This is a genomic window from Bradyrhizobium sp. 2TAF24 (genome assembly GCF_052115025.1).
Lineage (GTDB): Bacteria > Pseudomonadota > Alphaproteobacteria > Rhizobiales > Xanthobacteraceae > Bradyrhizobium_A.
The window spans coordinates 1-113719 of record NZ_JBFRFW010000008.1; the positions used below are offsets into that span (position 1 = coordinate 1).

The 113719-nt window shown below is 66.9% G+C and carries 105 protein-coding genes, 1 pseudogene and 1 riboswitch (1 of these 107 cut by a window edge); of the genes and pseudogenes, 29 read left to right on the plus strand and 77 right to left on the minus strand.

Annotation, left to right across the window (positions count from 1 at the left end; translation table 11 throughout):
* The 5 genes and pseudogenes from AB4Z37_RS13980 to AB4Z37_RS14000 all read right to left on the minus strand — a co-directional run.
* A pseudogene (locus AB4Z37_RS13980) lies at positions 1–155 on the minus strand (C4-dicarboxylate ABC transporter permease); the annotation flags it as partial.
* A gap of 6 nt (positions 156–161) precedes the next feature.
* Positions 162–725, minus strand: coding sequence for a TRAP transporter small permease (locus AB4Z37_RS13985; RefSeq protein ID WP_441517342.1), 564 nt, complete (start codon positions 723–725; stop codon positions 162–164).
* Between the two features lie 105 nt (positions 726–830).
* The gene (locus tag AB4Z37_RS13990) at positions 831–1823 is read right to left on the minus strand and encodes a TRAP transporter substrate-binding protein (RefSeq protein WP_441517569.1); all 993 of its coding nucleotides are present in this window, start codon (positions 1821–1823) and stop codon (positions 831–833) included.
* 102 nt (positions 1824–1925) lie between these two features.
* Positions 1926–2459 carry a MarR family winged helix-turn-helix transcriptional regulator gene (locus tag AB4Z37_RS13995; protein WP_441517343.1) on the minus strand — a complete coding sequence of 178 codons (534 nt, stop codon included), beginning with the start codon at positions 2457–2459 and terminating at the stop codon, positions 1926–1928.
* 28 nt (positions 2460–2487) lie between these two features.
* Positions 2488–3930 (minus strand): aldehyde dehydrogenase, encoded by a 1443-nt coding sequence (locus AB4Z37_RS14000; protein WP_441517344.1) that lies wholly within the window; start codon positions 3928–3930, stop codon positions 2488–2490.
* 136 nt (positions 3931–4066) lie between these two features.
* On the opposite strand from AB4Z37_RS14000, the gene AB4Z37_RS14005 reads away from it, so the two are divergent.
* The gene (locus AB4Z37_RS14005) at positions 4067–4234 is read left to right on the plus strand and encodes a hypothetical protein (protein ID WP_441517345.1); all 168 of its coding nucleotides are present in this window, start codon (positions 4067–4069) and stop codon (positions 4232–4234) included.
* A gap of 811 nt (positions 4235–5045) precedes the next feature.
* Here AB4Z37_RS14005 and AB4Z37_RS14010 read toward each other — a convergent pair.
* The 10 genes from AB4Z37_RS14010 to AB4Z37_RS14055 all read right to left on the minus strand — a co-directional run bounded on the left by AB4Z37_RS14010 (position 5046) and on the right by AB4Z37_RS14055 (position 14115).
* Positions 5046–5789 (minus strand): SDR family NAD(P)-dependent oxidoreductase, encoded by a 744-nt coding sequence (locus AB4Z37_RS14010; protein ID WP_441517346.1) that lies wholly within the window; start codon positions 5787–5789, stop codon positions 5046–5048.
* Between the two features lie 15 nt (positions 5790–5804).
* Positions 5805–6428 (minus strand): glutathione S-transferase, encoded by a 624-nt coding sequence (locus tag AB4Z37_RS14015; RefSeq protein ID WP_441517570.1) that lies wholly within the window; start codon positions 6426–6428, stop codon positions 5805–5807.
* Positions 6429–6484: 56 nt separating this feature from the next.
* Positions 6485–8185 carry an FAD-dependent oxidoreductase gene (locus AB4Z37_RS14020; RefSeq protein ID WP_441517347.1) on the minus strand — a complete coding sequence of 567 codons (1701 nt, stop codon included), beginning with the start codon at positions 8183–8185 and terminating at the stop codon, positions 6485–6487.
* Positions 8186–8281: 96 nt separating this feature from the next.
* Positions 8282–8992: an ABC transporter ATP-binding protein gene (locus AB4Z37_RS14025; protein ID WP_441517348.1), complete on the minus strand. Its 711-nt coding sequence runs from the start codon at positions 8990–8992 to the stop codon at positions 8282–8284.
* On the minus strand, positions 8989–9738 hold the full coding sequence (locus tag AB4Z37_RS14030; RefSeq protein WP_441517349.1) for an ABC transporter ATP-binding protein: 750 nt from the start codon (positions 9736–9738) through the stop codon (positions 8989–8991). The genes AB4Z37_RS14025 and AB4Z37_RS14030 overlap by 4 nt, the downstream gene beginning before the upstream one ends.
* Positions 9735–10649 (minus strand): branched-chain amino acid ABC transporter permease, encoded by a 915-nt coding sequence (locus AB4Z37_RS14035; protein ID WP_441517350.1) that lies wholly within the window; start codon positions 10647–10649, stop codon positions 9735–9737. Before AB4Z37_RS14035 ends, AB4Z37_RS14030 begins: the two co-directional genes overlap by 4 nt.
* The gene (locus AB4Z37_RS14040) at positions 10621–11001 is read right to left on the minus strand and encodes a hypothetical protein (RefSeq protein WP_441517351.1); all 381 of its coding nucleotides are present in this window, start codon (positions 10999–11001) and stop codon (positions 10621–10623) included. Before AB4Z37_RS14040 ends, AB4Z37_RS14035 begins: the two co-directional genes overlap by 29 nt.
* A gap of 10 nt (positions 11002–11011) precedes the next feature.
* Positions 11012–11953, minus strand: coding sequence for a branched-chain amino acid ABC transporter permease (locus AB4Z37_RS14045; RefSeq protein WP_441517352.1), 942 nt, complete (start codon positions 11951–11953; stop codon positions 11012–11014).
* A 53-nt stretch (positions 11954–12006) separates the two neighbouring features.
* Positions 12007–13257 carry an ABC transporter substrate-binding protein gene (locus AB4Z37_RS14050; RefSeq protein WP_441517353.1) on the minus strand — a complete coding sequence of 417 codons (1251 nt, stop codon included), beginning with the start codon at positions 13255–13257 and terminating at the stop codon, positions 12007–12009.
* 45 nt (positions 13258–13302) lie between these two features.
* The gene (locus AB4Z37_RS14055; protein WP_441517354.1) at positions 13303–14115 is read right to left on the minus strand and encodes an SDR family NAD(P)-dependent oxidoreductase; all 813 of its coding nucleotides are present in this window, start codon (positions 14113–14115) and stop codon (positions 13303–13305) included.
* A 112-nt stretch (positions 14116–14227) separates the two neighbouring features.
* On the opposite strand from AB4Z37_RS14055, the gene AB4Z37_RS14060 reads away from it, so the two are divergent.
* Both AB4Z37_RS14060 and AB4Z37_RS14065 read left to right on the plus strand, forming a co-directional pair.
* On the plus strand, positions 14228–14950 hold the full coding sequence (locus AB4Z37_RS14060) for a GntR family transcriptional regulator (protein ID WP_441517355.1): 723 nt from the start codon (positions 14228–14230) through the stop codon (positions 14948–14950).
* 56 nt (positions 14951–15006) lie between these two features.
* The gene (locus AB4Z37_RS14065; RefSeq protein ID WP_441517356.1) at positions 15007–15780 is read left to right on the plus strand and encodes an SDR family NAD(P)-dependent oxidoreductase; all 774 of its coding nucleotides are present in this window, start codon (positions 15007–15009) and stop codon (positions 15778–15780) included.
* 162 nt (positions 15781–15942) lie between these two features.
* Here AB4Z37_RS14065 and AB4Z37_RS14070 read toward each other — a convergent pair whose 3' ends face one another.
* On the minus strand, positions 15943–17274 hold the full coding sequence (locus tag AB4Z37_RS14070) for an aspartate aminotransferase family protein (protein WP_441517357.1): 1332 nt from the start codon (positions 17272–17274) through the stop codon (positions 15943–15945).
* A gap of 176 nt (positions 17275–17450) precedes the next feature.
* Between AB4Z37_RS14070 and AB4Z37_RS14075 the strand changes: the two genes are divergently transcribed.
* Positions 17451–17999 (plus strand): cupin domain-containing protein, encoded by a 549-nt coding sequence (locus tag AB4Z37_RS14075; RefSeq protein ID WP_441517358.1) that lies wholly within the window; start codon positions 17451–17453, stop codon positions 17997–17999.
* A 16-nt stretch (positions 18000–18015) separates the two neighbouring features.
* Here AB4Z37_RS14075 and AB4Z37_RS14080 read toward each other — a convergent pair whose 3' ends face one another.
* The 26 genes from AB4Z37_RS14080 to AB4Z37_RS14205 all read right to left on the minus strand — a co-directional run bounded on the left by AB4Z37_RS14080 (position 18016) and on the right by AB4Z37_RS14205 (position 44452).
* The gene (locus AB4Z37_RS14080; RefSeq protein ID WP_441517359.1) at positions 18016–18408 is read right to left on the minus strand and encodes a hypothetical protein; all 393 of its coding nucleotides are present in this window, start codon (positions 18406–18408) and stop codon (positions 18016–18018) included.
* A gap of 112 nt (positions 18409–18520) precedes the next feature.
* Positions 18521–19984, minus strand: coding sequence for an ATP-binding cassette domain-containing protein (locus tag AB4Z37_RS14085; protein WP_441517360.1), 1464 nt, complete (start codon positions 19982–19984; stop codon positions 18521–18523).
* An 8-nt stretch (positions 19985–19992) separates the two neighbouring features.
* Positions 19993–20919: a branched-chain amino acid ABC transporter permease gene (locus AB4Z37_RS14090; RefSeq protein ID WP_441517361.1), complete on the minus strand. Its 927-nt coding sequence runs from the start codon at positions 20917–20919 to the stop codon at positions 19993–19995.
* A 2-nt stretch (positions 20920–20921) separates the two neighbouring features.
* Positions 20922–21797, minus strand: coding sequence for a branched-chain amino acid ABC transporter permease (locus AB4Z37_RS14095; protein WP_441517362.1), 876 nt, complete (start codon positions 21795–21797; stop codon positions 20922–20924).
* A gap of 88 nt (positions 21798–21885) precedes the next feature.
* Positions 21886–23160: an ABC transporter substrate-binding protein gene (locus AB4Z37_RS14100; protein WP_441517363.1), complete on the minus strand. Its 1275-nt coding sequence runs from the start codon at positions 23158–23160 to the stop codon at positions 21886–21888.
* Positions 23161–23395: 235 nt separating this feature from the next.
* Positions 23396–24649: a D-amino acid dehydrogenase gene (locus AB4Z37_RS14105; RefSeq protein WP_441517364.1), complete on the minus strand. Its 1254-nt coding sequence runs from the start codon at positions 24647–24649 to the stop codon at positions 23396–23398.
* Between the two features lie 71 nt (positions 24650–24720).
* Entirely contained in the window at positions 24721–25575 is an 855-nt protein-coding gene (locus tag AB4Z37_RS14110; protein ID WP_441517365.1) for a D-amino-acid transaminase, read from the minus strand.
* Positions 25576–25636: 61 nt separating this feature from the next.
* Positions 25637–26368 (minus strand): amino acid ABC transporter ATP-binding protein, encoded by a 732-nt coding sequence (locus AB4Z37_RS14115; protein WP_441517366.1) that lies wholly within the window; start codon positions 26366–26368, stop codon positions 25637–25639.
* 10 nt (positions 26369–26378) lie between these two features.
* The gene (locus AB4Z37_RS14120) at positions 26379–27071 is read right to left on the minus strand and encodes an amino acid ABC transporter permease (RefSeq protein WP_441517367.1); all 693 of its coding nucleotides are present in this window, start codon (positions 27069–27071) and stop codon (positions 26379–26381) included.
* A gap of 8 nt (positions 27072–27079) precedes the next feature.
* Complete coding sequence (locus tag AB4Z37_RS14125) at positions 27080–27811, minus strand: amino acid ABC transporter permease (protein ID WP_441517368.1); 732 nt, start codon at positions 27809–27811, stop codon at positions 27080–27082.
* A gap of 78 nt (positions 27812–27889) precedes the next feature.
* Positions 27890–28810, minus strand: a complete 921-nt coding sequence (locus tag AB4Z37_RS14130; RefSeq protein WP_441517369.1) for an amino acid ABC transporter substrate-binding protein — start codon at positions 28808–28810, stop codon at positions 27890–27892.
* Positions 28811–28853: 43 nt separating this feature from the next.
* Entirely contained in the window at positions 28854–29804 is a 951-nt protein-coding gene (locus tag AB4Z37_RS14135; protein ID WP_441517370.1) for a LysR family transcriptional regulator, read from the minus strand.
* A gap of 217 nt (positions 29805–30021) precedes the next feature.
* Positions 30022–30336: a cupin domain-containing protein gene (locus AB4Z37_RS14140; RefSeq protein WP_441517371.1), complete on the minus strand. Its 315-nt coding sequence runs from the start codon at positions 30334–30336 to the stop codon at positions 30022–30024.
* A 22-nt stretch (positions 30337–30358) separates the two neighbouring features.
* On the minus strand, positions 30359–30661 hold the full coding sequence (locus tag AB4Z37_RS14145) for a hypothetical protein (RefSeq protein ID WP_441517372.1): 303 nt from the start codon (positions 30659–30661) through the stop codon (positions 30359–30361).
* Between the two features lie 149 nt (positions 30662–30810).
* A complete protein-coding gene (gene uca / locus AB4Z37_RS14150; RefSeq protein WP_441517373.1) occupies positions 30811–34350 on the minus strand; it encodes an urea carboxylase in 3540 nt (1179 codons plus the stop codon).
* 2 nt (positions 34351–34352) lie between these two features.
* A complete protein-coding gene (locus tag AB4Z37_RS14155) occupies positions 34353–34988 on the minus strand; it encodes an urea amidolyase associated protein UAAP2 (protein WP_441517571.1) in 636 nt (211 codons plus the stop codon).
* 11 nt (positions 34989–34999) lie between these two features.
* Positions 35000–35836, minus strand: a complete 837-nt coding sequence (locus AB4Z37_RS14160) for an urea amidolyase associated protein UAAP1 (protein WP_441517374.1) — start codon at positions 35834–35836, stop codon at positions 35000–35002.
* 38 nt (positions 35837–35874) lie between these two features.
* Positions 35875–36666: an ATP-binding cassette domain-containing protein gene (locus tag AB4Z37_RS14165; protein WP_441517375.1), complete on the minus strand. Its 792-nt coding sequence runs from the start codon at positions 36664–36666 to the stop codon at positions 35875–35877.
* On the minus strand, positions 36663–37481 hold the full coding sequence (locus tag AB4Z37_RS14170) for an ABC transporter permease (RefSeq protein ID WP_441517376.1): 819 nt from the start codon (positions 37479–37481) through the stop codon (positions 36663–36665). Before AB4Z37_RS14170 ends, AB4Z37_RS14165 begins: the two co-directional genes overlap by 4 nt.
* Before the next feature lie 45 nt (positions 37482–37526).
* On the minus strand, positions 37527–38570 hold the full coding sequence (locus AB4Z37_RS14175; RefSeq protein WP_441517572.1) for a putative urea ABC transporter substrate-binding protein: 1044 nt from the start codon (positions 38568–38570) through the stop codon (positions 37527–37529).
* A gap of 124 nt (positions 38571–38694) precedes the next feature.
* Positions 38695–38805, minus strand: a riboswitch (guanidine-I (ykkC/yxkD leader).
* Between the two features lie 316 nt (positions 38806–39121).
* Entirely contained in the window at positions 39122–39439 is a 318-nt protein-coding gene (locus AB4Z37_RS14180; RefSeq protein WP_441517377.1) for a hypothetical protein, read from the minus strand.
* 139 nt (positions 39440–39578) lie between these two features.
* A complete protein-coding gene (locus tag AB4Z37_RS14185; RefSeq protein ID WP_441517378.1) occupies positions 39579–40766 on the minus strand; it encodes an ABC transporter permease in 1188 nt (395 codons plus the stop codon).
* A gap of 3 nt (positions 40767–40769) precedes the next feature.
* Complete coding sequence (locus tag AB4Z37_RS14190; protein WP_441517379.1) at positions 40770–41930, minus strand: ABC transporter permease; 1161 nt, start codon at positions 41928–41930, stop codon at positions 40770–40772.
* Positions 41927–42628, minus strand: coding sequence for an ABC transporter ATP-binding protein (locus tag AB4Z37_RS14195; protein ID WP_441517573.1), 702 nt, complete (start codon positions 42626–42628; stop codon positions 41927–41929). Before AB4Z37_RS14195 ends, AB4Z37_RS14190 begins: the two co-directional genes overlap by 4 nt.
* A 22-nt stretch (positions 42629–42650) precedes the next feature.
* Entirely contained in the window at positions 42651–43727 is a 1077-nt protein-coding gene (locus AB4Z37_RS14200; protein WP_441517380.1) for an efflux RND transporter periplasmic adaptor subunit, read from the minus strand.
* A complete protein-coding gene (locus AB4Z37_RS14205) occupies positions 43724–44452 on the minus strand; it encodes a PadR family transcriptional regulator (RefSeq protein WP_441517381.1) in 729 nt (242 codons plus the stop codon). The genes AB4Z37_RS14200 and AB4Z37_RS14205 overlap by 4 nt, the downstream gene beginning before the upstream one ends.
* A 195-nt stretch (positions 44453–44647) precedes the next feature.
* On the opposite strand from AB4Z37_RS14205, the gene AB4Z37_RS14210 reads away from it, so the two are divergent.
* A complete protein-coding gene (locus AB4Z37_RS14210; protein WP_441517382.1) occupies positions 44648–45613 on the plus strand; it encodes a Bug family tripartite tricarboxylate transporter substrate binding protein in 966 nt (321 codons plus the stop codon).
* Here AB4Z37_RS14210 and AB4Z37_RS14215 read toward each other — a convergent pair.
* Together AB4Z37_RS14215 and AB4Z37_RS14220 are read right to left on the minus strand one after the other, a co-directional pair.
* Positions 45610–48777, minus strand: a complete 3168-nt coding sequence (locus AB4Z37_RS14215; RefSeq protein ID WP_441517383.1) for an efflux RND transporter permease subunit — start codon at positions 48775–48777, stop codon at positions 45610–45612. The genes AB4Z37_RS14210 and AB4Z37_RS14215 overlap by 4 nt on opposite strands.
* Positions 48774–49895, minus strand: a complete 1122-nt coding sequence (locus AB4Z37_RS14220; RefSeq protein ID WP_441517574.1) for an efflux RND transporter periplasmic adaptor subunit — start codon at positions 49893–49895, stop codon at positions 48774–48776. Before AB4Z37_RS14220 ends, AB4Z37_RS14215 begins: the two co-directional genes overlap by 4 nt.
* Before the next feature lie 344 nt (positions 49896–50239).
* Between AB4Z37_RS14220 and AB4Z37_RS14225 the strand changes: the two genes are divergently transcribed.
* The 3 genes from AB4Z37_RS14225 (at position 50240) to AB4Z37_RS14235 (ending at position 53767) form a co-directional block, all read left to right on the plus strand.
* Complete coding sequence (locus AB4Z37_RS14225; protein ID WP_441517384.1) at positions 50240–51016, plus strand: SDR family NAD(P)-dependent oxidoreductase; 777 nt, start codon at positions 50240–50242, stop codon at positions 51014–51016.
* A 37-nt stretch (positions 51017–51053) separates the two neighbouring features.
* Positions 51054–51995, plus strand: a complete 942-nt coding sequence (locus AB4Z37_RS14230; protein ID WP_441517385.1) for an alpha/beta hydrolase — start codon at positions 51054–51056, stop codon at positions 51993–51995.
* A gap of 122 nt (positions 51996–52117) precedes the next feature.
* Positions 52118–53767, plus strand: coding sequence for a flavin-containing monooxygenase (locus AB4Z37_RS14235; protein WP_441517386.1), 1650 nt, complete (start codon positions 52118–52120; stop codon positions 53765–53767).
* Between the two features lie 24 nt (positions 53768–53791).
* Here the strand turns inward: AB4Z37_RS14235 and upp are convergent, their stop codons facing one another.
* Genes upp through AB4Z37_RS14250 form a run of 3 tightly spaced genes read right to left on the minus strand, consistent with a single transcriptional unit; the run spans position 53792 to position 56961 of the window.
* Complete coding sequence (gene upp / locus AB4Z37_RS14240) at positions 53792–54421, minus strand: uracil phosphoribosyltransferase (protein WP_441517387.1); 630 nt, start codon at positions 54419–54421, stop codon at positions 53792–53794.
* Between the two features lie 29 nt (positions 54422–54450).
* Positions 54451–55674 (minus strand): URC4/urg3 family protein, encoded by a 1224-nt coding sequence (locus tag AB4Z37_RS14245; protein WP_441517575.1) that lies wholly within the window; start codon positions 55672–55674, stop codon positions 54451–54453.
* Between the two features lie 30 nt (positions 55675–55704).
* On the minus strand, positions 55705–56961 hold the full coding sequence (locus AB4Z37_RS14250) for a GTP cyclohydrolase II (protein WP_441517388.1): 1257 nt from the start codon (positions 56959–56961) through the stop codon (positions 55705–55707).
* Positions 56962–57251: 290 nt separating this feature from the next.
* Between AB4Z37_RS14250 and AB4Z37_RS14255 the strand changes: the two genes are divergently transcribed.
* Positions 57252–57557: a hypothetical protein gene (locus tag AB4Z37_RS14255; RefSeq protein ID WP_441517389.1), complete on the plus strand. Its 306-nt coding sequence runs from the start codon at positions 57252–57254 to the stop codon at positions 57555–57557.
* Between the two features lie 44 nt (positions 57558–57601).
* On the opposite strand, the gene AB4Z37_RS14260 is transcribed toward AB4Z37_RS14255, so the two are convergent.
* Complete coding sequence (locus tag AB4Z37_RS14260; RefSeq protein WP_441517390.1) at positions 57602–58852, minus strand: MFS transporter; 1251 nt, start codon at positions 58850–58852, stop codon at positions 57602–57604.
* A gap of 223 nt (positions 58853–59075) precedes the next feature.
* Between AB4Z37_RS14260 and AB4Z37_RS14265 the strand changes: the two genes are divergently transcribed.
* Both AB4Z37_RS14265 and AB4Z37_RS14270 read left to right on the plus strand, forming a co-directional pair.
* Positions 59076–59354 carry a hypothetical protein gene (locus AB4Z37_RS14265; protein ID WP_441517391.1) on the plus strand — a complete coding sequence of 93 codons (279 nt, stop codon included), beginning with the start codon at positions 59076–59078 and terminating at the stop codon, positions 59352–59354.
* Between the two features lie 112 nt (positions 59355–59466).
* Positions 59467–60303, plus strand: a complete 837-nt coding sequence (locus AB4Z37_RS14270) for an IclR family transcriptional regulator (RefSeq protein WP_441517392.1) — start codon at positions 59467–59469, stop codon at positions 60301–60303.
* Between the two features lie 31 nt (positions 60304–60334).
* Here AB4Z37_RS14270 and AB4Z37_RS14275 read toward each other — a convergent pair whose 3' ends face one another.
* From AB4Z37_RS14275 to AB4Z37_RS14290, 4 genes are all read right to left on the minus strand, one after another.
* Positions 60335–61048 carry an ABC transporter ATP-binding protein gene (locus AB4Z37_RS14275; protein WP_441517393.1) on the minus strand — a complete coding sequence of 238 codons (714 nt, stop codon included), beginning with the start codon at positions 61046–61048 and terminating at the stop codon, positions 60335–60337.
* Between the two features lie 18 nt (positions 61049–61066).
* Positions 61067–62860 carry a branched-chain amino acid ABC transporter ATP-binding protein/permease gene (locus tag AB4Z37_RS14280; RefSeq protein WP_441517394.1) on the minus strand — a complete coding sequence of 598 codons (1794 nt, stop codon included), beginning with the start codon at positions 62858–62860 and terminating at the stop codon, positions 61067–61069.
* 4 nt (positions 62861–62864) lie between these two features.
* The gene (locus AB4Z37_RS14285) at positions 62865–63794 is read right to left on the minus strand and encodes a branched-chain amino acid ABC transporter permease (RefSeq protein WP_441517395.1); all 930 of its coding nucleotides are present in this window, start codon (positions 63792–63794) and stop codon (positions 62865–62867) included.
* 104 nt (positions 63795–63898) lie between these two features.
* Positions 63899–65116 carry an ABC transporter substrate-binding protein gene (locus AB4Z37_RS14290; protein WP_441517396.1) on the minus strand — a complete coding sequence of 406 codons (1218 nt, stop codon included), beginning with the start codon at positions 65114–65116 and terminating at the stop codon, positions 63899–63901.
* A gap of 367 nt (positions 65117–65483) precedes the next feature.
* On the opposite strand from AB4Z37_RS14290, the gene AB4Z37_RS14295 reads away from it, so the two are divergent.
* The 4 genes from AB4Z37_RS14295 (at position 65484) to pip (ending at position 70280) form a co-directional block, all read left to right on the plus strand.
* Positions 65484–66167 (plus strand): EthD domain-containing protein, encoded by a 684-nt coding sequence (locus tag AB4Z37_RS14295; RefSeq protein ID WP_441517397.1) that lies wholly within the window; start codon positions 65484–65486, stop codon positions 66165–66167.
* Complete coding sequence (locus AB4Z37_RS14300; protein WP_441517398.1) at positions 66154–67392, plus strand: NADH:flavin oxidoreductase/NADH oxidase; 1239 nt, start codon at positions 66154–66156, stop codon at positions 67390–67392. Before AB4Z37_RS14295 ends, AB4Z37_RS14300 begins: the two co-directional genes overlap by 14 nt.
* Position 67393: 1 nt before the next feature.
* Positions 67394–69112: an FAD-dependent oxidoreductase gene (locus AB4Z37_RS14305; protein WP_441517399.1), complete on the plus strand. Its 1719-nt coding sequence runs from the start codon at positions 67394–67396 to the stop codon at positions 69110–69112.
* Between the two features lie 166 nt (positions 69113–69278).
* On the plus strand, positions 69279–70280 hold the full coding sequence (pip, locus tag AB4Z37_RS14310) for a prolyl aminopeptidase (protein ID WP_441517576.1): 1002 nt from the start codon (positions 69279–69281) through the stop codon (positions 70278–70280).
* On the opposite strand, the gene AB4Z37_RS14315 is transcribed toward pip, so the two are convergent.
* The gene (locus tag AB4Z37_RS14315) at positions 70261–71790 is read right to left on the minus strand and encodes a permease (protein ID WP_441517400.1); all 1530 of its coding nucleotides are present in this window, start codon (positions 71788–71790) and stop codon (positions 70261–70263) included. The two genes, pip and AB4Z37_RS14315, sit on opposite strands and share 20 nt — an antisense overlap.
* Positions 71787–72545: an ABC transporter ATP-binding protein gene (locus AB4Z37_RS14320; RefSeq protein ID WP_441517577.1), complete on the minus strand. Its 759-nt coding sequence runs from the start codon at positions 72543–72545 to the stop codon at positions 71787–71789. The genes AB4Z37_RS14315 and AB4Z37_RS14320 overlap by 4 nt, the downstream gene beginning before the upstream one ends.
* A 224-nt stretch (positions 72546–72769) precedes the next feature.
* Here AB4Z37_RS14320 and AB4Z37_RS14325 point away from each other — a divergent pair, with 224 nt between their 5' ends.
* Positions 72770–74026 carry an NAD(P)/FAD-dependent oxidoreductase gene (locus tag AB4Z37_RS14325; protein WP_441517401.1) on the plus strand — a complete coding sequence of 419 codons (1257 nt, stop codon included), beginning with the start codon at positions 72770–72772 and terminating at the stop codon, positions 74024–74026.
* Positions 74027–74034: 8 nt separating this feature from the next.
* On the opposite strand, the gene AB4Z37_RS14330 is transcribed toward AB4Z37_RS14325, so the two are convergent.
* A complete protein-coding gene (locus AB4Z37_RS14330) occupies positions 74035–74565 on the minus strand; it encodes a MarR family winged helix-turn-helix transcriptional regulator (protein ID WP_441517402.1) in 531 nt (176 codons plus the stop codon).
* 120 nt (positions 74566–74685) lie between these two features.
* Between AB4Z37_RS14330 and AB4Z37_RS14335 the strand changes: the two genes are divergently transcribed.
* The 3 genes from AB4Z37_RS14335 (at position 74686) to AB4Z37_RS14345 (ending at position 77531) form a co-directional block, all read left to right on the plus strand.
* Positions 74686–75897 carry a cytochrome P450 gene (locus AB4Z37_RS14335; RefSeq protein WP_441517403.1) on the plus strand — a complete coding sequence of 404 codons (1212 nt, stop codon included), beginning with the start codon at positions 74686–74688 and terminating at the stop codon, positions 75895–75897.
* Positions 75898–75907: 10 nt separating this feature from the next.
* Complete coding sequence (locus tag AB4Z37_RS14340) at positions 75908–76231, plus strand: 2Fe-2S iron-sulfur cluster-binding protein (protein WP_441517404.1); 324 nt, start codon at positions 75908–75910, stop codon at positions 76229–76231.
* A gap of 85 nt (positions 76232–76316) precedes the next feature.
* The gene (locus AB4Z37_RS14345) at positions 76317–77531 is read left to right on the plus strand and encodes an ABC transporter substrate-binding protein (protein ID WP_441517405.1); all 1215 of its coding nucleotides are present in this window, start codon (positions 76317–76319) and stop codon (positions 77529–77531) included.
* A gap of 36 nt (positions 77532–77567) precedes the next feature.
* On the opposite strand, the gene AB4Z37_RS14350 is transcribed toward AB4Z37_RS14345, so the two are convergent.
* The 7 genes from AB4Z37_RS14350 to AB4Z37_RS14380 form a co-directional block, all read right to left on the minus strand.
* Entirely contained in the window at positions 77568–78404 is an 837-nt protein-coding gene (locus AB4Z37_RS14350) for a 3-keto-5-aminohexanoate cleavage protein (RefSeq protein WP_441517406.1), read from the minus strand.
* Positions 78405–78409: 5 nt separating this feature from the next.
* Positions 78410–79126 (minus strand): ABC transporter ATP-binding protein, encoded by a 717-nt coding sequence (locus tag AB4Z37_RS14355; protein WP_441517407.1) that lies wholly within the window; start codon positions 79124–79126, stop codon positions 78410–78412.
* A complete protein-coding gene (locus AB4Z37_RS14360; RefSeq protein WP_441517408.1) occupies positions 79116–79850 on the minus strand; it encodes an ABC transporter ATP-binding protein in 735 nt (244 codons plus the stop codon). Before AB4Z37_RS14360 ends, AB4Z37_RS14355 begins: the two co-directional genes overlap by 11 nt.
* Positions 79840–80760, minus strand: a complete 921-nt coding sequence (locus tag AB4Z37_RS14365) for a branched-chain amino acid ABC transporter permease (RefSeq protein ID WP_441517409.1) — start codon at positions 80758–80760, stop codon at positions 79840–79842. Before AB4Z37_RS14365 ends, AB4Z37_RS14360 begins: the two co-directional genes overlap by 11 nt.
* The gene (locus AB4Z37_RS14370) at positions 80753–81673 is read right to left on the minus strand and encodes a branched-chain amino acid ABC transporter permease (protein ID WP_441517410.1); all 921 of its coding nucleotides are present in this window, start codon (positions 81671–81673) and stop codon (positions 80753–80755) included. Before AB4Z37_RS14370 ends, AB4Z37_RS14365 begins: the two co-directional genes overlap by 8 nt.
* A gap of 43 nt (positions 81674–81716) precedes the next feature.
* Entirely contained in the window at positions 81717–82964 is a 1248-nt protein-coding gene (locus AB4Z37_RS14375) for an amino acid ABC transporter substrate-binding protein (RefSeq protein WP_441517411.1), read from the minus strand.
* Positions 82965–83156: 192 nt separating this feature from the next.
* On the minus strand, positions 83157–84869 hold the full coding sequence (locus tag AB4Z37_RS14380) for an IlvD/Edd family dehydratase (RefSeq protein ID WP_441517412.1): 1713 nt from the start codon (positions 84867–84869) through the stop codon (positions 83157–83159).
* Between the two features lie 233 nt (positions 84870–85102).
* Between AB4Z37_RS14380 and AB4Z37_RS14385 the strand changes: the two genes are divergently transcribed.
* The gene (locus tag AB4Z37_RS14385; protein WP_441517578.1) at positions 85103–86029 is read left to right on the plus strand and encodes a dihydrodipicolinate synthase family protein; all 927 of its coding nucleotides are present in this window, start codon (positions 85103–85105) and stop codon (positions 86027–86029) included.
* A 28-nt stretch (positions 86030–86057) separates the two neighbouring features.
* Here AB4Z37_RS14385 and AB4Z37_RS14390 read toward each other — a convergent pair whose 3' ends face one another.
* Entirely contained in the window at positions 86058–87137 is a 1080-nt protein-coding gene (locus AB4Z37_RS14390; RefSeq protein WP_441517413.1) for a D-TA family PLP-dependent enzyme, read from the minus strand.
* Between the two features lie 34 nt (positions 87138–87171).
* Positions 87172–88161, minus strand: a complete 990-nt coding sequence (locus AB4Z37_RS14395; RefSeq protein ID WP_441517579.1) for a hydroxyacid dehydrogenase — start codon at positions 88159–88161, stop codon at positions 87172–87174.
* A gap of 222 nt (positions 88162–88383) precedes the next feature.
* On the opposite strand from AB4Z37_RS14395, the gene AB4Z37_RS14400 reads away from it, so the two are divergent.
* Positions 88384–89100 (plus strand): RraA family protein, encoded by a 717-nt coding sequence (locus AB4Z37_RS14400; RefSeq protein WP_441517414.1) that lies wholly within the window; start codon positions 88384–88386, stop codon positions 89098–89100.
* Positions 89101–89193: 93 nt separating this feature from the next.
* Positions 89194–90498, plus strand: a complete 1305-nt coding sequence (gene pncB / locus AB4Z37_RS14405; RefSeq protein WP_441517415.1) for a nicotinate phosphoribosyltransferase — start codon at positions 89194–89196, stop codon at positions 90496–90498.
* 184 nt (positions 90499–90682) lie between these two features.
* On the opposite strand, the gene AB4Z37_RS14410 is transcribed toward pncB, so the two are convergent.
* The 5 genes from AB4Z37_RS14410 to AB4Z37_RS14430 form a co-directional block, all read right to left on the minus strand.
* Complete coding sequence (locus tag AB4Z37_RS14410; protein WP_441517416.1) at positions 90683–91606, minus strand: 3-keto-5-aminohexanoate cleavage protein; 924 nt, start codon at positions 91604–91606, stop codon at positions 90683–90685.
* Positions 91607–91633: 27 nt separating this feature from the next.
* On the minus strand, positions 91634–92575 hold the full coding sequence (locus tag AB4Z37_RS14415; RefSeq protein WP_441517417.1) for a 3-hydroxyacyl-CoA dehydrogenase: 942 nt from the start codon (positions 92573–92575) through the stop codon (positions 91634–91636).
* Positions 92576–92595: 20 nt separating this feature from the next.
* Positions 92596–95115 (minus strand): branched-chain amino acid ABC transporter ATP-binding protein/permease, encoded by a 2520-nt coding sequence (locus AB4Z37_RS14420; protein ID WP_441517418.1) that lies wholly within the window; start codon positions 95113–95115, stop codon positions 92596–92598.
* Positions 95116–95131: 16 nt separating this feature from the next.
* Positions 95132–96001: a branched-chain amino acid ABC transporter permease gene (locus AB4Z37_RS14425; RefSeq protein WP_441517580.1), complete on the minus strand. Its 870-nt coding sequence runs from the start codon at positions 95999–96001 to the stop codon at positions 95132–95134.
* A gap of 167 nt (positions 96002–96168) precedes the next feature.
* Positions 96169–97425 (minus strand): ABC transporter substrate-binding protein, encoded by a 1257-nt coding sequence (locus AB4Z37_RS14430; RefSeq protein WP_441517419.1) that lies wholly within the window; start codon positions 97423–97425, stop codon positions 96169–96171.
* 271 nt (positions 97426–97696) lie between these two features.
* On the opposite strand from AB4Z37_RS14430, the gene AB4Z37_RS14435 reads away from it, so the two are divergent.
* The 3 genes from AB4Z37_RS14435 (at position 97697) to AB4Z37_RS14445 (ending at position 100589) form a co-directional block, all read left to right on the plus strand.
* A complete protein-coding gene (locus AB4Z37_RS14435; RefSeq protein WP_441517420.1) occupies positions 97697–98398 on the plus strand; it encodes a GntR family transcriptional regulator in 702 nt (233 codons plus the stop codon).
* A 24-nt stretch (positions 98399–98422) separates the two neighbouring features.
* Positions 98423–99199, plus strand: coding sequence for an SDR family oxidoreductase (locus AB4Z37_RS14440; protein ID WP_441517421.1), 777 nt, complete (start codon positions 98423–98425; stop codon positions 99197–99199).
* A gap of 139 nt (positions 99200–99338) precedes the next feature.
* Positions 99339–100589 carry a Zn-dependent hydrolase gene (locus tag AB4Z37_RS14445; protein WP_441517422.1) on the plus strand — a complete coding sequence of 417 codons (1251 nt, stop codon included), beginning with the start codon at positions 99339–99341 and terminating at the stop codon, positions 100587–100589.
* A 64-nt stretch (positions 100590–100653) separates the two neighbouring features.
* Here the strand turns inward: AB4Z37_RS14445 and AB4Z37_RS14450 are convergent, their stop codons facing one another.
* The 7 genes from AB4Z37_RS14450 to AB4Z37_RS14480 form a co-directional block, all read right to left on the minus strand.
* Positions 100654–101712, minus strand: a complete 1059-nt coding sequence (locus AB4Z37_RS14450; protein WP_441517423.1) for an alcohol dehydrogenase — start codon at positions 101710–101712, stop codon at positions 100654–100656.
* 89 nt (positions 101713–101801) lie between these two features.
* Positions 101802–102212 carry a VOC family protein gene (locus tag AB4Z37_RS14455; protein ID WP_441517424.1) on the minus strand — a complete coding sequence of 137 codons (411 nt, stop codon included), beginning with the start codon at positions 102210–102212 and terminating at the stop codon, positions 101802–101804.
* A gap of 19 nt (positions 102213–102231) precedes the next feature.
* A complete protein-coding gene (locus AB4Z37_RS14460; protein WP_441517425.1) occupies positions 102232–102474 on the minus strand; it encodes a DUF3297 family protein in 243 nt (80 codons plus the stop codon).
* A gap of 77 nt (positions 102475–102551) precedes the next feature.
* Complete coding sequence (locus AB4Z37_RS14465) at positions 102552–103427, minus strand: SDR family oxidoreductase (protein ID WP_441517426.1); 876 nt, start codon at positions 103425–103427, stop codon at positions 102552–102554.
* Positions 103428–103490: 63 nt separating this feature from the next.
* A complete protein-coding gene (locus AB4Z37_RS14470; protein ID WP_441517427.1) occupies positions 103491–104078 on the minus strand; it encodes a class I SAM-dependent methyltransferase in 588 nt (195 codons plus the stop codon).
* Positions 104079–104302: 224 nt separating this feature from the next.
* A complete protein-coding gene (locus AB4Z37_RS14475; protein ID WP_441517428.1) occupies positions 104303–105664 on the minus strand; it encodes a sensor histidine kinase in 1362 nt (453 codons plus the stop codon).
* Positions 105661–106335, minus strand: a complete 675-nt coding sequence (locus tag AB4Z37_RS14480; RefSeq protein ID WP_441517429.1) for a response regulator transcription factor — start codon at positions 106333–106335, stop codon at positions 105661–105663. Before AB4Z37_RS14480 ends, AB4Z37_RS14475 begins: the two co-directional genes overlap by 4 nt.
* 217 nt (positions 106336–106552) lie before the next feature.
* On the opposite strand from AB4Z37_RS14480, the gene AB4Z37_RS14485 reads away from it, so the two are divergent.
* The 4 genes from AB4Z37_RS14485 to AB4Z37_RS14500 all read left to right on the plus strand — a co-directional run bounded on the left by AB4Z37_RS14485 (position 106553) and on the right by AB4Z37_RS14500 (position 112446).
* Positions 106553–107329, plus strand: a complete 777-nt coding sequence (locus tag AB4Z37_RS14485; protein ID WP_441517430.1) for an SDR family oxidoreductase — start codon at positions 106553–106555, stop codon at positions 107327–107329.
* Positions 107330–107356: 27 nt separating this feature from the next.
* The gene (locus AB4Z37_RS14490; RefSeq protein ID WP_441517431.1) at positions 107357–108328 is read left to right on the plus strand and encodes a zinc-binding dehydrogenase; all 972 of its coding nucleotides are present in this window, start codon (positions 107357–107359) and stop codon (positions 108326–108328) included.
* A gap of 106 nt (positions 108329–108434) precedes the next feature.
* Complete coding sequence (locus tag AB4Z37_RS14495; protein ID WP_441517432.1) at positions 108435–109814, plus strand: cation-efflux pump; 1380 nt, start codon at positions 108435–108437, stop codon at positions 109812–109814.
* Positions 109815–110106: 292 nt separating this feature from the next.
* Positions 110107–112446 (plus strand): PAS domain-containing sensor histidine kinase, encoded by a 2340-nt coding sequence (locus tag AB4Z37_RS14500; protein ID WP_441517433.1) that lies wholly within the window; start codon positions 110107–110109, stop codon positions 112444–112446.
* Here the strand turns inward: AB4Z37_RS14500 and AB4Z37_RS14505 are convergent.
* Positions 112443–113719 carry the 3' portion of a bifunctional [glutamine synthetase] adenylyltransferase/[glutamine synthetase]-adenylyl-L-tyrosine phosphorylase gene (locus AB4Z37_RS14505; RefSeq protein WP_441517434.1) on the minus strand. The gene runs 1690 nt beyond the window's last position, so only the last 1277 of its 2967 coding nucleotides appear in the window; the start codon falls outside the window, past its right edge; it ends in the stop codon at positions 112443–112445. The genes AB4Z37_RS14500 and AB4Z37_RS14505 overlap by 4 nt on opposite strands.

The window sequence follows — 113719 nt, forward strand, 5'->3', positions numbered from 1 at the left end:
GTCTGGCCGACGAGCTTGAGCGCCGGGCCAAAGCCAGTCAGGTAGCCGAAGCCGGTGACGCCGACGAGGCCCATGGCCATGCCGACCGGCACGCGCAGCAGCATCAGAACGAACAGGGTGACGAAGCCGAGGACGGCGACGGTTTCAGGGGTCATGGCCGTTCACTCCGCCGTCTTGACTTTGGCATCATGGACATCTTCCGGATGGAAGATCAGGCGATAGGTCCGGATCGCGATCAGCAGCACCGCCGAAACGTCACCGATCCAGGCGACCGCGAAGAACGGCCAGTTTGGCAGCCGCAGGTCGTAGGTCAGCACGTTGTCCTGGTAGGTGGTGTGAACCTTGTCGAACAGCGTGATGGTCTGCACCGTCACGACGAACAGCAGCACCAGCGTCGCAAAGATGTCGATCAGGCGCTGGTAGCGCGGCGTAGCGTTGGCCCAGACGAGATCGACGGTAATGTGGGAGCCGCGATAACTGGTCGCGGCAATGCCCCAGAAGATCAGGATGCCGAGCAGCAGCCGGCCGAAGTCGTAGTAGTCGGGGATCGTCACAGCGAAGAACTTGCGCATGAGGATCGCAATGAAGGTGTTCAGCGCCACGATGCCGACAAAGGCGGCGGCGATCAGCTCGATCGTGTCGATGAAGCGGTCCATCAGGCTCTTGCGGCTTGACGGCGACGGCGCCAGCGCGCCGTCCTGACTGACTTCCGGTTGTGCGGTCATCGGGTCCCTGGGGGGTGGAACGGGTGAAACAGACAGTCCAAAGGCAGATCGAGCGGCCAGCGCGGCGGCCGATCGCGGCCACCGCGCCATGCCAGGCGACGCGGATCAGATCCCGGCGTCGTGCTTCTTGATGGCGGCGTCGAGGTCGGCCTGGATCTTGGCCGCATCACCACCGGCGGCTTTGACCGAGTCCGCCCAGGTCGAACGCAGCACCTGTGTCGCGGTCTTCCACTGCCCGATCTGCTCGTCGGTCAGCTTGTAGACCTCATGACCCGGCAGCGCCCGCATCTTGACGCGGCCGTTGGCCTCGAACTCGGTCCAGGGATCGGACACCTTGGCCGCCCACTCCGGCGAGCAGTGGTCATCGAACACCTTCTTCTGGGCGTCCGACATCGAATTATAGGTCTTGAGGTTGACGTTGTAGGTGAACACCGTGGTGTAGAGCGGCGTGTCGATATGGTACTTCACGACCTTATCGATGCCGAACAGGAATACCGAACCCCACGGGAACGCGATCTCGTCGGCAACGCCGCGCTCCAGCGCGTCACGCGATTCAGGCGCCGATGCCTGCACGTTGGTGCCGCCGAGCAGCTTGACCATCTCGGCGAACGTGCTCTGGGCGGGACGCACCTTCAGGCCGCTCAGATCGCTCGGCACGACGATCTTCTTCTTGCCATGCAGCGAACCGGGATCGTGGATGAAGGCGAAGCACAGCTTGGTGTCCTTCATCTCGGTCGGCGCGTATTTGCGGTACCACTCATCGAGCGCCATCGTTCCCTTCTTGCCGTCGCCGAAGGTGAACGGGACCTGGCCGGCGGCCACGATCGGGAAGCGGCCCGGCTGATAGCCCGGGTTGACATAGGTGACGTCGGCGATGCCGTCGCGCGCCATGTCATAGTGGTCGAACGCCTTGCCGAGCTGCTCGGAAGGGAACACGATGCCCTTGATGGTGCCGCCCGAGGCCTTCTCGAGATCGGCGGCCCACGCCTGCGTCGCCGGCACCAGCGGATGCGCCGGCGGCACCCACAGCGAGATCTTCAGGGTAATGGTCTTGTCCTGCGCCATCGCGGGGGTCAGCGCGGACATCGTCCCCGCCATCGCGAGCGCCAGCAGTGTCGTCTTCTTCAAAGGTCCCTCCCTTCGCGGTAAACGCCGAACTTGACCGGGAAACCCGGCTGCCCATGCTAATTATTTAACATGTTATCTAGTTCGACGGGTCTTGCCAAGCCCTCGCGCGCGCCGCAGCGGGGGCGATTGTCCATTGCCGAGCTCATCGACGATGCGGCGAAGCAGCGCCATCAGCAGCGGTTTATCCTTGCCGACGATGGCATCGAGCTTCTCGTCGTGCGCGTGGGCGATCACCTGCAACTTCCTGAGCATCGCCTCCCCGGCCGCGGTGAGCTTGACACCATAGCTGCGCTGGTCGCCGGCCTTGCGGCGGCGGGCGATCAGGCCACGGGCGTCGAGCCCGTTGAGCGTCGAGGTCAGCGTCGAACGGTCGCGCCCACACAGCTTGCTGAGCTCGGTCGGCGTCAGGCCAGGGTTGTCCGACAGGATGGTCAGAATGGTGTACCAGCCGGGCTTGAGATCCGCCTTCCCCGCCGCCTGGCGGATCGCCTGGAACGAGGCCTCCTGGGCGATGCGCAGGTAGTAGCCGATCAGGTTGGCCAGCGCCGGCGGCACGTAAGCCTCCTCGCCGCCAAACGGCGGCGAGGTCTTGATGGGTGCTTTCATCTTCCGTTCGGCCACGATGCCCGACCGCTCAGAACGGATAATGCTGATGGCTTTCGATGGTCACCCAGCGCAGGTCGGTGAACTCCGCCACCGCCGCGCGGCCCCCGAACCGGCCATAGCCCGAGCCCTTGACGCCGCCAAACGGCATCTGGGCCTCGTCGTGCACGGTCGGTCCGTTGATATGGCAGATGCCGCTCTCGATCCGGCCGGCGACGCTGAGCGCGCGGTTGATGTCGCGGCTGAACACCGCCGACGACAGGCCGTACTCGGTGTCGTTGGCGACCCGCACCGCCTCGTCGTCGCCCTTGACGCGGATGACACTCTTGGCCGGGCCGAACGACTCCTCGCTGTAGATGCGCATCGCCGGGGTGACGCGATCGATCACGGTCGCCTCCATGATCGAACCGGTGCGGCCGCCGCCCGCGACGACCTCGGCCCCCTTGGCCTTGGCATCGGCGATCAGTTCCTCGACCTTCTCGGCGGCCTCGACGCTGACGAGGGAGCCCAGCACCACGTGCTCGCGCGGGTTTCCGGCCGGCAGCTTCTTGGCCCGCGCCGCGAACTTGGCGACGAAGGTGTCGGCGATCTTCTCGTCGACGATGATCCGCTCGGTCGACATGCAGATCTGGCCCTGGTTGGCGAACGAACCGAAGATCGCGGCATCGACGGCGTCGTCAATATTGGCGTCGTCGAGCACCACCAGCGGTGCCTTGCCGCCGAGCTCCAGCAGCACCGGCTTGAGATGGCGCCCGGCGGTCTCGGCGATGATGCGGCCGACCCGGGTCGAGCCGGTGAAGTTGATACGCTTCACGGCGGGATGGGCGATCAGCGCCTCGACCACCGCGGCGGCGTCCTCCGGCTGGTTGCTGATGACGTTGACCACGCCCGCCGGGAAGCCGGCTTCGCGGAACACCTGGCCGATCAGGCGCTGGGTGGCCGGGCACAGCTCGGAGGCCTTCAGCACCACCGTATTACCGCACGCCAGCGGCATCGCCACCGCGCGGGTGCCGAGAATGACCGGGGCATTCCACGGCGCAATGCCGACGCAGACGCCGACCGGCTTGCGCACCGCCATCGCCAGGGTGCCGGGCTTGTCGGAGGGAATGACCTCGCCCGAGATCTGGGTGGTCATCGCCGCGGCCTCGCGCAACATGTTGGATGCCAGCATGACGTTGAAGTGGGCCCACGGCGCGGTTGCGCCGGTCTCTTCCGTCATCAGCGCGGCGAAGTCGGCGCCCTTGCCCTGCATGACGTCGGCGGCCTTGAGCAGCAGCATGCGGCGCTCGGTCGGCGACAGCGCAGCCCAGGCCGGGAATGCCTTCGCGGCGCTGTCGACGGCACGCTTGGCGTCCTCGACACCGCCGGCAGCGGCGGTGGTCGCGACCGCGCCGGTCACCGGGTTCTTGCGCGCGAACGTGCGCCCACCCGCGGCATCGAGATCAGAATTGTCGATCAAAAGCTGAACATTCATGGTGCGCTCCCCTCATCCGCATCGGTTGCGATGCTTGACCCGGCATTGATTGCCCGGACGACTAGCAAACCTGCCGCCATCCGACAAGATGCTTGGATATCAAAGTATCTAGTTTGATACCAAAGCATCTCCGGAGATGCCGAATTTTGCAGGGAAAAACGACACCGCGGTGACGGCCATTTCGCATCGCAACACGCAGCACATCGGCGCGGCCAACACCCGAACAAGGCTTGAGAATTTCGCACACCCCGTCGCGCCGCCCGATGAAGCCACGAGTGCGCCGGCCGGCACCAGGCCGTTGTGACCTCGGCCACGTTCCGCCTGCGAGGAGTGCGATGCGCGAGAGACCCCGGCGGCGATCAAGGGAGGACACACGATGATCGGGTGGGGGGCGTCGATGTCGCGATGGCGCCGTGCCGGCGATCGCCATCGACGATCACGTCATCGCCGACATCGCATCGCGACAGGTGCGATCTCCGTCGCACGCACGTATCTGCGGTTGCGCCATCAACGACGAACACCACGCATTGCAAGACTTATCGGCACCGCGCGTGTTCTCGCGACACGCAAGCGCCGCACATGTCCATCGCGAACGACGGCGTCGTCCCGTCGTCAACAGCAGAATCTCGGAGCGGCGTATCAATTCTTGAATTGTGGTGTAATCTTGGTGTCGTGCAGATCGATTCCCGATCAGCGCAGATTCGTTTGAGCCCTTTTGGTCTGATGGAGGACATCATGGCGAAGAAAGCGAAGAAGGCGAAGAAGACGGTGAAGAAGGCGGCCAAGAAGACCGCCAAGAAGAAGACCGCGAAGAAGAAGAAGTAACCTTCGCGCCTCGCGACAATCGCCGCGCTTTCAAGCCGAGACTCGCTTTCCGCGGGATCATCGCCCGGCAGACGCCAACGTCTTTCCGGCCCTATCTCCTACGCGGCAACAAATGGTGAAATTTCGACCCATGGGCAGTCGGTCACTGCCTATGGGCCGATTTTTCTGTGAGGCCACTGCAGCACTGCTGCCGCCTCGCCCTCACCTGGCAAGCCTTTCATTTCACTTCAACTTTCACACTGCGCCATCCCGGCCGCGGTGAAGTTGAGCGTGGCTGCGCTGCATGGCATTCAGCCGGTCAAACCGCCGAGTGAGCGGCCGCCATCGACAAGGATGACCTGCCCGGTGATGAAGTCTGTCGTCGGCGAGGCGAGGAATGCGACCATGTTGGCGATGTCCTCGGGGCGGCCGAGCCGCCCGACCGGCTGCACCGAGGCGAGCCTCGCGCGGGCTTCATCGCTCCACGCGGCGAGGATCGGTGTATCGATGACACCGGGAGCCACCGCGTTCACCAGGATGCCGCGCGGCGCGAGCTCCAGCGCCAGCGCCCGCGTCAAGCCGACCACCGCCGCCTTCGACGCCACATAGTGGGCATAGTCGACGGCGCCGAGATAGGCGCGCGAAGCGATATTGACGATGCGTCCGCTTGCCGACATCCGCCGCGCCGCCGCCCGCGCCAGCACGAACATCCCGACCAGGTTGATATCGTACATCCGGCGGAAGTCCTCGGGGGTGAGGTCCTCGGTCCTCTTGACGTCGAAGATGCCGGCGTTGTTGACCATGACGTCGACCCGCGGCAGGCCGGCGATCAGCGCCTCGCAAGCCGCCTCGTCGCGCACGTCGAGCCGCCGCGCCTCGGCACGGCCGCCCTGGTCGCGGGAGATGGCGGCCGCGGCCTCCTCCACATGCCCATCAACATCAGTCAGCACCACATGGACGCCGTCGGCGGCGAGCCGTTGCGCGGTCGCAAAGCCGATGCCGCGTGCCGCGCCGGTGACGACGGCGATACGGCCCGCTTGCTGCTGCCCGGTCATGGCCTCTCTCCCCTGTCAGCGTGCCGGCGCGTCGTGGGCGTAGGTCGCGACCATGGACGGCCGCTCGCCAAACACCTTGAACCACTGCGCCGCCTGCGGCCGGCCCTCACGCCAGCCATGGTCAGGAAAGCGGAAGTCGAGATAGGCAAGCGCGCAGCCCAGCGTGATGGTGCCGATGGTCACGGCATTACCGAACTGCGGCGCCAGCGCCTCGATCTGATCGAGCGCCGAATTGATCTTGGCGAGTTGGCCGTCGCGCCACGGTTTCCACTGCATCTCCGCCGGACGCACCACGGTCTCGTAACGGGCGAGCAGCGCCGCATCGATCAGGCCATCGCCGAGCGACTGCTGCACCAGCGCCGCCCAGCGCTGCGGCCCGGTCGCCGGGAACACCTTGGTCCCGGTCGACTGGGCGTCGAGGTATTCGCAGATGACGCGGCTGTCGAACAGCGCGGTGCCGTCGTCGGCAAGCGCGGTCGGCACCTTGCCGAGCGGATTACGCGCGACAATGGTCATGTCGCGGTTGATCGGGTGAGCCGCGCTCGGCAGCTTCTCGACCTGGTCGAACTGACCGGTCTCGTGGGCCGTCACCAGCACCTTGCGGACGAACGGCGACGCGGGGGAATAGAACACTTTCAGCATCGGAAATCTCCAGGAGGCAGGAACAGGTCGGTGGAGCGGACGACGGGCACCGTTTACGGCATCCGTCCAGCAATATCGCAGCCGGCAATGTAGCCGAAGGTCAGCGCCGGGCCGAGGGTGATGCCGGCAGCCGGATAGTTGCCGGCCATGATCGAGCGCATGTCGTTGCCGCAGGCATAGAGGCCGGCGATCGGCTCGCCGTCCTCGCTGAGGACACGGGCATGGGTATCGGTCTTCAGGCCGAGCGCCGAGCCGATGTCTCCCGGCCAGACCCGCACCGCGTAGAATGGCGGCTTGACGATCGGGCCGAGGCACGGATTGGGCTTGTGGTCGGGATCGCCGAGATAGCGATTGTATTCCGAGCTGCCCTTGCCGAACTCCGGATCGACGCCGGTCTGCGCATAGCGGTTGTGGTTGGCCACCGTCTCCGCCAGCGCTGCGGCATCGACACCGATCGCCCTGGCGAGGTCCGGCAGGGTCTGCGCCTCGATCAGGTAGCCGGCGCGGATCAGCGGGCCGTGCAGGTACGGACCCGGACGCGCAAGACCAAGGCCGTAGGTGCGCACGAACGCCGCGTCGCACACCAGATAGGACGGGATCGACGGCACGCTCTGGTGCGCCTGATACATGCCTTCGACGAAGCTGTGGTATGAGGTCGCCTCGTTGACGAAGCGCCGGCCGCTCCTGTTGACGGCGATGACGCCGGGCTTCTGGCGGTCGAGCACCAGATGCGGGAACACGGTGGTGCTGCCGTCGGCCTTCTTGAGAATGGAGACCGGTGTCAGGAACGCGGGTTCCGCGGCTTCGCTCTCCATCACGCCGCCGGCCGAGATCCCGAGCCGGATGCCGTCGCCAACATTGCCGGGGGGCGACATGCTGGTGTGCTGGCCGGCGAACGCTACATGCTCGGCCCGCCATTGCGGGTTCTGCGGCGCGCCGCCGCCGGCGAGCACCACCGCCTTGCGGGCGCGGACCCGCTGGCTGCGGCCGCTGGTTTCGATCACCGCGCCGACCACCCGGCCGTTCTCGATGATCAGTTCGCTGATGCCGGTACGCAGCCGCAGGTCGATACCGCGGTCGAGGGCCGACTTCAGCAGCCGCGCCGCCAGCGCGTTGCCGAGGATCAGCCGGGTGCCGCGCGGGTAGCGCAGGCGGTCGCTGAGGTAGCGCCCGATCAGCTTCGCCGCCGCCACGAACGACTTCGCCGACTTGTGCGCCGACAACAGGTTGGCGATGTCCTTGCGGTCCACCATCATGCCGCCGAGGGCGACAAAGGTGTGCAGCGGCGCCCGCACGCTGGCGAAATGCCGTCCGAGCTCGCGGCCGTCGAACGGCGCCGGATCGAGGGTGCGCCCGCCGAGCGAGGCGCCTTCGAGCTCCGGCTCGTAGTCCGGCGAATAGGCCCGTGGCAGCAGCTTCACGGCGGTGTTGGCGGCCATGAACGACACCATGCGCGGGCCGGCGTCGAGGTAGGCTTCCACCATATCGCGGCGCAGCCGGTTGCCGAGCGTCTGCTCGAGGTAGCGCCAGACGCTGGCGCGGCTGTCGCTATGGCCGACCGAGGCCATCAATGGATTTTCGGGAATCCACACCGCGCCGCCGGACACCGCGGTGCTGCCGCCGAAATACTCCGTCTTCTCCACCACCATCACGGTAAGGCCGGCCTGGGCCACCGTCAGTGCCGCGGCCATGCCGCCGGCGCCGGAGCCCATCACCAGGACATCGATCTCGTGATCCCATTGCGAACCGACCATCTCTCTCGTTCCCGTCTTTTTCTTTAAACCTTAGAGCCGATCCGCCCGTCCGTTGCGGCGCGCTGCAGCTGATTGAAACGTCTTGAAACCGAGCCCTTACGCCACTTCCAGCCAGTTACGCCGGGTCTGCGCGTCACCGCGCAGCGCCTCCGGCGTGCCCTCGAACACGATCTGTCCCCGCCCCATCACCAGGCAGCGTCCGGCGATGCGCAGCGCAATGGTCATCTTCTGCTCGACCAGCACGATACCGACGCCGCGGCGGGCGATATCCTGCATCACGTCCACCAGCCCCTCGACGATCTTCGGCGCCAGCCCTTCGGTCGGCTCGTCGATCAGGATGATGCGGGGATGGCAGAGCAGCGAGCGGCACAGGGTGAGCATCTGCTGCTCGCCGCCGGACAGGTTACCCGCCTTGGTCCAGCGCCGCTCCTTGAGACGCGGAAAATAACTGTACATCTGCTCGATGGTCCACGCCGGGGCGCCGGCGACCGGCGGCTGCTGGCCGACCTGCAAGTTCTCTTCCACAGTGAGGAAGTCGAACACCAGCCGCTCCTCGGGCACGAAGGAGATGCCGTGGCGCACAATACGGTGCGCCGGCGCGCCCGCCAGTTCATGGTCGCCGAGGCGGACCGAGCCAGCGCTCGGCGTCACCAGGCCGACGATGGTCTTGAGCATGGTGGAGCGGCCCGAGCCGTTGCGGCCGAGCACGGCGACGATCTCGCCCTGGTCCATGGCCATGTCGACCCCGGTCAGCACATGGCTCTTGCCATAGTGAGCATGCAGGTTGCGGATCGACAGCGCGGTCATGCGTGGCCCTCGCCAAGATAGGCTTCCTGAACGCGGGCATTGTCGCGAATGGCCGCGGGGGTGTCGGAGGCGATGATCTGGCCATAGACCAGCACCGAGATACGGTCGCTCAGCGAGAACACCACGTCCATGTCGTGCTCGATCACGATCAGGGTCTTTCCCGTGGTGACACGCTGCATCAGGTCCACGGTGTAGCTGGATTCCTCGCGCGACATGCCTGCGGTCGGCTCGTCCAGCAGGATCACCTGCCCGCCCGGCCCGAGCGTCATGCCGATCTCGAGCGCGCGCTGCTCGGAGTATGTCAGATCGCCGGCCATCTTGTTGGCGAGCGCCTCCAGGCGGACCAGCTCCAGCAGTTGCTCGGTGTCGCGGTTGATCGCCCGCGCTGCCGCCGCGCGGCGGAACAGGCTGAAGCGGCGGCCGTGGCGGGCCATCACCGCGATGCGCAGGTTTTCGAACACGCTGAGACGCGCGAACACGGTCGTGGTCTGGAACGAGCGCGACAGTCCGGCGCGGTTGACCTTGTGCGGCGCCATGCCGCCGATGCCAGCACCACGCAGACGGATCTCGCCGGAGGTCGGCTGGTAGTAGCCGGTGACGAGGTTGAACAGTGTCGACTTGCCGGCGCCGTTGGGGCCGATGATGGCATGGCGCTCGCCCTCCCCGACCGTGAGGTCGAGGCCGCGGATGATCTCGGCGTCGCCGAACGACTTCTTCAGTCCGTTGATCTGCAGGGCCGGTGTCATGCGCGCACCTTGAGGCGACGGGTGGACCAGTGCACCGCCGCCGCCGCGCCGACCAGCGCCAGCGGCATGAGCCAGGTGGTCGGCGAGGTCGGCAGCCAGGCGCGGTTGAACACCGAGATCGCCGGCCACACGCCGGTGCGCTCGACCTCGGCGGCATAGTCGCGGGCGAACAGCGTGGCACAGAGCTCGCACAACAGAACGATGCCGAGCGCGGCAAACGCCAAGGTCAGGACCTGCAGGACGAGCCGCCCGGCGGCGCGCCAGCCGTCCCGGCCGATCGCGTCGACCCAGTCGAGACTCCACTGTGCGATGCCGTTCGGAGCCTTCAGCATGACCACAATGAAGATGACGCCCTGGTAGAGCAGCCATGAGCGGGTGAGATCGGACACCACATGACCGAACAGGCTCATCAGGAAGCCGCCGATCGCCGGCCCCAGGAATAAGGTCGAGCCGCCGATGAAGGTGGTCAGCACCACGCTCGACGACATGCTGAGCTGGAACAGGACGTAGTTGGCGCTCTCGTTGGACACGGCGAGCAGCGCGCCGGCGACGCCGGAGAACATCCCGGACACCGCGAATACCAGGATCTTGGTGGCATGAACATTGTAGCCCAGCGCCGGCAACCGCTTTTCGTTCTCCCGTAGCGCGATGGTGAGGCGGCCGAACAGGCTGCGGGTATAGGCCCACAGCAGTCCCGCCGACAGCACCGTCCAGATCAGAACCAGGGTGTAGACGTGCTGCTCGGAGCCGAAATTCCACAGTGCGAACGGCTGGCGGAACGAGGAGATGCCGGTCTCGCCGCCGAAGACGCCCTGCAGATTGGGGGCCAGCGTGTACAGCAGCTCGGCGATGGCCAGCGTCACCATGGAAAAATAGACGCCGCTACGCATGGTGGCGAAAAAGCCGAACACCGCGCCGGCGAGCCCCCCCCGCCAGTGCGCCGGCCAGCGGGATGAACGGCGTGGGCAGCCACAACACGCCGTGGTCGACGGCGACCATGGCATGCACGGCGGCAAAGGCGCCGACGGCAAAATAGGCGGCATGGCCAAACGACAGCATGCCCGCCTGCCCCGCCAGCAGGTTGAAGGCGAGCGCGAACAATGCAGCGATCAGCGCCTTGCTGAGGACGCCGAGGGTGGCATCGGCAAGCAGGAACGGCGCCGCGGCAAGCGTCAGCACCACGAGAACGAGGGCGGCTGCGCCGATCCGCGACCGGGACAGCGCCGCGCCGGCCGGTGCCTGCGACGAAGCGGTGAGAGGCATGGCGGTCATCCTACAGACGATCTCCGAACAGGCCGGCGGGCCGGACCATCAACACGATCAGCATCACCAGCACCGGCATGGCGCCGGCGAAGGTGGAGAGCTTGACGACGAGCGGGCCACCAAGCGCGGTGACGATCCCGCCGAGGCCGACATAGCCGAACAGGTCGGCGATCGAGACGTCGATGCCGATCGACAGCGACGTCAACAGGCCGATAATCAGCGAGGCGGCGAACGCGCCCTCGAGCGAGCCGAGGCCGCCGACCACGACGACGACGAACACCAGCACGCCCATCTCCAGTGCCATGTTGGGGCTGGTGGTGAGCAGCGCGCCCCCGACGACGCCGGCGACGCCCGCCATCCAGGCGCCGAGGCCGAAGGTGCCCATGAACAGCGTATCGACGTTGTGGCCGAGTGCCCCGGTCATCGCCGGGCGCTGCACCGCCGCGCGCACGACAATACCGATGCGGGTACGGCGCAGCAGGTAGAACAGGATGCTGAACAGCACGAGCGCCGTCACCCCGACGAAGATGCGATAGAACGGATAGTCGGTGCCGAACAGCGAGAACGCGGGAAAGCGCAGCGCCGCCGGTACATTGTAGGGCACGGCATAATTGCCGAACACCAGCTTCATCATTTCCTCGGCCACGAACGCAAGGCCGAAGGTCATCAGCAGCTCATGGGCATGGCCGAACTTGTGGACGGGGCGCAGCAGGAAGCGCTCGACCACGATGCCGATGATCCCGACCAGGATCGGCGCAACGATCAACGCTCCGGCGAAGCCGATCAGCTTGACCAGCGAATACGCCAGATATGCCCCGATCATGTAGAACGACGCATGGGCGAAGTTGATGATGCCCATCATGCCGAACACCAGCGTCAGGCCGGCAGACACCATGAACAGCAGCAAGCCATAGATCAGGCCGTTGATGGTGGAAACGACAATGAATTCCATCGCGTGCCCGCGCGCCGCCCCCGCGGCGCGCGCCTCCCCTTAGCGATTGGCGATCAGTTCGGCCGCTGCATCTTGCAGGACGGCGCGACCTCGATGGCGGCGGTCTTCGCATCCACCACCTTCAGCAGCTTGAAGCCCATGTCTGTGCCATCGACCTTGTAGGCCGCAGCTTTCGACACTTCGCTGACGGTGATCGGCAGGATCGCCTGGTGGTCGTCCTTGCGCACCGACCACGGCCCGATCGGCGACTCCCAATGCGAGCTCTCGATCGCCAGCGCCAATGCCTTGGCGTCGATCGCGCCGCCCTTGAAGTCGACGGTCTTGAGCGCCTCGCCGAGCAGCATCAGCGCGAACACCGCGGTCGGTTCCTCGGAATAGGGATAGTGGCCGATGCGGGTCTTGAAATCCTCGATGAACGCCTTGCCCTTCTCGCCGCCCGCCTCGAGGTTGTAGATCTTGACGAGATAGGAGCCGAGCGCGGCCGGGCCGGCATTGCCGAGCGTGCCGGGAGTGTCGAGCGAGGTGTTGCCGAAGCGCACCTTGGAGCCGGCGTCCCCCGCCGCCTTGAGCAGCAGGATGATGTCGTTGGCCCAGTTGCCGGTCAGCACCGTCTCGGCGCCGGATGCCTTGATCTTCGCCATGTAGGGCGAGAAGTCCTGGATCTTGTTGACGTCATGCAGCACCGCCTCGACCACGGTGGCACCGGCTTCCTTGACCGCACGGGCCTGGGCGGCCTGCATGTCGTGACCGTAGGAGTAGTTCTGGTTGATGGAGTACACCTTGGTGCCGAGCACGCCGGTTTCCTTCATCACCTTGACCAGCGCCTGCATCCGCACATAGGGGTTCGACCCCATGCGGAAGAACCAGAAGTGGCAGCGCTCGGCGGTCAGCTCGTAGGCCTCCGAGCCGACATTGTAGTAGATGATTTCCTTGCCGGGATTGCGCAGGTTGTACTTGCGGATGTCCTCGGTGAGCTGGGCGGCGACGGCGGACGACGATGCCGAGGAGACGATCCGCGCACCGTCGGCGATCGCGGTCTTGAGCTTGTCAGCCGCGCCGGTCGGACCGCCCTGGTTGTCGTATTCGATCAGTTGAACCTTGTCGCCGTTGAAACCGCCGGCCTCATTGATGCGGGCGACGCCGTAGCGCATGCCTTCGGTGAAGGCGATGCCGGTCTGCGCCGCCGGCCCCGACAGCGCCTCGATCATCGCGATCTTCAGCGGCTCGGCCGAGGCTGCCCCCATCAGCGCGGCGAACGACGCACCCGCGGCCAGCATCTTGAGCAATGATTTCACAACAGCCATGACGGCCCTCCCTCTCGTTTTGGTTCTTGCTTGCCCGGACGCCAGCTACTGCTGGGCGTCCAGGATCTTGCTGGCGTAGTCGCGGCCCCTGGCGTGGGTCAGGAAGCCGGCAGTCAAACCGCCGTCGACCGGGATCACCGCGCCGTTGACGTAGGACGCGTGGTCGGACAGCAGAAACAGGATGACGGCGGCGATCTCACTCGCCTGTGCGACACGGCCGAGCGGCGTGCGGTCGCACATCACCCCGTCGACGAAGCGCTCGGGCACGCCGCCGCGCAGCATCGGCGTATCGACCGCGTTGGGCCCGACGCCGTTGACGCGGATGCCGCGGTTGCCCCACTCGATGGCCAGCGTCTTGGTCAGCCCGACCACCGCCCATTTCGATGCGGCGTAGTTCGCCCGCCCCGCCTGACCGCCGAACGACGTGATCGAGGCCAGCGTGACGATGGCGCCACGCTGGCGCGGCAACATCACCTCGGCTGCGGCCTGACAGCTGTAGAACGTACCGGACAGGTTGATGTCGATGACGTCGCGCCAGGCCGCGCCGTCCATGGTCTCCGCCGGCTGGGTTCGGGTGATGCCCGCCGCCGGTACGAGGCCTGCGATCGGGCCGGTGTCGCGCTCGATCGCCGCGACCACCGCCCTGGTGGCGTCGAGGTCGCGCACGTCGAGCGCATGCCCCACAGCGCGGGTGCCGAAACGATCGGTGATCTCCCGCGCGGTCTGCGACGCGGCCGCGCCGTCCATGTCCGCGAGCGCGACATCGCCACCGGCCGCGGCGATCGCCTCAGCGGTCGCCCGGCCGATGCCGCGCGCCCCGCCGGTGATGAGAAACAGCCGTCCAGCAATTCCGTCCATGAGCACCTTCCGATCGGGGGCGGCTTATAATTGGATACAATTACCCTTGTAAAGACCAATTTCAAGGAATAAAAAACCTCTTAACGCTTAGATTGTATCCAATGAGATCCAGATGGCTGCCACCCGCACCCGGTCCCAGACCGTGACCGACGACATCCGCGAGCTGATCGTTCAGGGAGAATTGCAGCCGGGCGAGCACGCCAACGAGCAGCCGATCGCCGAACGCCTCGGCGTGTCGCGCACGCCGGTACGGACCGCGCTGAGCACGCTGGCGACTGAAGGCTTCCTCGTCTACCACCCGAACCGCGGCTACTTCGTCCGCCGTTTCGACCTGTCCGAGCTGATGGACGCCTACGACGTCCGCGCCACACTGGAAGGCCTCGCGGCGCGGCGCGCCGCCGAACGCGGCCTCAACGACGAGGACGAGGCGGCGATCCGCGCTGCGCTCGCCGACGGCGACCGCATCCTGACCAAGGACACGTTCGAGCCGGACGACCTGCTGCCCTACAGGGCGATGAACATGGCGGTGCACGGTACAGTCATCAAGGCCGCGCACAGTGTCCGCCTCGAGCAGGCGATCCGCTCGGCGCAGAACATGCCGCTGCTGTCCGACCGCATCATTCTCTGGCAGGACCTGCCGATCCTGCGGCGCTCGCACGACGACCACCATCGCGTGCTCGACGCCATCCTGCATCGCAAGGAATGGCGTGCGGAATCGCTGATGCGCGAGCACGTCTACTATGCCGGCCTCAACCTGCAGCGCCACCTGCGCCAGTATTGCGGCCATGACGACATCATCCAGCCCGAGGCCTGGCGCGACGTGCTTGCCTCGTAGCGCCTCACCCGCTCCTCAAGCAACACAATCAACAACAACGAGAGGAAACACCCGGGATGAGCGCCTCGACCGCACTGTTCGATGTCACCGATCGCATCACCATCATCACCGGCACCTCGTCCGGCATCGGCCTCGCCACCGCGCAGGCCTTCCTGCAGGCCGGCGCTCGCGTGCTCGGCGCCGACCGCACCGAAGCGCCGCAGGCACTGACCGCTCACCCGCACTTTCAGGGGGTGACGCTGGATCTGACTGCCGAAGACGCCGGCCATGCCGTGCTCGCCGCCTGCCGCACCCGGTTCGGCGAGGTCGACGTGCTGATCAATAACGCCGGCATCGGCGACGCCAAGTCGATTGCGCTAACGAGCGATGCCGACCTTGCGCGCTATCTCGCCGTCAATGTCGCGGCGCCCTTCCGGCTTTGCCGCGAGGTGATCGCCGCGATGAAGGGACGCGGCGGTGCCATCATCAACATCGCCTCGGTGTTCGGCATGGTCGGGGCTGCCAACAGCGCCGCTTATGCGCCGACCAAGGCCGCCGTGATCGGCATGACCCAGCAGCTCGCCACCGAGTTCGGCCGCGACGGCATCCGCGTCAACGCCGTCGCGCCCGGCCTGATCGCCACCCCGCTGACAGAGACGCGGCTCGGCACCAATCCCTGGTTCCGGACCATGATGATCGACAACTGCCCGCTCGGCCGTCCCGGCCGCGCCGACGAGGTCGCCGCCGCCTGCGTGTTTCTCGCCTCCCCGGCCGCGAGCTTCATCACCGGCGTCACCCTGCCGGTCGACGGCGGCTGGTCGAACGCCAAGTTCCTGCCGGCGCCGGTTTAGAGCGTTTTCGAGCGAAGTGGACACCGGTTCGCGTGAAGAAAACGCGTCAAACAAAAAATCAGAGCGCGTTCGCGCTTCCATCCGAAGCAAACGCGCTCTAAGCGCTCAGAAGCCGCGCGCAACGACAAGCGATGCGCGCGGCCATCGCACGATGCGGCCTTCTTACTTCACCAGAGCGATCGCTGCGCGCAGCGTTTCCACGATCTGGCCGATCTGGCCTTCCTCGATGATCAGCGGTGGCGACAGCGCGATGACGTCGCCGGTCACGCGCACCAGAACGCCGCGGCGATAGCACTCGGCAAACACCTCCTGCCCCCGCGCGCCGACCGCGCCGTCGCGCGGCGCAAGCTCGATCCCGGCAATCAGTCCGGCGGCGCGGATGTCGACGACATGCGGGCAGTCGCGCAGCGTATGCATCGCATCCGACCAGCCGGTGGCGAGCGTCGCACCACGGGTCAGCAGGTTCTCGCGCTTGTAGATATCGAGCGTGGCGAGACCCGCCGCACAGGCCGCAGGGTGACCGGAATAGGTATAACCGTGGAAGAACTCGATCTGGCTCTCGTCGCCCTGCATCAGTGCGTCGTAGATCGAAGAGCTCGCAAACACCGCCCCCATCGGGATGGTGCCGTTGGTCAGGCCCTTGGCGGTGGTGACGATATCAGGCGTGACACCGAAATAGTCGGTCGCGAACGGCGTGCCGAGGCGGCCGAAGCCGGTGATGACCTCGTCGAAGATCAAGAGGATGCCATGCCTGGTCGCGATCTCGCGCAGCCGCTGCAGGTAGCCCTTCGGCGGCAGCAGCGCGCCGGTCGAGCCGGCAACCGGCTCGACGATTACAGCGGCAATGGTGTCGGCGCCGTGCAGCACCACCAGCCGCTCGAGATCGTCGGCGAGTTCGGCGCCGTGCTCGGGCAGGCCGCGCGAGAACGCGTTGCGCGCCGGGTCGTGGGTATGCCGCAGGTGATCGACGCCCGGCAGCGACGTGAAGGCGCGGCGGTTGTAGCCGAGACCGCCGACCGACAGTCCGCCGAAGCCGACGCCATGATAACCACGCTCGCGGCCGATCAATCGGGTGCGGCTCGCCTGGCCCGTCGCGCGATGATAGGCGAGCGCGATCTTGAGCGCGGTGTCGACCGATTCAGAGCCCGAATTGGTGAAGAACACACGGTCGAGCCGGCCGCCGCCCGGCGCCATCGCCGCGAGCTTCTCGGCGAACTCGAAGGCGATCGGGTGACCCATATTGAAGGACGGCGCATAGTCGAGCGTCGACAACTGACGTTCGACCGCCTGCACGATCTCGCGCCGGCCATGGCCGGCATTGACGCACCACAGCCCGGCTGCGCCGTCCAGGATGCGGCGATCGTCAGCGGTGGTGTAGTGCATCCCCTCGGCGGCGACCAGCAGCCGCGGCTCACGCTTGAAGCGGCGGTTGGCGGTGAACGGCATCCAGTAGCTGGACAGGTCGAGCGCATTGGCAGGCGATTGGCTGGTCATGGGGCGTTTCCTCCGTCTGGAGCGAGGGAACACACTGGCGAGGGTGTTGAACAGTCCTTTTCTGATTTACTCTAAGCTACTGAAATCATTTGTATCTATTTTCAAGATTTGCGATATTTCGAACAACTTCAACACCCGGCCGGAACGCTTCGGCGGGTTGAAACGGGCGGCCCTGCATGAGCGACGACATCGGCAACCGGCTGCGATCCCTCAGGATTTGGCACAATCTGTCGCAACGGGAGCTCGCCAAGCGCGCCGGTGTGACCAACTCCACCATCTCGCTGATCGAATCGAACCGCACCAACCCTTCAGTCGGCGCGCTCAAGCGCATCCTCGACGGCTTCCCAATCGGTCTTGCCGAATTCTTCTCGTTCGAGCCGGAGCGCCCCAAACAGGTGTTCTACCGGGCCGACGAACTCGTCGAGATCGGCAAGGGGCCGATCTCATTCCGCCAGGTCGGCGAGAGCATGTTCGGCCGCGCGCTGCAGATCCTGAAGGAGTGCTACGCGCCCGGCGCGGACACCGGCAAGGTGCCGCTGGTCCATGAGGGTGAGGAAGGCGGCATTGTCCTGAGCGGACGGCTCGAGGTCACGGTCGACGACGAGCGCAAGATCTTGGGGCCCGGCGACGCCTACTATTTCGAGAGCCACCGGCCGCACCGCTTCCGCTGTGTCGGCCCCGTACCTTGCGACGTGATCAGCGCCTGCACGCCGCCGACATTCTGACGGGACGGCCTCCCCATCATGTCGCCGACGCCGGCGGCATCCTGAAACTGGGGAAACGGCTCAGCAGCGCCGCCTTCACGAACTTGAAGTGCTTGATGGTGTGGGTCAGCTCGTCGAGGCGCCGCTGGCCGTTGGCGACCTCCTGGTCGAACAGGTTCTGGTGGTGGGTATCGAGCGGTTCACGGGTGAGATATTCGTCGCTGTCATTGCCAAGCGTCACGGCCGCGCGGGCGAGCACGTCGTCGATGCGCGTGCTGAGCCCCGACCACTCGGTTTCCGCAGCTCCGACCGCGGCATCGATGGCACGGACAATCGAGGCGATCCGGGCGGTGTCGGTCTCCGCGTCACGCCCCGCCGAGCGGGCCCGGAACGGGCCACCGGACCGCGCACGCGAGAACAGCTGGAACATGGGTCGCTCCCTTTGGCCATGTCGATGCGCCCGTCGACGGACAGGCGGTATCCTCAGGCAGCGCGGGCGATCTGTAAATCCGGGTTTGCCCCGATCTTCCGTCGAGGCTCCCTTAGAGATAGCCCTCCCCCGCCTCCTCCGCGAAGCGTCCGGGATCGCCCTCCCAGACGATCCGCGCATGCTCGAGCACATAGACACGATCGGCGTGCGGCAGTGCAAAAGTGACATTCTGCTCGCCGAGCAGCACGGTAATCGACGTGGTCTGCCGCAGCCGCGTCAAGGCCTTCGACAATTGCTCCAGGATGACCGGCGCCAGTCCCAGGGTCGGCTCGTCGAGAACGAGAATTTTCGGTTGCATCATCAGCGCGCGGCCGATGGCCAGCATCTGCTGCTCGCCCCCCGACAGCGTCTGCGCCATCTGCCCCTGCCGCTCCCTGAGAATCGGGAACAACTCGAACAGCCAGGCGAGCTGGCGCCCGCGCGCCTCGTCATCGAGATGCTGGCCGCCGAGGTCGAGATTCTCGCGCACCGTCATCTCGCCGAACAGCTCACGCGTTTCCGGACAATGCACGATGCCGCTGCGGGCGATCTTCGCCGGCGACATGCCACGCAGCGGCTCGCCATCGCGCACGATCTCGCCACTGTAGGGCAACAAGCCGGAAATGGCGTTGAACAGCGTGGTCTTGCCGGCGCCATTCAATCCGACGATGGAGACGAACTCGCCCTGGTGAACGTGGATCGAGACGTCCTGCAGCGCCTGCGCCTTGCCGTAGGTCACACTGAGGTTCAGCACCTGCAGCAACGGCACCTTGTCGGTGAAGCTGGTTTCCGGGCGCGCCGAAGTCTCGATCGCGCCGCCGAGATAGACCCGGCGTACCGTCTCGTTGCGCATCACCTCGTCGGCACGGCCGGTGACGATCTCCTCGCCGAGATACATCGCCAGCACCCGGTCGACCAGCGCCGCCACGCTCTTGACGTTGTGATCGACCAGCAGCACCGCCCGCCCCTCGTCGCGAAAGCTGCGGATCAGGTCGGAGAAGGTCGCGACCTCGGCGAGTGTCAGGCCGGCGAACGGCTCGTCCACCAGCACCACCTTGGGATCGCGCGCGATCGCCTTGGCGAGCTCGAGGCGACGCAGGTCGGCGAACGGCAGCGTCGGCGGCCGGCGGTCCATCACCGCGCCCAGCCCCACCCGCTCGGCGATCCATTTCGCCCGCTCGATCAGCGCATGGTCGGCGAACAGCTTGAACAGGCTGTCCGGCAGCAGCGCCACCATGATGTTTTCCAATACCGTCTGCCGGTTCAGCGGCCGCGAATGCTGGAACACCATGCCAAAGCCGCGGCGGGCGATCTGGTGGGACGGCTGCCCGGCGATGTCCTCGCCCTGAAAGCGCACCGTGCCGGCGGTCGGCCGCTCGATGCCCATGATCGCCTTCATCGCGGTGGACTTGCCGGACCCGTTGGGGCCGATCAGGCCGAGGATCTCGCCGCCATGCAGGTCAAGGGTGAGGTTCTTGACCGCGGTCAGGCCGCCGAAGCGCTTGACCAGGCCACGGACTTCAAGGGTCGGCCGCATCGTCCCGCTCACGACCGCGCCCCCCGCGACAAGGCGTAGCCGAGGAAGCCGTTGGGAATGAACAGGATGGCGAGCAGCGCCACCGTCGACACGATGAAGGTGGCAAGCTCGCCCGTCGGCCGCAGGAATTCGCCGGCGACGATCAGGAAGATGGCACCGAGAGCGGCGCCGAGCACCGTGCGCCGGCCGCCGAGCACAGCGGCGACGATCACCTGGACACCGACGGCGACATCCACCACCGTCCCCACGGACGCGGTGCCGAAGTAGAACACCAGCAGCGCCCCCGACAGCCCGGAGAAGAACGCGCTGACAATGAACGCGGCGAGCTTGTGCTTGACGATGTTGAAGCCGAGCGCGCCGGCCTGCACCGGATCCTGGCCGCTGGCCTGCAGGATCAAGCCGACCGGCGAGCGCGACAGGCCGTAGAGGATGGCGGCGCTCACCGCCATGAAGCCGAGCGCGATCCAGTAGTTGATGTCGGCGCTGATGGTGATGACGTCGGGGATGGTCAAGCCGATCTCGCCGCCGGTGAGATCGGCGAACACGACGATGAAGTTCTGCAGCATCAGCACCGCCACCAGCGTCGTGAGGCCGAAATACGGGCCGCGCACCCGCAGTGCCGGCAGCGCCAGGACGAGACCTGCGATCACCGAGGCCATCGCGCCGAGGACGATGCAGAGATAAACCGACCAGCCATACTGGTTGTTGACGATGCCCGCCGTATAGGCCCCCACCCCGATCAGGAAGGTCGGGCCGAAATTGACCTCACCGGCGAAGCCGAACAACAGGTCCCAGGCCATCGCGAACACGCCGAAATAGTAGGCGACGGTCAAGAGCCCCAGCACATAGCCGGAGACGTAGAGCGGCAGCGTCGCGGCAAGCACGACAACCACGAGGCCGATCCACAGCGGCCGCGATCGCAGAATATCCCCCATGCTCACCGCCTCCCGAGCAGGCCTTGCGGCCGGACATACATGACCGCAACCAGCAGCAGCAGCGCGGGAATGGTGCGATACGCCGGCGAGATCACGTAGGCGGTGAACGTCTCGAGATAGCCGACCACGAGCGCGGCGATCAGCGAGCCGGACACGCTGCCGAGGCCACCGAGCACGACGATGGAGAACGCGCTCGCCGTCAGCGGGCCGACGCTGTAGGAGCTGACGCCGAGGAACATGCCGAGCAGCACGCCGGCGATGCCGGCAAGAACGCCGTAGATGCTCCACACCACGATGTAGACATTGGTCAGCTCGAAGCCGAGCAGCGTCACCCCGCGCGGATTCATCGACGCCGCCAGCACCACCTTGCCGGTGCGGGTACGGTTGACCAGGAACCAGAGCAGCGCGATCACCAGGCAGCAGACCAGCGCCGTGAAGATCTCGTTGCGCGGCGTGCGGACGCCGACGATGCTGACCACGCCCTCGACGATCGGCAGCACCGTCTTGGCGTTGTTGGTGAAGAAATAGGCGATCAGCTCCTGGATCATGATCCCCCACAGCAGCGTACCGGTGAGGACGAAGATTTCCTTCTCCTCGTTGGGGATCTTGCGCGAGCGCTGGATCGGCTGCACCACCGCGAAATAGGTGATGAGCGCGGCGACCAGCGCGACGCCGACGCCCATCAGCGCGCCGGAGTAGGTGTCGAGATGCAGCACGCTGCCGGCGGCCCACGCCGCCACCGCCGCCAGCACCATGATGGCGCCGTGGGACAGGTTGAGGACGCCGGACACGCCGAAGATGAGGGTGAACCCGGTGGCGCCGAGCGCATAGAGCGCGCTGACGGCGAAACCGTCGATCAGGATCTGAAGGGCAAGCATCAGGAAACGCCGCGGCCAAGGAGGCCGTCACTGGAGGAAAACAGCACGGTGCTCCCGGAGGGCTCCGGAAGCACCGTTGTCGGCATCGTCAGTTGCTGGTGACCTTGATGAAGCTCGGGAACTTGAGCTGTCCCTTCGCGACCTCCTTCGGCCACACGCTGACCTGCCTGCCGTCCTGCCACTGCAGCATCAGCCCGGTGATCAGCCCCTTGCCGTACTTGATCGAATGGGTGAACTGGTCGTCCTTGCCATAGAACTGAACACGGCCGATGGTGCCGATCCAGTCGGTCTTCTCGAGCGCGGCGACCAGCGGATCGGCATCCGTGGTGCCCGCTCGCTTGACCGCGTCGGCGATGAAATAGACCTCGTCGTAGGCTGTGTATCCGGCATAGGACGGGTAATTGCCGAACTTCGCCCTGAAGCCTTCCGCGAACGGCAGGGACTTCGGCGTCACCGCGACGTCGGGCCCGGACACGCCCTGATAGAGCACGCCATTCGCCGCATCATTGGTGTCCTTGCCGAAGGTGCTGTTGGTGGCCTGGGAGCTGATGCCCAGCATCGGGATCGGCACCTGCTGGTTCTTCCACTGCACCGTGGGCTGCACGCCGACATGGGAGATGCCGGTGATGATCACGTCCGGCTTGACGCCCTCGATCTTGTTGAAGATCGGCGTGAAGTCGGTGGTGTCCGGCGAGAAGCGGATGTGGTCGAGCACCTTCAGGCCGATCTTCGGCAGGCACTCCTCGTAACCGATGTCGAGCGGCTTGGTCCAGGCGGCGTCCTCGCTCATGATCACCGCGGTCTTCATCTTCTTGTCGTCGACCAGCAGTTCCTTGGCCGCGTCGCACACCGACAGCGCCAGCGCCGCCGAGGTCAGGTAGCCATGAAAGGTGTACTTGTTCTTTTCATAGTCCTTGTGGACGCTGAGACTGATCTCGTTGGATGCGGCGCCAGGGGTGATGAACGGCGTCTTCAGCCGCGATGCCCAGGGCTCGAGCGCCAGCACCACTTCGCTGATATAGCTGGCGATCACCACATTGACCTTGTCCTCGTTGACCGCGCGCTGGAACGCGCGGACCGAGTCCGCCGACGAGCTGTGATTGTCGTAGGTGATGATCTCGATCTTGCGGCCGTCGACGCCGCCCTTGGCGTTGATTTCGTCCGCCGCCAGCTGTGCCGCCTGCGGGATCGAGGCGCCGGCGATGGCCTGCGCTTCCGCGATCACGCCGATCTTGATGGGGTCCGCGGCATGCGCGGGACCGGCGCCGAGAGCTGCGGAGAAGCCGAGGGACAGGCCCAGGGCCGTGGTCAGGAAAACGGATCGCAACGATCCCGGACCGCGCCGGGAGATCTTATCGTCCATGGTCGCTTCCTCTCTCGCTCAACAAGGCTTGTTGGTCAGCCTCTTGGGATGCCAGTGTAACCACCGCAGCGATCCCGGCAAGACGAAGCACGCGGTCATCTGCTTCACGATCTCGAAAACGTCACGCAGGCTGCCGCGTTCAGCCAATGCGCCGTTCGTCGATGTCGGTTTTGGAACTGGTGCACCGTGATGGCGCAGTGCGGTATGACACCGCCTCGGTCAACCTGCTTGAAGGCTAGCAGTAGCGTGACAGGCCGAGATCGGCCGTCTCGATCTCCGGCGACCGGCCGCTGACAAGGTCGGCAACCACGCGCCCCGATCCACAAGCCATGGTCCAGCCCAGCGTGCCATGGCCGGTGTTGAGCACGAGGTTGCGGATCGGCGTGCGGCCGAGCACCGGCGTGCCGTCGGGCGTCATCGGACGCAGACCCGACCAGAATGTTGCGGCCGCGAGATTTCCACTCGCCGGAAACAGATCGTTGACCGACTGCTCGAGGGTGCCGCGACGCTCGGCCGGTAGATCGTTGGTGAAGCCGGACACCTCCGCCATGCCGCCCACCCGGATACGATCGCCGAGGCGCGTGATCGCCACCTTGTAGGTCTCGTCCATCACCGTCGATTCCGGCGCCCGCGTAGCATCGACAATCGGAATCGTGATGGAATAGCCCTTCACCGGATAGACCGGCACACGCAGGCCAAGTGCGCGCACCACCCTCGGCGTGAAGCTACCCAGCGCGATCACATAGGTGTCGGCGGTGATCACGCCCTCGCTGGTCTGCACGCCGACGATCTCGGCCCCCTTGCGGGTGATCTCCCGGATGGTGACGCCATAGCGGAAATCGACGCCAAGGCGCCCGGCAAGCTCGGCGAGCTGTCCGGTGAACTTGTAGCAGTCCCCGGTCTCGTCGTCGGGCAGGCGTAGCCCGCCCTTGATCAAGCCCTGCACATGGGTCAGCGCCGGCTCGGCGGCGACGCAGCCGGCGGGATCGAGCACCTCGAAACGCACGCCGTCGCGGCGCAGCACCTCGATATCCTTGGCTGCGGCATCGACCTGCTTGTGGGTGCGGAACAGCTGCAGTGTGCCCTGCTGCCGCTCGTCGTAGCGGATGCCGGTATCCTCACGCAGCGCGATAAGCTGCTCGCGGCTGTACTCCGCGAGCCGCATCATCCGCCGCTTGTTCACGGCGTAGCGCTCGGGCGTGCAGTTGCGCAGTGTGCTGAGCAGCCACGCCAGCATGGCGGGATCGGGCTTCGGCCGCAGGATCAGCGGCGCGTGCTCCATGAACAGCCACTTCAGTGCCTTCATCGGCACGTCCGGGGCTGCCCAGGGCGAGGCATAGCCAGGAGAAATTTCGCCGGCATTGGCGAAGCTGGTCTCCAGCGCCGGTCCCGCCTGGCGATCCACCACCGTGACCGCATGGCCAGCCCTGGCGAGGTAGTAGGCCGACGTTACTCCGATAACGCCGCTGCCCAGCACTGCGACTTTCATGTCACCCTCGTTCGCCGGAGTGCGGGGCGCGACCTGTGCGCCCACGCACCACGGGCCGACGGCCCGTTCCGTCAGTCCGCCGTGGCGCGGGCGAACTCCACATAGATCTCCCGCAGCCGCGCCGCGACCGGCCCCGGCTTGCCGCCGCCGACCGCCTGGCCGTCGATCCTGACCACCGGCTGCACGAAGCTCGAGGCGCTGGTGATGAAGGCTTCCTTGGCGGCCAGCGCCTCGGCGACGGTGAACGGCCGCTCCTCGATCCGCAGCTGGCGCTCGGCAGCGAGCGCGATGACGGCCTTGCGGGTGCAGCCCGGCAGGATGGCGTTGGAGTTCTGCCGGGTCACCAGCACGTCGTCCTGCGTCAGGATGAAGGCCGACGACGAGCCGCCCTCGGTGACGGCGCCGTCCTCGATCATCCACGCCTCCTGGCAGCCGGCTTCGGCCGCCGCCTGCTTGGCCAGGACCTGCGCCAGCAGGGCCACGCTCTTGATGTCACGCCGCTCCCAGCGGATATCCGGCACGGTCTTCACCGCAATGCCGGTCTTGGCCGCCGGGGCATTGATGATGTCCTTCACCGTGGTGAACATCACCAGCGTCGGCGTCACTTCCTTGGGGAACGGGAAGTCGCGCTCGGCGGCGCCGCGCGTCACCTGCAGGTAGACGAGGCCGTCGACAAGATTGTTGCGCGCAATCAGCTCCTTCTGGATCGCCTTGATGCGGTCGAGCGTCTCCGGCAGCGGCAGCGCGATCTCGCCGACCGAGCGCTGCAGCCGCAAAAGATGCGAATCGTTGTCGACCAGCTTGCCGCCCAGCACCGCCGAGACCTCATAGATGCCATCGGCGAACAGGAACCCGCGGTCGAGGATCGAGACCTTCGCCTCTTCCAGGGGTACGAACGAACCGTTGACGTAAGCGATGCGACTCAAAGCGATATCTCCTCGACGATAGACGGGCCCACAGCATGCGGCCGCAGACCGTTATGAACCTTCAATGCGACAAGATCTTGGACAGGAAGTTCTGGGCGCGGTCGCTGCGCGGCTTGCCGAAGAAATCCTCGGTACTTGCGTCTTCGACGATCTCTCCCCGATCCATGAACACCACGCGCTGGGCGACCTTGCGCGCGAACCCCATCTCGTGCGTCACCACCATCATGGTCATGCCCTCGCGGGCGAGCTGCACCATGACGTCCAGCACCTCGCTGATCATCTCCGGGTCGAGCGCCGAGGTCGGCTCGTCGAACAGCATGGCAATCGGGTTCATCGCCAACGCCCGGGCGATCGCCACCCGCTGCTGCTGGCCGCCGGAGAGCTGTGCCGGGAACTTCTCGGCATGAGCCTTCAGGCCGACCCGGTCGAGCAACGCCATGCCCCTGGTAACGGCCTCATCGTGCTTGCGGCCCAGCACCTTCTGCTGCGCAAGACAGAGATTGTCGATGATCTTGAGATGGGGAAACAGCTCGAAGTGCTGGAACACCATGCCGACCCGTGAGCGCAGCTTGGGCAGGTCGGTCTTCGGATCGTTGACCTTGATGCCGTCGATCGTGATGTCGCCCTGCTGGAAAGGCTCCAATGCGTTGACGCACTTGATCAGGGTGGATTTGCCCGATCCCGACGGGCCGCACACCACCACCACCTCACCCTTGGCGACACTGGTGGTGCAGTCCTTCAGCACCTGAAAGCTGGTGCCGTACCATTTGCTGACGTTGCTGATCTCGATCATGAAGGATCCGTTACTGAGCAAAGCTGATGCGCGCCTGCAACCGCCTGACGCCGGTCGACGCGATGAACGAAATGGCGAAGTAGACCACCGCCGCGAACAGGTACATCTCGACCAGACGCCCGTCACGTTGCGCGACCTTGCTGGCGGCGCCAAGGAAATCCGGGATCGAGAGCACGTAGACCAGCGAGGTGTCCTGGAACAGCACGATGGTCTGGGTCAGCAGCACCGGCAGCATCTTGCGAAAGGCCTGCGGCAGCACGACGTAGCGCATGGTCTGGGCGTAGGTCAGGCCGAGCGCCTGCGCCGCCGCCGGCTGTCCGCGGGAGATCGACTGGATGCCGGCGCGCATGATCTCGGAGAAATACGCGGCCTCGAACATGATGAAGGTCACGAGCGAGGACGTAAACGCGCCGACATGCACCGGGCGCGACGCCCCGGTCAGCCACTGGCCGATATAGGGCACCAGGAAGTAGAACCAGAAGATCACCAGCACCAGCGGCAGCGACCGCATCAGATCGACATAAAGTCCGGCGATGCGCCCGAGCAGCCTGAGGTTCGACAGCCGCATCAAGGCGATCAGGGTGCCGAACACCAGCCCGCCGAGTGCCGAGAGCGCGGTCAGCGTCAGCGTGAAGGTCATGCCGTCGAGGAACAGATAGCCAAGCGAGCGGCGGATGACGTCAAAGTCGAAATTCGCGAACATGACGCCTCCTACTTGCCGGTGATGTAGCCGGGGATCGCCACCCCGCGCTCGACGAAACGCATGGCGACGACGACCACGATATTGACGATCAGGTAGAGGATGGTCGCGGCGGTGAATGCCTCGAACACCTGAAACGAAAATTCCTGCATGGCGCGGGCTTGTCCCGTGAGCTCGATCAGCCCGATGGTGATCGCCACCGAGGAGTTCTTGATGGTGTTGAGGAACTCCGACGTCAACGGCGGCAGGATGATGCGGAACGCCATCGGCAGCAGGATGTAGCGATAGGTCTGCAGCGTCGTGAGGCCAAGCGCCGTTCCTGCCATGCGCTGGCCGCGCGGCAGCGCGCTGATGCCGGCGGCGAGCTGCACCGCGACGCGCGCCGACATGAACAGGCCGAGACCGATCACCGCATTGTAGAATGGCGCGTTGGGGAACTGCTTCAGCCACAACCCCCACGCCCGTGGCAGCAGTTCCGGCAGCACGAAGAACCACAGGAACAACTGCACCAGCAGCGGCATATTCCGGAACAGTTCGATATAGGCGAAGCTGATCCGCTGCGCCGCCTTCGACGGCAGCGTGCGCATCACGCCGACGATCGAGCCGAAGACCAGCGCCAGAATCCAGGCACACAGCGCCGTTTCGATGGTCAGCACGAGGCCGGACAGCAGCATGTCCAGGTAGGTGCCGGTCCCGCTCGGCGACGGGTCCCAGAATATCGACCAATTCCAATGATAGTTCACGTTCGGTCCCCCGACCTCCGGATCATATCGGACACCCGCGCCGCCAGCTGATGCCGCGGCGCGGGCCGTCGCGTGCGGTTACTTCGGCAGATAAGCGTCCGGATCCGGCGAATCCGACGGCTCGGCAAACGCCCTCTTCTGCTCCGGTCCCATCGGCACGTTGAGGTTCAGTCCCTTGGGCGGGATCTTCTGCGTGAACCACTTGTCATAGAGCTTGGCGCCTTCCGGGCTCTTGTAGAACGCAGCGGTGGCGTCATCCGCCACCTTCTTGAAGGCCGGATCGTCCTTGCGCACCATGATGCCATAGGGCTCTGGCTTGGAGAACGCGTCCTTCGAGATCACGTAGGCGTCGGGATCCTTGGAGCCGGCGGCGAGACTCGCCAGCAGGATGTCATCCATCACGAACGCCACCGCGCGGTCGGTCTCGACCATCAGGAAGGCTTCCGCATGGTCCTTGGCCGGAACGATGTTGATGCCCAGACCACGCGCAGCATTGACCTCGTTGAGCTGCTTGATGTTGGTCGTGCCCGAGGTCGACACCACCGTCTTGCCCTTGAGATCCGCAATGCTGTTGAGGTTGCTGGACTTCTTGGAGACGAAGCGGCTCGCGGTGAGATAATGGGTGTTGGTGAACGACACCTGCTTCTGGCGCTCGGCATTGTTGGTGGTCGAGCCGCATTCGAGGTCGATGGTGCCGTTGGCCATCAGCGGGATACGGGTCGCCGAGGTCACCGGATTGAGCTTGACCTCGAGCTTGTCGAGCTTGAGCTCCTTCTTCACCGCATCGACGATGCGGTAGCAGATATCCATGGCGAAGCCGACCGGCTTCTGGTTGTCGTCGAGATAGGAAAACGGAATCGACGAGTCGCGATAGCCGATCGTGATCGCGCCGGTGTCCTTGATGTTCTTCAGTGTGCCGGTGAGCTGCTGGGCTGCGGCCGTGCCGGCGCAAAGCGCCAGTGCCCCGATCGTTGCGCCGATAACTGCGTAGCTTTTCATGCGTCCTCTCCTCCTCACAAACTCTGGCCTCGGTGTTTGGCCGCTAGCCGGCGAGCCGGGTGACCGCGGGCGAAAGCCCGTCTTCACCTGTCCCGTCGGGAACGGCGTGATGCTTGCATAATTCGGACCAGAATAGGTTCAATGCCCTGCGATCATTGCGCCGGTCGCGAAAGGCGATCAGCGACAGCGGCACCGCCCAGGTCTCACCGCCGAGCGGCACGAGGCCCTTGCGGCCGGCCGCGGCAACCGTGCTCTCCGGCAGCCAGGCGACGCCGCGGCCGGCGAAAGCCATGTCGCGCAGCACGTCGGACATGTCGCTCTCGATGACCCGCTGGCCGCACACCGGCTCGCTCTCCAGGGCAAGATCGACAAGACGGGCAAAATAGACGCCCGCAGAATACATCAGCAGCGGCACCGGCCGGTCAGGTCGGCCCGGCAGTGCGAGACTGCCGTTCGCCGCGAGGCGCTGGCTGGCATAGGGCCGCAGGAATTCGTGGCCGAGCGTCACGCGCTCAAAACGCGCGGGATCGAGTTCGATCGGCTGCTGCGCGTTATGATAGCAGATCATCAGGTCGGCATTGTCCGACATCACCGCGGTGACCAGGTCATGGATGTTGCCGACCACGACCGAGCAGCTCAAACGCTTGTCCTGCGACCAGGTCGGCCACCAATGCGGCAAGCGGGCTGTCGCCAGCGCGAACGGCAGTGCAATGCGGATGTTCTCGTTGCGCCGCACTGGCCCGCCGGCAAGCTCGGCACGCGCGTCGAGCATCTGCCGCAGCAATTCGCCGGCGTGCTCGCGAAACTGTTCACCCTGGGGCGTGAGCTTCGTCGGGAACACACCGCGGTCGATCAGGTCGAAACCGAGCCACGCCTCCAGCGCCTTGATGCGCCGGCTGAAGGCCGCCTGCGAGACATTTCTCCGCTCCGCGGCGCGGGTAAAATTCCCGGTCTCCGCGACCATCAGGAAATCCTGAAGCCAGCGCAATTCCATCCATCGCCCCCTCCCGTCCCCCCGCCCGGCTTTCCGCCGTTGTCGTGTGCTGGGCCGGATCTTCTTGCGGCGCCTATCTACCGAACCGACATGATCCCATGCCAATGCAAATTTTGCACCGGTCCGGGTATCATAGCCCGAATTGGCGGGAGGCCGCCATTGGTCCTTGGTGTGAATCCGCGGGACGGCGCCGAGCGCCCCAACGAGGCGTTTCCCCTCAACCGGCCAGGGCGTCCGGCCGCTTGACCTCGATCTCGACAAAGGCGATCGGATGCGCGGAACCGTTCATGACGTCGTGTTCCACCCCCGCCAGCCGCCGGTAAGACTGGCCGGCGACCAGCGCCACATCGGTCACTGCGGCACCATCGTGAAGGCGCAGCACGCCGTCGGTGAGCATGATCACGAAATAAGGCCAGCCATGGCGATGCCATCCGGTCACGGCGCCGGGAGCGAAATCCCAGCGCGTGATCCGGACGACGTCATCGTCCTGCTGAACAGTGGGAATAGCCGGGGTCGTGCACTGAAACGCCATCGCAAAGCCCCGTGTTATCGCCTCACGCCGGCATGATGCGCCGGCGACGGGCAGACTTCTGCTCGACCACCACCACCCGCGGACCACGGCGCGCGCCGACGCCCTCGATGATCTGCCGAACCGGCTCCGCCGCAGTCCGGACCCTCGTCTTGAGGACCTCGGCGCGGACCTGATCGAGCGGCATGCCCATCAGCGCCGCCGCGATCTCGGCCTGCTGTTCGCGGTCGTCCGTGATCCCGGCGGCGGCATAGATCGCCTCCTCCAGGGTCGGCAGGTCGACCTTCAGCCGCCGCGAACCGTACTTCGTATTCCAGGTGGTCGTCAAAACGCTCTCCAAATCGTCCCGGCACCATAGGCGCGAGGGTTGCGCCGCACTTTGTGCACTGCACACACCGATCACGACATAATCGCATTTGCCTCCGGAGGCGAGGACGAAATTCGGGCATGTTGCCTCAGGTCCTCGCCTCTTCCTTGCTAGGCCGCTTCGATCAGGACGACGACATCTCCGGCCCGCAGGGTCTGGCCCGGCCGGATCCGGACTTTCGCGACCCTGCCGCCGACCGGCGCGGGGACGCCGATCTCCATCTTCATCGATTCGATGATCGCGAGGGTCTCGCCGGCCGTGACAGTCGCGCCTTCCTCGACAAGGATCTTCCAGACGTTACCAGGCACCTCCGAGAACGCGCCGGTCGTACCTTCCGGAACCTCCTCCGCTGTGGCCGCTGCCGCAACATCGTCGCGGACCTCGTCGATGGCGAGTGCCTTCCAGCGACCGCGCTCGGCTTCGAACGCCGCCTGCTGGCGCGCCTTGAACGCAGCAATGCCGTCGTGCTCGGCTGCGAGACCCTTCACATGATCGGCATAGGAGAACTCGGTCTCCTCGATCCTCAGCGGATACGCGCCGTGCGGAAATGCTTCGCGCGCCTCCAGCAATTCGTCGGCGTCAACCGGAAAGAACCTGATCTGGTCGAAGAACCGCAGCAACCACGGATGCCCCGGCGTGAACACCGGCGTCGTGCGCCAGCTGTTCCACACCTGGATGGTGCGGCCGAATAGCTGATAGCCACCCGGCCCTTCCATGCCGTAGATGCACATGTAGGCACCGCCGATGCCCACCGCGTTCTCCGGCGTCCAGGTCCGCGCCGGGTTGTACTTGGTCGTGACCAGGCGATGGCGCGGATCGAGCGGGGTCGCCACCGGCGCGCCGAGATAGACGTCGCCGAGGCCAAGCACCAGATAACTCGCGTCGAACACGATGCGGCGCACCTCGTCCTCGCTGTCGAGGCCGTTGATGCGGCGAATGAACTCGATGTTCGACGGACACCATGGCGCGTCGGGGCGCACCAGCTCCTGGTACTTTTGCATCGCCAGCACCGCTGCGGGATCGTTCCACGACAGCGGCAGATGGATGATCCGGCTTGGCACGGTCATCGCATCCACCGCCGGCAGGTCGCGCTCGAGCGCGCACAGCACGTCGAGCAAACGCTGGCGCGACAGCACTGTGCCGTCATAGTGTACCTGCAGCGAGCGGATGCCCGGCGTGAGATCGACAAGTCCAGGCAACCGCGCCTGCTCAATCGCCTGCGCCAACGCGTGGACCCGCAGCCGAAGGCCGATGTCGAGCTCCATCGGCCCGTATTCGACCAGCAGGTTATCGTCACCCGCGCGGCGGTAGACCACCGGCACCGCCGCGTCGTCGTCGCGGCCGATGATCGCCGCGCCGAGTTCGGGCGCGGCGCGCGCAACCAGCGGCCCGGCCACAGGATCGTCCCGCCGCTGCGCGACGAAGCGCACGGTGTCGCCGGGGCGCAGTTGCCCGATCTTCCACAGCTCGTCGCGCGCGACGACCGCCGGACAGACGAAGCCGCCGAGGCTCGGACCGTCCGGGCCAAGAATGATCGGCATGTCACCGGTGAAATCGATCGCACCAATCGCATAGGCGTTGTCGTGGATGTTCGACGGATGCAGCCCCGCCTCCCCACCATCCGCCCGCGCCCAGGCCGGCTTCGGCCCGATCAGCCGCACTCCGGTTCGCGCGCTGTTGAAGTGCACCTCGTAGGTCGCGGCGAACAGCGTTTCGATGTCGGCATCGAGGAAGAAGTCCGGAGCGCCGTGGGGACCATAGATGACGCCGATGCGCCACACCCGCGTCAGCTCGGGAATCTCCGCGTCCGCCGGAATCCGCGACGGATGCGGCGGCTCGTCGCCGGCCATGTGCAAGACATCGCCGGCCTTCAGCACGCCGGTGGCATGGCCGCCGAAGGCCCCCAGCGCGAACACCGCCCGCGAGCCGAGGAACTGGGGCGCGGCAAAGCCGCCGCGCAGCGCGAGATAGCAGCGCTGGCCGGCCCCTTCGATTGCCCCGATCGCCAGCACCTGACCGGCTCGCACCACGACCGGCTGGTGATGGTCGATCGGGTCTCCGTCGAGCGTCGCACGCATGCGCGCCCCCGCCAGCGCGATGACCGCGTCCGCATTGAAGCGCAGTGTCGGACCATTGACGGTCAATTCCAGCGCCGCAGTCGTCTCGGCATTGCCGACGATGGCGTTGGCAAGACGGAACGAGCGCTCGTCCATCGGGCCGCTCGGCGGCACCCCGACATGCCACAGATGCAGGCGCCCCGGCAGCTCCTGCAACCCGGACTGCGCACCCGGCGCCAGCACGTCGATGGTGTGCGGCACGAAGGACAACATGCCGAGCACGCTGGTCGCGACCCGGCCGCTCTGGAATGGCTCTGCTGCAACCACGGTGCGCAGGTATTCGAGATTGGTCTCGATCCCGGCGACCGTCGTGGCCTGCAACGCCTGCTGCAGGCGGGCGATGGCGTCGGCCCGGGTGTCGCCGGCGACGATCAGCTTGGCCAGCATCGGATCGTAGAACGGCGTGACCTCGACGCCGGTCTCGATCCAGCCATCGACCCGCACATGGCCGGGAAACCTCACCTCGGTCAGCCGGCCTGCACTGGGGCGGAAGCCTGCGGCGGGGTTCTCGGCATAGAGCCGCACCTCGATCGCCGCACCATACGGCGCCAGCGGCGGCAAGCCGGCGAGCACGTCCTCGCCGGCAGCCTGGCGCACCATCCATTCCACGAGGTCGACGCCGAACACCGCCTCGGTGATGGGATGCTCGACCTGTAGGCGGGTGTTCACTTCGAGGAAATAGAAGTCCGCCCGCGCGACGTCATAGATGAACTCGACCGTGCCGGCGGATTCATAGGCGACGCGTTGCCCGAGCGCGACCGCGGCGGCATGCAGCCGTCGCCGCACCGCGTCACTCAGGCCCGGTGCCGGCGTCTCTTCCACGACCTTCTGGTTGCGGCGCTGCAGCGAGCAGTCGCGCTCGCCCAAGGCCACCACACCGCCTTTGCCGTTGCCGAAAATCTGCACCTCGATGTGCCGCGCCTCGGCAACGAAGCGCTCGAGATAGACGCGGGCGTCGCCAAAGCTCGCCCGCGCGGTGCGCTGCACGGTCGCGAACCGCTCGCGAAGCGCCGCCTCGTCGTGGCAGAGCTGCATGCCGATGCCGCCGCCACCGGCCGTGCTCTTCAGCATCACCGGAAAGCCGATCCGCACAGCGGCTGCGACCGCCTCCTCCACGGTGTCGAGCAGATCCGATCCCGGCAACAGCGGCACGCCGGCCTCCATCGCGATTGCGCGCGCCCGGTGCTTGAGGCCGAAGGCGTCGAGATGCTCGGGACGCGGTCCGATGAAGCGGATACCGTGGCCTGCGAGCGTCTCGGCGAGGCGCCGGTTCTCCGACAGGAAGCCGTAGCCGGGGTGCACGGCCTCGGCGCCGGTCTGCAGGCAGGCGGCGACGATCGCATCGACATCGAGATAGCTTTCGGCCGCCGGCGCAGGACCGATGCGGACGGCCTCGTCGGCGTCCAGCACCGGCCGTGTGAAACGATCGGCGTCAGAATAGACCGCGACGGAGGCAATCCCCATCCGGCGCAGCGTCCGGCCGATTCGCCCGGCGATCTCGCCGCGGTTGGCCATCAGAACCTTGCGGAACATGCTCAGCCCTCCGTCGTCTCGTAGACCACCACACGCACCGGCGTCGGAAAGAAGCCGTTGCAGGGGTTGTTGATCTGCGGACAGTTGGAGATCAGGCAGAGCACATCCATCTCCGCCAGCAGTTCGACATGGTCGCCGGGCCTGGAAACGCCATCGACCACCGTGAAATTGCCTTGGGGATCGATCGGCACGTTCATGAAGAAGTTGAGGTTCGGCACGATGTCGCGCTTGGACAGACCGTGCTTCGCCGCCTCGATCAGAAAATTCTCGCGGCAGGCATGCAGGTAGCGGGTGTGGTGGCCGAAGCGCACCGTGTTGCTCTCGCACGAGCAGGCGCCCGCCGAGGTATCGTGCAGGCCGCAACTGTCGGCGACCATGTGCAGCATCGTGCGGCCCTCGTTGGAGACGATGCGGGTGCCGGTGCTGACATAGGCCGAACCCTGCGCACGCAGGGTGTCCTGGCCGCTATAGCGTTCCTGCGGGTCGGCGGCATTGTAGAACAACGTATCGACCGCCTGCTGGCCATGGCTGTCGATGATGCGCAGCCGCTGCCCCCGGCGGATGACGGCAGACCACGGTGCACGGGCAGGAATTTCGGTGTCGATCACGACGCGGGCGTCGGCGGGAATGTCTGGCATGGTCATGGCGCTCACCCCGCGATCCGCGTATCGAGCAGAAGGGCGTTGTTCTCAAAGGCGCGGACCGCCTCCGCGCTCGCGGTGCGGCAGAGATCGTCCGCGACCGCTGGAGTGGCCTGATAGCGGACGACCTCGACGGCAGCCCGCACCGGCGACGGCAGCGGATCGAGCGGATGCGGGCAGTTCGACAACGCGATCAGCAGATCCATCTCGGCGCGCAGGTCGATGAAATCACCCGCCTGCCGGCGTTCGTCCTGCCACACGAACCGGCCCTCCGCGTCGACCGCGACCGGCGCGAAGAACGCGATGCACGGCATGATGTCGCGGCGGCCGAGCCCTAGCTTGCCGGCCGCGAGAATGAAGTTGTCGCGGCTGTTGCGATGCGGCCCGGCGCCGTACTTCGCGGCATTGGTCGCCGCCGAGGACGCGCCCGCGAGGGTATCGTGCGCGCCGCTGGTGTCCTCGACGATGCTCAGGAGGACCCGCCCCATGTCCGACAGGATCACGCGCCCTTTGCGCAGGCTGGCGGCCCACTGCACCTTGATGGTGTCGGCATGATTCAGCCGCTCGCTGGGATCGGCGGCAGCCCACGCGAGCAGGCTGATGCAGGACTGCCCGCCGGTGTTGACCAGGCGCAGCGCCTCGCCGCGCTTCAGCTGCGTCGTCCAGTACCAGCCATCCGGAATGATCTCGCGATGACGGATCGCAGCGGCCGCGATCGGCGCGCCATCCCGCGCCGTCGGCGGCGGCAGTGCGCGCGGCGCCTGCCCCTGGCCTGCGGCCTTCAATTCCTCATAACGTCGTCGGTTGGCCGCAATCTCGGTCTGCTGCTCCTGCGTCAGGATCATGGTTGCCCTCTCTCGGACAGGCGCCGGGTCGTCCCGGCTCATGCTCCCTGAGCGGCCGGGTCGTCCCGGCCGGAGCGGAAAGTCGACAATGGCCGCAGGTCGGCGACGCGTCGCGGATAGATCTCGAGGTCGCGCGAGATGGTGGCGCCGTAGCGCTCGCGCTCCTCCGGACGGTCGCGATTGCGCTCGAACGCGATCACCCGCGTCGCGAGGCGAAACGCCTCGCTGAGATCATGGGTCACCATCAATACAGTCAGCTCGGTCTCGTTCCACAGTCGCTTCATCAGCACATGGATGTCGGCGCGGATGCCTGGGTCGAGCGCCCCGAACGGCTCGTCGAGCAGCAGGATCTTCGGCCGGCGCATCACTGCCTGCGCGAGCGCGAGGCGCTGCTGCATGCCGCCAGACAGCGACGCCGGATATTTGGCCTCGTGCCCGGCAAGACCGACCTCGGCGAGCAGCGCCCGCGCCTCCTCGGTCGCCGCACGCCTGGCCGCCCCGAACAGCCGCCCGGTCAGCGGTGCCCGCTGCAGCTCGCGGCCGAGCAGCACGTTCTGCAACACCGTCAGGTGCGGAAACACCGAGTAGCGCTGGAACACGACGCCGCGATCGGCGTCCGGCTCCGGCCGCAACGGCTTGCCGTCGACGGAAATGGTGCCGCGCGTCGGGCTCTCCTCGCCGAGCAGCATCCGCAGGAACGTGGTCTTGCCACAACCCGACGGACCAACCAGCGCGATGAAGGCGCGCGGCGCCACGTCGAGCGTGATCCGCTCCAGCACGATATGGCTGTCGTACTCTTTCCAGACGTCGTCGAACCGGATCGCGCTCATGCCGCCCTCACCGCGGCGAACCAGGGAAACGCCTTGCGCTGCAGGAGGCGCAGCCCGGCGTCCATCAGGAAAGCGAGCAGCGTGATCCAGATGACGTACGGAATGATCACATCCATCGCGAGATACCGCCGCACCAGGAAAATGCGGTAGCCAAGCCCGCTGTCGGAGGCGATCGCTTCCGCCGCGATCAGGAACAGCCAGGCCGGCCCGAGCTGCAGCCGCAGCGAGTCCAGAAGCCGCGGCAGCAGCTGCGGCAACACCACCCGCAGCGCCACCTGCCAGGTGGAGGCGCCGAGCGTCTGCGCCTTGATCAGCTGCTCGCGCGGCAGCTCCTGCACCTTCATGGTGAGATCGCGGATGATGCACGGCAGCGTACCGATCACGATCAGCCCGATCTTGGAATTCTCACCGAGCCCCATCACGATGAACAAGATCGGCAGCAGCGCCAGCGGCGGCACGATCGAGACAACGTTGATGAACGGCGCCAGCAGCGCGGTCGCTGCCGGCAGCAGGCCGACGGCGATGCTGAGCAGCAATGCCGCCACGGTCGAGATCGCGAGCGCCGCCCCCAGCCGGCCAAGGCTCGCCAGCGTATCCGTCAGCATCAGGTTGCTGCCGGTGCGGGCATCGATCTCGAAGCCCATGTGCTTGACTGCCTGCGCCATGCTCGACAGCGCAGGCAGCAGCTTGTCAGTGGGGTTTTCTGCGAGCCGCATGCCGGAGCCGGCGAGGTAGGCCGCGAGCAGCAGCACGAACGGCAGGGCAGCAAGATAGAACGCCACCTGCCGACCCGGTTTCAAGTTCATCAGACGCATGCTCGCTCCCTGCTCCGGCGTGAATGCCCGCAGATCACCCCTCCGTCACAGCTTGCCTTTAGCGGCCTCGTCCATGTAGCTGGCGTCGAAGCGCAGCTTGACGTTGGCCTTGTCGCCGAGCACGGTCTTGTCACCGAGCTCGATGCCGACCGCGTCCGCCGATTTGGCGTCCTTGCCGAGCAGCGCCTTGTCGAACAGGAACTTGCGCACCCGGTCCATGGTGGTGCCGACCGCCGCGCTGCGGGTGAAGGCCGCCGCGTCGGACGCCTTGTCGAACAGGCGGGTCGACGCAAGCTGGCTGTCGAAACCGGCCAGATCGGTGCCCGAGGCCTTCGCCATCGCTTCCTTGGCGGCCTTGCCGCCCTCGCCTGCCGCGGTCATGCGGGCGAGCGTCTCGTACCAGATGCCGACCAGCGCCTTGGCAAAGTTCGGGTTGTCCTTGACCACCGCGGTGTTGACCACCATCAGGTCCATGATCTCGCCGGGGATCTCGGAGGAATCGAACACCTTCTTGGCGTCAGGCGCCGCCAGGATTTCCGACACGATCGGATTCCAGGTCACCACTGCCGTGACGTCCGGCGTCTTGTAGGCGGCGGCGAGATCGGCGTCGGAGGTGTTGACGACCTTGATGTCCTTCTCGGCGAGGTGCCGGCTCTCCAGCGCGCGGGCGAGCAGGTAGTGCGACACCGAGAACTCGACGAGGTTGACCTTCTGGCCCTTGATCGCCGCGAGGTCCGGCTTGCCCTTGAGGATCACCGCATCGTTGCCGTTGGAGAAGTCGCCCATCACCACCGCGGTGGTGTCGACGCCGCCAGCGGCCGGAATGGACAAGGCATCCATGTTGGTGATGGTCACGGCGTCGAAGGCGCCGGCGGTGTACTGGTTGACCGACTCGACATAGTCATTGAACTGCTTCACCTCGATGGTGATGCCATACTTGTCGGCCCACTTCTTGACGATGCCGGTGTCGGCGGCATAGCCCCACGGCATCCAGCCGACATAGATCGACCACGCGACCTTGAAATCCTTTTTCGGCGCAGCCTCGACCGGCGCGGCGCCGACGAGCGCCAGCACCGATGCGGCGACCATGGCGCGAACAACGGAGGAGCGGAGCTGAGATGTCAGTCTGATCATTTTGGCAGATCCCTCTTGCGAATTCACAAAAAGGGATCGGCGACGGACCATCGCGTTGCCAATCCCTTGGCTCAACGAGGTCTCCCGGGCTTTTGTCCCGCCGTGCACCTGCGGGGATGTCTCCCCCGCAAGCGGCTGCTCTCGGACCAGCGCTCTGCGGCGCAAAGCCGGAACCCTAGCAACCAACTCGGCTACTCAAATGCATGAGGCGTGCCACAGACAGGACGGCTGAATTGCCGGGACATTCGGCGCTCCGCCGCCCTGTGCATACAATGCAATGCCTAGGAAATATGCAGCGTGCGCACGTTATTGGAGCTTTGCTTTTGGGGGCATCGCGTCACCATGGCCGCAGAGATCGGCATTGGCGGAGGTGGACATCCATGACATGGCTGGGACGCGACGCCTGGCTGCGAAACGCCTTGCGGCTGCTGGTGGCCGGCCTCCATGGCCGGTACGGCCTGAGCGTCGGACCTCACCGCAGCGATGCACCGAAATAGGCCTTCACGCTAGGCGCGGCCCACCGCTTCCATCCCTGCGAGATCGCCGATCGGTTGCGGCATCGCCACCGCACTGACGGCCTCGCACAAGAGAGCAACATCGGCCTCGACCGTCGGCCGCCAGCCGCAGGGACAAGGCTGGCTGAGATGCGCGGTTGCGGCTTGCCGATAGGCCGCCCCCAACGCTTCCGCCATCATGCGCAGCACCGTCATCGGCGGCAGCCGCGAATTGTCGAGCGTGCGGCAGAACATTGTCAGCAGCGCCTGGTCGAGATCGCCCTGCACCGCCGGATCGCCGTCCGCTCCGGCATGACGCGGATCGCGCATCTGCACACTCCCTTGCCTGACGGCGCCAACCATCGCCGCCGTCACGCCAAGGTCTAGGCCGCTGCAGCCATCGGCTCAACCGGCTGAAGGCCACATTAGAGCTGGAAAACCTCCAGACCGAACGGTCCTCTTGCCTGCCTCAGCCATACAGGCCGGCAACGATCGGCATCCGTGCGGCCCGCAGCGCCGGAAACAGACCGCCGATCAGCCCGACGATCAGCGCCAGCACCACGCCCTGCACCATCAGCGCCGGCGTCAGCTTGAAGTCGAACACCACCTGGGTGAAGTTGCTGCCGAGCGTCGAGGCTGAGACCCCGTCGAAGATCAGGTAGGTCGCCGCCGCGCCGATCAGCCCGCCGATGGCGGCCAGCGACAGCGATTCCGCCAGCGTTCCCACAAAGGCCGCAAAACCACCAAAGCCGATGGCGCGCAGCGTCGCGATCTCGGTCGCGCGAGCCGCAACTGACGAATACATCGTGTTGAGCGCGCCGGCGAGCGCGCCAAATGCCATGGCGATCGCGAGCGGCCAGCCGAGCTTCTGGATGAGATCGGAGGTACGCGACGCCTGCTCGGCGAAATAAGTCGCCTCCGACTTGACGTCGAGCTTCAGCCGCGGATCGTTGTCGCTGTAGGCCTTGAGCTCGCTTAGCGCCGCCGGCGAGGTCAGGCGGACGCGGACGGTCTGGAACACGTTGTTGCGGTTGAACAAGCTCTGCAGCACCGGCAAGTCGGCCCAGATCTCCGATTCGAACACGCTGCCAGCCGCTTCGAAAATCCCGACCACCGTCCAGCGCGTGGTGCCGAACGCCACCGTACTGCCGACCTCGAAGCCTTCGAACTCGCGCACCAGACCCTTGCCGACGACGATCTCGTTGGCGCCGCGATTGAACATCCGCCCGGCGGTGATGGTGATGCCTTTACGCAGAGCTCCGCCCTGCTCGCTGATGCCGCGCAGCGGCAGGTTGGCCTTGGTATGAGTGGTGCGCTTGAGGCCGTCGACCACGAGATAGAGCTCCGGTGAGACCAGCGGCTTGCCGTCGGCGCCGCGGGCGATGCCAGGGCCGTCCTCGATCAGGCGGCTCTGGTCGCGCATCACCGTGCTGTTGATCTCGGCCTGCGAGCCGGCACGCATCACGATGGCGATATCGTCGGCGCCGGAGCCGGCGATGGTGCGCTGGAAGCCATTGGCCATCGCCAGGAATGCCAGCAGCACGATGACCACGAGGGCGATCGCCACCACGGTGGACAGCGACAGCCAGCGGCGTTGCGGCAGGCTCCTGAGATTGATCGAGGTGACGGCCAGCATCTGAAGCAGCAGCGAGCGCATGGTCTAACCCCGTCCGAGTGCGGCGGCGATCTTCAGCCGCATGGCATTGAGCGCCGGAATGATCCCCGTGATCACCCCGAGCGCGACCATCAGTCCGATTCCCATCAGCGCGATATCGGGTGACACCGCGAAGGACGGCGCGACATTGGCAAGGCTGGTGCGCAGCGCCATGGTAACCAGCGCGGCGATCACCAGGCCAGGGATGCCGCCGAGCAGAGCCAGCAGGATCGATTCCCCGAGCACCAGGCGCAGGATCCGCGCGCCGGAGAAACCGAGCGTCTTCAGCACCCCGATCTCGCGGGTGCGCTCGCGGATAGTCAGCGCCATGGTGTTGCCAACGATCATCAGGATGGTGACGAAAGCGGCGCCGACCACCAGCACGACGATCAGCGCGATATTGCCGAACTGCGCGGCGAACGCCTTGCCGAACGCCTTCTCGGTGTCGGTCGAGGTCTCGGCGCTGGAGTTCGCGAACATCGCATCGACGACCTTGGCGACGCGATCGTTGTCCGACGGCGAGCGGGTCTGCAGCACCAGCCAGCCGATCGTGTCCTTGCCGAAGCTGCGCGTCTCGTCGAAATAGGCGAACTGGAACAGCAGGAAATTGGTATCGATCTCCGCGGTCTTGCCCCTGACGATGCCGGCGATGGTGACATCCCAACTGGTGCCGCCGCTCTTCTGCGAGAAGATATTGCTGCCGATCGGGATGCGGTCGCCGACCTTCCAGCCCCATTTCTGCGCCAGCTTCTCGCCGACGACGGCGCTGGTGCGCTCGCGGACGAAGGTCTGCAGCGCCTCGGGCGCGATGTCGAAGTCGCGGCTGTAGACGTCGAAATAGCTGGCCGGGTCGATCGCCAGCGCCATCAGGAAGTTCTTCGGATCCTGGTAGTAGCCGCCGAACCAGTTGGCATAGGTGACCTGCCGCACCCCCTCGACCGCGCGGACGCGGTTGAAATAGGCGATAGGCATCGGCTGGGTGAAGTTGATCTTGTTGACGGTGATCAGCCGGTCGGCGGCCGCGCGATCCTCGCCCGAGGTGAACGCACGGTAGAAGCCGGCCAGCACGCCGAAGATCATGAACGCGACCAGGATCGAGACGATCATCAGGATCGCGCGCAGCTTGCGGCGGAACAGGTTCTTGCGGACGAGGTCGAAGTCGTTCACGCCGCGAGCTCCTTGGCCACGAACTGCCCCTTGTCGAGATGCAGCGTGCGCTGGGCGTAGCGCGCCGCCGCCGGATCATGGGTGACCATGACGATGGTCTTGCCGAGATCCTTGTTGAGCAGTTGCAGGATGGACAAAATCTCGTCCGCGGATGCGCGGTCGAGGTCGCCGGTCGGCTCGTCGCAGAGCAGAAGGTTCGGATCGGACACGATCGCGCGCGCGATCGCCACCCGCTGCTGCTGGCCGCCCGACATCTCGCGGGGATAGTGCTTGACGCGGTCGGCGAGGCCGACCACCGACAGCGCCGTCTGCACCCGCTCCGCCCGCTCCTTGCGATGCAGCTTGGTCAGCAGCAACGGCAGCTCGACATTCTGCGCCGCGGTCAGCATCGGCATCAGGTTGTAGAACTGGAAGATGAAGCCGATATTGGCGGCCCGCCAGCGCGCGAGTTCGCCCTCCGACAAGCCGTCGATACGGGTGTCGGCGATCGTCACCTCGCCACGATCGGCGCGATCGATACCGCCGAGCAGGTTGAGCAGCGTGGTCTTGCCGGACCCCGACGGCCCCATCACCGCGATGAAATCACCGCGCGGGATCGTGAGGTCGAGCCGGTCGAAGATGGTGATCGTCTCCTTGCCCTTGGTGAAGCCCTTGCTGACGCCGGCAAGACGGACCATCGGATGTTCACTCGTCACGATAAAGCTCCCCTGTCAGTCCTGTTCAGTTCGCCGCCGCTGCCCCGGACGCCGTGCCTGCCTTCGCGGTGCGCAGGAACGTCACCTTGACCGCCATGTCGGGCAGGATGCGCGGGTCCTTGTGCTCGAGGCGGATGCGCACCTTGACGGTGGCCTTGTCGCGGTTGGCTGTCGGCACGATCGCGATCACGGAAGCCGGAATCTGCCAGTCGGGATAGGCGTCGAGCACTGCGGTGACCGGCCCGCCCGGCACCACGCGGCCGATGAAGGCCTCGTTGACGTCGACTTCGATCTCGATCGAGTCCATGTCGACGATGGTGCAGATGCCGGTGCGGGTGAAACCGCCAACGGACATCGGCGAGATCATCTCGCCGGGCTGGGCGCTGCGATCGACCACGATGCCGCTGAACGGCGCGCGGATCTGGTGCTTGTCGAGCACCGCGGCCGTCCGCTGGGCATCGAGCCGCGCGGTGTCGTACTGGGCCTGCGCCTGGCGCATCTGGGCGGTGAGCACGCCGACCCGCGCTTCCGCCTTGGTGAGGTCGGCTTCGCTGGCGAACTTGTTCTGCGACAGGCTGCGGGTGCGTGACAGGATGCGGTTGGCATCGTCGAGATCGGCCGAGATCGCGGCGACCGCGGCACTGGAAGCCTCGGCGCGCGACTGGGCAAGCGCAAGATCCTTTTCGGCGAGCACGCTGTCGAGCCGCGCGGTCACCTGCCCGGCCTCGACGACCATACCTTCCTCGACCAGCACCTCGATCACCTTGCCGGTGATCTCGGCAGCAACCGTCGCGCGGCGGCGCGCCACGACATAACCCGACGCCGCGAGGTTTCCGGATTCGGTGGCCACGGCCTGGGGCTGCGGCGAGGCCGGCGCAGGATCGCGCGCCGCCGACGGTGCCGGCGCCTGGGCGGCGACCTGCTCGGCGCGAAACAAGCTCCCGGCATCGGACATGACGAACACCGCAACGATCACCGCCACCAGAACGACACCGGCGCCGAGCAGCAGCGGCAGCCGCGACGGCGCCCGCACCGCCGGCGCCGCGGCGGGCGTCCGGTCGATCGTCAGCGATCGCAGCAGCTTGGCCTTGTCCTCGGTCATGACCTGGTCGCCCCTCCTGCGCGCGCGCGCCGGCCAGTCGTCCTGGCCGGCTCGTGACGCGGCTCCATCCGCGCACGATAGTTCGCTTCACACATCCCCTGAATGTCACGCCAGAGCTCGACCGGTCCCCAGCCTTCCTCGGTGATGCGACGGACGAGATCGTTGACGAAAGTGAGCTCGGTAGTCAGCAGCGCGCGCCGATACTCGCCCTCTACCATGAAGATTGGCGGAAATTTCTGGCCTAACAAGGGCGGCGGCAGTTGCTCGTCAGGCCCCGCAAGCGTCGACAGATCAACCGCCGCGATGTCCGACATCTGCGCCGCCATCTGCGCGATGGTCTCGGCGAGACGCGCGGCCCGCTCCCGCAGCAGCGCCACCGCTTCATCGGGCGGCAGCACCGGCAGCAGGCTGAGACCGGCCTCGAATTGCGGAAACTCCTTCGCCGGATTGCCGAGCAGGTCGCGCATCCAGTCACGCAGCTGCGCCCGCCCCTCCTGCGTCAGCGTGTAGACCGTCCGCTCAGGCCGCCGGCCGCCGCGCGAGGTCTCCAGCGGCGCGATCAGGCCGCGCGCGTGGAGCATGTCGATCACGGTGTAGAGCGAGCCGTAGCGCAGCTTGATGCTCTCGTGCTTGTGCCGCTGCTTGAGAAGCGCCGCCATCTCATAGGGGTGCATCGGCCGCTCGAAGCTGAGCGCCAGCACGGCAAGGGCCAAGGGGTTGGACAAACGCGATTTCATATCACCCCAATATCGCGCTCCAGTATATACGTCAACGAATATACGCTGCTTGAATATAATCTTGATCCATCCGTTCCGCGTCCGCGACGCCGAGCTCTTGCGCCGTCGCGCTTTTCCGGAGGATGCTGCGAACCGACGGCAACCGCGCAGCCAAGCCGCGGCCCGCTTTCGGGGGAGGAAGACGTGCGGTTTCGTTCCGCCATTCTGGGCATTGTTGCTGGATTTGTGCTGGCCTCCGCCGCGCCCGCGCAGGACGGCTATCCGACACGGCCCGTGACGCTGGTGCACGGCTTCGCCGCCGGCGGCAATGCCGACGTCATCGCACGCATCGTCGCCGAAGGCCTGGCGCAGCGGCTCGGCAAACCGGTGATCGTGGAGAGCCGCCCGGGCGCCGGCGGCACCATCGCATCCGACCATGTCGCCAAGGCGACACCCGACGCCACCACGCTGATCATGCTGACCGGCGGCCACTCGACCGCCGGCGCGCTATACCGCTCGCTGCCGTTCAAGCCGGTCGATGACTTCCAGATGATCTCGACCGTGATCTTCTTTCCGCTGGTGATCGCGGTGAAGGCCGACCACCGCTTCCGCAGCCTCGCCGACCTGATCGCCGAGGCGAAGCACAAGCCGGAGACGATCACCTACAGTTCGGTCGGCATCGGCACCACCCAGCATCTCGCCGGAGAATTACTATCGTCGATGGCCGGCATCAGGATGGTGCACGTGCCCTATCGCGGCGGCGGCGGACCGATCAACGATCTGCTCGGCGGCCAGATCGACGTGGTGATCGACACCCTGACCGTCACCGCGCCGCAGCTTGCCGCAGGCAGCATCCGCGGCCTCGCCGTCACCAGCGCCACGCCATGGTTCTCGCAGCCGGATTTGCCACCGGTCGCCGCCACCGTGCCGAGCTACGAGGTCACATCATGGCTCGGCCTCGCCACCACGAAGGGCGTGCCAGAGCCGATCGTCGCGCGGCTCAACCGCGAGGTCCGCGCTGTGCTCGACACGCCGCAGGTCAGGGAGCGACTGCGCGCCATGGGCAACGAAGTTCGCGGCAGCTCGCCGGAGGACATGCGCGACATGGTCGCCTCCGAGATCACACGCTGGAAGGGCGTGATCGCGACCGCGAAGATCCCGCAACCCTAGTGCAGCGTTTCCGCCTGCGGTTTCGGCACCACGACCGAGCCCGGCGCCAGCCGCCGCACCAGGATGTAGAAGATCGGCGTGAAGACGAGGCCGAACAGCGTCACGCCGAGCATGCCGAAGAACACGGCGACGCCGACCGCCTGGCGCATCTCGGCGCCCGAGCCCGACGACAGCACCAGCGGCAACACGCCCAGGATGAAGGCGAACGATGTCATCAGGATCGGCCGCAGGCGCAACCGGCAGGCCTCGATCACCGCATCCAGGCGGTCGCGGCCCTCGAGCTCGATGTCGCGCGCGAACTCGACGATCAGGATCGCGTTCTTGGCGGCCAGTCCAACCAGCACGACGAAGCCGATCTGTGTCAGGATGTTGACGTCCTGCCCCATCAGCCGCACGCCCAGCGTCGCGGCCAGCAGGCACATCGGCACGATCAGGATCACGGCGAACGGCAGCGTCCAGCTGCCATACTGGGCGGCCAGCACCAGATACACGAACAGCACGCAGATCGGGAACACATAGAGGCCGCTGTTGCCGCCGGTGACCTGCTGGTAGGACAGGTCGGTCCACTCGAACGAGAAACCGGTCGGCAGCGTCGCGTCGGCCAGCTTCTTCATCGTCGCGATCGCGGTCGCCGAGCTGGTGCCTGGCAGCGTATCGCCCTGCAGCTCGGATGCCGGATAGAGGTTGTAGCGCGGCACCCGGTCCGGCCCCGCGATGTCGCGGAAATCCACGACGCTGCCGAGCAGCACCATGTTGCCGGCATTGTTGCGGGTCTGCAGGCGCGCGAGGTCCGCGGTCTCCTTGCGGAACCTGTAGTCCGCCTGCGCTGTAACATGGTAGGTGCGGCCGAGAATGTTGAAGTCGTTGACATAGGACGAGCCGAAATAGGTTTCGATCGCCTCGGTGACGTTCTGCAACGGCACGCCCAGCATCTGCGCCTTTTCGCGATCGATATCGACGAACACCTGCGGCGTGTTGGCCGAGAACGGCGAGAACACCGCCGTCAGTCCCGGCGTTCGCCGCGCCGCCGCGACCAGTTCGTCGGTGGCGGAGGCCAGCAGTTCGGGCCCGCGCCCCTGGCGATCCTGGATGCGCATCGCGAAACCGCCACCGGTGCCGATGCCGGGCACCGCGGGCGGCGGGATCACGACAATGAAGGCGCTCTCGATGCTGGCGAGCCGCTTGCGCAGTTCGGCGGTGATGGAAGCCGCCGTCTGCCCCTTCTTCACCCGCACCTCGGGATCGTCGAACACCGGAAACAGCGCCGCGGCATTGCTGGTCTGGGTCCTCGTCGCGCCGGAGAAGCCGGCGAACGCGGGCACCCGCACCACGCCGGGCACACCGAGGGCGATCTTCTCGATCTGGCGCACCACCTCGGTGGTGCGGGCGAGCGATGCCGCGCCGGGCAGTTGCACCGAGACGATGACATAGCCGCGATCCTGCGCCGGGATGAAGCCCTGCGGCGTCGTCACCAGCAGCCATCCGGCCGAGCCGATCAGAAGCGCATAGACCGCCAGCATCACCAGCGAATGCCGGATCACGAAGCCCGCCATGCTGCCATAGACATGGGCCAGCCGATCGAACACCTGGTTGAAGGCGGTGGTGAACGCGTTCCAGCCACGCGCGACCACGTTCCAGCTCGCCGGCGGCTGCTTGTGCGCGTGCGGCTGCAGGATCAGCGAGGCCAGTGCCGGCGACAGCGTCAGCGAGCAGAAGCAGGAGATCGCGGTGGCGACCGCGATGGTCACAGCGAATTGCTGGAAGAACTGGCCGGAAATGCCGCCGAGGAACGCGGTCGGCACGAACACCGCGCACAGCACCAGCGCGATCGACACCAGCGCGCCGCCGACCTCCTCCATGGTGCGCAGCGCCGCGTCGCGGCGGCTCTTGCCCATGGCGAGATGCCGCTCGACGTTCTCCACCACCACGATGGCGTCGTCGACCACGATGCCGACCGCGAGCACGAGGCCAAACAGGGTCAGGTTGTTGATGGAGTAGCCGAGCGCCGCCATCACCGCGAAGGTGCCGACCAGCGACACCGGAATCGCGAGGATCGGGATGATCGCCGGCCGCCAGCCCTGCAGGAACAGCAGCACCACGACCACGACGAGAATCATCGCTTCATTGATGGTCTTGATCAGCTCGCTGACCGACTGGGCGATGAACTCGGTCGGGTTGTAGCCGATATTGTAGGTCAACCCCGGCGGAAAGTCGGCCTTGAGCTTCGTCATGGTGTCGGAGATGTTCTTGGCGGTCGCCAGCGCATTCGATCCCGGCCGCTGCGACACCAGCATCGCCACCGCCGACTTCTGCAGCAGGAAGCTGTTGGTGGTGTAGGACAGCGCGCCGAGCTCGATCCGGGCGACGTCCCGCAGGCGCACGGTGCGGCCATCGGCGCCGGGTTTCAGCACGATGTTCTCGAACTGGGCCGGATCCTTCAGCCGTCCGGTGAAGGTCAGGTTCGGCTGCAGCGCCCGGTCGGTGATCGGCGGCTCGGCGATCAGGCCGCCGGCGATCTGCAGGTTCTGGGCGCGGATCGCGGTCAGGACATCGCCTGCCGTCATGCCGAGATTGGCGATCTTGTCCGGATCCAGCCACAGCCGCATCGAGTAGTCGCGCGCACCGGTCACCTGGATGTCGCCGACGCCATCGAGCCGCAGCAGCGGATCGCGAACCTGCCGCAGCGCATAGTTGCTGATGTAGAGCTGGTCATAGCTGTCGTCCGGCGACAGCATGAACACCACCATCAACAGGTCCGGGCTGTTCTTGCGGGTGGTGACGCCGTTGCGCTGCACCTCCTGCGGCAGGCGCGGCTGGGCAATGGCGACGCGGTTCTGCACCAGCACCTGGGCCTTGTCGAGGTCGGTGCCGAGCTTGAACGTCACGGTAATGGTGAGCTGGCCGTTCGAGGTCGCCTGGCTGTAGAGGTACAGCATGTCCTCGACGCCATTGATCTCCTGCTCGATCGGGGTCGCCACCGTATCGGACACCGTCTGCGCCGAGGCGCCGGGATACTGGGTCGTGACGACGATGGTCGGCGGGGCCACCTGCGGATACTCCGCAACCGGCAGCGTGGTGTAGGCGATGGCGCCCAGGATCAGCAGCACGATGGACAGCACCATCGCGAGAATCGGCTGGTGGATGGAGAGACGACCGAGGTTCATGGCTTGGCTGCACCCGTCGCCGGCGCATGCGGCGCCACCTGGGCGCCGACCCGTGCCCGTTGCAGCCCGTCGACGATCACCTTGTCGCCGGGCTTCAGGCCTTCACGGATCACCCGCAGGCCATCGTCCAGCGGACCCAGCACCACCTGCCGTGCCTCCACCGTGTTGTCGTCCCTGACCACCAGCACGATCTTGCGCGACTGGTCGGTCGCGATCGCGGTGTCCGGCACCAGCAGCGCCTCGTAAGGCGCGCTGCCGATCACCCGGACGCGGGCGAACTGCCCCGGCAGGATCGACAGGTCCTGGTTGGGAATGAGCGCGCGGCCGCGCAATGTGCCGGTCGAGACGTCGAGCCGGTTGTCGAGGAAGTCCACCGAACCTTCATGGGACGGCATGGTCTCACCCGACAGGATCACCTGCACCGGGTTCGGCGTGTCGCGCGAGCTCGGCCGACGGCCCTCGAACCACAGGCGGCTGTTGCGCATGTAGATCGATTCATCCATGTCGAAATAGAGGTGGATCGGATTGAGCGAGACGATCGAGGTGAGCAGCGTAGCGCCGCTCTCGCTGCCTTGCACCAGATTGCCGACGCTGACGAGGTGGCGGCTGATGCGGCCGTCGATCGGTGCCTTGACCCTCGTGAACTCGACGTCGAGACTGGCGCGCTGCATCGCACCCTCGGCCTGCAGCACCGCAGCCTCAGCCGCCTGCAGGGCCTGCTTGCGCTGATCGACCACGCTCTCGGCGGCGAACTGCGACTTGTTCAGCTCGGTGGCGCGGGACAGCTCTCGCTGGGCGAGATCGACCTTGGCCCTGGCATCGGCCAGTTGCCCGCGCGCCTGCTCGGCCACCGCCTCGTACTGCCTGGGATCGATGACATAAAGCAGGTCACCGGCTTTGACGATGGCGCCGTCCTTGAACTCCACGCTGGTGACGAAGCCGGTGACGCGGGCGCGTATCTGCACCTGCTCCACCGCGTCGAACCGCCCGGTGAATTCATCCCAGTCAGTTACGGTGCGCTGGATCGGCGGTGCCACGGTCACTGGCGGGGGCGGCGGCGCCGCGGCCGGCTGACTCGTGCTCTCGCCGCAGCCGGCCAATGCCAGCATGATGCCCATCAGAGCCGTATTCACGAGAGCCCTTCGCGGCAGTCTATCAAGGCCAGGCTCGATCATTCCCCAAGAATTCAGCGACCGTTGCATCCCGCTCTGACCCCATCCGTCCGAATACCGCTCCGCGGCATTTAACCACAGTGCGTGAGAGAACTCAAAAGCCGCCATCCCCTCATCGCGCGCCAACCGAGGGTTAGGTCTATCGTCGTCCCGTGACAGGACGACAATTCGCCTGCGCTCCACGCTGGTCAGGTCGCCGGTCCAATGAAATACTCGTGACAAGGCCGGCGCAGCCGCTTTGCATGCGCCATCCGGCCGCGAGAAAAAAATAAATGGGGAGAACGTCGCCAATGGTCGGTCGAGTGCTGAATGGCAAGGTTGCGCTGGTCACCGGCGCCGCGGGCGAAATCGGGACCGCGACCATCGCGCTGCTGGCCGAGCGCGGCGCGCGCATCGTCGCCGTCGATCGCGACGCGCAGGGATTGGCCCGCGCGATCCGCTCGCTACCGGCCTCGGCCGAAGCGCTGGCCATCACTGCCGACGTCACCCGGGACGACGAGGTCGCGTCCTATGTGGAGCAGACCGTCGCACGGATGGGCAGCGTCGACATCTTCTTTAACAACGCCGGCATCGAAGGCGACATCAAGGCCATTCCCGACTACCCGCTCGACACCTTCCGCCGCGTGCTCGACGTCAACGTCGTCGGCGTTTTCCTCGGCATGAAATATGTGCTGCCGGTGATGTACCGCCAGAACGCCGGCAGCGTCATCAACACCGCCTCGATCGCGGGCCTGATCGGAAGCCCGCAGATTGCGGCGTACAGCGCCAGCAAGCACGCCGTGATCGGCTTGACCAAGAGCGCCGCGCTGGAATGCGCCAACACGAACGTGCGCGTGAACTGCGTCTGTCCCGGCCAGATCGACAGCCGGATGCTGTCGTCGATCATCAACGGCCTTGCTCCCGACGGCCAGCCATTGCCGGAAAGCAAGGTGCTGGAGCGCACTCCCGCCCGCCGTCTCGGCCTCGCACGCGAGGTCGCCGGCGTCGTCGCCTTCCTTGCTTCCGACGACGCAAGCTACGTCTCAGGATCATCCTACACCGTCGATGGCGGCCGCACCGCGAGCTGACGCGCGCTGATCTCAAGCCGACCAGGAGGCCATCGACATGCCCGCGATCCTCGACCCCGATGCCGCCGCCGTGCTGCAGGCCTTTCGCGAGGCCGGCCGGCCGCCATACGAAACACTGACGCCACCGGAAGCACGCGCCTACTATCTCGCGGCGCGCGCCATCACCAATCCCGAGCCGCCGGCGCTGGCGTCCGTGCGCACGCTCACCATCCCCGGCCCCGCCGGCCCGATCCCGGCGCGGCTCTACACACCGCTGGCGCTGCGGCAGTCCGGCGGGCTCTCCCCTTGCCTGGTGTTTTTCCATGGCGGCGGCTGGGTGATCGGCGACCTCGAGACCCATGACGTGGTGTGCCGGACGCTCGCCCTTGAAGGCGAACTGATGGTGATCTCGGTCGACTACCGCCTCGCGCCGGAACACAAGTTTCCCGCCGCGTTCGACGACGCGGTGGCTGCGACCCGGTGGGTGGCCGCCCATGCCCGCGAGCTCGGCATCGATGCCGCGCGCCTTGTGGTCGGCGGCGACAGTGCCGGCGGCAACCTTGCCGCGGCGGTCACGCTCGCCGCCCGCGAGGCCGGCCCCAGGCTCGCCGGCCAGGTGCTGATCTATCCCGCGACCGACCTCGGCCTGACATCTCCCTCGCACCGCGAGCCGGAGACCGACTGCCTGCTCACCCATGCGGTGATGGTCTGGTTCCGCGATCACTATCTCAACAGCGTCGCCGAACGCGACGACTGGCGTGCGTCACCGGCGCGGGCGACAAACCTCGCCGGCCTGCCGCCAGCCTTCGTGGTGACAGCGGGCGCCGATCCGCTGCGCGACGAAGGCAACGCCTTCGCGCGCCAGCTCACGGAGGCCGGCATCGCCGTGACCTATCAGACGCACCCCGGCCAGTTCCATGGCTTCATCACCATGGGCAAGGTGCTGCCTAAAGCTCAGGAGGTGCTCGGCGACATCGGCGTGTGGCTGAAGGCCCGATAAATTCCGCGCGGCGGACGCACTGCCCGCAGCGCCGATGGCGCCGGCAGATTTGCAGCTTGCGATGCGCCGCGCCGCATAGAATGCTGGGCAACGCCAACGATAAAAATCCGGGAGGTGATCCGATGGACGCCCTGCAACCGCAGTCCGTACAAGCCCCGCGCAGCCATGACGCAGTGATCGTCGGCGCCGGTTTCGGTGGGCTCTATATGTTGCATCGGCTCCGCGGTCTCGGCTTGTCGGCCCGCGTCTATGAGCAGGGCAGCGGCGTCGGCGGCACCTGGTACTGGAACCGCTATCCCGGCGCGCGTTGCGACGTCGAGAGCATGCAGTACTCCTACGGCTTCTCGGAGGAGCTGCAGCAGGAATGGCAATGGAGCGAGCGCTACGCGCCGCAGCCGGAGATCCTGCGCTACGCCAACCATGTTGCCGACCGCTTCGACCTGCGCCGCGACATCCAGTTCGACACCCGCGTCACGGCGGCGCGCTTCGACGACAGCGGCGGGCGCTGGTCGGTCACCCTGTCCGACGGCGTCACCGTCTCGGCGCGCTACCTGATCCTCGCGACGGGCTGCCTGTCGAACGCCCGCACGCCCGACTTTCCCGGGCTCGACAGTTTCAAGGGCAAGACCTACCACACCGGCCATTGGCCGCATCAGGAGGTCGACTTCACCGGCTTGCGGGTCGGCATGATCGGCACGGGATCGTCGGCCATCCAGTCGATCCCGATCATCGCCGAGCAAGCGGCACAGCTGGTCGTGTTCCAGCGCACCGCGAATTTCAGTGTGCCGGCCCATAACGCCGCGATCTCCCAGGACTATGCTGCGTCCTGGAAAACCGATTACGCCGCGCGGCGGCGCCGGGCGCGCGAGGAGGCGCGCAACGGCATTCTCACCGTGATCCCCGACAAGGGCGCGATGGAGGACACGGCGGACAGCCGCCGCACTGCCTATGAGGCCGGCTGGGCCCGCGGCGGCATCAGCTTCATGGCGTCCTACAACGACCTGTTGCTCAACCAGGAGGCCAACGACACCGCCTGCGACTTCGTGCGCGACAAGATCGCCGAGATCGTGCGCGATCCGGCGGTGGCGCGGCTGCTGCAGCCCAACGACCATCCGATCGGCTCGAAGCGGATCTGTGTCGACACCGACTACTACGCCACCTTCAACCGCCCCAACGTGTCACTGGTGAACGTGCGCGCCGAACCCATCGAGCGCATCCTGCCCGACGGACTGCGCGCCGGGGGAAAGGACTACCCGCTCGACGCCATCGTGTTCGCGACCGGCTTCGACGCCATGACCGGCTCGGTCGCCAAGATCGACATCCATGGCCGCGACGGCCGCACCCTCAACCAGAAATGGGCCGAAGGACCGCGCTGCCATCTCGGGCTGATGAGCGCCGGCTTTCCCAACCTGTTCATCATCACGGGTCCCGGCAGCCCCTCGGTGCTCAGCAACATGATCGTTTCGATCGAGCAGCATGTCGACTGGATCACCGGCTGCATCGCCCATCTGCGCGCCCGCGGCTTCGACCGGATCGAGCCCACCGTCGAGGCGGAAGACAACTGGGTCGCGCATGTCAACGAGGTCGCGCACCGCACGCTCTACCCGCAGGCCAACTCCTGGTACATGGGCGCGAACATTCCCGGCAAGCCGCGGATCTTCATGCCCTATATCGGCGGCGTACCGGTCTATCGGCAGATCTGCGACCAGATCGCGGCGAGGGACTACGAGGGCTTCGTGCTGACCGGCCGGCGGCAAGCCGCGCTGGCCTGACGGCGCACGTCACGGTCGACTTCCTCAGCGCGTGCCGTAAGCGCGGTCGCCGGCGTCGCCGAGCCCGGGGATGATGAAGGCCTTGTCGTCGAGCCCTTCATCGATCGCCGCGGTCCATACCGGCACGTCGGGATGCAGGCCGCGCAGCCGTTCGATGCCCTCGGGCGCGGCCAGCAGGCAGACCACGCGAATCTCCTTCGCACCCCGCTCCTTGAGGCGATCGACGGCGGCGACTGCGGTGTTCGCGGTCGCCAGCACCGGCGACACCACCACGGCAAGCCGCTCATGCAGGTCGGACGGCGCCTTGAAGAAGTACTCCACCGCGGTGAAGGTCTCCGGATCGCGGTAGAGGCCGATATGGGCGACGCGCGCAGTCGGCACCAGGTCGAGCATGCCGTCGACGAACGTCACGCCGGCGCGCAGCACCGGCACGAACACCAGCTTCTTGCCGGCGATCTTGGCAGAGTGCATCCGCGCCAGCGGCGTCTCGACCTCGACCTCGGTCAGCGGCAGGTCGCGCGTGACCTCGTAGCACAGCAGCATGCCGATTTCCTTGAGCAGCTCGCGGAACGACTTGGTCGAGATCGACTTGTCGCGGATCAGCGTGACCTTGTGCTGCACCAGCGGGTGATCGACAATCGTGACGCCGTCCATGGCTGTCTCCGTGCGTGCTTTGTCTGTGTTCAGAAAACGGTGCCGTCGCTGACGACCTTGATCGGCGGCGAGCCGTCGGGACGCCGCTCGAAGGCAATCGCCCGGCCGGCGGCCCAGGTGCCGCCCTCGAGGATCTTCGCCAGCGGAAATGCCGCGGCGTCGACGCCCAGACGCTGGCGCGTGATCTGCGCGAGCTGGTCGAGCAGCGCCACCGTCAGCGCCCGCCACTCCACGATCAACGGCGCGCCGACATCGTACTCCCGTTCGGCCTCGGCAGGATCGCGGAACGACAGCACGCCGGTGTCGATGAACAGGCCGCCATTGCGATACTCGGCAAGACCCGTCAGCCCGTCGATGTCGGCGACCGCGACGCCGGCACGCTGCAGCGGCTCGATCAGCGAATAGGTCAGCCACTGCGACAGCTTGTGCAGCGGCACGAGGCCGGTGGTGGCATCATCCGTCACCAGCGACGGATGCCGCCAGCAGTCGCCGAGCGGCACGTCGTCGAGGCTCAGCCGCGACGGCCAGATCGGCCCGAGCTGCTGCAGCACCACCGACAGGATCGCCGGCGCGGCGATCGCGCCGCCTTCGGCGCGCGACAGCAGATAATCGACAAGACCACCGGGGCGTGGCCCATCGCGGCTGCCGAACACCTCCGGCTGCGCCGCGAGTTGCGCCCCGAGCCGGCGCAGCAGCTCTACCCGCCCCTCGACGCCGACCAGCGGGTTGTCGTCGGTCACCTGGAAGCCGCGCCGCAGGTCCTCGGCGGTGAGACGCAGCAGCGCTTCGGCGTCGACCCGCAACGGATCGTCCTCATGCGCCGAGAACGCACCGGCATCGAACATGTCGAGGCTGGCGAGCGCGAGTCCCTCGGAGCGGCCGATGGCCACCTCGCTGGCGCTGTCGCGATAGCGCCACAGCGGGCCGGCGCCGGCATCGAGCAGCACGCTGACGATGGCGAGATCGAACTCGGCACGCGCCCGGGCCACCGGATCGGGCCAGCTTGCGGCCCCCGCGATCGCCGCCCAGCGGTCCTCGCCGTCGATCATGAAGTGGCGCCAGCGCGAATGAAACGGCACCTCGCCGAGCGGATACGTCCGACGCATCGTGGCGAGCACGAGGCCGACCGCGGTATCGAGCCGCGTCAGGTCGATCCGGAAATGTGGCAGCCGGTCCTCGAGCCCCACCATCAGCAGCCGATGCGCACGCTCGCGCACCGCCTGAGCCGACAACAGTGATAGCGCATCGACCATGTCGATTGTCACGCCCCTTTTCCGCGGTTGTCAGTACTTGTCGAGCGACCGGCCGACCGTGTCGCTGAGTTCATGCGACGGCGGCGGCTCCGGCGAGAAGTAGCCCGCCGCCTTCTTGGCGGCGATCTCGACATGGGCGTCGGCCGGGATCAGCTCGTCGGGAATCGGAATCCGCTCGACGATCTCGATGCCCTGCGACGTCAGCGCGTCGTGCTTCATGTCGCTCATCGACACGAAGCGGTCGATCCGCGGCAGGCCGAGCCAGTGAATGACATCGGGCATCAACTGCTGGAAGCGCGCATCCTGCACGCCGGCGACGCATTCGGTGCGCTCGAAATAGGCGGCCGCGGCATCGCCGTCTTCCTGGCGCTTGCGCGCATTGTAGACCAGGAACTTGGTGACCTCGCCGAGCGCGCGGCCTTCCTTGCGGTTGTAGACGATGATGCCGAGCCCGCCGGTCTGGCCGGCGCGGGCACATTCCTCGATGCCGTGGATCAGGTACGGACGGCAGGTGCAGATATCGGAGCCGAACACGTCCGAGCCGTTGCACTCGTCGTGCACGCGGCAGGTGATGCGGGTGCGGTGATCGGGCAGCCTGGTCACGTCGCCGAACAGGTACACCGTGGTGCCGCCGATCGGCGGCAGGAACACCTGCAGGTCGGGGCGTGTCACCAGTTCGGGGAACATGCCGGCGGTCTGCTCGAACAGCGCGCGGCGCAGATTGGTCTCGCTGGTGCCGAAGCGCTGCGCGATGCCGGGCAGATACCACACCGGATCGATCGCGATCTTCACCACCGAGACGCTGCCGTTGGCGTGCACGACATCACCGTCGGCCACGAGCCGCTTGGCCGCGAGCGCCGCCTGCAACTCCGGAAGGTCGAGACGCGCGCGCGTCACCGCGATGCTGGGACGGATGTCGACGCCCTCGGCGATCTCCTTGCGGAAGGTCTCGGCGACGAGATGCCCCCACGGATCGAGCGCGACAATGCGCGAGGGATCGCTCCACTGCGGGAACGGGCCGATGGTCGCGGCCGGATAGGTATTGGTGAGATCGGGACGACGGATCGGATCGAGCGCCCCGGACGACACCGCCAGTGCGCGATACACCGCATAGGAGCCGCCATGGCTGCCGATCACGTTGCGATCCTGCGGCCGCGACACCGTGCCGATGATCGGTCCGCGCTCGCGCGCCGTCGCCGCGCCCCAGGTGATGGGGAATTCGTGCTTGGCGCCTGGCACCGGATGCGACGTCAGCCGGATGTGATCAGTGCGATTGGAACGGGTCATCAGTCAGTAACCCCTAAAGTCGGCAGCCCCTAAAACAGCGACGGCCCGCCGGAACGACGGGCCTGACGGTCAAACCAAATCATCACGGGAGCCCTGAAGACTCTGCAGCAAGTATATAGGAAAGCCGGAAGACCTTACAATGTCACTGGTTCCCATAAAAGTGAACGCCACGCCCCTGCGCGGCAGGGATGGCCGTCCTGCTTCACGGGCATTGCCACTGGGCATTGGAAACGGCGAAATCCATGATATAAATGGTTGTTTCTTCTCGGAAGTGAGGGAGGGAACGACACGTGACTGAATTGCACGACTGGCTTGTCGGCCAGCACCCGGGTCTGCGGACCTACACATCCTTACAGCACAAGGCCTTGCAACTCGCGTCCTCGGACGCCGAGCACGGTGCGCTGTATCGTCTGCTGGCCGGGCTCGCCGGCCGCTACATTGAATCCTTTGACGAGGAGCCGTTGCCCGTGGACGTGGCACAGCAGGCGTATCAGCGGCTGCTGGCGACCGTCGGCGACGCCGAGCGTTCGCTCAGCGCGTCGCCATCGGAGCAGGTCAAGGCGCTCAACCGCCTCGCCGCCACCGAACTGGTCTGATCAGGCACATCGGCTGACGCAGCGGAGCGCGCCAGCGCGCGCGGTTACGCCAACTCGGCGCCGCGCCTCTCCGGCACGAGCGCGAGCAGCGCGATGATGTCGACGATGTAGAGCAGCGCCAGCGCCGCGATCGCGGTCTGGAAGCCGTAGGCTGCGCTGACGGCGCCGACCACCAGCGGACCGAAGCCGGCGACCGCGCGACCGATGTTGAAGAACACGTTCTGCGCGGTTGCGCGCGCGGCCGTGGGATAGAGTTCGCTCATCAGCGCACCGTAGCCGCCAAGCATGCCGTTGACGAAAAAGCCCATCACCGCGCCGCCGAACAGCAGCGCCAACGGGCTGACGAGCTGCGAATAGACCACGACCATGATGGCGGCGCCGATCATGTAGCCGAGAAACGCCGGACGGCGGCCGAGACGGTCGGCGATATGGCCGAACATCAGGATGCCGAGCGCCATGCCCGCGATGGTCACCGCGGTCCACAGCGCCGACTTGGTGAGGCCGTAGCCGAACTGGGTGGAGAGGTAGTTCGGCAGCCAGATCATGATGCCGTAGTAGCCGAAGTTCTGCACCGAGCAGAGGATGATCATGCCGAGACTGGTCTTCACCGTCTCGCGGTCGGTCATCAGCAGCTTGAGAGAGAATGCCGCGCCCTGGTGCTGCACCTTGTTGGTGACGAACACGTCAGGCTCGTGCAGGTGGCGGCGAATGAAATAAGCCGCCAGCGCCGGAAAGATCCCGACGATGAACATGCCGCGCCAGCCGATCACCGGCAGCAGCAGCGGCGTGATCAGCGCCGCGGCCAGCACGCCCGACTGCCAGCCGAGGCCGACATAGGACGATGCGCGGGCGCGCTTGGCGGCCGGCCAGGCCTCCGCCACCAGCGCCATGCCGATGCCGAACTCGCCGCCGAGGCCGAGACCGGCGATCGCGCGGTAGATCAGCAGATCCCAATAGCCCTGCGCCAGGGCGCACATGCCGGTGAACACGGCGAACAGAACGATGGTCCAGGTCAGCACGCGCACCCGGCCGAGCCGGTCCGACAGCATGCCGAACCCGATACCTCCGACCACCGCACCGACCAGCGTGACGGTCACCAGCGACGCGCTTTGCGCGAGGCTGAGATGCAGGTCGGCCGAGATCGCCCCCAGCATGAAGCCGAGGATCAGCAGGTCGAAGCCGTCCATGGCATAGCCCAGCGCCGATCCCCACAGCGCCCTGCGCGCGTCGGACTTCGAATCGCGGACCGTCTCCGTGGCGAGCGCCAGCTCCGCCGTACCTTCGATCTGACTCACGACGACCTCTCCCACCCAATATGACAAAATTGCGCAAGACTACCTTGCAAGGATCGTGCAAGAAACCGCCGACCGACCGCCATCCCCATGAAATCCATCGGCCCAGCCCCTCGCCGCGACGTCGGCGGGGCCGCACGCGCCGAGATCTGCCTTCGGATCAGACGAAGGTACTTTCCGAAAACTGCGAATTGTCAGACAGGCCAATCCCCGCCACGATGGCCGCATGTTCGAGAACCGCTTCGCGTCGACACGCCCTGCGACACCAGCCTTGAAGGACCGCCCGCTCGAAACCATGGCACTTGGCCTGGCGTGCCTGCTGGCGGTGATGGTGCTGATGCGCGCGCACGGTGCAGACAGCGCCGATACTCGTGCGGCGACCATGATCCGACCGGCACCAACAGCGCCGCAGCTGCAGCCGGACGCCGCATCTTCACCCACCACGTCGTCACGCCCCGACGAGGAGATCCGCCGCATGCTGCAGGACATGGCGCTGCACGACTGAGCCTGGTGGCCGCAGGCCGCGCCGGCGGCAGGCGGTAATTCGCGTCAAAGCCCTCCCCTTGCCGATCCGGAATCGCTATACCGGTCGACATACGAGAGGGGACGTCGAACGGATGACTGTAGAAGGGCGAGGAGTCCAGTCGATCGAGGTCGGTGGCCGCATCCTGGTGGCCCTGATCGAGTTCGGCCAGCCGACCATGTTGCGCGATCTTGCCGCGCGTGCGGGAATGACCTCGGCCCAGGCCCATGCCTATCTCGTGAGCTACCGCAAACTGGGGCTGGTCGAGCAGGACCCCGCCAGCGGGCGCTATTTCCTCGGCCCGCTCGCGCTGCAACTCGGCCTCGTCCGGATGCGTGGGACCGATCCGCTGCGCATGGCGAGCACGGTCGCGACCGACATCTCGGAGAAGACCGGCTACATGGTCACCGTGTCGGTGTGGGGACCGCACGGCCCGACCATCATCCAGGTCCATGAGGCGATCTATCCGGTGCACGTCAACCTGCGCGCCGGCGCGCTCTACACCCTGACCGGCACCGCGACGGGACGCCTGTTCGCCGCGCTCTACCCGCTGGAAAGCGTGCGCACGCTGCTGGCCAGGGAGATGCGCGCCGAGCAGAAGGGCCAGCACCTGCCGAGCGCGAAATCACGCCAGGCCTTCGCCGAGGATTTCGAGGAGATCCGGCGGCAGGGCTATGCCACCACCGAGGGCGTTCCGGTGCCCGGCATCAATGCCGTAAGCGTGCCGGTGTTCGACCAGAGCCAGAAGATGCAGTTCGCGATGACGGCGATCGGCCCGAACTCCGAGCTCGACGTTCGCCCGGGCAGCGCCAACATGCTGGCCGTGATCGAGACCATCAACCGCCTGTCGGATCAGCTTGGCTACCGGCCCGATCTCGGCAATCGAACCGCCGCGCCGAAACCGAAGGCCCGCGCCCGGCAGAAGGCCTGACGGCCTCACCTGCCCCGGCGGCAGCGCCGTCTCAGTGGGCGTTGCCGAGGTAGGCCTTGCGGATTTCCGGATGCGCCAGCAGCTCGGCGCCGGTGCCGCTCATGGTGATGCGGCCGCTGTCGAGCACATAGGCGCGATCGGCAAGCCGCAGCGCCAGATTGGCCATCTGCTCGACCAGCAGGATGGTGATGCCGCGGGACCGCAGGTCGCGGATGATCGCGAAGATTTCCTTGATGATCAGCGGCGCCAGTCCGAGCGACGGCTCATCGAGCAGCAACAGCCGCGGCGCCCCCATCAGCGCGCGGGCGATCGCCAGCATCTGCTGCTCGCCGCCCGACAGCGTCACCGACATCTGGTTCTGGCGCTCGCGCAGCCGCGGAAACAGCCGGTACTGCTCTTCCAGCGCGTCCGTCAGCTGCGCGCTCGTCAGCCGCCGCGCATAGGCGCCGAGTTCGAGGTTGTCCCGGATACTCTGGTCGGGAAACACCTGCCGCCCCTCCGGCGACAGCGCGATGCCGTACTGCACGCGGCGGTGCGCCGGCGAGGCGGTGATGGCCTGGCCCTCGAACAGGATTTCGCCGCTGCGCGGCTGCATCAGGCCGGCGATGGCCTTCAGCAGCGTGGTCTTGCCGGCGCCGTTGGCGCCGACGATCGCCACTACCTGGCCCTGCTCGACATTGATCGAGGCGTCCGTCACGGCCTCGATCGGGCCATACGACACGCTGATATTCTTGAGCTGCAGCATCGTCATCTCACGCCACCCTTACGACGCCGTCGCCGCGACCGGAGCTTCATCGGCGTCGTCGACGCCGAGATAGGCTTCCATCACCCGCTTGTCGCTCTGCACGATCGATGGCGGGCCTTCGGCGATCTTCTCGCCATAGTCGAGCACGATGACGTGGTCGGCGATTTTCATCACCATGTCCATGTGGTGCTCGACCAGCAGGATGGTGATGCCCTGGTCGCGGATGCGCTCGATCAGATGGCCGAGTTCCTCGGTCTCCTGCGGGTTGAGGCCGGCAGCCGGCTCGTCGAGCAGCAGCAATTCCGGCTCGGTGGCGAGCGCGCGCGCGAGCTCGACGCGGCGCTGCAGGCCATAGGCCAGCGCGCCGGCCGGCTTGTCGGCATACGCGGACAGCCCGACGAACTGCATGATGGTCTCGACCCGGCGCAGTGCCTGCGCCTCCTGCGCGCGACCGCCGCCCAGCATCGAGGTGAGGAAGCCGTTGCTCATCCGGCGATGCTGCCCCACCAGGACGTTGGTGCGCACGCTGAGATCCTTGAACAGGCGCAGGTTCTGGAAGGTGCGCGCGATGCCGCGGCTGCAGATGGCATGCACCGGCTTGTCGGTCAGCCGCTCGTTGCGGAAGACGATCTCGCCGCTGTCCGGCTTCACGATGCCGGACAGGATGTTGATGAAGGTGCTCTTGCCGGCGCCGTTCGGGCCGATCAGCGCATGGATGTGGCCGGAGGTCAGCCTGGCGCAGAGATCGCGCGCCGGGCGCACGCCGCCATAGGCCTTGCACACGTCGGTGGTCTGCAGCAGCGTGTCGGATGCACCGACGGTCTGGCGAGGAAAAAGCGCCGGGACGACCTCACCGGAGGTCGGCGGCGCCGCCGTGGCAGCCCCGCCCCGCAAACGGGCAAACAGGTCGCCGAACACGCCGGCAAGCCCGCGCGGCATCACATAGAGCGCGAACAGCAGCAGCGCGCCGTTGGCGAAATGCTCGGCCCAGGTCCAGCGGGCGAGGAAGCTGCCGAGCAGCGTCAGCGACACGGCGCCAAGCAGCGGGCCGGCCATCGAGCCGCTGCCGCCGAACATCACCAGCAGCAGGATGAAGATCGAGAGGTTGAAGTTGATGAAGTCGGAGTTGATGTACTGGTTCTGCTGCGCGACCAATGCGCCGGCCAGACCGCAGGTCGCCGCGGCGACCACGAACGCCAGCACCTTGTAGCGCAGCACCGGCACGCCCATCGAGGCGGCTGCGACCTCGTCGGCCTGGATCGACAGCAGCGCCCGGCCGAACCGGCCGGTCAGCACGTTGCGCAGCAACAGGTGCACGACCAGCGACAGCGCGATCGCGAACCACACCCACTGCTTCATGTCGAACGGCGCACCGGCGATCGTCAGCGGCTTGATGGCGTAGATGCCCATGGCGCCGCCGAACAGGTCGGACGCCTCGGTCACCAGCTTCTCGATCACGATGCCGAATGCCAGGGTGACCATGGCGAGGCTCGGCCCCTTCACCCGCAGCGACGGCGCGGCGATCAGCACGCCGAACAGCGCCGAGACCACGACCGCGACCGCAAGCGCGAGCCACGGGTTCATGTCCCACGAGGTGGTGAGCAGCGCCACCGCATAGGCGCCGGCGGCAAACAGGCCGGCCTGCCCCAGCGACTTCTGCCCGGCGAAACCGACCAGCACGTTCATGCCGGTGGCGCACAGGAAGTAGATGCAGATCGAGAACAGGATCCGGAGATAGAAGTCGTTGCCGGTGACGAACACCAACGCCGCGCCGACGATCGCCAGGGCTGCTGCTGCCAATGTGCCGCGCATCGGATCAGACCTTGTCGAGCGAGCGGGAGCCGAACAGCCCGTTGGGCCACACGGCGAGAACCAGGATGATGAGAGCGAAGATCACGATTTCACGCCACTGCGCCTGCCACAGCGCAACCGTCTGCTCGAGCAGGCCGAGGACGAAGCCGCCGAAGATGCAGCCGCGCGGATTGTCGAGGCCGCCCATGATGGCGCCGGAGAACGCCTTGAGCGAGATGCCGAGCCCCATGAACAGCGAAGCCGAGGCGATCGGCGCCACCAGCAGGCCGCCGAGGCCGGCAAGCGCGGACGACAGCACGAACGCGCCGATCATGACGGCCGCGACGTTGATGCCCATGAGGGACGCCACCGCCGGGTTCTGCGCCACGGCCCGCATCGCCTTGCCGATCCGGGTGCGGCGCATCACCAGATCGAGCGCCAGCATCACGATCACCGCGAACGCCAGCACCAGCAGCTCCTGCGGGCGCACGCCGACGCCGGCGAAGCGCAGCACATCGTCGCCGAACGGCGACGGCAGCTTGACCGGAGCCGGCCCCCAGATCGCAAGACCAAGGCTCTGCAGGATGATGCCGAAACCGATGGTGCTCATCACCCAGGACATGCCGGGCTTGCCGGCGAACGGCCGCACCGCAGCGACGAAGATGGCGATGCCGAGCACGCCGGTGACGCAGCCCACCACCAGCGCGGCGATCGGATAGTTGAAGCCCGCGGACGCCTGGTCGGTCAGTCCGGCGAAACCAGTGCTGCCGCTGCGCGCGGTGAGAATGTACAGAGCGCTGACGCCGGCGAAGGCGCCGAAGCTGATGAACTCGCCCTGCGAGAAGTTGAGGGTCTTGGTGGTGGTGAAGGTAATACTGAAGCTCAGCGCGATGAGCGCATAGATGCCGCCGACCGCAAGGCCGCTCACCAATACCTGCAGATAGGTCGCCAGCACCGCGAACACCCCTGATGGAAAACCGTGGAGAAACTACCGCAAAAATACGGCCGCGCGCCCGCCCTCCGGGGTTATCCCCAGGGGGCGGGCTGCAAAACGCAGGATCAGCCCTTGAAGTCCTCGGCCTTGAGGCCGTCGACCACGGCGTCATGGAAGGCCGCGAGCTTGCCGCCGCGCCAGCAGGTCCAGCGCTGGTCGGCCGCGGTCAAAGCGTCGTGCTCGGTCTTGCTGAACGGCTTGTTGTAGGACTTGGCGTAGCCCTCGAACGGGGTCTTCAGGTCCTCCAGCGCCTCGCGCACCTTGGCGCCGTCGGTCGAGCCGGCCTGCTTGATCGCCAGCGCCAGCAGCATCATGGAGTCGTAGCCGTGGACCGCGAACGAGAACGCCGAGTCGGCGTCGATCTTCGGCCGGATGCGATCGAAGAACGCCTGCTGGAACGGGGTGCGCGCTTCCGACACCGTGCGCAGGAAGATCGGCTTCTCGGCGAGCGCCGGACCCGACGCATTGATGAAGCTGAGGTTGTCGGCAGCCCAGCTGGTCAGCACCACCGGGAAGTAGTCGATCTTCTCCATGCTGCGCATCAGCTGGCCGATCGGCGTGCCCTGCGCCCACACCATCGCGGTGTCGACGCCGGCGGCCTTCAGCTTGCCGAGCTGCGAGGTCATGTCGGTGTCGTTGACGTTGAACTTCTCGTTGGCGACGATGTTCAGGCCCTGCAGCGCAGCGATCTCCTGCAGGTCCTTGAGGCCGCCCTGCCCGTACCCGGTGGTCTCGGTCAGGAAGCCGACCTTCTTGGCGTTCGGGCTCTTCTTGGCATAGGCCGCGAGCGCCACGACCTGGGTGCGATCGACGCTGCCGACGCGGAACATGTAGTTGTCGGCCGTGGCGCTGACCGGCTTGGTGATGTCGGTGGCCGAGCCGATGCAGCCCATCACCGGGATACGCTTCTGGTTCGGGATCTGCTTCCACGCCAGCGCATTGCCGGAGTTGGTCGGACCGAACACCGACACCACCTTCTCGCTGTCGATCAGGTCGGACATGTTCTGGATCGACTTCGGCGGCTGCGAGAGGTCGTCGCGGATCACCAGCGAGAAGCTCTGCCCCTTGGCCTTGAGGTCCTCGATCGCAGCTTGAATGCCGACGACCGCCGCACGCCCCGATTGCGCGGAGGGAGATGCTGACAGATCGCCATTGAAGCCGATCTTGATGTCGCCCTCGGCGCGGGCGCTGCCCGCCATCCACGGCGCGACGGACGCCGCCACGAGACCCGACAGCGCGGTCTGGTTGAAGGCGCGACGGCTCAGTTTCTTGATGTCAGTCATGGTTCCTCACCTCATGGCCGGACGCCGCCGCATTGGGAACGCACCTGCCCGCGCGATGCAGTGCAGGTATCGCTGCGGCGGCCCGAAGTCTCCCACCGCGTTTGACCGGCTCGTTTCATCTGGAATTCGGCGGGCTTTCGATTAGCAAGTGGCTAACTGATACGCAATAGCCAAATCCGTGAGCACTCCCGGATAATTTGTCATATCCGAATCTACTCGCTATATTCTAATTATGCGGCGGACGGTCGCAGACCAGCGTTCGCCAACGATCAAGGCCAGCCATGACACGGACGGGAGATGATGCAGGACGGAGCACGCGCAGCACGCCTGCGAGCCGCGCCGACCACATGACCGCGGGGAGGATCGCATGATCGTGCGCATGGGGCTGCTGCGCAAGCGGCCCGACCTCTCGACCACCGACTTCCGCCGGCACTGGCGCGAGGTGCATGGCCCGCTCGCGGCGAAGATGCCGGGGCTGCGCGCCTATCACCAGAATCATATCGTGGACAAAAGCCAGCTCGCGATCGACCACGCGCGCGGCGGCTGGGACCTCGACGGCTTTTCCGAGCTGTGGTTCGACGACGTCGCCACAATGGAGCGCGCAATCGCCTCCGAGGCCTATCAAGCCGTTGTCGCGGATTCGCCGCACTGCATGGCGGCAACGCGCGTGATCGTCGCCAATCAAGTCACGGTTGTGCCGCTGCAGGGCCGACCCGCGATTAAGCGGATGTCGGTGCTGCAGCGCCGCGCCGACATCTCGGCCGAAGACTTCCGCCGCGAGTGGCTGGACGTGCACGCGCCGCTGGTGGCGCGCTTCCCGGCGATCGCAGGCTATCGGCAGAATGTCGTCACCGCCTGCGGCCCGGCGCCGGGCATCGACGCCGATGCGGATGGCCTCGCCCCCGACGGCATTGTCGAGATGTGGTTTCACAATCAGCAGGACCTCGTCGCCGCATTCCAGTCGCCGGCCGCGGAGCTGTCGCAACGCCATGCGCTGAGCTTCCTGCAGACCATCACCACGTTCCTGGTGGACGTTCATGAACTCGTCTGAGCCCTTCCCCCGCGGCGGCGATATGCCGCGCCTGTTCACGGAGCTCGCGCTGCGCGACCTCGTGCTGCGCAACCGCGTCGTGATCTCGCCGATGTGCCAGCACGCCGCCGACGACGGCTGCGCCACGGACTGGCATCTCGTGCACCTCGGCAAGTTCGCGCTCGGCGGCGCCGGCCTGATCTTCACCGAGAGCACCGCGGTGTCGCCGCATGGCCGCATCGGCGTCTGCGACCTCGGCCTGTGGCGCGACGACCAGATCGCGCCGCTCAAGCGCGTGGTCGATTTCGTCCACGCCCAGGGCGCACCGATCGGCGTGCAGCTCGCCCATGCCGGCCGCAAGGCCGGCTCGCAGGCGCTGTGGGACGGCGGCCGCGCCCTGACGCAGGACGAACTGCGCCTCGCCGACGGCACGCCATGGCGCAGGCTCGGTCCGAGCGCCCGCGCCGCGGGCCCGGAATGGACCGTGCCCGACGCGCTCGACGCCACCGGCATCGCCGGCGTGATCGAGGACTTCGTCGCCGCGACGCGGCGCGCGGACACCGCCGGCTTCGACGCCATCGACCTGCATTTCGGCCACGGCTATCTCGTCGCCAGCTTCCTTTCGCCGATCTCCAACCACCGTACCGACGGCTATGGCGGCGACCGCACCGGGCGCATGCGCCTTGCGCTCGAGATCGCGCAGCGGGTGCGCGCGGAATGGCCTGCGGCCAAGCCGCTGTTCTGCCGCATCTCCGCAGTCGACGGCGCCGAGGACGGCTGGAACGTTGCGGATTCGGTGGTGCTGGCGCGCGAGCTTGCGCGCTGCGGCGTCGACGTCATCGACGTCTCGTCCGGCGGCCTCACCGAGGAAACCCGCCGCCTCACCGTGCCGCGTGGCCTTGGCTTCCAGGTCGGGTTCGCCCGCCAGATCCGCGAGGAGACCGGCATGACCACCCAGGCGGTCGGCATGATCGTCGATGGCCACCAGGCTGAAGAGATTCTGCGCGCCGGCGCCGCCGACCTCATCGCGATCGCCCGCGAAGCGCTCAACGATCCCTACTGGCCGCGCCGCGCGCGCGAGGCGCTCGGTCTCGATCCGGACTACGACGCCTGGCCGGTGCGCCATGGCGTCTGGCTCGCCAAGCGCGAGCAGCAGATGGGAGACATCTTGCGTCGGCGACGCGACGTCGTCTCGGGACGCAGCCAACACGCCGGCAATGTCGGCCTCACACAAGGAAAGAACTGAGATGGCAAAGACCGTCAATTGCGATGTGCTCGTGGTCGGCTCCGGCGCCGGCGGCCTTGCCGCCGCGGTGGCTGCGGCAGGCCGCGGCCTCAAGGTGATCCTCGCCGAGAAGGCGCCGTGGGTCGGCGGCACCACGGCGCTGTCGGGCGGCTTCATGTGGGTGCCGAACAACCCGATCTCGAAGGCCGACGGCATTCAAGACTCGGTCGAGGCCGCGCGCACCTATCTGCGCCACGAGGCCGGCAACCACTTCAACGCCGACAATGTCGACGCCTTCCTCACCGAAGGTCCGGAGGCGATCGCGTTCTTCCACGACAAGACCCAGTTGCAGTTCGAGCCGGCGTCCGCGTTTTCCGACTATCATCCGGATGCACCGGGCGGACGCTCCGGCGGCCGTTCGATCAAGGCGCTGCCCTACCGCGCCCAGGGCCTCGGCAAGGAGCTCAAACGGCTGCGGCCGCCGCTGCCGGAGCTGACCTTCGTCGGCCTGATGATCGGCTCGGGCCCCGAACTCAAGCACTTCTTCAACGTCACCCGCTCGATCAAGTCGGCCGCCTATGTCGCAGGGCGTCTCACCTCGCACATGCGCGACCTCGCGCTCTACCGCCGCGGCATGCTGCTGACCAACGGCAATGCGCTGGCCGCACGCCTGTTCCGCAGCGCGCTCGATCTCGGCGTCGATGTGTGGACGGATGCGCCGGCGCAGCGCCTGATCCGCGACAAGGACGAGGTGACCGGCGCGATCATCAAGACCGCAAATGGCGAGGTCGAGGTGGTCACCCGCTGCGGCGTGGTGCTCGCCGCCGGCGGCTTCCCGCAGGACATGTCGCGCCGCCGCACCATGTTCGCGCATGACCGCGAGAACACCGGCCATCACTCGCCTGCCCCCGTCACCAACACCGGTGACGGCCTGCGCCTCGGCGAGGAGATCGGCGCTGCGGTCGAGAAGGGTTATCCGAACGCGGCGGCCTGGGTGCCGGTGTCGCGGGTGCCGCGCCGCGACGGCAGCTTCGGCATCTTCCCGCACTTCATCGACCGCGCGAAGCCCGGCCTGATCGCGGTGCTGCCGAACGGCAAGCGCTTCGTCAACGAGGCCAACTCCTACCACGACTTCTGCCAGGCGCTGTTCGCGGCGAGCGGCACCAACAAGCCTGCGAAGGCCTTCCTGATCGTGGACAAGCCGTTTCTCAGCCGCTTCGGCCTCGGCTTCGTCAAGCCGTTCCCGGTGCCGGTCGGTCCCAACATCCGCTCGGGCTATCTCAAGACCGGCGCCACCGTCGCCGCGCTCGCCCGCGCCGCCGGCATCGATCCGGCTGGCCTCGAGCAGACCGTCGCGACCTGGAATGCGGATATCGCCAACGGCGAAGACCGCGCCTTCGGCAAGGGCTCGACCGCCTACAACCGCTTCAACGGCGATCCGGAGTTCGAACCCAATCCCTGCCTCGCGCCGATCGCGACCGGCCCGTTCTACGCCGTCGAGGTGGTGGTCGGCGACCTCGGCACCTTCGCCGGACTGCGCTCCGACCAGCACAGCCGCGTGCTCGACGACAACGGGCAGCCGATCCCGGGCCTCTATGCCGCCGGCAACGACATGGCGAGCATCATGGGTGGCAACTACCCGGGCGGCGGCATCACCCTCGGCCCGGCGCTGACCTTCGGCTACATCGCCGCCAAACACCTCGCCCAGCGCGGGGACAAGTCTCAGGCGACTGCCGCCTGAGTCGCGAGCGCTCCGCCCCGGGATCCCATGCAATCTCGGTGGCGGGGTGCTTCGCATACGGCGCCCTGCTCCCTATATCTGTCGGACCACCCGCCTCCCGGCGTCCGGCTGCGACAGATGAGGGATCGAATGACACAGGGCATGAAGCACCATGGCGCTTGACAGCATGGCGCCTGACGGCCGCGATGCCCCCACTGCGGACGGGCGCCTGACGCGCCGGATGCTGCCCGTCGGCGACGGGCACGAGATCTATGTCGAGACGGTCGGCAATCCGAACGGCCTGCCGGCGGTCTATCTGCATGGCGGCCCCGGCAGCGGCTGCCAGCCCGATCACCGCCGGCTGTTCGATCCCGCGCGCTGCCATGCCGTGCTATTCGACCAGCGCGGCGCCGGCCTCAGCCGCCCGAGAGGCGAACGCGCCGCCAACACGACCCAGCATCTCATTGCCGACATGGAGGCGATCCGCGCCCTGTTCGGCTTCGAGCGCTGGATCGTGGTCGGCGGCTCCTGGGGCGCGACGCTGGCGCTCGCCTATGCCGAGCAGTATCCGCAACGGGTGTCCGCCCTCGTGCTGCGCGCGACCTTTCTCGGCACCCGCGCCGAGCTCGACTGGGCCTTCCTCGGCGGCCTGCGCCGCTTCCATCCTGCGCTGTTCGACGATTTCCTCGGCGTGCTGCCGCCACAAGAGCGCGCAGCACCACTCGAGGCGTATTGGCGGCGCATCCTCGATCCGGATCCGGCGGTGCACACCCCCGCGGCGCGGGCCTGGTATGATACCGAACGCGCCCTGTCCGAGCTGCGGCCGGTGCGTGCGCGGATCAATCGCGATGCGCTGCACGACAACGTGCGGCCATTGCCTGCCACTCCATTCATGGAGGCGCACTATTTCCGCAACCAGTGCTTCCTCGCGCCCGATCAGCTGCTGACCGGGGCGCACCGGCTGCGCGGCATTCCCGGTATCATCATCCAGGGCCGCTACGACATGCTCTGCCCGGCGGCAACCGCTCAGGCCCTCGTTATGGCCTGGCCCGACGCCGAACTGCGCATCGTCGAGGGTGCGGGCCATTCGCTGCATGATCCCGGCATCGCCGATGCCGTCACCGCCGCAATCTCGGACATCGCGGCGCTTGTGCCGCGCACGGGCCGCCTCACGACCGCTTCGGACTGATCGCCCAGGTCAGCGCCAGCATGCCGAGCGTCAGGCCCGCGGTGATCGCCGCGAGCAGCGGCCAGGCCAGCACCAGCGCCGATGTCGCCGCCCAGCCGATCGACGAGAACGCCTCCGCGAAGGTCGCAAGACGCGACGATGTCTGGCGACGGCGGAACTGGCTGCGCCGCGCCTGCACCCGGAACCAGAGCTGAACGGCCGTTGCCGACAAGGCCGCAATGCCGACGCCGGCGGCCGTCACCGCAGCCTGCCACGCCGACACCAGCATCAGAGGAACGACCAGCGGCGCCGACACCACGGCAATGACCAGCAGCACCACCTCGACCTTGGCGCGGATCACCTGCGCTGGTGGCGACGGTGCGGTCGCCACGAGATCAGCGGCGTCCTCACCGGAGATGGTTAGCCAGGCGAGACCGCCGGCGAGCTGGCCCGCCGCCATCACGATCACCGGGGTGATCAGCACGACAGCGACCCCGCTGTCGGAGAAGCTGCGCCACAACATCACAGCGGGCGGCACGAGATAGAGGAGCTGCATCAGCGTCTGCGACACCAGCCAGGGATCGCGGCGCAACAGCAGCAGCTCCTTGCGTCGCAATGCCGTCACGCGCGACACCACCGGAAAGCGCCGCGCCGAACGCCCCTGCCGTGCGGCCGCGGCGACCGCCGACGACGCCCGCGCGATGTCTTCGCCGAGATTAGGCACCACCAGCATCATGGTGACGCCGAGCACGACCAGGCTGGCGGCGAGCAGCGCCAGCAGCGGCTGCCATTCACCGAGCATCGCCCGCACCGGCCACCACAACGGGCTGTCCGCATCCGGCGCGAACGCCGCCGCCGCGTCCGACGTCAGCACGGCGAAACGCGACAGGGTGCCGTAGGACAGGATCGCCGCGATCTGCAGCGCGATGACGAAGCCGGCGCCGATCACCGCCGCCACGATCTGCGCCACCAGCCGTGTCCGCTTCGGGCCGATGGCGCGGAACAGAACGATGGTGAGACCGATCGCCGCCGCGGCTGCCGACAGGCCGACTGCGATAACGACGCCGAAGGCTGACAGCCAGCGCGCGCCGCCGCCGATTACCAGCACGTCGACGAACGGCACCGACAGCAGCAGCGCCATCACCGTGACCGTGAGCGCGATCGCCGCCATGCGCACCGAAAACAGCCGCGACAGCGCGATCGGCGACGACATGATGAGGTCGAGATCGGCGCGCGCATAGAACATCCGGGTGACCGACTCCATCGCCTGCGACAGGATCAACGCCCAGCCCAGCGCCAGGCTCGCGGCGATCACGATCAGCGTGGTCTTGTCGGGCCGTGCCGCGATGTCGGCGAAGCGGCCGACGATGGCGTAGGCCGGCAGGTGCAGGAAGATCGCGAACACCACGAGGCCGATGACCGCGCCACGCGCGCGCGCCGGCCGCCCCGCCGTCAGCATGCCGAGAAAGTCGCGCCACGCGAGACGAATCTCATGCTGCGCGATGAAGCCGAGACTGATCGCAGCGCTCATGCGGCCACGGCCTCGCCACCGACCAGCGCGACGAACATTTCTTCCAGGCTGGTATCGCCCTCGCCATTGCGGTGCCGCAGTTCGGCGAGCGTGCCTTCCGCGATCAGGCGGCCGGCGGCGATCACGCCGATCCGGTCAGCCATGCGCTCGGCCACCTCGAGGATGTGCGTGGTCATGATCACGGTGCAGCCGGCGCGGACGCGCGCCTGCAGCAGCCCTTTGACATGGCGCGCCGACACCGCATCGAGGCCGGTCAATGGCTCGTCGAGGATGATCAGGCGCGGATCGTGGATCAACGCGCCGGCGAGCGCCACCTTCTGGCGCATGCCCTTGGAAAAGCCTTCGCAACGCTCCTGCTGATGCGGCGCGAGACCGAGCGATGCCAACAGCTCGCGCGCGTCGCGATCGGCCTGCGCCGCGTCGCAGCCCCACAGCCCGGCGATGAACTCGAGATACTCGAGCGGGGTAAGCTTGTCGTAGATCATCGGCTCGTCCGAGACCCAGGCGACGACCTGCTTGGCCGCGACCGGATCGCGACGCGCGTCGATGCCCCATACCGCGATCGAGCCCATGTCGGGCTGCAGCAGCCCGGCGACCATCCGCAACGTCGTGGTCTTGCCGGCGCCGTTCGGTCCGAGCAGCGCATAGAACTCGCCGCCCCGCACGGTGAGATCGAGCCCATCGACCGCCGGCCGATCAAAATGCTTCGTTAACCCTCGCACCGCCAGCGCAGGTGTGTGCTGCCCGTCGTCCATCCGCCACCGTCTGCCGTTCCCGAAACGTTGCCGGAGCATGCCTGCAACGGGTTTCGGCCGGGTGAATCGGTTCCCGAAAAATCCATCCCTCGGCGCAATCAGGGGGACGATGGGCGCCATATTTTGGTTGCCAAGGCAACCAGTCCATGACAGGCTCCGCGACAGATCAGCGGCCGGTCGTGAGAGCGGGCCACCCGCCAGGGCCGCACAGGGAGAGGAAACGCATGCGCGAGCGCGCCGGCGACAGCTGTCGTCATGTCGTGGTGATCGGCACTGGCCAGGGCGGATTCCAGGTCGCGGCCTCGCTGCGCGACAACGGCTTTGCCGGCTCCATTCATCTGATCGGCGACGAGGACGGCCTGCCCTATCAACGCCCGCCGCTGTCGAAAGCCTACCTCGCCGGCACCACGGACCGCACCACGCTGGCACTGCGGCCAGCTTCGTTCTTTGCCCAGGCGGCGATCGACATCAGCGCCGGGCGGCGCGTCGCCCGGATCGATCGCACCGGCCACACCGTCGCGCTCGCGGACGGCGCAATCCTGCCTTACGATCATCTCGTGCTCGCGACCGGCGCGCGCAACCGCCTGTTGCCGGTGCAGGGTGCAGAACTCGACGGCGTCGCCTATCTGCGCACCGCGGCGGAAGGCGACGCGCTGCGGCAGAAATTATCCGGCCTCAAACGCGTCGTGATCGTCGGCGCCGGCTTCATCGGCCTCGAGCTCGCAGCATTTGCCGCGGCGCGCGGGCTTGACGTCACGGTGCTGGAAGCCGCCTCGCGACCGATGGCACGGGCACTGTCCGACACCATGTCGTCCTTCTTCCGCCGCGCCCATGAGGCCGCCGGCGTGCGCTTCGTGTTCAACGCCGCCGTCACGTGCATCCACGGCATCAACGGCCGTGCCAGCGCGGTCGAAACCGCCGACGGCACCCGTCATGCCGCGGACCTCGTGCTGATCGGGATCGGCATTGTCCCCAATGTCGAACTCGCTGTTGACGCCGGCCTTGCGACCGACAACGGCATCGTGGTCGACGACCATCTCGTCACCGGCGACCCCGCGATTTCGGCGATCGGCGACTGCGCCGCGTTTCCGCAACCTTTTGCCGACGGCGCGCGAGGTCGGATCGAGTCGGTGCAGAATGCGGTCGACCATGGCCGTTGCGTCGCCGCGCGCCTCACAGGCGCCGCGCAACCCTATCGCGCGGTGCCGTGGTTCTGGAGCGACCAGGGACCGCTGAAGCTGCAGATTGCAGGCCTGCCCGCGCCCCATGATCATCACGTCGTGCGTGGCGATCCGGCGAGCGGCGCCTTCTCGGTGTTCTGCTTCCGCGACGGACGGCTCGCCGGGGTGGAATCGGTCAACAAGCCCGGCGATCACATGGTCGGCCGCCGGGTGCTCGGCACCTCGCTGACGCCCGCACAGGCGGCAGACCTGACGCTCGACTTGAAAGCCCTCGCCAGCACGAAGGCAGTCGCAGCATGAGGGGCCTGTCAGTCACCGACATCGGGCTCGGCAGGATCGACCACGGCGCCGAGATTGCCGTGGATCCGCAGCAGCAGCTTGATCAGCGTCTCCTGCTCATCCTTGCGCAGGCAGGCCAGCAGACGCCGCTCGCGGTCGAGCGCCACCGCGATGACATTGTCATGGGTCGTCCGCCCCTTCGGCGTCAGCGAGATCGAATGGCTGCGTCCGTCCTGGGGATCGGTGCGGATCGTCACCAGGTCGCGCTTCTGCATCATCGCCAGCGTGCGGCTCACCGGCCCCTTGTCGAAGCCGATGACATGACAGATCCGCGACGCCGGAATTCCCGGCTCCAGCGCCAGCAGCGACAGTATCCGCCACTCGGTGATGTTGACGCCAAAATGCTTCTGGTAATAGCTCGTGGCGCTGCGCGACAGCTTGTTGGCGATGAAGGTGATGAGCGCGGGAACATAGCGCTCGAGATCGAGCAGCTCGCCGTTCCTGACCGCCTTCTGAACGGCGGCCGACCGGCCCGCGTTCGTCGCCCTGTCCTTGCCCATGCCTTTGACGATCCCTGCACCATTCCTGCCGCGCGCGGGTCGACCGATCGGTCGGGCCGCTGACCGCAAGAGATAGAGACAGCAACCGGCGTTTTACAAGACCAATCTTGGGAGGCTTCCGTGGCCGTGACGACCCCATCCCCGACGCCATCGATCCCGCATCTGGATATCGATCCGTTCTCGATCGCCTTCTTCGATGATCCATTCCCGGCACAGGAGGCGCTGCGCGAGGCCGGACCGGTGGTGTTTCTCGACAAGTGGAACGTGCATGCGGTCGCCCGCTATGCCGAAGTCCACGCTGTGCTCAACGACCCCCTGACCTTCTGCTCCAGCCGCGGGGTGGGCTTGAGCGACTTCGCCAAGGAAAAGCCGTGGCGGCCGCCAAGCCTCATCCTCGAGGCCGATCCGCCGGCCCATACCCGCACCCGCGCGGTGCTGAGCCGGGTGCTGTCGCCGGCGGTGATGAAAGATATCCGCGATGGCTTCGCCGCGGCCGCCGAGGCCAAGGCGGACGAGCTGGTGGCCAAGGGCAGCTTCGACGCCATCACCGATCTTGCAGAAGACTATCCGTTGTCGGTATTTCCCGATGCGCTCGGCCTCCAGCAGGAGGGCCGCGAGCACCTGCTGCCCTATGCCGGCCTCGTCTTCAACGCTTTCGGGCCGCCCAATGAGCTGCGGCAGAGCGCGATGGAGCGCTCCGCGCCGCACCAGGCCTATGTGCAGGCGCAGTGCCAACGCGAGAATCTCGCGCCCGGCGGCTTCGGTGCCTGCATCCATGCCCGCGTCGACACCGGCGAGATCACCGCGGCCGAGGCCCCGCTTCTCGTGCGCTCGCTGCTCAGCGCCGGCCTCGACACCACGGTCAACGGTCTCGGCGCGGCGATCTACTGCCTCGCCCGCTTTCCCGAGCAGTGGGCACGGCTGCGCAGCGATCACTCCCTCGCCCGCAACGCCTTCGAGGAAGCGGTGCGCTATGAGAGCCCGGTGCAGACGTTCTTCCGCACCACGACGCGCGAGGTCGAGCTCGGCGGTGTCCGGGTCGGCGAAGGCGAGAAGATCCTGATGTTCCTCGGTGCCGCCAACCGCGACCCGCGGCGCTGGGACGATCCGGATGCCTATGACATCACCCGCCGCACCAGCGGCCATGTCGGCTTCGGCAGCGGTATCCACATGTGCGTCGGCCAGCTCGTCGCCCGGCTCGAGGGCGAGGTGATGCTATCGGCGCTGGCGCGGCGGGTCGCCGCCATCGAGATCGCCGGCCCTGTGAAGCGCCGCTACAACAATACGCTGCGCGGCCTCGACAGCCTTCCCGTCACCTTCAAACCGGCATGAGCAGATCACGATGACGACCATCACCCTCATTCACCCCGACGGCCAGGTGCAGGCGATCGACGTCGGCAGCGACGAAAGCACGATGCAGGCGGCAACCCGCCATGGCATCACCGAGATCGTCGCCGAATGCGGTGGCAATGCCATGTGTGCGACCTGCCACGTCTATGTCGACGATGCCTGGGCCAGTCGCCTGCCAGCGATGAGCGACGACGAGGATGCGCTGCTCGACGGTGCCGCCGCGGAGCGGCTGCCGACGAGCCGGCTGTCCTGCCAGCTCAAGATCACCCCGGATCTCGTCGGGCTCGTGCTCCGCCTGCCCGACCGGCAGGTCTGACGCTCCCGACAAACGGGGGCGCCGTCTTCCAACCTCCGGCGTCACGACCGGAGGACCACCGCCACTATCCCAAGGGAGGTACTCGATGAACGTGCTGACACGATCCCTCGCGCTCGCGCTGTCCTGCGCGGCGCTGACGCCGGCCTACGCCGAAATCTCGGACAACGTGGTCCGCATCGGCGTCCTCAACGACATCTCCGGGGTGTTCCAGGACACCAACGGCATGGGCTCGGTGGAAGCCGCCCGCATGGCCGCGGAGGATTTCAACGGCGGCGGCAAGACCATCAAGGTCGAGATCGTCTATGCCGACCACCAGAACAAGGCCGACGTCGGCACCGCCATCGTGCGCAAATGGCTCGACGTCGACAAGGTCGATGCGGTGGTCGACGTGCCGAACTCCGCGGTCGGCCTCGGTGTCAACGCGCTGCTGCGCGGCACCCGCATCACCTTTCTCGCCTCCTCGACCGCGAGCTCCGACCTGACCGGCAAGGACTGCTCGCCCAACACCATCCAGTGGGTCAACGACGCCTGGTCGACCGGCAACACCACCGCCGCGGCGATGATGCAGCGCGGCGGCACCGACTGGTATTTCCTCACGGTCAACTACGCGCTCGGCCAAGGCATCGAGGCGGAGGCGACCAGCTACATCCAGAAGCACGGCGGCAAGGTGCTGGGGGCAAGCCGCCATCCGCTCGGCACTTCGGATTTCGCCTCGCTCTTGCTGCAGGCACAGGGCTCCAAGGCCAAGGTGATCGGGCTCGCCAATGCCGGCGCCGACACCATCAACGCGGTCAAGCAAGCCGGTGAGTTCGGGCTCAAGGACGGCGGCCAGTCGCTGGTCGCGTTTCTGCTGTTCATCAACGACGTGCACGGCATGGGGCTGAAGGCGGCGCAGGGCCTGCTGCTCACCGAGGCGTTCTACTGGGACATGAACGACGACACCCGCGCCTTCGCCAAGCGCTTTGCGCAGCGCCCGGGCATGAACGGCAAGATGCCGAGCGGCAACCAGGCCGGCGTCTATGCCGCAACGCTCGCCTATCTCAACGCGGTCGCCGCGACCGGCAGTGACGACGCCAAGGACGCGGTGCCGCAGATGAAGACCTTCAAGGGCACCGACAAGCTGTTCGGCGAACTGGCGATCCGGCAGGACGGACGGGTGATCCATCCGATCCATCTGTTCGAGGTCAAGAAGCCGGAGGAGTCGAAGTACCCTTACGACTACTACAAGCTGGTCTCGACCATTCCCGCCGACAAGGCGTTCCGGCCGATCGCCGAAGGTGGCTGCCCAATGATCAAGTAATCCGGCGGGAGGACGCGCAGCACGCCTGCGCGTCCTCTACTCCGGGCGCCCGAGCAGCCGCAGGGTCGCGGCCCGCGTCGCGGGCGGTCGTCGCAGACCACTGGCCGCAGCCTGCACGTTCGCCACACGCTCGGCATTGCTGCCGGCCCGGCTACCGTCGGCATTGAAAAAGCTGTTCTCGAAACCGACGCGGCAGTGGCCGCCAAGCGCCGCGGCCGCGATCAGCGACGCCGTCTCGGCGCGCCCGAACGCGCACACCCACCAATCGAACCGCTCCACCCCACCCTGCTCCCGCAGGCGGGCCACGAACGGCGCGAGCTCGGCGGGATCACTCTCCTGGTCGGCGGCATAGCGGCCGAGCGGGAAGATCACCGAGTGCCGTGCGCCCGGCACGATGCCCCGCCCGATCAGGTCGAGCAGCCAGTCGAACTCGGCGGGAGCATAGACGATGTGCTGGACCGCGATGCCCTGCCGATGCGCCCAGCCGTAAAACGCAGCCGCCTCGGCCTCCGCGCCGGCATCCGGGATCAGCTCCTTGGGCGCAATGCTCACGGCCTCCGGCACCACGGCGCGCACCGCCGCCATCTGCTCGTGCGGCTTGAAGATGCCGACCGCTTCGGTCGTGATCTGCACCACAAGCTCCTCGCCGGCCGCGCGCCGCACGGCCGCTGTCGCCGCCAGATAGCGCGCGGCATCGAGCGTGTGCCGTCCCGCGTCGTCCCGGACATGCAGGTGCAGCGCCTGTGCGCCGGCATCGCGGCAGGCGCCGGCCGTCGTCGCGATCGCATCAATGGTGACCGGCAGGTTGGGATGATCGGCCGGTGACTTGCGGGCGCCGTTAGGCGCGACCATGAGAGAAAGAGGACTGATCATGATCTCTACTTGAGCCCGAAATACGCTCGGCGCAAGGCATCGTTGTCGGACATCTCCGCGACCGTGCCTGAGAAGCGGATGCGGCCGCCCTCGAGCACGAACACCCGTGTTGCGATCTCCAGGAACGAAATGTTCTGTTCTGCGATCAGCAGAGAAATGCCGTGCTGGCTGAGATCGCCGAGGATGCGGATGACTTCCTTGACGAACAGCGGCGACAACCCGGCGGATGGCTCGTCCATCACCAGGAGCTTCGGTTCGGCGGCGAGCGCCTTGGCGATTCCCAGCATCTTGCGCTGACCGCCGGACAGGCTCGATGCCGCCGCGCGGCGCTTCTCGCGCAGCACCGGAAACAGGCCATAGAGCTCGTCAACGCGGGCACCCGGATCGGGATGGCCGAGCGCCTGAGCGCCGACGCGAATATTCTCCTCGATCGAGAGGTCGGGAAACACCCCGAGCTCCGACATGTAGGTCACACCGAGCCGCATGCGATCGCTGGAGCGCATGTGCGTCACCTCGGTACCGGCGAGATCGATGCGGCCCTGCCGCACCGGCACCAGCCCGACCAGCGATTTTAAGAACGTGGTCTTGCCGGCACCGTTGGCGCCGAGCAGCAGCACAGTCTCTCCCGGCCTGACGTCGAGATCGACGCCCCACAGCACCTGCATGGTGCCATAGCCCGCATCGATGTGACGTGCCTGCAGCAGTTGGGGCTCAGGCGGCATGCTCGCCTCCCAAGAACACCTCGATCACCTGCGGCACCTGCACCGCGACCGCGAGCTTGCCCTCAAAGATCTCGCGACCGGCGTTCATGACGATGACACGGTCGGTAACGTGCTCGATGAACCCCATCAGGTGCTCGACCACGATGATGGCGATGCCGTTCTTGGCCAGCGCCTTGATCTTCCCGGAGATCCAGTCGAGTTCGGTCGGATTGAGGCCCGCCGCCAGTTCGTCGAGCAGAAGCAGCTTCGGCCGCGTCGCCAGCGCCCGGACCAGATCCAGCATCTTCTGCTGCACGCTGTTCAGTTCGCTGGCCGGACGGCGCGCCAACGGCGCGAGATGATAGTCTTCCAGCAGGTCGTCGATGTTGTGGGCCGCACCGCCCGAGCGCTGCCCATAGGCGAGCGCGACCTCGACGTTCTGCCGCACGGTGAGCGACAGGAACGGCTTTGGCACCTGGAAGGTGCGGTTGATGCCGCGATGGACCAGGCGATGCGACGCGATCCCGCCGATCGCCGCACCATCGAACCGGACCGCGCCGCCATCGGGACGGTAGAGGCCGGAGATAACATTGATGGCGGTGGTCTTGCCGGAGCCGTTCGGACCGACCAGACCGAGGATTTCGCCGGCGGCGACGTGGAAGCTGAGGCCATCGAGCGCGAGAAAGCCGCCGAACCGTTTGACAAGGCTGGAGACATCGAGAATGCGGGCGTGGTCAGGGGACATGCCAGCCTCGACGGGTGGCGAGCGAGGCGAGCCCCGCCGGCAGGAACAGCACCAGCCCCATGATCAGAAGGCCGTAGATCAGTTGGAAGTACTGCGGCGTGGTGAAGCCGATGAGGTTGTAGACGCCGTAGAGGATGATGACGCCGACGATCGGGCCGAGAATGGTGGCGACACCGCCGAACAGCGCGAACACGATGGCGAAGATGCTGAACTCGGAGCTGAAGACGTTGTCGGGATAGAACACCGAGACATACCAGGCGAAGGCGCCGCCGGCGAAGCCGGCGACCAGCGCCGCGATCAGCCAGGCGATCACCCGCATCCGCACCACCGGCACGCCGGCCATCGCCGCGCTGACCGGATCCTCACGCACCGCCTGCAGCGCAAGGCCGAAGCTCGAGTTCTTCAGGAACACGACGACCCCGAGCGTCCCCGCCAGCAGGACGAGCGCCACGACATAGGCCATGTTCGGGTTGAAGGTGCCGGTGAGCGAGACGCCATAGGGCCCACGCGTGATGCTCTCCAGCGCCGGATTGGCGACGAAATGCAGCACCGCCAGCGCCGCCGCGAGATTGGCGATGGAGAAATAGGCGCCGGACAGCCGCAGCAGCGGCGTCAGCAGCAGCCCAAGCGCCAGCGCCACGATGCCGGCGGCCAGCACCGCGACGATGGCCGGCGCCTGCAGGTGCATCACCGTGATCGCAAAGCCATAGGCGCCGGCGCCGAAGAACCCTACATAGCCGAACGGCAGATAGCCGGTGAAGCCATAGATGATGTTCACGCCCTGCGCGAGCGCCAGGAAGATGACGAAGTTGAACAGCAGCAGGTGGTTGTCGTAGACCGACGGCAGCACCGCGAACGCGGCGATCAGCGGCGCGACGATGAACAGCAGGTGGCGGACGGCGTCAGGCAACACGCACCCGCCTTCCGAGCAGACCGCTCGGCCGCAGCAACAGGATGGCGATCAAGAGCACGTAGGGCAACAGGTCCGCCCACGAGCTGAGGTAGGTCTGCACAAACATGTAGGACACGCCATAGATGATGCCGCCGAGCGCGGTGCCCAGCGGATTGCCGAGCGAGCCCAGCACCACGACGACGAACGAGGTGACGGTGGCATCGACGCCGAACGCCGGCGTGAAGGACCCGAACATGAACGGTGCGAACACGCCCGCGATCGCGGCGAGCCCGAGCCCGATGCCGAACGCCGCCGCCGAGACGCGGTCGACATCGATGCCCGACGCCAGCGCCTCGTCGCGGCGCGACATCACCGCCCGCGTCAGGGTGCCGAGCCGGCTGCGGTAGAGATAGAGATAGACGAGCCCGATCGCGACCAGGCTGGTCACCGCGGCGGCCATCCAGGACGCCGGGAACGACTGGCCGAACAGCTCCAGCGGCCCGGTGTCGACCTCGCCGCCGAACAGACGGGCGCGCAGCGCGGCGACGCTGCGGGCAAGTTCGCGGCTCTGGATCGAGCGCTCGCTGGTGCCGAAGCCGATGGTCATCACCGCCTCGATCACCTGGGACAGGCCGAAGAACAGGATGATCGACAGCATCTCCGGATCCTTGGCCCGCTGCAGCCGCGGCACCAGCAGATGATAGAGCAGAAGGCCGCCGATCAGGAACGTGACGAAGGCGAGCGGCACCGCGAACAGCGGATCGAAGCCACCGAGCGTGACCACGCCGAAGGCGATGAACGCGCCCAGCATCAGGAAGTCGCCATGCGCCAGGTTGACGATGCGCATGACGCCGAACACGAGATTGAGGCCGATCCCGACCAGGCTGAAATACAGCCCGAACAGGATGCCGGCGATCAGCGGATAAAGCATCGCCGACATCCCTCGCTGGCCAGAGCAGCCCGCCGCACAGCGATCATGGCCGCGGATAGACCGGCTTGCCGGTCGCCACCTCGTGCGGATAGACGGTGACGAACTTGAGATGGCCGTGGTCGTTGAGCTCGAGCTGACCGAGCGGCGTCAGTTCGCCGATCTGCCCGCCGGTCTCATCGAGCGCAAACGTGCCGTCGAGCGTCTTGAGCCGCCCGGACAGGCTGAACACCGCGCGGCGGATCTCGAGCTGATCGAGGCTGGTGGCTTCCGTCATCGTCTTCTCGATCACGAGGCCGGTGGTGTAGCCGGCCACCGAGTTGAAGCCGAACTCGACCTTGCCATCGGCGTACTTCTTGTCCCAGGCGGCGCGGAATTCCGGCAGCTTCATGCCGAAATTGACGTCGTAGGCGAGCTCCGAAGACGGCACGTAGGTGAAGACGTGCTCCAGCCCCTTGTTGCCGACATTCTTCTCCAGCAGCTCGGTCTCGAGCCCGGGATAGATGCAGAACAGCATTTTGAACTTGACGCCGACGTCCTGGACGTTGCGCAGGAACGCGATGTCGTTCGGCGCATAGCCGAGATGGATCACCGCGTCGGGCTGCGCCGCCTTGATGTTGTTGATGATCACCGTGTAGTTGGTGGTCTCGGTCGGAACGCCCTGGTCGTAGACGATCTCGATCGGCGAGCCGGCGGCCTTGAGGAAACCGCGCACCGCGTTCGCCTGGGTGCCGGTGAACTCGTTGGTGGCGTACAGGATCGCCACCTTCTTGATGCCGAGCGCCGGGCCGTCATTGAGCAGGAAGTCCGCGATCGGCTTCGGCCAGATCGTCGACACCGGGTCCGACATCAGCGCGATATACGGGTTGTCCTTGGTGAAGAAGCTCGCGCCTGTCCCGGTCTGGTCGAACAGGAACATCTTGCGGTCGCGGGCGATCGCCACCGCCGGCGCGGTCAGCACCGAGCCGGAATCGGCAACCAGCAGGTCGACCTTGTCCTGGGTGATGAGCTGGTTGTAGAACGTCGAGGCCGTCGCCGTGTTGCTCTGGTCGTCATAGGCGACGAGCTTGATCGGCAGCTTCTTGTCGAACGCCTTCACATACATGCCGCCGTCGGCGTTCTTCTGGTCGACCCACAGCTTCAGGCCGTTGTGAACCGGCATCGAAATCGAGGCATAGCGGCCCGCCGACGCGTACAGAGTTCCGATCTTGATCTCGCTCGGCGCGTCCGCTGCAAAGGCGGAGCCCGCCATCGCCCAAGCTGCGACGGCAGCCGCGCTCGCCCTGATCACCATGACGTCTCCTGTCGAATTCTTTGTTGTTGAGCTGCGTTGATCGCAGTCTAGCCCGCCGTCTCGGCCGGAGACAAGCCGCCCGGCGCCGCCATCTGGCTGTCGGGATGTCGGGCTGGCGCGAGCGCACGAATCGTGCGTGCCGCCCGCGGCAACTGCTTCATGTCATGTCACGGAAATATGCCCATGGGCGCTTCAGCTTTCGCCGGTCCCCGAGCCGGTCATGAAATCGAAATCGCAGCCCTCGTCCGCCTGCAGAATCGTGGTGTCGAACAGCTTGGCATAGCCGCGCCCGGGGCCGCTTGCCGCCGGCGCCGCCGCGAGCATGGCACGGCGACGTGCGAGCTCGGCATCGTCGACCAGGAGCTCGATACGGCGCGCCGGCACATCGAGGCGGATGCGGTCGCCGGTCTCGACCAGGGCCAGCGGCCCGCCGATGGCGGCTTCCGGGGTGATGTGCAGCACGATGGTGCCGAAGGCCGTGCCGCTCATCCGGGCATCGGAAATCCGCACCATGTCCTTGACGCCGCGGCTGCCGAGCTTCCTGGGGATCGGCAGATAGCCGGCCTCCGGCATGCCGGGCGCGCCCTTCGGGCCGGCGTTGCGCAGCACCAGCACGTCGTCGGGCTCGACCGCGAGCGCAGGATCGTCGATGCGCCGCGTCATGTCCTCGACCGAATCGAACACCACGGCACGCCCGGTGTGCTGCAGCAGCTTCTCGCTCGCCGCCGCATGCTTGATCACCGCGCCGCGCGGCGCGAGGTTGCCGCGCAGCACCGCCATGGCGCCCTCGGGCTTGATCGGCCGGCTGCGCGGCCGGATCGCGTCCTGCCCGGGCACCTCCTCCGCCTGCGCGACCACCTCGCGCAGCGTGCCGCCCGCCACCGTCCGGGCATCGAGGTCGATCAGGTCGCCAAGCTGCGCCAGCAGCTTGGGCACGCCGCCGGCATGGTGGAAGTGCTCCATGTAATGCTCGCCGGACGGCTTGAGGTCGACCAGCACCGGCACCTCGCGCCCGAGCGCATCGAACGCATCGAGGTCGATGCGATGCACGGTGCGATTGGCGATGGCCGTGAGATGAATGAGGCCGTTGGTCGAGCCGCCGATCGCCTGCAGCACCACCTGGGCGTTGCGAAGTGCCGCCGGCGTCAGCAGCGCGCTCGGCCGCGGCGCGCCGCTCACCGCCATCTCGGCCGCGCGGCGACCGCTCGCCTCGGCACAGCGCACCCGTTCGGCGTGCGGCGCCGGAATGGTCGCGCTCATCGGCAGCGACAGCCCCAGCGTCTCGGTGATGCAGGCCATGGTGCTGGCCGTGCCCATCACCATGCAGGTGCCGACTGACGGCGCAAGGCGGCCGTTGACTTCGGCGATCTCGTCAGCGCCGATCTCGCCGGCACGATGGGCGCTCCACAGCCGCCGGCAGTCCGTGCAGGCGCCAAGCACCTCGCCCTTGTGGTGACCGACCACCATGGGGCCGACCGGCAGCACCACGGTCGGCAGGTCGGCACTGACCGCCGCCATGATCTGCGCCGGCAGCGTCTTGTCGCAACCACCGATCACCACCACGGCATCCATCGGCTGCGCGCGGATCATCTCCTCGGTATCCATCGCCATCAGGTTGCGCAGATACATCGAAGTGGGGTAGGCGAAACTCTCGTGGATCGAGATGGTCGGGAACACCATGGGCATGGCGCCGGCCAGCATGACGCCACGCTTCACCGCCTCGACCAGCACCGGCACGTTGCCGTGGCAGGGATTGTAGTCGCTGTAGGTGTTGGTGATGCCGACGATCGGGCGGTCCAGGGCATCGTCCGAATAGCCCATGGCCTTGATGAAGGCCTTTCGCAGGAACAGCGAGAAGCCGGCGTCGCCATAGCTTGTCAGTCCCTTGCGCAATCCCCTGGTCATTGGCGTGCCGTCCTCGTGCGTCGCGTGTGCTGCCTGCTGATAGCATAACGGCCCGCCATCGCGCCGCCAACGCGATCACGAACCAGCGATGCCCCACAATGCGGGCAGCCGCCAGAGGCCCTGCCACCGACCGGCGCGACACGATGGGTGGTGCAATGCCCGGCCCGATCGCTTAAAAGCGGATCATGGCCGCCACGACCGGCCCGCCCCCTGTTCTGACCAGGAATCCGACCATGAAGCTCGACGAGTCCGCCCACGGCGTCTATTCCATCGCGGTCACCCCGTTCCATCCCGACGGACGGCTCGACCTCGCCTCAGTCGACCGCATGACGGACTTCTATGTGGGCTGCGGCGCCACCGGCCTCACGATTCTCGGCATCCTCGGCGAGGCGCCGAAGCTGAGTGAGGAGGAATCGCTCGCCGTCACCAAGGCCGTGGTCAGCCGCGCCGGTGTGCCGGTCATCGTCGGCGTCTCGGCGCCGGGATTTGCGGCGATGCGCTCGCTCGCCCATGGCGCCATGGAACGCGGCGCCGCCGGCGTCATGATCGCGCCGCCCGCGCACCTGCGCACCGACGACCAGATCATCACGTATTACGCCCAGGCGATCGAGGCGATCGGCGCCGACATCCCGTTCGTCATCCAGGATTGTCCCCTCACCCTCACTGTCATCATGACACCGAAGGTGATCCGCCAGATCGTGCAGAACCATCCGTCCTGCGTCATGCTCAAGCACGAGGACTGGCCGGGCCTGGAGAAGATCTCGGCGATGCGCGGCTTCGAGAAGGACGGCTCGATGAAGCACATCTCGATCCTGACCGGCAATGGCGGCCTGTTCCTCGATTTCGAGATGGAGCGCGGTGCCGACGGCGCCATGACCGGCTATGCCTTCCCGGAAATGCTGGTCGACGTGGTGCGGCTGTCGAAGGCCGGCGAGCGCGACAAGGCCCACGACCTGTTCGACGCCCACCTGCCGCTGGTGCGCTACGAGCAGCAGCAGGGCGTTGGCCTTGCGGTGCGCAAATACGTTCTGCAGAAGCGCGGCGCGATCGCCTCCGACGCGCAGCGCAAGCCGGGCAGCAGCCTGACCGCAGCGGCGCGCGCGGAGGTCGACTACCTGCTGGCGCGCCTCGCCCGCCACGATCCCCGCGCCCGGTTCTAGCGCGCCCGAAGCCGCGACGCGACCGCGCTCAGCGCAGCCTGCCGCGCGCCGCCACCGGCAGCGTGCCGATGATGTCATCGCCGCGCACCATCAGCACCTCGTCGACCATGTTGACGACGACGCAGACATGGTTCGGCACGATCCGCACGACGTCGCCGACCTGGGGGCGGGTGTTGCTGCGCGACAGATCGAGGAAGCCGTGCTCCTCGGCGAAGCGCGCGATCTTCGCTTCCGGATGCTCGAGGATCAGGCCGTGGCCGTCGAGGCCGCCGGTGTCCGAGGTCAGCGTCTTCGAGCCGGCATCGAGGATGCCGCGCTCCGGCGCGGCGCGGCTGACCACGGTGGAATAAACCGTGAGCGCGCAATCGTCCCAGGTCGCGACGCCGGCAGCGACCTGCATGCGGTCGTTGTAGATATAGGTCCCCGGCCGGTGCTCGGTGGCGCCGCGCAGCTGGCCGAGATTTTTCAGGTTGGGCGAGCCGCCGGTGGAAATGATCGACGGCTCGAGGCCAAGGGCACGCACGCCGGCCAGCGCATCATCGAAAAAGCGCTGCGCCTCGGGCCAGCCGGTCTCGGTCGGATACAACATGAAGCCGGCAAAGCGGACCTCCGGCATCGTTGTCATCTGCCTGGCGAGCGCAATCGCCTCGGCTGGCGTCTCGACGCCGGCCCGCTTGCGGCCGGTGTCGCACTCGATCACCACCGGCACCGGACGGCCGGCGGCGGCCGACGCCATCGGCAAGTCTGCGAGCACCGCCGGATTGTCGGCCGTGACCGTGATGCTGGCGCGCCGCATCAGCGCGCCGAGCCGCTGCATCTTCTGCTCGCCGAGCAGATTGTAGCTGATCAGGATGTCGTCGAGACCGCCGTCTACCATCACCTCGGCCTCGCCGAGCTTCTGGCAGGTGATGCCCTTCGCCCCCGCCGCACGCTGCAGGCCCGCAAGATAGGGGCTCTTGTGGGTCTTGATATGCGGCCGGTTGGCGACGCCGGCCGCGTCGCAGGCGGCCTGGATGCGGGCGATGTTGCGTTCCACCCGGTCCATGTCGATGACGACGGCCGGGGTGCCATATTCGCGGGCAATCCTGGCGGCGAGCGCGGTGGTCATGGCAATCCTCCCAAGCGTGCAGACAGGCGCGGTCTTATCCGAAGATCTCGTGGTTGACCACGTTCTCGCGGACGGGAGTGCCATCGAACACGCTGACGATGTTGCGGGCGGTCTGCAGGCCCATGCGGTCGAGCGCTTCACTGGTGACCCCTGCGAGATGCGGCGCCGTGATGACGTTGTCGAGGCGGAACAGCGGATTGTCGCCGGGAGCCGGCTCCTTCTCGAACACGTCGAGCCCCGCCCCCGCCAGCGCGCCGCTGGTCAGCGCCGCATGCAGCGCCGCCTCGTCGACGATGCCGCCACGCGCGGTGTTGATCAGATACGCCGACGGCTTCATCCGCTGCAGCCGCGCGGCGTCGAACATCCGCACCGTCTGCGGCGTCTTCGGACAGTGCAGCGTGACGAAGTCCGCGCCCGGCAGCGCCGCGTCGAGATCGGACACGGCCGTACAGCCGGCAACCTCGATCTCGGCGGCCGACTTCAACGGATCATACACCAGCACCTGCATTTCCATCGCCTGGCAGCGCCTGGCGGTGCGGGTGCCGATACGGCCGAAGCCGACGATCAACACGGTCTTGCCATAGAGGTCGTAGGGAATGGCGCCGAGCCGTTTGCCCCACTGCCCGGCCTTGACCATGGTGTCGAGTTCGGCGGCGCGCTTGGCGAGTGTCAGCATCATGAACAGCGCCGCTTCCGCCACCGACGGCGAATTGGCGACGCCGGTGGTCATCACCGGAATCCGGTGGGCGGTCATGGCCGCGACATCGACCGCGTCGAAGCCGACTCCCATGCGTGCCACCACCTCGATGCCGCCGGACGATTCCAGTTCCGTCTTGCCAAAGGCGGTGGCGCCAAGCGCCACGCCATGCACCGGCGCCTGCGCGCGCAGCAACGCATTGAAGTCCGCGGCCGAGATGGCGTTGGAGAACCGCACGGCATCGATGTCGCCGCGTGCCTCGAACACGGCCCAGCCGTCCTGCGGCATGGTCTCGACGATCAGCAGCTTCTTCTTGTTCGTGGCCATATCCATCCCTTCAGATGTCCGATCGACGATCAATCGACGTGCTTCAGCAAGCCTTTTCAGCAAGCCTTGCGAGGCGGCGGCAGCATCCCCAAACAAACCGCGATGGGCAATATGCAATCGCGTCATGGCGCTGCGCGTTGAACCTTGCCGTCGCCGCCGCTGCGAGGCACTGTTGCTGAATCCCCGAGGAAGCGACCCACATTCTAAGCCGGAGAGCCTGCCGTGACCGATGCCACCGCCCCCGTCCCGCCGTCCGTGCTGGAGGCGCTCGCGCGCTTCGACACCCCGACCATCTGCAACGCGATGGAGCTGGTCGCCCCCGAACGCCGGCTCAGCGGCTACACGGTCAAGCCGCTGGTGTGCCCCTTCCCCGACCTGCCGCCGGTGGTCGGCTATGCACGCACCGCCACCATCCGCGCCACCACGGCCTCTGGCCTGCCGGCGGCTGCCCAGCGCGACCAGCGTCTGGCGTATTATGAGTATGTCGGCACCGGGCATGGCCCGCGCGTCAGCGTGATCCAGGATCTCGACGGCGCCAATATCGGCTTCGGTGCGTTCTGGGGCGAGGTCAACAGCGCCCTGCACAAGGCGCTCGGCTGTCTCGGCGTCGTCACCGACGGCTCGATCCGCGACATCCCGCAGTGGGCGCCGGGCTTCCAGGCCCTGGCCGGCTCGATCGGGCCCTCCCACGCCCATGTCCACCTCGCCGGCTTCGGCGACACCGTCAATGTCGCGGGGATGACGGTACGCTCCGACGACATCATCCATGCCGACCGCCACGGCGCCGTGGTGATCCCGGCCGACGTCGCCGCCCGCCTTCCCGAGGCCGCCGACCTCTGCGCCCGCCGGGAGGAGGTCATCCTATCGATCGCCCGCAGCGACGCCTTCAGCCTCGACAAGCTCAGGGCGGCGCTCGCCCGCGCTGCGGAAATCCATTGACGAAACAGATGGTTGCACTGCTATAGGAAGAACCTGCGGCGTCGGTTAGCATGCGGACGCCGCGACCATGATCATCCGGGTACAAGCAGATCGATGACCGTCACCGACATTGCCACTCGAACCTACAACCACGGTTGGCGGCTCGACCCGATCATTCGCAGCATCCTCGACACGGACTTCTACAAGCTGCTGATGCTGCAGATGATCCGTGAGCTGCACCCGGACGTGCAGGTGACGTTCTCGCTGATCAACCGCAGCCGCAACATCCGCCTTGCCGAGGTGATCGACGAGAAGGAACTGCGCGCGCAGCTGGATCATGCACGCACCGTGCAGCTGTCGAAGAAAGAGCACATCTGGCTCGCCGGTAATACCTTCTACGGCAAGACCCAGATGTTCTCGTCGGACTTCCTGGCCTGGCTCGCCGACTTCCGCCTGCCCGAGTACGACCTGCGCAAGGTCGACGGCCAGTACGAGCTGCACTTCGAAGGCCCGTGGACCCACACCACCATGTGGGAGATTCCGGCGCTCGCCATCGTCAACGAGCTGCGCTCGCGCCAGGCCATGAAGGGTCACGGCCGCTTCGCCCTCGACGTGCTTTACGCCCGCGCCAAGGCCAAGCTGTGGACCAAGGTGGAGCGGCTGAAGAAACTCGACGGCCTGCTGTTGTCGGACTTCGGCACCCGCCGCCGCCACGGCTTCCTGTGGCAGCGCTGGTGCGTCGAGGCGGTCAAGGAAGGTCTCGGCCGTTCCTTCACCGGCACGTCGAACGTGCTGCTGGCGATGGACAACGACCTCGAGGCGATCGGCACCAACGCGCATGAGCTGCCGATGGTCGCCGCCGCGCTCGCGCGCGACGACGACGAACTGCGCCAGGCGCCGTTCCGTGTCCTCAACGAGTGGAGCAAGAGTTACGCTGGCAACCTGCTGATCGCACTGCCCGATGCATTCGGCACCACCGCATTCCTGCGCGACGCGCCCGACTGGGTCGCCGACTGGACCGGCTTCCGCCCTGACAGCGCCCCCCCGATTACCGCCGGCGAACAGATCATCCGCTGGTGGAAGGACAGGGGGCGCGACCCCAGGAAGAAGATCCTGATCTTCTCCGACGCCATGGACGTCGACACCATCGAGGAGACCCATCGCCACTTCGCCGGACGCGTGCGCACCAGCTTCGGTTGGGGCACCAATCTCACCAACGACTTCATGGGTTGCACGCCCGACGGAACCGCCGACCTTGATCCGATCTCGCTGGTCTGCAAGGTCACCGAGGTCAACGGCCGCCCCGCGGTGAAGCTCTCGGACAACACCGAGAAGGCGACCGGCGCGCCGGAGGAAATCGCCCGCTACCTGCGTGTGTTCGGCGGCGACGGCCGCGTCACCAGCACGGTGCGGGTGTAGGTACCTCTACCTGCCGCAACCTATCCCCTCATCCTGAGGAGCGCCGCAGCCGCGCCTCGAAGGATGAGGCCCGGCTAGCGCAGCACCTCGGCCTCATGGTTCGAGACGCGCGTTCCGCGCTGCTCACCATGAGGGACGAGAATCGGGAGCCGACGATCTCCAGGAAATCGTCCGGCCGAATGCCTTACAACTCCAGCTTGTCGCCGCCCTTGAGGTCGAGGATCTCACGCGCCTCGTCCGCGGTCGCAACCTCCAGGCCAAGGCCCTCGATGATCTGGCGCACAAGGCGCACCTGCTCGGCGTTGGACTGCGCCAGCTTGCCGGGGCCGCCCCACAGAGAATCTTCGAGGCCGACGCGGACGTTGCCGCCCATCGCCGCCGCCATCGCCGCGATCGGCAACTGGTTGCGCCCGGCGCCCAGCACCGACCACTTGTACTGGTCGCCGAACAGGCGATCCGCCGTGCGCTTCATGTGCATGACGTCGTCCGGGTGCGCGCCGATGCCGCCTTGCAGGCCGAACACCGTCTGCACGAACAGCGGCGGCTTCACCAGCCCCTGCTCCAGGAAGTAGTTCAGGTTGTAGAGATGCGCGGTGTCGTAGCACTCGAACTCGAAGCGCGTGCCGGAGCCCGACAGCGTGGTCAGGACATACTCGATGTCCTGGAAGGTGTTGCGGAACACGATGTCCTTGTTCTCGACATGCTTGCGCTCCCACTCGTGCTGGAAAGTCTTGAAGCGGTTGAGCATGCCGAAGAAACCGAAGTTCATCGACCCCATGTTGAGCGAGGCGACCTCCGGCTTGTAGACGGCGGCCGGCCGTACCCGCTCGTCGACCGTCATGGTTGGCGCCCCGCCGGTGGTCAGGTTGATCACGCAGTCCGAGCGCTGCTTGATCACTTTCAGGAACGGCGCGAACGCTTCCGGGCTCTGGTCCGGCTGTCCGGTCGTGGGGTTGCGCGCATGCAGGTGGACGATCGCTGCCCCCGCCTCCGCGGCTTCGATCGCGGCGTCGGCGATCTCCTGCGCCGTCACCGGCAGCGCCTTGGACATCGAGGGCGTGTGGATGGCGCCGGTGACGGCACAGGTGATGATGACTTTACGGGCCATGGTTCGGGTTCTCCTTGAAATTGAAAATCAGTCGCGTTGGGTGGCCTTGTGGGCGGCGAGTGCCGCCAGGCGTTCGTTGCGCCGCTGCGTCAGCGCGGCGATGCGTTCGGGCGATGGCGCATGCGGCCAGGCCGCGATCACCCCATCGACATTGGGGCTCTCATAGACCTCGGGGCCGGCGGCGGTCGCGGCGAGCTGCTTGTAGAAGCCGGTATAGCGCGCGCAGTAGTCGGGAATGCCGCCCGGCGCGTTGAGCTCGATGGTCTCGAACGGCCCGAGAAACGACCAGCGCAGGCCGAGGCCATCCTTGACCGTGTGGTCGAGGTCCTCCGCCGACACATACCCCTCGCCGACCAGACGGAAGGCCTCCGCCAGCAGCGCGCCCTGCAGGCGGTTGAGAACGAAGCCGTCGATCTCGCGCTTGACCGTGACCGGCACCTGGCCGACCGCGTGATAGATCTGCCGGGCACGTTCGATCGCCTCGGACGCCGTCCAGGGCGCACCGCACAGCTCGACCAGCGGCACGAGATGCGGCGGGTTGACAGGATGGCCGATCAGGCAGCGCGCCCGGCCGGTGAGTTGCTCGGTGAAGCGCGAGGCGACGATCGCCGAGGTCGACGACACCAGCAGCGCCTGCGGCGGCGCCAGGCGGTCGAGCTCGGCGAAGATCTGCTGCTTGGCGTCCACGGTCTCCGGACCGTTCTCCTGCACGAAGTCGACGCCGTCGAGCGCCGCAGCAAGGCTCGGCGCTACGGCAACGCGTGCAGCCGCCGCGTCCGGGTCCTTGACCAGGCCGTGCCGCGCCAGCGCCTGCAGCTCGCCCGCGATGAGCGCCGGTGCCGCGTCGAGCGTCGGCGCATGCGGGTCGGTCAGCCGTACCGACCAGCCGGCGCGCGCGAACACCGCCGCCCATGCCCGGCCGATCAATCCGACACCGACGATAGCCACCTGTCCCGCTCGTCCGCTCATCACCCCTGCCTTTCCGCTTGTCACAGCCATAGCACCTTGCGGCGCAGTTCGAGATCTTCGCGCAGTGCGCGCGACGGGCCGCGATGGATCACCTGGCCGCGCTCCAGCGCCACCGTGGTGTCGGACAGCGCCAGCGCAAGGTCGAGGTTGTGGTCGACGATGATGATCGCGACCTCGTTGCGCAGCCGGTCGAAGGTGTAGAACAGCTGCTCGACCACCGCCGGCGCCAGCCCCTCGAACGGCTCGTCCAGCAGCAGCACCCGCACGTCGCCGGACAGCGCACGGGCGACCGCCACCATCTGCTGCTCACCGCCGGAGAGATAGTCCGCCGGGCTGTGCAGCCGCTCCCTGATGCGCGGGAAGTATTCGTAGATGCGCTCGCGCGTCCAGTGCACGCCGTGGCCGGTCTGCCGCTTCAGCCCGCCGAGTTCGAGGTTCTGCTCCACCGTCATGCCGGCGAACAGGCCGCGGCCCTGCGGCACATAGCCGATGCCGAGCCGCGCAATCTCTGCGGGGCTGCGCCCGACCAGTTCGTTGTCCGCGAGCACGATCGAGCCGGTGGATGCCGGCGCGATGCCGATCAGCGTCTTCAGCAGAGTGGACTTGCCGGCGCCGTTACGCCCCAGCAGTGCGATGATCTCGTTGTGGTGCAGCGGAAAGTCGACGCCCTTGAGGATGTGGCTCTTGCCATAGAAGGTATCGACGTCCTTGACCGCCATCAGCAGGCCCGGCGTCGCTGCGGTCTCGCGCACCTCGGCCGCGATCGCCGCCGTTCCCGAGCCGATATAGACCTCCTGCACCTTCGGGCTGGAGCGCGCGTCCTCGACCGAACCGTCGAGCAGCACCCGCCCCTCGTTCATCACGGTAACATGGTCGGCGAGCTGGAACACGCGGTCGATGTCATGCTCGACCAGCAGCACCGGGATATCGGCGGAGATGCGCTTGATGATGGCGCCGATGCGCTCGCGCTCGGCGGCGGCAAGACCCGCCAGCGGCTCGTCGAGCAGCAGCACCCGCGGCGCGGTGGCGAGCGCAAGGCCCATGTCGAGCAGCCGCTGACCGCCATAGGACAGCGAGCCGGCTTCCGCCCGCTCGATGCCGGCCAGCCCGAGATAGCGGATGATCTCGTCGGCCTGCGCATTGATGTCGGCGATCGACTGCGCCGTCGTGAACGGATCGGCGCGGCGGGGATGGCGCGCCTGCACCGCAAGACGAATGTTTTCCCCGACCGACAGGCCCGGAAACAGGTTGGTGATCTGGAACGAGCGGCCGATACCTGCCGCCGCGATATCTTCCGGCGCCCGGCCGGCGATCGCCTTCCCCATCAGGGTGACTGCCCCCTCGTCCGGGACGTGAAGGCCGGACAGCAGGTTGAAGGCGGTGGTCTTGCCGGCGCCGTTCGGCCCGATCAGCGCATGCAGCGTGCGGTCGGCGATGGCGATGTCGACGCCTTGCACCGCCCGGATGCCGCCGAAACTCTTGGCCATCTGGCGCGCCGCGAGCACCGCGCCGTCGAACGTGGTTGTCGGGCGCAGCATCTCCGGCAGCGGCAGCGTCTCGATGCGCCGCGCCGCCATGGCGGCGTCCTCCACCGGCGCCTTGCGGAACAGCGCCAGCAGCTGCGCGGCGACGCCGGTCAATCCGGACGGCGAGAACACGATGAAGCCGACGAACACCAGCCCGAGCCAGAACAGCCAGTTCTCCGAATAGATGCTCAGGAACTCGCGGAACATGACATAGAACAGCGCGCCGAGCGCCGGGCCGAGGAAGCTGCGCATGCCGCCGATCACCACCATCGCCAGCAACTCGCCGGAGAAGCTGACCGAGATCGGGTCGGCCGAGGTCATGCGGTTCTTGTAGAGCAGCAGGATGCCGGCAAGGCCGGTGATGGTGGCCGACAGGGTGAATGCGACGAGCTTGTAGCGGTTGGTGGCATAGCCGAGGAAGCGCGCGCGCTGCTCGTTCTCGCGGATCGCCACCAGCACGCTGCCAACGGTGGAGTTGTGGAAGCGCCACAGCAGCACCACGACGACGAACGCGATCGCCGCCACGAACCAATAGTAGCTGGTGGAGGATTCCAGATCGATGCCGAGCAGCGTCGGCCGCGTGATGCCGCCAAGGCCGTTCTCACCGCCGGTCACATCGGTCCAGCGGAATGCGATGACATAGAGCATGGCGGCCAGCGCCAGCGTCAGCAGCGAGAAGTAGACCCCGCGCCGGCGCAGGATCAGGTAGCCGAACGCCGCGGCGACCACGCCGACCACCACAAGGCCCGCGAGCGCCGGACCGAAGAACGAGCCGGGCATCACGGTGCGCTGGACGATCGCCGCGGCATAGGCCGCGAGCCCGAACCAGGCGCCGTGGCCGAACGAGACGAGGCCGGTGTGGCCGACCAGGATGTTGAGCGCCATGCAGGCCATGGCGAACACCACCGCCTCGGTGGCCGAGGTCATGGTGAGACCGATCGCGAGCATCACCGGCGGCAGCAGCAGCAGGCCGGCGGCGGCAACGATCAGGGGAAGCGGCAGCTTGTGCGTCATCGGGGGCACCTGCCGGTCATTCGAAGCGCATGATGCGTTCACCGAACAGCCCGCGCGGGCGGAACAGCAGCACCAGCAGCATCAGCAGGTAGATCGCCGCGGTCGAGCCCGCGGAGTAACCGACCGCGATCATCGTGCCCTTGACGAGACCGACCAGCAGCGCCGCCACCACCACACCCCAGAACGAGCCGAGGCCGCCGATCACCACCACGACAAACGCCGGTGTGATGATCTCGTTGCCCATCGCCGGGTGCACCGAATAGATCGGCGCCAGCAGCACGCCGGCGAGCCCCGCAAGTCCGATGCCTAGGGCAGCGACCGTGGACATGTAGGGCTGCAGCGAGATGCCCAGCGCTCCGACCATGTCGGGGTTCTGCACACCGGCGCGCACCACGCGGCCGAACGAGGTCTTCTGCAGCAGCAGCCACAGCCCGATGACGCAGGCGGCGGCGACCGCGAGCAGCACGGTGCGGTAGTATGAATAGATAAAGGAGCCGATCACCACCTGCCCGCGCAGCGCCGGCGGAATGGAGTAGGACAGCGGCGGCGCGCCGAAGATCATGCGCAGCGCCTGCTCCGCCACCATCGCGAGGCCAAAGGTCAGCAGCAGCGACAGGATCGGATCGGCACGGTAGAACCGGCGGAACAGCAGCCGCTCGATGACCAGCCCGAGCAGCGCCACTGCCACGGGCGCGGCGACGAACGAGCCGCCGAAGCCGAGGTAAGGCGACAGCACCAGCGTCAGGTACGCGCCGATGGCAAAGAACGCGCCATGCGCCAGGTTGACGATGCCGCCCAGCGAGAAGATCAGCGACAGCCCCAGCGCGATCAGCAGATAGTAGACGCCGTCGAGCAGGCCGTTGAGAAGCTGCTGGACGAAAAGCATCACCGACACGGTCATGATCCTGTTGATGGATGATCGCGATCGGGCGCGCCCTCACTTGGCATCACTTGACCTCACCTGGCCACGCGCCGCCCCGCCCGCTCATCCGCAAGAAAGAAGGAAACAGTCCTCCGGGCTATACCCATGGAGGACTGCGGAAGGTCGCACGCTCAGGGGGTGAACGTGCAGCTATTTTCTTCCTTGGTTGAGGCGATGACGTCGAGATCCTCGTTCGGTCCGGGCACCGGCTCGCTCGAGGCGAAGATGTCCCACTGGTTCTTGACCTTGTCCGCCGGCAGCGCGGTGATGGCGTACATCTCGTGCATCAATTGGTGATCCGATGCGCGGAAATGGCCGGCGCGAGTCTTCAGCAGGTCAAACTTCGCGCCCTTCTCGAAGTGCTCCACCATCGCGGTGGAATCGGCCGACTTCAGTTCGTTGATGGACTGCGCGACGATCTTGGCGGCGATGTAGTCGCCCCAGGCCTGGTTCTCCGGCGGCTTGCCGTACTTCTTGCTGAACGCGGCGACGAACGCCTTGCTGTTCGGGGTGTCGACGAGATGATGCCAGACGCACGGCCAGGTGCCGACAAAGCTGCCCTTGCCCGCCGCCCAGGCCAGCGCGGTATCGAAGCCGAAGCCGCCGACCGGGAAGGTCAGCCCGAACTCGGCATACTGCTTGAGGAAGTTGGTGATCTGGGTGCCGGCAAGATTGAGCACGACAAGGTCGGGCTTGCTGGCGCGAATCTTGAGCAGATAAGCCGAGAAATCGGTGGCGTCGGTCGGCACCAGTTCGTCGCCGGCGAACTCGCCGCCATTGCCTTGCATGAAGCGCTTGGCGACGCGCAGCAGGTCGTGGCCGAAGGCATAGTCAGCCGTCAACGAGTACCACTTCTTGCCTTTGACAAGGCCGTCGCGCAGGAACGAGCGCCCGACCGTTTTGACATACATCGAGTTCTGCGACTCGACATGGAACATGTAGCGCTTGCAGTCGGCGCCGCGCAGCGCATCGGAGTTGGCGCCGGTGTTGATGAACAGCGTCTTGTTGCGCTGGGCGACCTGGGCGATGGTCAGCGCCGAGGCCGACGAGATCTCGCCGATGATACAGGCGACCTTGTCGCGCTCGATCATCCGCTCGGCCTTGGTCGAGGCGGTCTGCGGGTTGACCGAGTCCTCCTTGAGCAACTCGACCTTGCGGCCCATCACGCCGCCGCCGGCATTGATTTCCTCGACGGCAAGGTCAATCGCCATCACCGCATACTCGCCGAGCGGACCAAGGAAGCCGGTGCGCGGGGTGAGATGGCCGATCCGGATCACCTCCGGCGTCTGCGCCAGCAGCAGCGAGGGCGCGGACAGGCCGGACACCAGTGCAGCGCCGGCGGTTCCCTTCAACAACGTGCGACGCGTGAGACAACCTTCTTGCGACATGAACGAGCCTCCCTGTGCGGCATCAGCCGCGAATGGCGATTGTCTTGTCCGGCCGGGCCTTCGCGCTGTGGCCGCGCGTTTGATCAGCCTTGCCGTGATCTGTGATCACAGTTAGACTGACAAAACGATGTCGGGTTGTCCAGCCCCTTTTCGCCAGCGCGCGGTGCGACCGCTGGTCCGCAGGAGCAAAACCCGGCAAACATCGGATGGCACCGACGCCGGGCACGCACCGGCGCGGACCATGGGGAAACAGTCCGCAGGAGAATAGGTCGTGGGGTCGTCCACTACCGCACTGAGCATCGTTGAGCCGCTCGACCGCCAGACGCTGGGCGAACGCGCCTACGCCAAGCTTGCGGACCTTCTGATCTCCGGCCGCCTCGCGCCCGGCGAGAAGCTGTCGCTGCGCGGCGCCGCCGAAGTGCTCGGCGTCTCGATCATGCCGGTACGCGAAGCCGTGTCGCGCCTGATCGCCGACCGGGCCCTCGAGGTCGCGCCCAACCGCGCAGTGCGCGTGCCCATCATGTCAGCCGAGCAGTTTCGCGACCTGACGCGGATCCGCATCGAGATCGAAGGTTTTGCAGCGGCGCAGGCCGCGGCGCTGCGAAGCCCGGAGGATCTCGCAGCCATCGCGGCCGCCGAAGCGGCGATGCGCGGGGAGTGCGAGGCTGCCGGGCCCGACCTCGCCCGCGCCGTCGAGCTGAACAAGACCTTCCACTTCGCCATCTATGCGGCAGCGCATTCGCCGACGCTGCTCGAAATCATCCGCGCGCTGTGGCTGAAGGCCGGCCCGGTGATCAATCTCGACCTGCGCGCCAATCCGCAGCGGCTCGCCGCCAGCGGCGTCATCGTCAAGCATGCCGCCGTGCTGCGGGCCCTGACGGCGCGTGACAGCGAGGGCGCCCGCGCCGGCATCGCCGCCGACATCCAGGGCGCCTCGAGCTTCATTCTCTCGCGCGGCGGCCTGCCCGACTGACGCCACGGCTTCACTGGAGTTCACATGGATCTCGACATCAAGGGTTTGCGCGTTCTCGTCACCGCCGGCGCGAACGGCATCGGCCTTGCGATCGCGCAGGCATTCGCACGCGAGGGCGCACGCGTGGTCATCTGCGATGTCGATGAAGCTGCGCTCGCCGCGCGGGCGAACAGTGATCCCGCGCTCACCCGCTTCACCTGCGACGTGGCGAGCCGCGCGTCGGTGGCCGAGTTGTTCAAAGGCCTCACCGCGACCCTCGGCGGCCTCGACGTGCTCGTCAACAATGCCGGCGTCGCCGGCCCCACCGCCAGGGTCGAGGACATGCACCCGGAGGACTGGGACCGCTGCCTCGAGGTCTGCCTCACCGGCCAGTTCAACTGCGCGCGGCTCGCCGTGCCGCTGCTGCGCCAGAGCACCAACGCCTCGATCGTCAACCTGTCATCCGCCGCGGGCCGCCTCGGCTTCGCACTGCGCTCGCCCTATGCCGCGGCCAAGTGGGGCGTCATCGGCTTCACCAAGTCGCTGTCGATCGAGCTTGGCCCCGACAACATCCGCGTCAACGCCATCCTGCCAGGCCTCGTCGCCGGCGATCGCCAGCGCCGTGTGCTCGAGGCCAAGGCGCAGCAGCGTGGCGTCTCGTACAAGGAGATGGAGGAGATCGCGTTCTCCTTCACCTCGATCAAGGAGTACGTCACGCCGGAGCAGATCGCCGACCAGATCGTGTTCATGTGCAGCCCGCGCGGCCGCACCATTTCCGGCCAGGCGATCTCGATCTGCGGCGACACCCGCATGCTGGGCTGAGACGCGCACCGCCCTGCCCGCGAAACGACCAGCCTGCGGCGACAATTGCGGCAGGCGCCATGCGGCGCGGGGCGTTCCGCAGCGGATCGAATGATGCTATGCCGCAATCGGCCTCCGATCGTCAGGAAAGTCCGCGCACATGGCAAAGCATCTCTCCAACCTCCAGATCGATTCCGCCCGGCTGTGGGGCGCCATCCATGACACCGCGCAGTTCGGCGCAACACCAAAAGGCGGCGTCCGCCGCCTGACGCTCGGCGCCGAGGACAAGCGGGTGCGCGACTGGTTTCGCGCCGCCTGCGAGGCCGCCGGCTGCGAGGTGCACATCGACGCGCTCGGCACCATGTATGCCATCCGCCGCGGCCGCGACATGACCAAGGCGCCGATCGGCCTCGGCTCCCATCTCGACACCCAGCCGACCGGCGGCAAGTATGATGGCATCCTCGGCACCCTCGCAGCGCTGGAGGTGGTGCGCACGCTGAACGACGCCGGCATCGAGACCGACGCGCCGCTGTGCGTCATCAACTGGACCAATGAGGAAGGCTCGCGCTTCGCGCCGGCCATGATGGCTTCCGCGGCCTATGCCGGCGACTACACCACCGCGGACATCCTCGGCCGCACCGATGCCGAGGGCATCAGCGTCGGCCAGGCGCTCGACGCCATCGGCTACCGCGGCACTGAACCGGTCGGTCAGATCAAGCTCGGCAGCTTCGTCGAGCTGCATATCGAGCAGGGCCCGATCCTGGAAGCCGAGGGCAAGACTATCGGCGTCGTCGATCACGGCCAGGGCATCATCTGGTACGACGGCAAGATCACCGGCTTCGCCAGCCATGCCGGCGCAACGCCGATGCCGCTGCGGCGCGACGCGCTGGCAACCCTGTCGGAAGTCGTTCTCGCCGTCGAGACGATCGCCAGGGAGCACGGGCCGAACGCGGTCGGCACCGTCGGCGAAGCGGTGATCGACAATCCGTCGCGCAACGTCATCCCCGGCGATATCGCCTTCACCATGGAATTCCGCAGCCCTGACGGCGGGACGCTGGACGCGCTCGACCGCGCGCTGCGTCCGGCGATCGCCGAGATCGCCGCGCGGCGCAAGGTCGCGATCGACCTCGACATGATCTGGCGCAAGGAGCCGACGCATTTCGACCCGCGCATGATCGCGGCGGTGCAGTCGGCGAGCGACGCGCTCGGCTATTCCAGCCGCCGCATCACCTCCGGTGCCGGCCACGATGCCTGCAACATGGCGACCGTGATGCCGACGGCGATGATCTTCGTGCCGTGCAAGGATGGCATCAGCCACAACGAGATCGAGGACGCGACACAGGCCGACTGCACTGCCGGCGCCAATGTGCTGCTGCACACGGTGCTATCGCTTGCGGGTGTCGCCGGCTAGCACCCAAGCAAAAGGCGCGGCCGATGGCCGCGCCTCGAACGCCAAGCTGCCGGAATTCGCGGTCTCAGGCGCGCTCGAGCACCAGCCGCCCCCTGACATTCCCGGCCCGCAGCCGGTCCAGTGCGGCATTGGCCTGCGCCATCGGCACGGCCTCCACCGGCATGGCGCGCACCTTGCCCTGCTTGACCAGCTCGATCAGCTCCTTGAGCTCGCCGAGATTGCCGACATAGGAGCCGCGCAGGTTGATCGCGCGCAGCACCAGAAGCGGCAGCGACAGCGTGATGTCGCCGCCGAACAGACCGACCACCACATAGGTGCCGGCCTTGCGGATGGCCGCGATGCCGAACTCGGCCGAGGCATGGGCGCCGACGAAGTCGATCGCCGCACCGATGCCGCCGCTCTTCGCCTGCAGCGTCGCCAGTGCGTCGTTGTCGCGGGGATCGACCGCGACGCTGGCGCCACTCGCCAACGCCAGCTCGCGCTTGGCCGGATCGATGTCGGCGACCGCGATGTTCCTGAAGCCCAGCCCCTTGGCGATCTCGAGACCGCTGAGGCCGACGCCGCCGATACCGAGAATCAGCAGCCAGTCGCGATCCCTGGCGATGTCGACCTTGCGCAGCGCGCTGTAGGCGGTGAGACCCGAGCAGGCATAGGTCGCCGCCAGCGTCGGGTCGATGCCGGTGACGTCGACGAGATAGCGCGGATGCGGCACAAGGCACTTCTCGGCATAGCCGCCGGCACGATGGACGCCGATCGAGTTCGGCTTGGCGCAGAGGTTTTCCTCACCGCGCCGGCAGATCTCGCATTCGCCGCAGCCAAGCCAGGGGTGGACCAGGAACGTCTTGCCGATCATGTCGTCGCCGATCGGCGCATCCGGGCCCCTGGCCACCAGGCGACCGAGCACCTCGTGGCCGAGCACCACCGGCGGGGTGACGCCGCGGTCGGCGAGACTGAGCTTCTTGCCGCCGCCGAGATCGTAGTAGCCCTCCTGCAGATGCAGATCGCTGTGGCAGACGCCGCAGCGCGTCACCTCGATCACCACTTCGGTGCCCTTGGGGTGCGGATCAGGCACCGTGATCTCGGCGATCGGCTCACAGAACAGCTTGACGGCATAGGCGCGCATGGGGTTTTCCTCCTCGTTCTTCGTGGCCGCGAACAATGTCCGCGGCGCGAAATGACAGGCGCCACCGGCCAAACGGGCCGGCAGCACTTTCATTCCGAGTATGAAGAGATTTCGATCAGGCTGCCATCCGGATCGCGGCAATACACCGATGCGAGAACGCCGCGCGCGCCCTGCTTGGCGACCGGCCCTTCCGCGATCGCGACGCCGCAGGCCTGCAGATGCCGCACCACCTCGTCCGGCGAGACGGTGGTGAGAAAGCACAGATCGTCGCTGCCCGCGGCCTCGTGATCGGCGGTGAACCACTCGACCTTGCTGGTGCCGATCGGACGCAGATTGATCTTCTGCGGACCGAACACCAGCGAGACCCGTTTGGCCTTGCCCGGCCCGGGATCGAAATCCCGACGCTCCATGCCCAGCACCTTCTGGTACCAGGCCGCGGAGATTTCCACATCGCGGACATTGAGAACGAGGTGATCGAGCGCGGTGACAACGACGGACATCGGCACCTCCTGTCCCTGCTCAGGCCTCGTCGCGGAAGTACGGCTCGACCGGGCCGCTGAGCTTGATGGTCAGGGGATTGCCGAAACGGTCCTTCGACGAGCCGACCGGCACGCGGACCCAGCCCTCGCTGACACAGTATTCCTCGACGTTGTCCTTCTCGACGCCCTTGAAGCGGATGCCGATGTCCCGCGCCAGCACATCGGCATTGTAATAGGGGCTCTTCGGGTCGGTGGACAGGCGGTCCGGAAGCTGGTCGGCCATGACGGGTATCCTCAACGAGACGGCAGTTCGGCCCTGCTTACCCCGCAGCGCCGCCGCTGACAATGTTCCTGCTCTGCTCAGGCGGGGCCATCACCTGCTGCACGCAGCACGGTCAGTCCCTCGCGGTAGGTCGGATACTGCAGCGTCACACCGAGCTCGTCGCGCGTCAGCTGGCTGCGCACCCGCTTGCACTCCATGAAGAAGCTACGGGACATCGGCGGCAGGTTGGCCTCGTCGAACGCAATCTCCGGCGGCGGCACGACACCGCACAGTTCGGCTGCATACGCCACCACGTCCTGCGGCGGCGCCGGCTCGTCGTCGGCGCCGTTGTAGATCGCGCCTGCGCGCGGCCGCGCCAGCGAGGCTTCGACCATCTGCGCCACGTCGGCGACATGGATGCGATTGAACACCTGCCCGGGCTTGACGATCCGCCGCGCCCTGCCCTCGGCGAGCTGCACAAGCTGGTTGCGACCCGGACCATAGATTCCGGACAGGCGGAAGAGCTGCACCGGGATATTGCGATGGGCGCCGAATGCCTGCCACTGCCGCTCCACGGTCAGGCGGTCGCGCGAGCGGCCATCCACTGGCGTCGGCGCGGTGGTCTCGTCGACCCAGCCGCCGCCGTGGTCACCATAGACGCCGACGGTCGAGAGATAGCCGATCCACCGCAGACGCGGCGCCGCGGCGAGATCGTCCGCAAAGATCCGCAGCGCCGGATCCTGGCCGCCGTCCGGCGGCACCGAGATCAGCACGGCATCGCTCGCCACGAGTTCCTCGGCGATCGCCGGATCGCGTTCCTCTCCAGTGAACAGTTGCACGGTCAGGCCACTGTCCGACAGCTGCTCCGCCTTCTCGGCAGTGCGCACGGTTCCACCAACACTGGCGCCGCTGATCAGCAGGCGTTGCGCGATCACCGTCGCCGAATAACCCAGCCCGAAGATGAAGACCCGCATGCCCGTTCCGCTCCTCGCGTTCACGGGCCTGCTATGACAGGAAACGCGGCCGGCGTCGAATGCTCAGCCGAGCCGCAGCGGCCTGCGCCGGCTGATCCTGTAGACCGACGCCGGTGGAACATTGAGCAGCGCACTGCCGATACAGGTCGCTTTCAGGCCGAGACGATCGAGCAGCGGGCGTGGCACCGGGCAGCGCGGACCATAGGTGAACTGGTAAAATGCGCCGCCCGGGCGCAGGTAATTGAATGCGCCGCCGAGGATGGCGAGCACCTTGCGCGGGGTCATGTTGAGCAGCGGCAGGCCGCTCACCACCGCTCCCACCGACTGGTTGTCGAACAGGTTATGCTGGCTGATCTGCCCGGCATCCATCCACAGCACCCGCGCCTCAGGAAAGCGCAGTTGCAACAGCCGCACGAAGTCCGAGCCATACTCGATCAATGCGAGGTTGTTCTGCTGCACGCCGCGCGCCAGCAGCGCCTCGGTGAAAACGCCGGTGCCCGGCCCGAGCTCGATCACCGGCCCGGTGGCGGGACCGACCTCGCTGGTGATCAGTCGGGCCAGCGCCGCGCCGGACGGCGCGATGGCGCCGACCCGGCCCGGCTGCATCACCCAGGCGCGAAAGAAGGAGAACACGTCCTGCGTCGTCATCATCCGGAACTTCCACTGCGATCAGAAAAAGGCGCCGCACGAGCGACGCATGAACTTTCTGACGCAACCAGATGATGTGGACATTGCGATTCGCGGCATGCCCGCAAAAAATCAAAAGCCAGTGGAGCGGATTTGACATTCGCTCCCCACATAGCCGCGAGCCCCGGAAGCGAATGTCAAATCCAAAGCGCCGTCTGAAACGGGATGCGAATGCTAGAATTGGACCACTAGATCACGGTGAACGTCATCCGGAAACAGGCGCCCTTGCCAGGGCCGCTCGACACCGCGATCCGGCCTTTGTGCCGCTGCACGATCTCGCGAACGATGTTGAGCCCGAGTCCGACGCCACGGTTGTGCGCCTGCAGGCGGTGAAACGGCTCGAAGATGCGCTCGTGATGCTCGGCGGCGATGCCCGGCCCCTCGTCGCAGACCGAGATGGCCCCGGACGGCTCGACGTGGATGGTGATGGTGCCCTTGCGCCCGCCATGGGCGATGGCATTCTGCACGAGGTTGATCACCGCCCGCTCGAGCGCCGCCTGATCGCCCAGCACCTGCACTTTGTCGACGTCACAGACAAACGACATGTCGTAGCCCGCCATGATGGCAAGCGGGGCGAGATCGGACGCCACGCGGGCGCCGATGCCGACCAGATCGACCGGCGCCATGTCCTCGGGATGCAGATCGAGGCGCTGCAGATCCAGCAGCTGCTCCGCCAGCGTCGCCAGCCGCGACACGTCCTCCAGCAGGCGCTCCTTGTCACCGCTGTCGATCAACCCCTCCAGTCGCGTCTGCAGGATGGCGATCGGCGTTCGCAGTTCGTGGGCGGCATCGGTGAGAAAACGCTTGTGCCGCTCGTAGCCGTGGTCGAGCCGCCGCAGCGCGCCGTTGAAGGCATCGATCAGCGGAGCGACCTCGGCCGGGACACTGGCCAGCGACAGCCGTGTGCCGCGCCGGTCGAAATCCACCCGCCCGGCCTGCGACGCGGCCTCGCCGAGCCCGACCAGCGCGCGGCGCACCACGACGGGGGTCGCGACCAGCGTCGCCAGCGTCATCAGCAGCAGCGCCGGCAGACCGATCGCGGCGAACAGCATGAGCCCGACCAGCACTGCCTTGCTCAGCGGCATGGTGCCCTGGGTGGCCGTGAGAATCTGGACCGGTCCGGCAGCGGTGGCCACGCGCTTGAAGCGCGCGGCGAAGCGGTCCGGGTCGTCACCGATCTGCCAGCCGAGACGGCCCTGGCTGATGTGATCGAGCGCGCCGCCGATCCCCGCAAAATCCGGCGGCACCACGCCTTCGGTCAGCACATGCCCCTGCTCGTCCCGCACCACGAACCACAGGTCCGGATTGTCGGCGCGCAGCGCGGCGAGCTGCGGCGTCGCGCGCAGCGTCAGCCCGCCGGCGGCATTGCGCACCAGGGCCGCCTGGACCACGTCGATGACGCGGTCCTCGTCGCGGTTGTCCATCAGGTAGCCGGTGCCCCACAGCGTCCCGATCACCAGCACCACCAGCAGCGTCAGCAGCACCGCCTGCAGGGTGACGAGGCGCCAGACGAGACGCGACCGCAGCGAGCGGAGCGGCTGCTCGCTCATCGCGCCAGCTTCAGGAGATAGCCGATGCCCCGGATGGCATGGATCTCGAGCCCGGCATCGGCGTCGGCCAGCTTGCGACGCAGCCGCGACACATGCGTGTCGAGGGCATTCGACTGGATCTCGTCGTCGAAGCTGTAGACCGCCTGCTCCAGCGACGCGCGCTGCACGGTGCGTCCTATCCGGCGCAGCAGCGTCTCCAGCACCAGCAGTTCGCGTCGCGGCAGGCTCAACGCCTCGCTGCCGACCGTCGCGACTCGGTTGTCGAAATCGTATGACAGCCGCCCGGCCTGCATGATGTCGGTGACGACGTCGGCCGGACGGCGCAGGATGGCGCGCAACCGCGCCAGCAGTTCCTCGATGGCGAACGGCTTGGCGAGATAGTCATCGGCCCCGGTGTTCAGCCCCGCCACGCGGTCGGCGAGGTCGCCGCGGGCGGTGAGCACGATGACGGGAATGCCGAGCCCCTTCGCGCGCAGGCGCGGGACGAGGTCGAGGCCGTCGCCATCGGGCAACTGGCGATCGAGCAGGATCGCGCCGTGCACGTCCTCCGTCGCCGCCTCGATGGCGTCGGCGAGGGTGCGCACATGATCGGTCACGATGTCATAGCGCTTGAGCGCGGTTCGCAGCGCTTCCGCCATTTCTGGCTCGTCTTCGACCAGCAAAATTCGCAAGGTGATACGCCAGTGTTGTCCAAAGGTAACTTCTCACATTCACATTACGGCAACATTGCGCAGTGGACATCTGGTCGCACCGGCGGCAAAGTCCGGCCCCCGCCCCTTCTTTCCGGCCGCGACGATGGCCCGGCCCTGTCCATCGACGCAAACCGCGTCGCCGACAACGAGCCACCCGGCTGGAACAACCCTGGATTTAGCCTCAAGGATTTGGCCCATGGATCTGCATCTGCGTGGACGACGCGTCCTCATCACCGGCGCCTCCAAGGGCATCGGCGCGGCCGCCGCCGAGGCGTTCGCCGAGGAGGGCTGCCATCTGCGCCTCGCCGCCCGCAACATTGACGCCCTCGACACCCTCGCCCGCCGCCTGCGCGAGGCACACGGCGTCGAGGTGTCGGTGCATGCCGTCGACCTGCGCCAGTCGGACCAGCTCGCCGCGCTGGCGGCGGCAGCCAGCGATGTCGACGTGCTCGTCAACAATGCCGGCGACATTCCCGGCGGCTCCCTCGACAAGGTCGATGAGGCGACCTGGCGCCACGCCTGGGACCTCAAGGTGTTCGGCTACATCAACCTGACGCGGCTCATCTACGCAGCCATGAAGCAGCGCGGCCATGGCGTGATCATCAACGATATCGGCGCGGCCGGCGAGTGGTTCGATGCCAACTACATCACCGGCAGCGCCGGCAACGCGGCGCTGATGGCGTTCACCCGGGCGCTCGGCGGTCAGAGCCTGAAGGACAACATCCGCGTCGTCGGCATCAATCCCGGCCCGGTCGCCACCGACCGCATCATCGCGCTGTCGAAGCGGCAGGCCGCCGACCGGTTCGGCGACGAGGGCCGCCATGCGGAGATCATGGCCAGCTATCCGCTCGGCCGCGCCGCCAAGCCGCGCGAGATCGCCGACATGATGACGTTCCTGGCGTCCGACCGCTCCGGCTACACCAGCGGCGTGATCATGACCATCGATGGCGGCCTCAGCGCCAGCCGGCGCTGACGAACACGACGCAGGGAGCACTCGCCCATGAAGGCCTACATCTTCGCCACTGGCGGCGCTGCGGTCGCCGACATTCCCGAGCCCGCCGCCCCTCAAGGGCCGCAGGTGCTGATCCGCGTCCATGCCTGCGGCCTGAACCGCGCCGACATCGGCATGACCAAGGGCCATGCTCATGGCGCGGCCGGCGGCCCCGGCACCGTGCTCGGCATGGAATGGGCTGGCGAAGTGGCCGCCGTCGGCCCCGAGGCACGCGGCATCGCGGTCGGCGACCGCGTCATGGGGTCGGGCGCCGCGGCGTTCGCCGACTACACCCTCGCCGATCATGGCCGGCTGTTTCCGATTCCCGGCGGCATGAGCTTCGAGGACGCCGCCACACTGCCGCTGGCGCTGACCACCATGCACAATGCCATCGTCACCAACGGCCTGCTGCAGGCCGGCCAGTCGGTGCTGATCCAGGGCGCGAGCTCCGGCGTCGGACTGATGGCGCTGCAGATCGCCAAACTCAAAGGCGCAAAGCCGGTGATCGGCTCGTCGACCGATGCCACGCGCCGCGGCCAGCTCGGCCGCTTCGGCGCAGACCTTGCGATCGATTCGCGCGATCCTGCCTGGGTCGAGCAGGCGCTCGCGGCCACCGGCGGCCAGGGCGTCGACCTCATCATCGACCAGGTGTCCGGCAAGCTCGCGAGCCAGAACCTGCGCGCCACGAAAGTGCTGGGGCGGATCGTCAATGTCGGCCGCCTCGGCGGCAGCCACGCCGACTTCGACTTCGACACCCACGCCGCGCGGCGCATCACTTATGTCGGGGTCACCTTCCGCACCCGCTCGATCGAGGAGATCCGTGCGATCTTCCGCGCCGTCCGCGACGACATCTGGCCGGCGGTCGAAAACGGCCAGCTGAAGTTGCCGATCGACCGCGTGTTCCCGTTCGCCGACATCGCCGACGCGTTCGCGCACATGGAAGCCAACCGCCATCTCGGCAAGATCGTGGTTCGGCTATGAGCCTTGGATCGCGAATAAGTTGCAAAAGCAAACATTGATGTTGAGTCCGTGCCCATGCGCGGATTCGCGGCTTTGAGGCCGGCGGCGAGGCTGCTAAACCGCCGCCATGAGCACCGCCGCCCCCGCCGTCAAAACCCGTGTCGCCGCCATCTCGATCGTCGCCAGCGCCAGCATGGCCGCGGTCAAGCTGATCGTCGGGCTGGCGATCGGCAGCATCGCGCTGATCTCCGAAGCCCTGCACAGCGGCATCGACCTGATCGCAACCATCATCACCTGGGCGGTCGTCCGCGTCTCCGACAAACCGGCGGACGCCGAGCACCATTACGGTCACGGCAAGCTGGAAAGCCTGTCGGCGCTCGGCGTCATCGCCATGCTCTACATCCTTGCCGGCGGCATCGTGGTGGAGGCATTCAGCCGCCTGCGCGAAGGCACCACCCCGAGCGCGGTCTCGGCGCTGCCCTTCGTGGTGCTGGTGGTCGACATCGCGGTCAATCTCTGGCGCGCCCGCGCGCTGCACCAGACCGCGCGCGACACCAAGAGCCAGGCGCTGGAGGCCGACGCGCTGCACTTCGCCTCCGACGTGTTCGGTTCGGTCGCCGTGATCATCGGCCTTGCGCTGTTCGCCCTCGGCTTTCCCTGGGGCGACGCGGCGGCGGCCCTCGGCGTTGCGGTGATGATCTCGCTGCTCGGCCTGCGCCTCGCCCGTTCCACCATCGAAACCCTGCTCGACCAGGCCCCCAAGGGCGCCGCAGAGACCGCGGAAGCGGCGATCCGGGCCGTTCCCGGCGTGATCGGCATCGAGCGGCTGCGCGTGCGCATGGTCGGCGCCACCCACTTCATCGACGCCACCGTGAAGGTGCCGCGCACCTACCCGATCGACCGCATCGCCATCATGAAGCAGAAGGCCCAGGAGGCCGTGGCAGCCGCGCTGCACGATGCCGACCTCACCTTCACCGCCGAACCGGTCGCCCGCGACAGCGAGACCGTGCGCGACCGCATCATGGTGATCGCCCGCAACCGCGGCCTTGCGATTCACCATGTCACGGTGCACGACCTCGGCGACCAGCTGACCATCAGCATCGACCTCGAGGTCGACGCCGACATGGCGCTGGTCGACGCCCACGGCATCACGCTCCATCTCGAGCAGGCGATTCGCGACGAGTTCGGCGCCGATGTCGAGGTCGATACCCACATCGAGCCGCTCGAGCCGGAGTTGCCCCAGGGCACCAATGCCGCCCCGGAAGAGACCGCCCGCATCCAGCAGGCGCTCGCCGAGATCGCCGCCGACGGCGACGCGATCCACGATGTCCACAATGTCCGCGTGCGCGACACCGACGCCGGCAAGATCGTCAACTTCCACTGCCGGGCCTGCGCCACCATGACCGTGATCGAGGTGCACCGGCATGTCGATGCGATCGAGCGCGCACTGCGGCGCGCATTTCCGAATGTGAAGCGCGTCATCAGCCACGCCGAACCGGAACGCTGAGCGTTCTCGACTCGACACGCACGATTCAACGGCGATCACATCTCCCGACAACAGTTGCACCAACCCGCGCGACACTGGCGATGCGTCGCGTTTGTCATGCGGTGTTCCTGTTTCGGACTCATTGCAGCGACGATTGCGGGCCGCGAATCTCCTTGGGACAACTTTTTTCCTCGTTAATGAATCGTTGACTCTCGACAGGGCGAAAAATCTGGATTCAAATAGCTTCGATTCGGAGTGATGGAGCACATCCTTCCGGTCGTTGGGCGGGTTACATTCCGGAAGGGGGCACGGCATGGTACGCGCACACGCGACGAGCGCGTGCGTCCAATCCGATTCTATCAAAGGATTGGCGCAGTCGATCGCGAAGCCGGCTTACCACCGCCTGCTGATTGCTGAACCTGCGCTGCGGCGCGCTGTTCCCACCCTGATCATCGCCTTCCTCCTGACCATCTGCATCGGAGCGATCGTCCAGGTCGTCGACCAGACCCGACAGAAGCAGACGGCGATGAAACGGGACCTGGTGGCGCTCGCCGACCTGCTGGCGGAGCGCCTCGATCGCTCGGCCGCGGCGCGCTCCGATCGCGCCTCGCTCGATCATGCTGCCGCTTCCGAGCGCCTGCAGAACATGCTGCCCGACCTGATCCCGGCCTGGGGCATCGTCAACGGCCGCCATGTCGTCGTCGCCGGCGCCGAGCAGCGCCTGCTGGCCCATGTCCCGATGGGCACGGCGTCGGAGGAAACCGGAAGCCTGCTCGATTCACTCAACATGCTGCGCCCCGCCGCCGACACGCCGTCACCGATCCTCGAGGTGACCCTCGCCAATGGCGCCCATGCCCTCGTGACCCAGCGTCCGATCCGCTCGCTGGGCGGCCAGGCCATCGTGGTGCAGGAGCAGACCGACTCGCTGTGGCGATCGGACGCCGCGCTCTCGATCACGCTGTCCGCCACCACCGGCTTCGTGGTGCTGATCCTCGGCTTCGCCTTCCATTGGCAGTCAACGCGGGCCCGCGAGGGCGACATCATCAACGACGCCGTGCGCAGCCGCATCGACACCGCGCTCAACCGTGGTCGCTGCGGCCTGTGGGACTGGGACCTGTCGCGCGGCAAGATCTTCTGGTCGCAATCGATGTTCACCCTGCTGGGGCTGGAGAGCCGCAGCGACCTGATGACCTTCGGCGAAGTCAACGCGCTGGTGAACTCCGACGACATCGACCTGTTCGAGACCGCCAACCAGCTGCTGTCCGGCGAGATCAACTGCATCGACCACACCTTCCGGATGCACCACGCCGGCGGCCACTGGATCTGGCTGCGGGTGCGCTGCGAGCTCGCCAGCGGCAGCGAAGGCGAGATCCACCTGATCGGCATCGCCGTCGACATCACCGAGCAGAAGAGCCTGGCGGAAAAGACCATCGAGGCCGACCTGCGGCTGCGCGACGCCATCGAGACCATCCCGGAATCATTCGTGCTGTGGGACGCCGACAACCGCCTCGTTCTCTGCAACTCCTACTTCCAGCGCCTGCACCAGTTGCCCGACTCGGCGGTGATCCCCGGCACGCCCTATGAGACGGTAAGCGAGGTCGGCCGCACGCCCGAGGTCCGCACGCGGCTGCGCGAGGCCAATGTACTCGCCCCCGGCGCCCGTACCTTCGAGGCCCAGCTCGACGACGGCAGCTGGCTGAATATCAGCGAGCGGCGCACCAAGGACGGCGGCTACGTCTCGGTCGGCACCGACATCTCCCAGATCAAGCGCCACGAGCAAAAGCTGGTCGAGAACGACCTGCGCCTGCGCGCCACCGTCGACGACCTCAAGCGCACCCAGCTGACGCTGGAGCGCCAGGCCCAGGAACTCGCCGACCTCGCCCAGAAATACGCCGAGGAAAAGACCCGCGCCGAGGAAGCCAACCAGACCAAGTCGAAATTCCTCGCCAACATGAGCCACGAGCTGCGCACGCCGCTCAACGCCATCATCGGCTTCTCCGAGATCATGGGCAGCGGCATGTTCGGCCGGCTCGGCTCGGAGAAGTACCAGGAATACTGCCACGACATCCTGACCAGCGGCCGCTACCTGCTGGAGGTGATCAACGACATCCTCGACATGTCGAAGATCGAGGCCGGCCGCATGAAGCTCGACCTCGAGCCGCTCGACCTCGGCCAGACATTGGCGGAGTCGCTGAGGGTGGTGTCCGGCCGCGCGCAGGACAAGAAGCTCGCGCTGAAAGCGGAGATCGTCGGCGGCGTCACCGTCACCGCCGATCGCCGCGCCATGAAGCAGATCGCCATCAACCTGCTGTCGAACGCGGTCAAGTTCACCCCTGACGGCGGCAGCGTCACGGTGCGCAGCCGCGCCCTTCCCGACCGCGTCGTGCTGATGATCGCCGACACCGGCATCGGCATCACCCGGCAGTCGCTGACGCGGCTGGGACGCCCGTTCGAGCAGGTCGAGAGCCAGCTGACCAAGACCTACCACGGCTCTGGGCTGGGCCTTGCGATCGCGAAATCCCTGACCAAGCTGCACGGTGGATCGATGCGGCTGCGCTCCAAGATCGGCTCCGGCACCGTGGTATATGTCACCGTGCCGCGTGACAGCGCGGAACAGCCGCCCAAGAACGGCATGACCGCCGCGGCGGCTTAACCCTTCGCCGCCAGCAGCTCCAGCAGGATCTGCCGCACCTCCGCCTGGGTCTCCCGCACCCGCGCTTCCAGCACCGAAAAATTCGGCACGTCGCCCGCCCGCGCCATGATCCGCAGCAGGTCCTCGCCAGCCGTTGCCGGCTGGAACTTGGCACTGACGCACAGCCGCAGGATCTGCGTCAGGTCATGGTAGAGCCGCGTCGCCGTGCGCAGCACGTCGGCGGTCGCCGACGGCAGAATGCCGAGCCGGGCGGCATGGTCGAGCACCTGCACGGTGCTGACGCTGAGGATATCGGGATGCGCCGCGGCGTGGACCAGTTGCAGGTACTGCGCGATGAACTCGATATCGACGAGGCCGCCGGAGGCGTATTTCAGATCCCAGATATCGTCCTCGCCCTTCTCCTCGCCGATCGCCTGGCGCATCTCCAGCACGTCGCTGGCGATGATGACGAGATCGCGCGGGCGCGTCAGCACCGCGCGGATGGTCGCCTCGATACGCGCCTTCAGCGCCGGCGAAGACGAGATCACCCGGGCGCGGGTCAGCGCCATGTGCTCCCAGGTCCAGGCTTCGTGCTCCTGATAGTCGGCAAAGGCATCGATGCGCGAGGCCACGGGACCGGCGCGTCCCGACGGGCGCAGCCGCATGTCGATGTCGTAGAGCACGCCGTAGTTGGTGCGCGTGGTGAAGGCGCTGATCAGCCGCTGGGTCAGGCGGGCGAAATACTGCGGGCCATGGAGCGAGCGTTCGCCGTCGGAATCGGGAGCGGCGTCGTCGAAGTCGTAGATCAGGATCAGGTCGAGGTCGGACGACGCCGTCATCTCGCGGCTGCCGAGCTTGCCCATGGCGAGGATCGCGGTCTCCTGACCCTTGATGCGCCCGTACTGGCCGGCGAACTGATCCTCGACAAGCCCGTGCACCGTGCGCACGATGCCTTCGGCCACATCGGCGAAGGCGACACTGGCATGCTGCGCCGACACCGTGCCCGACAGGATGCGGGCGCCGATCAGGAACAGGCTCTCCTGGCCGAACAATCGCAGCCGGTCGAGGAACTCCTCATAGAGGCCGGCGTCGGCGAGCGTCGCGGCGAGGCGCTCGGAAATCTCGCGCTGGTCCGGCATGGCGCCGAAGAACCGCGGATCGATCAGGCCGTCCATGATCTGCGGCTGCCGCGCCAGCATGTCGCCGAGCCGCGGCGCCGCGCCGAGGATCAGCGCCACCAGTTCGACGAGGTCGCTGTTCTGGCTGAGCAGCGTGATCAGCCGGCCGCCGCGCT

Bases quoted from the DNA above. Each gene is read 5' to 3' on its own strand.
- AB4Z37_RS14380 (WP_441517412.1), bottom strand. From the start codon at position 84,869: ATGACCAGGGGATTGCGCAAGGGACTGACAAGCTATGGCGACGCCGGC.
- uca (WP_441517373.1), bottom strand. From the start codon at position 34,350: ATGTTCCGCAAGGTTCTGATGGCCAACCGCGGCGAGATCGCCGGGCGA.
- AB4Z37_RS14185 (WP_441517378.1), bottom strand. From the start codon at position 40,766: ATGCGCTCGCTGCTGCTTCAGATGCTGGCCGTCACCTCGATCAATCTC.
- AB4Z37_RS14275 (WP_441517393.1), bottom strand. From the start codon at position 61,048: ATGCTGCAGCTCAAGAATATCAGCGTGTCGTATGGCCCGATCGAGGCC.
- AB4Z37_RS14485 (WP_441517430.1), top strand. From the start codon at position 106,553: ATGGATCTGCATCTGCGTGGACGACGCGTCCTCATCACCGGCGCCTCC.
- AB4Z37_RS14045 (WP_441517352.1), bottom strand. From the start codon at position 11,953: ATGGAATTCATTGTCGTTTCCACCATCAACGGCCTGATCTATGGCTTG.
- AB4Z37_RS14410 (WP_441517416.1), bottom strand. From the start codon at position 91,606: ATGGCCCGTAAAGTCATCATCACCTGTGCCGTCACCGGCGCCATCCAC.
- AB4Z37_RS14330 (WP_441517402.1), bottom strand. From the start codon at position 74,565: ATGGGCAAGGACAGGGCGACGAACGCGGGCCGGTCGGCCGCCGTTCAG.
- AB4Z37_RS14180 (WP_441517377.1), bottom strand. From the start codon at position 39,439: ATGCGCGATCCGCGTCATGCCGGAGCGGACGGCGATCCGGCGGTGCAG.
- AB4Z37_RS14225 (WP_441517384.1), top strand. From the start codon at position 50,240: ATGGTCGGTCGAGTGCTGAATGGCAAGGTTGCGCTGGTCACCGGCGCC.
- AB4Z37_RS14500 (WP_441517433.1), top strand. From the start codon at position 110,107: ATGGTACGCGCACACGCGACGAGCGCGTGCGTCCAATCCGATTCTATC.
- AB4Z37_RS14095 (WP_441517362.1), bottom strand. From the start codon at position 21,797: ATGCTTGCCCTTCAGATCCTGATCGACGGTTTCGCCGTCAGCGCGCTC.
- AB4Z37_RS14280 (WP_441517394.1), bottom strand. From the start codon at position 62,860: ATGCGCGGCACATTGGCAGCAGCAGCCCTGGCGATCGTCGGCGCGGCG.
- AB4Z37_RS13990 (WP_441517569.1), bottom strand. From the start codon at position 1,823: ATGGCGGGGACGATGTCCGCGCTGACCCCCGCGATGGCGCAGGACAAG.
- AB4Z37_RS14090 (WP_441517361.1), bottom strand. From the start codon at position 20,919: ATGGGGGATATTCTGCGATCGCGGCCGCTGTGGATCGGCCTCGTGGTT.
- AB4Z37_RS14175 (WP_441517572.1), bottom strand. From the start codon at position 38,570: ATGGTCGCCGCATCGGTGCTGGCGCTCGTCGGCGCCGCGCCGGTCGAG.
- AB4Z37_RS14030 (WP_441517349.1), bottom strand. From the start codon at position 9,738: ATGACACCGGCCCTGCAGATCAACGGACTGAAGAAGTCGTTCGGCGAC.
- AB4Z37_RS14385 (WP_441517578.1), top strand. From the start codon at position 85,103: ATGAAGCTCGACGAGTCCGCCCACGGCGTCTATTCCATCGCGGTCACC.
- AB4Z37_RS14065 (WP_441517356.1), top strand. From the start codon at position 15,007: ATGAGCGCCTCGACCGCACTGTTCGATGTCACCGATCGCATCACCATC.
- AB4Z37_RS14395 (WP_441517579.1), bottom strand. From the start codon at position 88,161: ATGGCCACGAACAAGAAGAAGCTGCTGATCGTCGAGACCATGCCGCAG.
- AB4Z37_RS14005 (WP_441517345.1), top strand. From the start codon at position 4,067: ATGCCGAATTTTGCAGGGAAAAACGACACCGCGGTGACGGCCATTTCG.
- AB4Z37_RS14025 (WP_441517348.1), bottom strand. From the start codon at position 8,992: ATGACCGCGCTGTCGATCCGCAACCTGCATGCTCACTATGGCAAGAGC.
- AB4Z37_RS14165 (WP_441517375.1), bottom strand. From the start codon at position 36,666: ATGAGCGCGATCCGGTTCGACGACGTCTGGAAAGAGTACGACAGCCAT.
- AB4Z37_RS14415 (WP_441517417.1), bottom strand. From the start codon at position 92,575: ATGAGCGGACGAGCGGGACAGGTGGCTATCGTCGGTGTCGGATTGATC.
- AB4Z37_RS14130 (WP_441517369.1), bottom strand. From the start codon at position 28,810: ATGAAAAGCTACGCAGTTATCGGCGCAACGATCGGGGCACTGGCGCTT.
- AB4Z37_RS14245 (WP_441517575.1), bottom strand. From the start codon at position 55,674: ATGGTCGATGCGCTATCACTGTTGTCGGCTCAGGCGGTGCGCGAGCGT.
- AB4Z37_RS14115 (WP_441517366.1), bottom strand. From the start codon at position 26,368: ATGATCGAGATCAGCAACGTCAGCAAATGGTACGGCACCAGCTTTCAG.
- AB4Z37_RS14105 (WP_441517364.1), bottom strand. From the start codon at position 24,649: ATGAAAGTCGCAGTGCTGGGCAGCGGCGTTATCGGAGTAACGTCGGCC.
- AB4Z37_RS14430 (WP_441517419.1), bottom strand. From the start codon at position 97,425: ATGTCGCAAGAAGGTTGTCTCACGCGTCGCACGTTGTTGAAGGGAACC.
- AB4Z37_RS14135 (WP_441517370.1), bottom strand. From the start codon at position 29,804: ATGGAATTGCGCTGGCTTCAGGATTTCCTGATGGTCGCGGAGACCGGG.
- AB4Z37_RS14235 (WP_441517386.1), top strand. From the start codon at position 52,118: ATGGACGCCCTGCAACCGCAGTCCGTACAAGCCCCGCGCAGCCATGAC.
- AB4Z37_RS14355 (WP_441517407.1), bottom strand. From the start codon at position 79,126: ATGCCGCCTGAGCCCCAACTGCTGCAGGCACGTCACATCGATGCGGGC.
- AB4Z37_RS14300 (WP_441517398.1), top strand. From the start codon at position 66,154: ATGAACTCGTCTGAGCCCTTCCCCCGCGGCGGCGATATGCCGCGCCTG.
- AB4Z37_RS14340 (WP_441517404.1), top strand. From the start codon at position 75,908: ATGACGACCATCACCCTCATTCACCCCGACGGCCAGGTGCAGGCGATC.
- AB4Z37_RS14215 (WP_441517383.1), bottom strand. From the start codon at position 48,777: ATGAACCTCGGTCGTCTCTCCATCCACCAGCCGATTCTCGCGATGGTG.
- AB4Z37_RS14220 (WP_441517574.1), bottom strand. From the start codon at position 49,895: ATGGGCATCATGCTGGCATTGGCCGGCTGCGGCGAGAGCACGAGTCAG.
- AB4Z37_RS13995 (WP_441517343.1), bottom strand. From the start codon at position 2,459: ATGAAAGCACCCATCAAGACCTCGCCGCCGTTTGGCGGCGAGGAGGCT.
- pncB (WP_441517415.1), top strand. From the start codon at position 89,194: ATGACCGTCACCGACATTGCCACTCGAACCTACAACCACGGTTGGCGG.
- AB4Z37_RS14100 (WP_441517363.1), bottom strand. From the start codon at position 23,160: ATGGACGATAAGATCTCCCGGCGCGGTCCGGGATCGTTGCGATCCGTT.
- AB4Z37_RS14420 (WP_441517418.1), bottom strand. From the start codon at position 95,115: ATGACGCACAAGCTGCCGCTTCCCCTGATCGTTGCCGCCGCCGGCCTG.
- AB4Z37_RS14455 (WP_441517424.1), bottom strand. From the start codon at position 102,212: ATGTCCGTCGTTGTCACCGCGCTCGATCACCTCGTTCTCAATGTCCGC.
- AB4Z37_RS14140 (WP_441517371.1), bottom strand. From the start codon at position 30,336: ATGGCGTTTCAGTGCACGACCCCGGCTATTCCCACTGTTCAGCAGGAC.
- AB4Z37_RS14170 (WP_441517376.1), bottom strand. From the start codon at position 37,481: ATGCGTCTGATGAACTTGAAACCGGGTCGGCAGGTGGCGTTCTATCTT.
- AB4Z37_RS14020 (WP_441517347.1), bottom strand. From the start codon at position 8,185: ATGGTCGGTTCGCAATGGGATCACGAGATCGATGTCCTGGTGATGGGC.
- AB4Z37_RS14350 (WP_441517406.1), bottom strand. From the start codon at position 78,404: ATGATCAGTCCTCTTTCTCTCATGGTCGCGCCTAACGGCGCCCGCAAG.
- AB4Z37_RS14055 (WP_441517354.1), bottom strand. From the start codon at position 14,115: ATGGACGGAATTGCTGGACGGCTGTTTCTCATCACCGGCGGGGCGCGC.
- AB4Z37_RS14080 (WP_441517359.1), bottom strand. From the start codon at position 18,408: ATGTTCCAGCTGTTCTCGCGTGCGCGGTCCGGTGGCCCGTTCCGGGCC.
- AB4Z37_RS14040 (WP_441517351.1), bottom strand. From the start codon at position 11,001: ATGCCTCTCACCGCTTCGTCGCAGGCACCGGCCGGCGCGGCGCTGTCC.
- AB4Z37_RS14495 (WP_441517432.1), top strand. From the start codon at position 108,435: ATGAGCACCGCCGCCCCCGCCGTCAAAACCCGTGTCGCCGCCATCTCG.
- AB4Z37_RS14070 (WP_441517357.1), bottom strand. From the start codon at position 17,274: ATGACCAGCCAATCGCCTGCCAATGCGCTCGACCTGTCCAGCTACTGG.
- AB4Z37_RS14060 (WP_441517355.1), top strand. From the start codon at position 14,228: ATGGCTGCCACCCGCACCCGGTCCCAGACCGTGACCGACGACATCCGC.
- AB4Z37_RS14460 (WP_441517425.1), bottom strand. From the start codon at position 102,474: ATGGCCGACCAGCTTCCGGACCGCCTGTCCACCGACCCGAAGAGCCCC.
- AB4Z37_RS14345 (WP_441517405.1), top strand. From the start codon at position 76,317: ATGAACGTGCTGACACGATCCCTCGCGCTCGCGCTGTCCTGCGCGGCG.
- AB4Z37_RS13985 (WP_441517342.1), bottom strand. From the start codon at position 725: ATGACCGCACAACCGGAAGTCAGTCAGGACGGCGCGCTGGCGCCGTCG.
- AB4Z37_RS14315 (WP_441517400.1), bottom strand. From the start codon at position 71,790: ATGAGCGCTGCGATCAGTCTCGGCTTCATCGCGCAGCATGAGATTCGT.
- AB4Z37_RS14475 (WP_441517428.1), bottom strand. From the start codon at position 105,664: ATGAGCGAGCAGCCGCTCCGCTCGCTGCGGTCGCGTCTCGTCTGGCGC.
- AB4Z37_RS14000 (WP_441517344.1), bottom strand. From the start codon at position 3,930: ATGAATGTTCAGCTTTTGATCGACAATTCTGATCTCGATGCCGCGGGT.
- pip (WP_441517576.1), top strand. From the start codon at position 69,279: ATGGCGCCTGACGGCCGCGATGCCCCCACTGCGGACGGGCGCCTGACG.
- AB4Z37_RS14470 (WP_441517427.1), bottom strand. From the start codon at position 104,078: ATGATGACGACGCAGGACGTGTTCTCCTTCTTTCGCGCCTGGGTGATG.
- AB4Z37_RS14270 (WP_441517392.1), top strand. From the start codon at position 59,467: ATGACTGTAGAAGGGCGAGGAGTCCAGTCGATCGAGGTCGGTGGCCGC.
- AB4Z37_RS14250 (WP_441517388.1), bottom strand. From the start codon at position 56,961: ATGACCCGTTCCAATCGCACTGATCACATCCGGCTGACGTCGCATCCG.
- AB4Z37_RS14085 (WP_441517360.1), bottom strand. From the start codon at position 19,984: ATGCGGCCGACCCTTGAAGTCCGTGGCCTGGTCAAGCGCTTCGGCGGC.
- AB4Z37_RS14425 (WP_441517580.1), bottom strand. From the start codon at position 96,001: ATGCTTTTCGTCCAGCAGCTTCTCAACGGCCTGCTCGACGGCGTCTAC.
- AB4Z37_RS14160 (WP_441517374.1), bottom strand. From the start codon at position 35,836: ATGATCCTGACGCAGGAGCAGCAGACCGAGATTGCGGCCAACCGACGA.
- AB4Z37_RS14290 (WP_441517396.1), bottom strand. From the start codon at position 65,116: ATGACTGACATCAAGAAACTGAGCCGTCGCGCCTTCAACCAGACCGCG.
- AB4Z37_RS14320 (WP_441517577.1), bottom strand. From the start codon at position 72,545: ATGGACGACGGGCAGCACACACCTGCGCTGGCGGTGCGAGGGTTAACG.
- AB4Z37_RS14440 (WP_441517421.1), top strand. From the start codon at position 98,423: ATGGATCTCGACATCAAGGGTTTGCGCGTTCTCGTCACCGCCGGCGCG.
- AB4Z37_RS14295 (WP_441517397.1), top strand. From the start codon at position 65,484: ATGATCGTGCGCATGGGGCTGCTGCGCAAGCGGCCCGACCTCTCGACC.
- AB4Z37_RS14265 (WP_441517391.1), top strand. From the start codon at position 59,076: ATGTTCGAGAACCGCTTCGCGTCGACACGCCCTGCGACACCAGCCTTG.
- AB4Z37_RS14370 (WP_441517410.1), bottom strand. From the start codon at position 81,673: ATGCTTTATCCGCTGATCGCCGGCATCCTGTTCGGGCTGTATTTCAGC.
- AB4Z37_RS14445 (WP_441517422.1), top strand. From the start codon at position 99,339: ATGGCAAAGCATCTCTCCAACCTCCAGATCGATTCCGCCCGGCTGTGG.
- AB4Z37_RS14010 (WP_441517346.1), bottom strand. From the start codon at position 5,789: ATGACCGGGCAGCAGCAAGCGGGCCGTATCGCCGTCGTCACCGGCGCG.
- AB4Z37_RS14375 (WP_441517411.1), bottom strand. From the start codon at position 82,964: ATGGTGATCAGGGCGAGCGCGGCTGCCGTCGCAGCTTGGGCGATGGCG.
- AB4Z37_RS14450 (WP_441517423.1), bottom strand. From the start codon at position 101,712: ATGCGCGCCTATGCCGTCAAGCTGTTCTGTGAGCCGATCGCCGAGATC.
- AB4Z37_RS14200 (WP_441517380.1), bottom strand. From the start codon at position 43,727: ATGACCGAGGACAAGGCCAAGCTGCTGCGATCGCTGACGATCGACCGG.
- AB4Z37_RS14490 (WP_441517431.1), top strand. From the start codon at position 107,357: ATGAAGGCCTACATCTTCGCCACTGGCGGCGCTGCGGTCGCCGACATT.
- upp (WP_441517387.1), bottom strand. From the start codon at position 54,421: ATGGACGGCGTCACGATTGTCGATCACCCGCTGGTGCAGCACAAGGTC.
- AB4Z37_RS14305 (WP_441517399.1), top strand. From the start codon at position 67,394: ATGGCAAAGACCGTCAATTGCGATGTGCTCGTGGTCGGCTCCGGCGCC.
- AB4Z37_RS14230 (WP_441517385.1), top strand. From the start codon at position 51,054: ATGCCCGCGATCCTCGACCCCGATGCCGCCGCCGTGCTGCAGGCCTTT.
- AB4Z37_RS14325 (WP_441517401.1), top strand. From the start codon at position 72,770: ATGCGCGAGCGCGCCGGCGACAGCTGTCGTCATGTCGTGGTGATCGGC.
- AB4Z37_RS14360 (WP_441517408.1), bottom strand. From the start codon at position 79,850: ATGTCCCCTGACCACGCCCGCATTCTCGATGTCTCCAGCCTTGTCAAA.
- AB4Z37_RS14120 (WP_441517367.1), bottom strand. From the start codon at position 27,071: ATGTTCGCGAATTTCGACTTTGACGTCATCCGCCGCTCGCTTGGCTAT.
- AB4Z37_RS14465 (WP_441517426.1), bottom strand. From the start codon at position 103,427: ATGCGGGTCTTCATCTTCGGGCTGGGTTATTCGGCGACGGTGATCGCG.
- AB4Z37_RS14075 (WP_441517358.1), top strand. From the start codon at position 17,451: ATGAGCGACGACATCGGCAACCGGCTGCGATCCCTCAGGATTTGGCAC.
- AB4Z37_RS14050 (WP_441517353.1), bottom strand. From the start codon at position 13,257: ATGGCTGTTGTGAAATCATTGCTCAAGATGCTGGCCGCGGGTGCGTCG.
- AB4Z37_RS14155 (WP_441517571.1), bottom strand. From the start codon at position 34,988: ATGCCAGACATTCCCGCCGACGCCCGCGTCGTGATCGACACCGAAATT.
- AB4Z37_RS14390 (WP_441517413.1), bottom strand. From the start codon at position 87,137: ATGACCACCGCGCTCGCCGCCAGGATTGCCCGCGAATATGGCACCCCG.